The sequence below is a fragment of the Enterobacter sp. BIGb0383 genome (assembly GCF_003751845.1).
Classification (GTDB): Bacteria; Pseudomonadota; Gammaproteobacteria; order Enterobacterales; family Enterobacteriaceae; genus BIGb0383.
Genome location: NZ_RJKQ01000001.1, coordinates 627,071 through 740,179, shown reverse-complemented (window position 1 = coordinate 740,179; position 113,109 = coordinate 627,071). Strand labels below are relative to the sequence as shown.

At 55.8% G+C, this 113,109-nt stretch carries 112 protein-coding genes and 2 pseudogenes (2 of these 114 only partly in view); 69 read left to right on the top strand and 45 right to left on the bottom strand.

Going from position 1 to position 113,109, the window contains the following annotated elements; genetic code table 11:
- Positions 1-870: the start of a ferric-rhodotorulic acid/ferric-coprogen receptor FhuE gene (fhuE, locus tag EDF81_RS03655; RefSeq protein WP_123346347.1), read on the bottom strand. 1,293 nt of this gene lie to the left of the window's left edge; only the first 870 of its 2,163 coding nucleotides appear in the window; its start codon is at positions 868-870; the stop codon falls past the left edge of the window.
- Between the two features lie 271 nt (positions 871-1,141).
- Between fhuE and EDF81_RS03650 the strand changes: the two genes are divergently transcribed.
- A complete protein-coding gene (locus EDF81_RS03650) occupies positions 1,142-1,357 on the top strand; it encodes a DUF6500 family protein (protein ID WP_123346345.1) in 216 nt (71 codons plus the stop codon).
- Here EDF81_RS03650 and EDF81_RS03645 read toward each other — a convergent pair.
- Both EDF81_RS03645 and EDF81_RS03640 read right to left on the bottom strand, forming a co-directional pair.
- Complete coding sequence (locus EDF81_RS03645) at positions 1,350-1,565, bottom strand: DUF6434 domain-containing protein (protein ID WP_123347666.1); 216 nt, start codon at positions 1,563-1,565, stop codon at positions 1,350-1,352. The genes EDF81_RS03650 and EDF81_RS03645 overlap by 8 nt on opposite strands.
- A gap of 58 nt (positions 1,566-1,623) precedes the next feature.
- Positions 1,624-1,869, bottom strand: coding sequence for a hypothetical protein (locus EDF81_RS03640; protein ID WP_123346343.1), 246 nt, complete (start codon positions 1,867-1,869; stop codon positions 1,624-1,626).
- Between the two features lie 285 nt (positions 1,870-2,154).
- Here EDF81_RS03640 and EDF81_RS03635 point away from each other — a divergent pair, with 285 nt between their 5' ends.
- Entirely contained in the window at positions 2,155-2,703 is a 549-nt protein-coding gene (locus EDF81_RS03635) for a hypothetical protein (RefSeq protein ID WP_148049904.1), read from the top strand.
- A 252-nt stretch (positions 2,704-2,955) separates the two neighbouring features.
- Here EDF81_RS03635 and EDF81_RS03630 read toward each other — a convergent pair whose 3' ends face one another.
- Positions 2,956-3,303, bottom strand: coding sequence for a DUF6404 family protein (locus EDF81_RS03630; RefSeq protein WP_123346339.1), 348 nt, complete (start codon positions 3,301-3,303; stop codon positions 2,956-2,958).
- Between the two features lie 152 nt (positions 3,304-3,455).
- Here EDF81_RS03630 and EDF81_RS03625 point away from each other — a divergent pair, with 152 nt between their 5' ends.
- The 5 genes from EDF81_RS03625 (at position 3,456) to EDF81_RS03605 (ending at position 10,645) form a co-directional block, all read left to right on the top strand.
- Positions 3,456-3,731, top strand: a complete 276-nt coding sequence (locus EDF81_RS03625) for a metal/formaldehyde-sensitive transcriptional repressor (protein WP_123346337.1) — start codon at positions 3,456-3,458, stop codon at positions 3,729-3,731.
- 52 nt (positions 3,732-3,783) lie between these two features.
- A complete protein-coding gene (locus EDF81_RS03620) occupies positions 3,784-4,902 on the top strand; it encodes an S-(hydroxymethyl)glutathione dehydrogenase/class III alcohol dehydrogenase (RefSeq protein ID WP_123346335.1) in 1,119 nt (372 codons plus the stop codon).
- Positions 4,903-5,057: 155 nt separating this feature from the next.
- Positions 5,058-6,749 (top strand): methyl-accepting chemotaxis protein, encoded by a 1,692-nt coding sequence (locus EDF81_RS03615; RefSeq protein ID WP_123346334.1) that lies wholly within the window; start codon positions 5,058-5,060, stop codon positions 6,747-6,749.
- A 373-nt stretch (positions 6,750-7,122) separates the two neighbouring features.
- Positions 7,123-8,160 (top strand): AAA family ATPase, encoded by a 1,038-nt coding sequence (locus EDF81_RS03610; RefSeq protein ID WP_123347665.1) that lies wholly within the window; start codon positions 7,123-7,125, stop codon positions 8,158-8,160.
- Positions 8,141-10,645, top strand: a complete 2,505-nt coding sequence (locus EDF81_RS03605; RefSeq protein WP_123346332.1) for a S8 family peptidase — start codon at positions 8,141-8,143, stop codon at positions 10,643-10,645. Before EDF81_RS03610 ends, EDF81_RS03605 begins: the two co-directional genes overlap by 20 nt.
- Positions 10,646-10,721: 76 nt before the next feature.
- On the opposite strand, the gene EDF81_RS03600 is transcribed toward EDF81_RS03605, so the two are convergent.
- Positions 10,722-12,047, bottom strand: coding sequence for a hypothetical protein (locus EDF81_RS03600; protein WP_260232643.1), 1,326 nt, complete (start codon positions 12,045-12,047; stop codon positions 10,722-10,724).
- Positions 12,048-12,599: 552 nt separating this feature from the next.
- Here EDF81_RS03600 and EDF81_RS03595 point away from each other — a divergent pair.
- Positions 12,600-13,031, top strand: coding sequence for a hypothetical protein (locus tag EDF81_RS03595; RefSeq protein WP_123346330.1), 432 nt, complete (start codon positions 12,600-12,602; stop codon positions 13,029-13,031).
- A 44-nt stretch (positions 13,032-13,075) separates the two neighbouring features.
- On the opposite strand, the gene EDF81_RS03590 is transcribed toward EDF81_RS03595, so the two are convergent.
- The 3 genes from EDF81_RS03590 to EDF81_RS03580 form a co-directional block, all read right to left on the bottom strand.
- Positions 13,076-13,342 carry a hypothetical protein gene (locus tag EDF81_RS03590; RefSeq protein WP_123346328.1) on the bottom strand — a complete coding sequence of 89 codons (267 nt, stop codon included), beginning with the start codon at positions 13,340-13,342 and terminating at the stop codon, positions 13,076-13,078.
- A gap of 153 nt (positions 13,343-13,495) precedes the next feature.
- Complete coding sequence (locus tag EDF81_RS03585; protein WP_123347663.1) at positions 13,496-13,891, bottom strand: NUDIX domain-containing protein; 396 nt, start codon at positions 13,889-13,891, stop codon at positions 13,496-13,498.
- A gap of 112 nt (positions 13,892-14,003) precedes the next feature.
- Positions 14,004-15,209, bottom strand: a complete 1,206-nt coding sequence (locus tag EDF81_RS03580) for an MFS transporter (protein WP_123346326.1) — start codon at positions 15,207-15,209, stop codon at positions 14,004-14,006.
- A gap of 134 nt (positions 15,210-15,343) precedes the next feature.
- Between EDF81_RS03580 and EDF81_RS03575 the strand changes: the two genes are divergently transcribed.
- Positions 15,344-15,931 (top strand): TetR/AcrR family transcriptional regulator, encoded by a 588-nt coding sequence (locus tag EDF81_RS03575; protein WP_123346324.1) that lies wholly within the window; start codon positions 15,344-15,346, stop codon positions 15,929-15,931.
- 205 nt (positions 15,932-16,136) lie between these two features.
- On the opposite strand, the gene EDF81_RS03570 is transcribed toward EDF81_RS03575, so the two are convergent.
- On the bottom strand, positions 16,137-16,724 hold the full coding sequence (locus EDF81_RS03570) for a YcxB family protein (RefSeq protein WP_123346322.1): 588 nt from the start codon (positions 16,722-16,724) through the stop codon (positions 16,137-16,139).
- 115 nt (positions 16,725-16,839) lie between these two features.
- On the opposite strand from EDF81_RS03570, the gene EDF81_RS03565 reads away from it, so the two are divergent.
- Positions 16,840-17,529, top strand: coding sequence for an RluA family pseudouridine synthase (locus EDF81_RS03565; RefSeq protein WP_123346320.1), 690 nt, complete (start codon positions 16,840-16,842; stop codon positions 17,527-17,529).
- Positions 17,530-17,535: 6 nt separating this feature from the next.
- Here the strand turns inward: EDF81_RS03565 and EDF81_RS03560 are convergent, their stop codons facing one another.
- Together EDF81_RS03560 and EDF81_RS03555 are read right to left on the bottom strand one after the other, a co-directional pair.
- On the bottom strand, positions 17,536-18,075 hold the full coding sequence (locus tag EDF81_RS03560) for a DUF2058 domain-containing protein (RefSeq protein ID WP_123346318.1): 540 nt from the start codon (positions 18,073-18,075) through the stop codon (positions 17,536-17,538).
- A gap of 87 nt (positions 18,076-18,162) precedes the next feature.
- Positions 18,163-18,738 carry a hypothetical protein gene (locus tag EDF81_RS03555; RefSeq protein WP_123346316.1) on the bottom strand — a complete coding sequence of 192 codons (576 nt, stop codon included), beginning with the start codon at positions 18,736-18,738 and terminating at the stop codon, positions 18,163-18,165.
- Between the two features lie 182 nt (positions 18,739-18,920).
- Here EDF81_RS03555 and EDF81_RS03550 point away from each other — a divergent pair, with 182 nt between their 5' ends.
- The 3 genes from EDF81_RS03550 to catA all read left to right on the top strand — a co-directional run bounded on the left by EDF81_RS03550 (position 18,921) and on the right by catA (position 20,639).
- On the top strand, positions 18,921-19,109 hold the full coding sequence (locus EDF81_RS03550) for a YjfB family protein (protein WP_123346314.1): 189 nt from the start codon (positions 18,921-18,923) through the stop codon (positions 19,107-19,109).
- Positions 19,110-19,205: 96 nt separating this feature from the next.
- Positions 19,206-19,931 (top strand): hypothetical protein, encoded by a 726-nt coding sequence (locus EDF81_RS03545; protein ID WP_260232642.1) that lies wholly within the window; start codon positions 19,206-19,208, stop codon positions 19,929-19,931.
- Positions 19,932-19,970: 39 nt separating this feature from the next.
- Positions 19,971-20,639 (top strand): type A chloramphenicol O-acetyltransferase, encoded by a 669-nt coding sequence (gene catA, locus EDF81_RS03540; protein ID WP_123346312.1) that lies wholly within the window; start codon positions 19,971-19,973, stop codon positions 20,637-20,639.
- Here the strand turns inward: catA and EDF81_RS03535 are convergent.
- Positions 20,636-21,031: a hypothetical protein gene (locus tag EDF81_RS03535; RefSeq protein ID WP_148049903.1), complete on the bottom strand. Its 396-nt coding sequence runs from the start codon at positions 21,029-21,031 to the stop codon at positions 20,636-20,638. The two genes, catA and EDF81_RS03535, sit on opposite strands and share 4 nt — an antisense overlap.
- Before the next feature lie 106 nt (positions 21,032-21,137).
- Here EDF81_RS03535 and EDF81_RS03530 point away from each other — a divergent pair, with 106 nt between their 5' ends.
- Together EDF81_RS03530 and EDF81_RS23880 are read left to right on the top strand one after the other, a co-directional pair.
- The gene (locus EDF81_RS03530) at positions 21,138-21,545 is read left to right on the top strand and encodes a hypothetical protein (protein WP_123346309.1); all 408 of its coding nucleotides are present in this window, start codon (positions 21,138-21,140) and stop codon (positions 21,543-21,545) included.
- 12 nt (positions 21,546-21,557) lie between these two features.
- Positions 21,558-22,241 (top strand): hypothetical protein, encoded by a 684-nt coding sequence (locus tag EDF81_RS23880; protein WP_148049902.1) that lies wholly within the window; start codon positions 21,558-21,560, stop codon positions 22,239-22,241.
- A 56-nt stretch (positions 22,242-22,297) separates the two neighbouring features.
- On the opposite strand, the gene EDF81_RS03520 is transcribed toward EDF81_RS23880, so the two are convergent.
- Positions 22,298-23,224 (bottom strand): LysR substrate-binding domain-containing protein, encoded by a 927-nt coding sequence (locus tag EDF81_RS03520; RefSeq protein WP_123346305.1) that lies wholly within the window; start codon positions 23,222-23,224, stop codon positions 22,298-22,300.
- Between the two features lie 242 nt (positions 23,225-23,466).
- Between EDF81_RS03520 and EDF81_RS03515 the strand changes: the two genes are divergently transcribed.
- Both EDF81_RS03515 and EDF81_RS03510 read left to right on the top strand, forming a co-directional pair.
- Positions 23,467-24,810, top strand: coding sequence for a VOC family protein (locus EDF81_RS03515; RefSeq protein ID WP_123346303.1), 1,344 nt, complete (start codon positions 23,467-23,469; stop codon positions 24,808-24,810).
- A 42-nt stretch (positions 24,811-24,852) separates the two neighbouring features.
- Positions 24,853-26,364 carry a carboxylesterase/lipase family protein gene (locus tag EDF81_RS03510; RefSeq protein WP_123346301.1) on the top strand — a complete coding sequence of 504 codons (1,512 nt, stop codon included), beginning with the start codon at positions 24,853-24,855 and terminating at the stop codon, positions 26,362-26,364.
- Here EDF81_RS03510 and EDF81_RS03505 read toward each other — a convergent pair.
- Complete coding sequence (locus EDF81_RS03505) at positions 26,361-27,206, bottom strand: LysR family transcriptional regulator (protein WP_123346299.1); 846 nt, start codon at positions 27,204-27,206, stop codon at positions 26,361-26,363. The two genes, EDF81_RS03510 and EDF81_RS03505, sit on opposite strands and share 4 nt — an antisense overlap.
- 111 nt (positions 27,207-27,317) lie before the next feature.
- Here EDF81_RS03505 and EDF81_RS03500 point away from each other — a divergent pair, with 111 nt between their 5' ends.
- A complete protein-coding gene (locus EDF81_RS03500; RefSeq protein ID WP_123346297.1) occupies positions 27,318-28,487 on the top strand; it encodes a pyridoxal phosphate-dependent aminotransferase in 1,170 nt (389 codons plus the stop codon).
- Between the two features lie 13 nt (positions 28,488-28,500).
- Positions 28,501-29,283 carry a transporter substrate-binding domain-containing protein gene (locus EDF81_RS03495; RefSeq protein ID WP_123346295.1) on the top strand — a complete coding sequence of 261 codons (783 nt, stop codon included), beginning with the start codon at positions 28,501-28,503 and terminating at the stop codon, positions 29,281-29,283.
- Positions 29,284-29,409: 126 nt separating this feature from the next.
- Here EDF81_RS03495 and EDF81_RS03490 read toward each other — a convergent pair whose 3' ends face one another.
- Positions 29,410-30,117, bottom strand: coding sequence for a hypothetical protein (locus EDF81_RS03490; RefSeq protein WP_123346293.1), 708 nt, complete (start codon positions 30,115-30,117; stop codon positions 29,410-29,412).
- 144 nt (positions 30,118-30,261) lie between these two features.
- Here EDF81_RS03490 and EDF81_RS24345 point away from each other — a divergent pair.
- From EDF81_RS24345 to rimL, 3 genes and pseudogenes are all read left to right on the top strand, one after another.
- Positions 30,262-30,462, top strand: a pseudogene (locus EDF81_RS24345) (hypothetical protein); the annotation flags it as partial.
- Positions 30,463-30,549: 87 nt separating this feature from the next.
- Complete coding sequence (locus EDF81_RS03485; RefSeq protein ID WP_123346291.1) at positions 30,550-32,205, top strand: glucan biosynthesis protein D; 1,656 nt, start codon at positions 30,550-30,552, stop codon at positions 32,203-32,205.
- Between the two features lie 162 nt (positions 32,206-32,367).
- Positions 32,368-32,931 (top strand): 50S ribosomal protein L7/L12-serine acetyltransferase, encoded by a 564-nt coding sequence (gene rimL / locus EDF81_RS03480; RefSeq protein ID WP_123346289.1) that lies wholly within the window; start codon positions 32,368-32,370, stop codon positions 32,929-32,931.
- Here the strand turns inward: rimL and ydcK are convergent.
- Complete coding sequence (ydcK, locus tag EDF81_RS03475) at positions 32,926-33,906, bottom strand: YdcK family protein (protein ID WP_123346287.1); 981 nt, start codon at positions 33,904-33,906, stop codon at positions 32,926-32,928. The genes rimL and ydcK overlap by 6 nt on opposite strands.
- A 93-nt stretch (positions 33,907-33,999) precedes the next feature.
- Between ydcK and tehA the strand changes: the two genes are divergently transcribed.
- Together tehA and tehB are read left to right on the top strand one after the other, a co-directional pair.
- Entirely contained in the window at positions 34,000-35,004 is a 1,005-nt protein-coding gene (gene tehA / locus EDF81_RS03470; RefSeq protein ID WP_123346285.1) for a dicarboxylate transporter/tellurite-resistance protein TehA, read from the top strand.
- Positions 35,001-35,597, top strand: a complete 597-nt coding sequence (gene tehB / locus EDF81_RS03465; RefSeq protein WP_123346283.1) for a tellurite resistance methyltransferase TehB — start codon at positions 35,001-35,003, stop codon at positions 35,595-35,597. The genes tehA and tehB overlap by 4 nt, the downstream gene beginning before the upstream one ends.
- Here tehB and pepT read toward each other — a convergent pair.
- Positions 35,594-36,823, bottom strand: coding sequence for a peptidase T (pepT, locus tag EDF81_RS03460; protein WP_123346281.1), 1,230 nt, complete (start codon positions 36,821-36,823; stop codon positions 35,594-35,596). The genes tehB and pepT overlap by 4 nt on opposite strands.
- A gap of 131 nt (positions 36,824-36,954) precedes the next feature.
- On the opposite strand from pepT, the gene EDF81_RS03455 reads away from it, so the two are divergent.
- Entirely contained in the window at positions 36,955-38,547 is a 1,593-nt protein-coding gene (locus EDF81_RS03455; RefSeq protein WP_404851468.1) for an ABC transporter substrate-binding protein, read from the top strand.
- 97 nt (positions 38,548-38,644) lie between these two features.
- Positions 38,645-39,313 carry a DUF3313 domain-containing protein gene (locus EDF81_RS03450; RefSeq protein WP_123346277.1) on the top strand — a complete coding sequence of 223 codons (669 nt, stop codon included), beginning with the start codon at positions 38,645-38,647 and terminating at the stop codon, positions 39,311-39,313.
- A 35-nt stretch (positions 39,314-39,348) separates the two neighbouring features.
- Here the strand turns inward: EDF81_RS03450 and EDF81_RS03445 are convergent, their stop codons facing one another.
- Positions 39,349-40,257, bottom strand: coding sequence for a DMT family transporter (locus EDF81_RS03445; protein ID WP_123347661.1), 909 nt, complete (start codon positions 40,255-40,257; stop codon positions 39,349-39,351).
- Positions 40,258-40,438: 181 nt separating this feature from the next.
- Between EDF81_RS03445 and EDF81_RS03440 the strand changes: the two genes are divergently transcribed.
- Positions 40,439-41,317 carry a helix-turn-helix transcriptional regulator gene (locus tag EDF81_RS03440; protein ID WP_123346275.1) on the top strand — a complete coding sequence of 293 codons (879 nt, stop codon included), beginning with the start codon at positions 40,439-40,441 and terminating at the stop codon, positions 41,315-41,317.
- On the opposite strand, the gene EDF81_RS03435 is transcribed toward EDF81_RS03440, so the two are convergent.
- Positions 41,301-41,900 (bottom strand): TetR/AcrR family transcriptional regulator, encoded by a 600-nt coding sequence (locus EDF81_RS03435; RefSeq protein ID WP_123346273.1) that lies wholly within the window; start codon positions 41,898-41,900, stop codon positions 41,301-41,303. The two genes, EDF81_RS03440 and EDF81_RS03435, sit on opposite strands and share 17 nt — an antisense overlap.
- Positions 41,901-42,066: 166 nt before the next feature.
- On the opposite strand from EDF81_RS03435, the gene EDF81_RS03430 reads away from it, so the two are divergent.
- Positions 42,067-42,465 carry a RidA family protein gene (locus tag EDF81_RS03430; protein WP_123346271.1) on the top strand — a complete coding sequence of 133 codons (399 nt, stop codon included), beginning with the start codon at positions 42,067-42,069 and terminating at the stop codon, positions 42,463-42,465.
- Here the strand turns inward: EDF81_RS03430 and EDF81_RS03425 are convergent, their stop codons facing one another.
- Positions 42,466-43,629 carry a benzoate/H(+) symporter BenE family transporter gene (locus tag EDF81_RS03425; protein ID WP_123346270.1) on the bottom strand — a complete coding sequence of 388 codons (1,164 nt, stop codon included), beginning with the start codon at positions 43,627-43,629 and terminating at the stop codon, positions 42,466-42,468.
- Positions 43,630-43,715: 86 nt separating this feature from the next.
- Here EDF81_RS03425 and EDF81_RS03420 point away from each other — a divergent pair, with 86 nt between their 5' ends.
- The 6 genes and pseudogenes from EDF81_RS03420 (at position 43,716) to EDF81_RS03400 (ending at position 48,079) form a co-directional block, all read left to right on the top strand.
- Positions 43,716-44,252, top strand: a complete 537-nt coding sequence (locus tag EDF81_RS03420) for a helix-turn-helix domain-containing protein (RefSeq protein ID WP_123346268.1) — start codon at positions 43,716-43,718, stop codon at positions 44,250-44,252.
- 247 nt (positions 44,253-44,499) lie between these two features.
- Complete coding sequence (locus tag EDF81_RS03415) at positions 44,500-46,467, top strand: U32 family peptidase (protein WP_123346266.1); 1,968 nt, start codon at positions 44,500-44,502, stop codon at positions 46,465-46,467.
- 36 nt (positions 46,468-46,503) lie between these two features.
- Positions 46,504-46,655 (top strand): annotated as a pseudogene (locus EDF81_RS24200) (IS5/IS1182 family transposase); the annotation flags it as partial.
- 159 nt (positions 46,656-46,814) lie between these two features.
- Positions 46,815-47,297, top strand: a complete 483-nt coding sequence (locus tag EDF81_RS03410; protein WP_123346264.1) for an Hcp family type VI secretion system effector — start codon at positions 46,815-46,817, stop codon at positions 47,295-47,297.
- Between the two features lie 6 nt (positions 47,298-47,303).
- Positions 47,304-47,753, top strand: a complete 450-nt coding sequence (locus tag EDF81_RS03405) for an STM2901 family protein (RefSeq protein ID WP_123346262.1) — start codon at positions 47,304-47,306, stop codon at positions 47,751-47,753.
- Positions 47,738-48,079, top strand: a complete 342-nt coding sequence (locus tag EDF81_RS03400) for a DUF1493 family protein (RefSeq protein ID WP_123346261.1) — start codon at positions 47,738-47,740, stop codon at positions 48,077-48,079. Before EDF81_RS03405 ends, EDF81_RS03400 begins: the two co-directional genes overlap by 16 nt.
- 112 nt (positions 48,080-48,191) lie before the next feature.
- Here EDF81_RS03400 and EDF81_RS03395 read toward each other — a convergent pair whose 3' ends face one another.
- The 3 genes from EDF81_RS03395 to EDF81_RS03385 are packed head-to-tail and all read right to left on the bottom strand — an operon-like array spanning position 48,192 to position 50,712.
- Positions 48,192-48,317 (bottom strand): DUF2474 domain-containing protein, encoded by a 126-nt coding sequence (locus EDF81_RS03395; RefSeq protein ID WP_123346259.1) that lies wholly within the window; start codon positions 48,315-48,317, stop codon positions 48,192-48,194.
- Complete coding sequence (gene cydB / locus EDF81_RS03390) at positions 48,317-49,327, bottom strand: cytochrome d ubiquinol oxidase subunit II (protein ID WP_123346257.1); 1,011 nt, start codon at positions 49,325-49,327, stop codon at positions 48,317-48,319. The genes EDF81_RS03395 and cydB overlap by 1 nt, the downstream gene beginning before the upstream one ends.
- Entirely contained in the window at positions 49,324-50,712 is a 1,389-nt protein-coding gene (locus EDF81_RS03385) for a cytochrome ubiquinol oxidase subunit I (RefSeq protein WP_123346255.1), read from the bottom strand. Before EDF81_RS03385 ends, cydB begins: the two co-directional genes overlap by 4 nt.
- A gap of 153 nt (positions 50,713-50,865) precedes the next feature.
- Here EDF81_RS03385 and EDF81_RS03380 point away from each other — a divergent pair, with 153 nt between their 5' ends.
- The 7 genes from EDF81_RS03380 to EDF81_RS03350 all read left to right on the top strand — a co-directional run bounded on the left by EDF81_RS03380 (position 50,866) and on the right by EDF81_RS03350 (position 58,600).
- Positions 50,866-52,275 carry a PLP-dependent aminotransferase family protein gene (locus tag EDF81_RS03380; protein ID WP_123346252.1) on the top strand — a complete coding sequence of 470 codons (1,410 nt, stop codon included), beginning with the start codon at positions 50,866-50,868 and terminating at the stop codon, positions 52,273-52,275.
- Between the two features lie 262 nt (positions 52,276-52,537).
- The gene (gene ydcS, locus EDF81_RS03375) at positions 52,538-53,683 is read left to right on the top strand and encodes a putative ABC transporter substrate-binding protein YdcS (RefSeq protein WP_123346250.1); all 1,146 of its coding nucleotides are present in this window, start codon (positions 52,538-52,540) and stop codon (positions 53,681-53,683) included.
- Between the two features lie 17 nt (positions 53,684-53,700).
- Positions 53,701-54,714 (top strand): ABC transporter ATP-binding protein, encoded by a 1,014-nt coding sequence (locus EDF81_RS03370; RefSeq protein ID WP_123346248.1) that lies wholly within the window; start codon positions 53,701-53,703, stop codon positions 54,712-54,714.
- 52 nt (positions 54,715-54,766) lie between these two features.
- Positions 54,767-55,651, top strand: coding sequence for an ABC transporter permease (locus tag EDF81_RS03365; protein ID WP_260232684.1), 885 nt, complete (start codon positions 54,767-54,769; stop codon positions 55,649-55,651).
- Positions 55,641-56,447, top strand: coding sequence for an ABC transporter permease (locus tag EDF81_RS03360; protein ID WP_123346245.1), 807 nt, complete (start codon positions 55,641-55,643; stop codon positions 56,445-56,447). The genes EDF81_RS03365 and EDF81_RS03360 overlap by 11 nt, the downstream gene beginning before the upstream one ends.
- Before the next feature lie 25 nt (positions 56,448-56,472).
- Positions 56,473-57,897, top strand: coding sequence for an aminobutyraldehyde dehydrogenase (gene patD, locus EDF81_RS03355; RefSeq protein WP_123346243.1), 1,425 nt, complete (start codon positions 56,473-56,475; stop codon positions 57,895-57,897).
- Positions 57,898-57,997: 100 nt separating this feature from the next.
- Positions 57,998-58,600: a histidine phosphatase family protein gene (locus EDF81_RS03350; protein WP_123346242.1), complete on the top strand. Its 603-nt coding sequence runs from the start codon at positions 57,998-58,000 to the stop codon at positions 58,598-58,600.
- Positions 58,601-58,793: 193 nt separating this feature from the next.
- Here the strand turns inward: EDF81_RS03350 and EDF81_RS03345 are convergent, their stop codons facing one another.
- Positions 58,794-59,333, bottom strand: a complete 540-nt coding sequence (locus EDF81_RS03345) for a TetR/AcrR family transcriptional regulator (RefSeq protein ID WP_123346240.1) — start codon at positions 59,331-59,333, stop codon at positions 58,794-58,796.
- 113 nt (positions 59,334-59,446) lie between these two features.
- Between EDF81_RS03345 and EDF81_RS03340 the strand changes: the two genes are divergently transcribed.
- The gene (locus EDF81_RS03340) at positions 59,447-59,878 is read left to right on the top strand and encodes a PACE efflux transporter (RefSeq protein ID WP_123346238.1); all 432 of its coding nucleotides are present in this window, start codon (positions 59,447-59,449) and stop codon (positions 59,876-59,878) included.
- Between the two features lie 5 nt (positions 59,879-59,883).
- On the opposite strand, the gene EDF81_RS03335 is transcribed toward EDF81_RS03340, so the two are convergent.
- The gene (locus EDF81_RS03335) at positions 59,884-60,345 is read right to left on the bottom strand and encodes a GNAT family N-acetyltransferase (protein WP_123347660.1); all 462 of its coding nucleotides are present in this window, start codon (positions 60,343-60,345) and stop codon (positions 59,884-59,886) included.
- Between the two features lie 189 nt (positions 60,346-60,534).
- Between EDF81_RS03335 and EDF81_RS03330 the strand changes: the two genes are divergently transcribed.
- From EDF81_RS03330 to EDF81_RS03305, 6 genes are all read left to right on the top strand, one after another.
- On the top strand, positions 60,535-60,822 hold the full coding sequence (locus EDF81_RS03330; protein WP_148049901.1) for a hypothetical protein: 288 nt from the start codon (positions 60,535-60,537) through the stop codon (positions 60,820-60,822).
- 164 nt (positions 60,823-60,986) lie between these two features.
- Positions 60,987-61,160 carry a GhoT/OrtT family toxin gene (locus EDF81_RS03325; protein ID WP_123346234.1) on the top strand — a complete coding sequence of 58 codons (174 nt, stop codon included), beginning with the start codon at positions 60,987-60,989 and terminating at the stop codon, positions 61,158-61,160.
- 81 nt (positions 61,161-61,241) lie between these two features.
- Positions 61,242-62,006, top strand: a complete 765-nt coding sequence (locus tag EDF81_RS03320) for an alpha/beta fold hydrolase (protein WP_123346232.1) — start codon at positions 61,242-61,244, stop codon at positions 62,004-62,006.
- A 173-nt stretch (positions 62,007-62,179) separates the two neighbouring features.
- Positions 62,180-63,760 carry a GDSL-type esterase/lipase family protein gene (locus tag EDF81_RS03315; protein WP_123346231.1) on the top strand — a complete coding sequence of 527 codons (1,581 nt, stop codon included), beginning with the start codon at positions 62,180-62,182 and terminating at the stop codon, positions 63,758-63,760.
- 33 nt (positions 63,761-63,793) lie between these two features.
- Positions 63,794-64,663: a class A beta-lactamase gene (bla, locus tag EDF81_RS03310; protein ID WP_123346229.1), complete on the top strand. Its 870-nt coding sequence runs from the start codon at positions 63,794-63,796 to the stop codon at positions 64,661-64,663.
- A 129-nt stretch (positions 64,664-64,792) separates the two neighbouring features.
- Positions 64,793-66,058, top strand: coding sequence for a putative acyl-CoA thioester hydrolase (locus EDF81_RS03305; protein ID WP_123346227.1), 1,266 nt, complete (start codon positions 64,793-64,795; stop codon positions 66,056-66,058).
- 38 nt (positions 66,059-66,096) lie between these two features.
- Here EDF81_RS03305 and EDF81_RS03300 read toward each other — a convergent pair whose 3' ends face one another.
- Genes EDF81_RS03300 through EDF81_RS03290 form a run of 3 tightly spaced genes read right to left on the bottom strand, consistent with a single transcriptional unit; the run spans position 66,097 to position 72,582 of the window.
- Positions 66,097-68,244 (bottom strand): virulence factor SrfC family protein, encoded by a 2,148-nt coding sequence (locus EDF81_RS03300; protein WP_123346225.1) that lies wholly within the window; start codon positions 68,242-68,244, stop codon positions 66,097-66,099.
- Positions 68,241-71,222 carry a virulence factor SrfB gene (locus tag EDF81_RS03295; protein WP_123346223.1) on the bottom strand — a complete coding sequence of 994 codons (2,982 nt, stop codon included), beginning with the start codon at positions 71,220-71,222 and terminating at the stop codon, positions 68,241-68,243. The genes EDF81_RS03300 and EDF81_RS03295 overlap by 4 nt, the downstream gene beginning before the upstream one ends.
- A 4-nt stretch (positions 71,223-71,226) precedes the next feature.
- Positions 71,227-72,582 carry an SrfA family protein gene (locus EDF81_RS03290; RefSeq protein ID WP_123346221.1) on the bottom strand — a complete coding sequence of 452 codons (1,356 nt, stop codon included), beginning with the start codon at positions 72,580-72,582 and terminating at the stop codon, positions 71,227-71,229.
- Between the two features lie 282 nt (positions 72,583-72,864).
- Between EDF81_RS03290 and EDF81_RS03285 the strand changes: the two genes are divergently transcribed.
- Positions 72,865-74,463, top strand: coding sequence for an ABC transporter substrate-binding protein (locus tag EDF81_RS03285; RefSeq protein ID WP_123346219.1), 1,599 nt, complete (start codon positions 72,865-72,867; stop codon positions 74,461-74,463).
- An 88-nt stretch (positions 74,464-74,551) separates the two neighbouring features.
- The gene (locus EDF81_RS03280) at positions 74,552-74,785 is read left to right on the top strand and encodes a DUF2526 family protein (RefSeq protein WP_123346217.1); all 234 of its coding nucleotides are present in this window, start codon (positions 74,552-74,554) and stop codon (positions 74,783-74,785) included.
- 36 nt (positions 74,786-74,821) lie between these two features.
- Here EDF81_RS03280 and EDF81_RS03275 read toward each other — a convergent pair whose 3' ends face one another.
- The 4 genes from EDF81_RS03275 to EDF81_RS03260 form a co-directional block, all read right to left on the bottom strand.
- The gene (locus tag EDF81_RS03275; RefSeq protein WP_123346215.1) at positions 74,822-75,898 is read right to left on the bottom strand and encodes a bifunctional transcriptional activator/DNA repair enzyme AdaA; all 1,077 of its coding nucleotides are present in this window, start codon (positions 75,896-75,898) and stop codon (positions 74,822-74,824) included.
- Positions 75,882-76,658, bottom strand: coding sequence for an isocitrate lyase/phosphoenolpyruvate mutase family protein (locus EDF81_RS03270; protein WP_123347659.1), 777 nt, complete (start codon positions 76,656-76,658; stop codon positions 75,882-75,884). Before EDF81_RS03270 ends, EDF81_RS03275 begins: the two co-directional genes overlap by 17 nt.
- Before the next feature lie 101 nt (positions 76,659-76,759).
- Positions 76,760-77,209, bottom strand: a complete 450-nt coding sequence (locus EDF81_RS03265; protein WP_123346213.1) for a DMT family transporter — start codon at positions 77,207-77,209, stop codon at positions 76,760-76,762.
- The gene (locus EDF81_RS03260) at positions 77,209-77,724 is read right to left on the bottom strand and encodes a GNAT family N-acetyltransferase (protein ID WP_123346211.1); all 516 of its coding nucleotides are present in this window, start codon (positions 77,722-77,724) and stop codon (positions 77,209-77,211) included. The genes EDF81_RS03265 and EDF81_RS03260 overlap by 1 nt, the downstream gene beginning before the upstream one ends.
- Positions 77,725-77,762: 38 nt before the next feature.
- Here EDF81_RS03260 and EDF81_RS03255 point away from each other — a divergent pair, with 38 nt between their 5' ends.
- From EDF81_RS03255 to EDF81_RS03240, 4 genes are all read left to right on the top strand, one after another.
- Entirely contained in the window at positions 77,763-78,338 is a 576-nt protein-coding gene (locus EDF81_RS03255) for an XRE family transcriptional regulator (protein ID WP_123346209.1), read from the top strand.
- 67 nt (positions 78,339-78,405) lie between these two features.
- Positions 78,406-79,449 (top strand): NADP-dependent oxidoreductase, encoded by a 1,044-nt coding sequence (locus EDF81_RS03250; protein WP_123346207.1) that lies wholly within the window; start codon positions 78,406-78,408, stop codon positions 79,447-79,449.
- A gap of 318 nt (positions 79,450-79,767) precedes the next feature.
- Complete coding sequence (locus EDF81_RS03245) at positions 79,768-80,427, top strand: GntR family transcriptional regulator (protein ID WP_123346205.1); 660 nt, start codon at positions 79,768-79,770, stop codon at positions 80,425-80,427.
- 180 nt (positions 80,428-80,607) lie between these two features.
- Positions 80,608-82,536, top strand: a complete 1,929-nt coding sequence (locus tag EDF81_RS03240; RefSeq protein ID WP_123346203.1) for a methyl-accepting chemotaxis protein — start codon at positions 80,608-80,610, stop codon at positions 82,534-82,536.
- 50 nt (positions 82,537-82,586) lie between these two features.
- On the opposite strand, the gene pqqU is transcribed toward EDF81_RS03240, so the two are convergent.
- Positions 82,587-84,689, bottom strand: a complete 2,103-nt coding sequence (gene pqqU / locus EDF81_RS03235) for a TonB-dependent receptor PqqU (protein WP_123346201.1) — start codon at positions 84,687-84,689, stop codon at positions 82,587-82,589.
- 249 nt (positions 84,690-84,938) lie between these two features.
- Between pqqU and EDF81_RS03230 the strand changes: the two genes are divergently transcribed.
- Positions 84,939-85,997 carry a YncE family protein gene (locus EDF81_RS03230; RefSeq protein ID WP_123346199.1) on the top strand — a complete coding sequence of 353 codons (1,059 nt, stop codon included), beginning with the start codon at positions 84,939-84,941 and terminating at the stop codon, positions 85,995-85,997.
- Between the two features lie 53 nt (positions 85,998-86,050).
- Here EDF81_RS03230 and ansP read toward each other — a convergent pair whose 3' ends face one another.
- Together ansP and EDF81_RS03220 are read right to left on the bottom strand one after the other, a co-directional pair.
- Positions 86,051-87,550: an L-asparagine permease gene (ansP, locus tag EDF81_RS03225; RefSeq protein ID WP_123346197.1), complete on the bottom strand. Its 1,500-nt coding sequence runs from the start codon at positions 87,548-87,550 to the stop codon at positions 86,051-86,053.
- Between the two features lie 323 nt (positions 87,551-87,873).
- Positions 87,874-89,406 carry a methyl-accepting chemotaxis protein gene (locus EDF81_RS03220; RefSeq protein ID WP_404851467.1) on the bottom strand — a complete coding sequence of 511 codons (1,533 nt, stop codon included), beginning with the start codon at positions 89,404-89,406 and terminating at the stop codon, positions 87,874-87,876.
- 311 nt (positions 89,407-89,717) lie between these two features.
- On the opposite strand from EDF81_RS03220, the gene EDF81_RS03215 reads away from it, so the two are divergent.
- Complete coding sequence (locus tag EDF81_RS03215; RefSeq protein WP_123346193.1) at positions 89,718-90,254, top strand: adenylate kinase; 537 nt, start codon at positions 89,718-89,720, stop codon at positions 90,252-90,254.
- A 69-nt stretch (positions 90,255-90,323) separates the two neighbouring features.
- Here the strand turns inward: EDF81_RS03215 and EDF81_RS03210 are convergent, their stop codons facing one another.
- Both EDF81_RS03210 and EDF81_RS03205 read right to left on the bottom strand, forming a co-directional pair.
- On the bottom strand, positions 90,324-91,634 hold the full coding sequence (locus EDF81_RS03210; RefSeq protein WP_123346191.1) for an MFS transporter: 1,311 nt from the start codon (positions 91,632-91,634) through the stop codon (positions 90,324-90,326).
- Between the two features lie 72 nt (positions 91,635-91,706).
- Positions 91,707-92,903, bottom strand: coding sequence for an L-talarate/galactarate dehydratase (locus EDF81_RS03205; protein ID WP_123346190.1), 1,197 nt, complete (start codon positions 92,901-92,903; stop codon positions 91,707-91,709).
- A gap of 299 nt (positions 92,904-93,202) precedes the next feature.
- Here EDF81_RS03205 and EDF81_RS03200 point away from each other — a divergent pair, with 299 nt between their 5' ends.
- Both EDF81_RS03200 and pptA read left to right on the top strand, forming a co-directional pair.
- Positions 93,203-94,222, top strand: coding sequence for a LacI family DNA-binding transcriptional regulator (locus EDF81_RS03200; protein WP_404851441.1), 1,020 nt, complete (start codon positions 93,203-93,205; stop codon positions 94,220-94,222).
- A 51-nt stretch (positions 94,223-94,273) separates the two neighbouring features.
- Positions 94,274-94,504, top strand: coding sequence for a tautomerase PptA (gene pptA / locus EDF81_RS03195; protein WP_123346186.1), 231 nt, complete (start codon positions 94,274-94,276; stop codon positions 94,502-94,504).
- Positions 94,505-94,534: 30 nt separating this feature from the next.
- Here the strand turns inward: pptA and EDF81_RS03190 are convergent, their stop codons facing one another.
- Positions 94,535-95,104 carry a flavin reductase family protein gene (locus tag EDF81_RS03190; RefSeq protein WP_123346184.1) on the bottom strand — a complete coding sequence of 190 codons (570 nt, stop codon included), beginning with the start codon at positions 95,102-95,104 and terminating at the stop codon, positions 94,535-94,537.
- 233 nt (positions 95,105-95,337) lie between these two features.
- Here EDF81_RS03190 and EDF81_RS03185 point away from each other — a divergent pair, with 233 nt between their 5' ends.
- From EDF81_RS03185 to EDF81_RS03170, 4 genes are all read left to right on the top strand, one after another.
- Positions 95,338-96,039, top strand: a complete 702-nt coding sequence (locus tag EDF81_RS03185; protein WP_123347658.1) for an ABC transporter ATP-binding protein — start codon at positions 95,338-95,340, stop codon at positions 96,037-96,039.
- Positions 96,036-97,004 carry an ABC transporter substrate-binding protein gene (locus tag EDF81_RS03180; RefSeq protein ID WP_123346182.1) on the top strand — a complete coding sequence of 323 codons (969 nt, stop codon included), beginning with the start codon at positions 96,036-96,038 and terminating at the stop codon, positions 97,002-97,004. The genes EDF81_RS03185 and EDF81_RS03180 overlap by 4 nt, the downstream gene beginning before the upstream one ends.
- 39 nt (positions 97,005-97,043) lie before the next feature.
- Entirely contained in the window at positions 97,044-98,696 is a 1,653-nt protein-coding gene (locus EDF81_RS03175; RefSeq protein WP_123346181.1) for an iron ABC transporter permease, read from the top strand.
- Between the two features lie 70 nt (positions 98,697-98,766).
- Entirely contained in the window at positions 98,767-99,597 is an 831-nt protein-coding gene (locus tag EDF81_RS03170) for an arylamine N-acetyltransferase (RefSeq protein WP_123346179.1), read from the top strand.
- On the opposite strand, the gene EDF81_RS03165 is transcribed toward EDF81_RS03170, so the two are convergent.
- A complete protein-coding gene (locus EDF81_RS03165) occupies positions 99,594-100,169 on the bottom strand; it encodes a TetR family transcriptional regulator (RefSeq protein ID WP_123346177.1) in 576 nt (191 codons plus the stop codon). The genes EDF81_RS03170 and EDF81_RS03165 overlap by 4 nt on opposite strands.
- Before the next feature lie 120 nt (positions 100,170-100,289).
- Here EDF81_RS03165 and EDF81_RS03160 point away from each other — a divergent pair, with 120 nt between their 5' ends.
- Positions 100,290-101,780 (top strand): MFS transporter, encoded by a 1,491-nt coding sequence (locus tag EDF81_RS03160; RefSeq protein WP_123347657.1) that lies wholly within the window; start codon positions 100,290-100,292, stop codon positions 101,778-101,780.
- Between the two features lie 3 nt (positions 101,781-101,783).
- Here the strand turns inward: EDF81_RS03160 and yddG are convergent, their stop codons facing one another.
- From yddG to adhP, 3 genes are all read right to left on the bottom strand, one after another.
- Positions 101,784-102,665 (bottom strand): aromatic amino acid DMT transporter YddG, encoded by an 882-nt coding sequence (gene yddG / locus EDF81_RS03155; RefSeq protein ID WP_123346175.1) that lies wholly within the window; start codon positions 102,663-102,665, stop codon positions 101,784-101,786.
- An 84-nt stretch (positions 102,666-102,749) separates the two neighbouring features.
- Positions 102,750-103,193 carry a VOC family protein gene (locus tag EDF81_RS03150; RefSeq protein ID WP_123346173.1) on the bottom strand — a complete coding sequence of 148 codons (444 nt, stop codon included), beginning with the start codon at positions 103,191-103,193 and terminating at the stop codon, positions 102,750-102,752.
- An 86-nt stretch (positions 103,194-103,279) separates the two neighbouring features.
- On the bottom strand, positions 103,280-104,290 hold the full coding sequence (gene adhP / locus EDF81_RS03145; RefSeq protein WP_123346172.1) for an alcohol dehydrogenase AdhP: 1,011 nt from the start codon (positions 104,288-104,290) through the stop codon (positions 103,280-103,282).
- A 276-nt stretch (positions 104,291-104,566) separates the two neighbouring features.
- Between adhP and EDF81_RS03140 the strand changes: the two genes are divergently transcribed.
- Complete coding sequence (locus tag EDF81_RS03140) at positions 104,567-105,166, top strand: inorganic diphosphatase (protein WP_123346170.1); 600 nt, start codon at positions 104,567-104,569, stop codon at positions 105,164-105,166.
- A 38-nt stretch (positions 105,167-105,204) separates the two neighbouring features.
- Here the strand turns inward: EDF81_RS03140 and EDF81_RS03135 are convergent, their stop codons facing one another.
- The 3 genes from EDF81_RS03135 to sra form a co-directional block, all read right to left on the bottom strand.
- Positions 105,205-106,914 carry an ABC-F family ATP-binding cassette domain-containing protein gene (locus EDF81_RS03135; RefSeq protein ID WP_123346168.1) on the bottom strand — a complete coding sequence of 570 codons (1,710 nt, stop codon included), beginning with the start codon at positions 106,912-106,914 and terminating at the stop codon, positions 105,205-105,207.
- Positions 106,915-107,224: 310 nt separating this feature from the next.
- Entirely contained in the window at positions 107,225-108,922 is a 1,698-nt protein-coding gene (locus tag EDF81_RS03130; RefSeq protein ID WP_123346167.1) for an NAD-dependent malic enzyme, read from the bottom strand.
- Between the two features lie 190 nt (positions 108,923-109,112).
- On the bottom strand, positions 109,113-109,253 hold the full coding sequence (gene sra, locus EDF81_RS03125) for a stationary-phase-induced ribosome-associated protein (protein ID WP_123346165.1): 141 nt from the start codon (positions 109,251-109,253) through the stop codon (positions 109,113-109,115).
- 257 nt (positions 109,254-109,510) lie between these two features.
- Here sra and EDF81_RS03120 point away from each other — a divergent pair, with 257 nt between their 5' ends.
- The 5 genes in view from EDF81_RS03120 to EDF81_RS03100 are tightly spaced (at most 19 nt apart) and all read left to right on the top strand, a layout consistent with a single transcriptional unit that may run on beyond the window.
- Positions 109,511-110,482, top strand: a complete 972-nt coding sequence (locus tag EDF81_RS03120; protein ID WP_123346164.1) for a phosphotriesterase — start codon at positions 109,511-109,513, stop codon at positions 110,480-110,482.
- Between the two features lie 8 nt (positions 110,483-110,490).
- Entirely contained in the window at positions 110,491-111,225 is a 735-nt protein-coding gene (locus EDF81_RS03115) for a creatininase family protein (protein WP_123346162.1), read from the top strand.
- Positions 111,222-111,653 (top strand): PTS sugar transporter subunit IIA, encoded by a 432-nt coding sequence (locus EDF81_RS03110; RefSeq protein WP_123346160.1) that lies wholly within the window; start codon positions 111,222-111,224, stop codon positions 111,651-111,653. The genes EDF81_RS03115 and EDF81_RS03110 overlap by 4 nt, the downstream gene beginning before the upstream one ends.
- Positions 111,654-111,672: 19 nt before the next feature.
- Positions 111,673-111,954: a PTS sugar transporter subunit IIB gene (locus EDF81_RS03105; RefSeq protein ID WP_123346159.1), complete on the top strand. Its 282-nt coding sequence runs from the start codon at positions 111,673-111,675 to the stop codon at positions 111,952-111,954.
- A gap of 1 nt (position 111,955) precedes the next feature.
- A protein-coding gene (locus tag EDF81_RS03100; RefSeq protein WP_123346157.1) for a PTS ascorbate transporter subunit IIC crosses the window boundary here: on the top strand, positions 111,956-113,109 show its 5' portion. Its footprint extends 157 nt past the window's final position; the window shows 1,154 of its 1,311 coding nt (coding positions 1-1,154); it begins with the start codon at positions 111,956-111,958; its stop codon lies beyond the right edge, outside the window.

The following is a 113,109-nucleotide window of genomic DNA, read 5'->3' as shown; positions in this document are numbered from 1 at the left end:
CTCGCCGTTGCTGTACCAGGTGGTCAGGCCGCCCCAGGTGGGGTTGCGGGTGGTGGTTTCCTGAAAATCATAGCCCAGCGAGACGGTGGTGCGGTCGGTCAGATCCGCATCCAGCACGCCGTAGAGGAACGTCTTACGCTTATGGTAGCGATCCAGCCAGCTGTCCTGATCCTGATAGCCTGCGACCACTCGCCCGCGAACGCTACCCGTCTCATTCAGCGGGGCAGAGAGATCCGCCACATAGCGCTGTTTATCCCAGCTGCCATAGCTGGCATCGACCTTGCCGGTAAATTCGCGGCTGTCCGCATGTTTACGTACCATATTGACCGATGCTGCCGGATTACCGGCCCCGGTCATCAGCCCGGTCGCGCCGCGCACCACCTCAATACGATCGTAAATAGCCGTATCGCCCGCCGCATCGCCAAAGTTCCAGGCTTCATTCACCGTGGTCGGGATATCGTCAAAGGTATAGTTGTTAATCTGGAAACCACGGGAGTAGAAACTGGAGCGCTCGCTATCGTAGATATTGGCCGACACGCCGGTGGTGTTTTTCAGGGCATCGCCTATCGACTGTAGGTTTTGATCCTGCATCCGCTGTTCCGTGATTACGCTGAGCGACTGGGGAATATCCCGCGGCGCCAGACGCATTTTGGTTCCTGCGCGAGTGGTTTTCACCGTGTAATCCTGCGAGCCGCTCTGCGTATCGTCCACGCTGGCTTCCACGATAATATCCGGCTGCTGAGTAGACTCTGCGGCAAGGGCAGGGTGGAGAAGGGTATGCACGGCGAGGGCCAACAGTGAAAGGGTAAAGGTTTTTTTTACGGCTGACGCGGATAAACGGGCGTCCAGCTCCTTGCTATCAAAAGACATAAAGCGCGTTCCCATCAGGTAATTTGTATAGCAGCAATGCTGCGCTAATCGTTGTTAGTCATTCCCATTCCGCAGCAGGTTGGGCAGAACCCATCAGACACACTTATAAATGAGAAGGCTAATGATAATCATTCTCTTTAATTGTGTCGCGATGTGTCTTGCACTAAATGTAACTAATTATTTCTATGAGATGGGTGAAGCCATGGCTGACAGGTGGCCTGGTTTTATATACAGTGGTTTTCTATGCGGCAGGGATCCCTCAGGAGAACCAATGAGAGCAAGTATTAAGGCTAAAATCATCAACGTTTGTGATGCGAAAATTGCCGCGAAAGGAAACGGTGTAGGGCTGTCGTTTTATGCATTCTTCGCCAATAAAAATGACGACCCGGAATTGCTGATGGAAGTAGCCCACTGGTGGATTATGGAAATGAAGCTGGACCATTTTGAGAAGGCGGAGAAGATAAAGGTGTTGGTGCTGGCTATGTAGCTAATCCTTGCCTGCGCTGCCACTCATCGACCACATCGCCCAAATTTTTGGGGGTATCATCGCGAATCCAGGCCATGAACTCGCGATCGAAACGGAAATGCTCACCGCACTGATCCATCATGAAACGACGAACGTTTTGCGTGTTTTTGTAGTTTTTATCTACGGCAGTTGAACGAGTAAGCAATGCGCTGTGCCAGTCGGTTTTCAACGTCTTAACTCCCGGATTGTTCATTCGTTAAAAGTAGCAACTTAATCTGGTGCGGGGATTACCAGTACCCTAAGCCCCTCATTAAAAGCCAGGCTGAGAAACCCACCATAGCAGTGCCACCAGTGATGTAAAAAAAGACATTAACGTAAAAGCCAATATCGCCCCGGTAATAGTAATCTTTCACCGACGAGCCTTTTCTGCTTTCAACAATCACGCCTGTCTGAGCTCCTCTGATGCCATGTAACAGCATCAAGATAGCCGTGATAAAGATTATGCAGGACAGCGCCACTGTCTTATAGTCCATGTTCATTTCCTTATGTCGGCAGACATCATTAATGTTGTCAGTGTGCGAGCAGCGGGCATCACAAATGCGATGGCTCGTTAGGTCAGATATCTGAAAGCACGTGGCCCGTCTGGACAGGATACTTACAATACGGCCTGGAAGGTAGTATGCGCCCGGTTGTGACTGTTACGATAGCGCGGTTGCAGCGTGAAGTGGTTAACGGTAACCTGGCATCGCAAAGTGGGTTGATGACAACGAAGCCACGTTTAAGAAGTTTCATAGCCACATTTGATTTTTGTAACTTATATGGCACGAATCACCATTGGGGAATATCTTAAGGGATTACATATGGTTAGGGCTTTGCTGATTAGTGTTTTTTGCTTAATTTTAACAGGGTGCGGATTGACTGAATCCCATTCGAAAAATGATCATGAATTTCTGATTACCCCTGGTGTCGGCATAAAAAACCTCTCTTTAAATGACTCCATTCAATACGCCAAAACCCAGTTTTCCAGCGAGTTTGTAACAAAGGGGAGTTACTTATTCCTTCCCGCGAAGGGATTAGATGTTTCATATGGAGAGGATGGCAGAATAAGGGCGATTTTCCTCTACTACAAGCTGCCTGGATATGTGACTTTTGACGGTGTAACCGATAAAGGTATAGGAAAAGAGAGTTCAATAAATGACGTTCTTAAGGTTTATGGGCCACCTACTCGTGAAGGCAATAGCATCATCTCGGCGTTCGGTTCAGTTCCTGGCGCTCATGAACATACTATCACTTATGCCCATCAAGGAATCGAATTCACTTTTTGGGATAACAAACTCGCAGACATTAGAGTGATTACGCCTGAATAAACATGATCCAGATGGTATTCACGCATGAATTATGCTGACTGAAATGCAAAGATTTAGACTGGATTAACACATTATGGGGGTTGTCTGGCGGCCTGGGAATTCCAGGGTATGCATTTGGAGAAGAGTGTTCTACAGCGGGTCATGTGCCACTGGGGAAATGAATTTTCTGCTCCCCGCTCAGCGGACCCTCAGTGCCACGCACTTTCGTGCCAGAAGCAGCATCTAAACGATGCTGCGTCGTTTATAAGTCAATCACAGGTTTTTCCATTCCGGCAGGCCATTGACCTTTCTACGCCACCCATGAAATGCGGCCATTCCTGCGCCAAATAAAACCCCGCAGAAAAGACTCCTGAGTATCGCCAGGGAAGGTGGGACGCCCATCCCTTGCCATGTGGCAGACCACATCGCGAGTCCCCATACAAAACCAAATCCAGACCCCATGATTACTGTAATTTGCCAGAATGACGCGAAAGGTAAGGGTGGGATCTTTAGCCCTAATTTCCATAATCCACGCAGCGCAGGCGGAGCATAGTTACTGCGCCACATGTTTTTACTTTCCATAATGGCAAGTGCGCGTTCCTTTTTTCGCTCAAAACTCATCTTTTCCTCCTGGAATGGCACATAGACTGTGTGTGGGACCTGTTTGCCTTCGCCCGGTATCTTTACGCAAAAGAGACGGGCTGAGTCCGTCGTATTTACAACGCCTCTTAATTTAAGTACCATACCCCCCTATAGTATCAAGGAGCCACCCGATGCCACATTCACCTGAAGATAAAAAGCGCGTTCTGACTCGCGTTCGCCGTATCCGCGGGCAGGTCGATGCCCTTGAACGCGCCCTCGAATCCGGGGATCCGTGCCTGACCATTCTGCAGCAGATAGCCGCCGTTCGCGGGGCGGCTAACGGTCTGATGGGCGAGATGGTCGAAATTCATCTTAAAGACGAGCTGGTGACCGGTGATACTACGCCGGACCAGCGGGCGGTAAGAATGGCGGAAGTCGGCCATTTGCTGCGTTCTTATCTAAAATAAATCTAACCATTCACTCTCTACGAAAACACTCTCTACAAAAAGGGAAGACACTATGAAATCACGTGCAGCCGTCGCCTTCGGTCCGGGTCAGCCGCTGAAGATTATTGAAATTGACGTCGCACCGCCGAAGAAAGGCGAAGTGCTGGTAAAAATCACCCATACCGGCGTGTGCCATACGGATGCCTTCACGCTCTCCGGTGACGATCCGGAAGGCGTGTTCCCGGCGGTGCTGGGCCACGAAGGCGGCGGTATTGTGGTTGAAGTCGGTGAGGGCGTAACCAGCCTGAAGCCGGGCGACCACGTTATTCCGCTGTACACCGCCGAATGTGGCGAGTGTAAGTTCTGTAAATCCGGTAAAACCAACCTCTGTCAGGCGGTTCGCGCCACCCAGGGTAAAGGTCTGATGCCGGATGGGACCACCCGTTTCTCCTACAATGGCGAGCCGATTTTCCACTATATGGGCACCAGTACCTTCAGTGAATACACCGTTTGCGCGGAAATCTCCCTGGCGAAGGTAAACCCGGAAGCTCCGCTGGATCAGGTTTGTCTGTTGGGCTGCGGCGTGACCACCGGGATCGGTGCGGTTCACAACACGGCGAAAGTCAAAGAGGGCGATACCGTAGCGATCTTTGGCCTCGGCGGTATCGGTCTGGCGGCGATCCAGGGCGCGGTACAGGCGAAAGCTGGTCGTATCCTGGCGATCGACACCAACCCGGAGAAGTTCAAGCTGGCCCGCGAAATGGGCGCGACCGACTTTATTAACCCGAAAGACTACGATAAGCCGGTTCAGGACGTCATTGTTGAGATGACCGACGGCGGCGTAGATTTCAGCTTCGAATGTATCGGTAACGTTAATGTTATGCGTGCCGCGCTGGAGTGTTGCCACAAAGGCTGGGGCGAGAGCGTGATCATCGGCGTGGCCGGTGCCGGTCAGGAGATCAGCACCCGTCCGTTCCAGCTGGTGACCGGTCGCGTATGGCGCGGTTCTGCATTTGGCGGCGTGAAAGGGCGTACTCAACTGCCGGGTATGGTGGAAGATGCGATGGCGGGCAAAATTAAGCTCGACCCGTTTATTACCCATCGTATGCCGCTGGAGCAGATCAACGAAGCCTTTGACCTGATGCACGAAGGTAAGTCGATCCGTACAGTCATTCATTTCTCCGATAAATAACTCATCTGCCAGCGGTTTTTCCGCTGGCTTTTTGCATTTATTTGTAGCGAACTGTGATGCACATAACGATCTTGTCCATAAGATAATGCGGAAATCTGTCGATAACGATTTGATGGGTGAATGTGTTCATATCTTACAGAAGAGAGTCGACTACCATGGACAACACAGCAGCAACACTCAAGCCGCAGAAGCTGAGTTTTTTGCATCACATTCGTTTGGTTCCACTTTTCTCCTCCATTTTTAGCGGTATTTTATTGCTGTTTGCTCTGAGCTCCGGTCTGGCCGCGTATTACCTGATGGCGGGTGATAACGATCAGCGCGACGTGACTGAAGAAATTCAGGTACGTATGGGGCTTTCCAACAGCTCAAATGAGCTGCGTTCTTCGCGTATCAATATGATCCATGCCGGTGCGGCCAGCCGTATCGCCGAAATGGAAGATATGAAGCGCAATATCGAAGAGTCCGAACTGCGTATTAAGCAGGCACAGGATAACTTCAACGCCTATATGAATCGTCGGGTAAAAACCCCGGCTGATGAGGCTCTGGACGGCGAGCTGAAAACCCGCTTCGATGCCTATATGGCCGGTATGCAGCCGATGTTGAAATATGCCAAAAACGGCATGTTTGAAGCCATCATTAACCATGAAAACGAAGAAGCGCGTCCGCTGGACGCCGCCTATAATGAAATCCTCCTGAAGGCCGTGGACATCCGTACCGCCCGCGCCAATGCGCTGAGCGCCGCTGCCCAGCAGCGTTCTCAGACCGGGATGATCATTATGGTTGTGGCCTTTGGCGTGGCGCTACTGCTGACGCTGATGACCTTTGTGGTGCTGCGTCGTACGGTGATTAATCCGCTCCAGCGCGCGGCGAAACGTATTGAGATGGTGGCGAAAGGCGACCTGACCATGGGCGATGAGCCGACCGGACGCAGCGAAGTGGGTCGTCTGAGCCACGATCTGCAGAAAATGCAGCATTCGCTTTCCGGCACTGTCGGCACCGTGCGCCAGGGTGTGGAAGAGATCTATCGCGGTACCAGCGAAATCTCCGCCGGTAACACCGACCTCTCGTCACGTACCGAGCAGCAGGCTGCGGCCATCGAGCAAACCGCTGCCAGCATGGAAGAGCTGACCGCGACGGTGAAACAGAACGCCGACAACGCCCATCACGCCACCAAACTGGCGGAAGATGCGTCTCATAAAGCCAGCCACGGCGGCCAGATCGTCAGCGGCGTGGTGAAAACCATGAGCAATATTTCCACCAGCTCGAAGAAAATCTCTGAAATCACCGCGGTGATTAACAGCATTGCCTTCCAGACTAATATCCTGGCGCTGAACGCCGCGGTGGAAGCCGCCCGCGCGGGTGAACAGGGGCGTGGTTTTGCGGTGGTGGCCAGCGAAGTCCGTACTCTGGCAAGCCGCAGCGCCAACGCGGCAAAAGAGATTGAAGGGCTGATCAGCGAGTCCGTTACGCTGATTGAGCAGGGCTCAAATGAAGTCGTCTCTGCCGGCGGCACCATGACCGAAATCGTCGCCGCCGTTAAACGTGTGACCGATATTATGCTGGAAATCGCGGCGGCCTCCGACGAGCAGAGCCGGGGTATCGAGCAGGTCGGCCAGGCCATCACCGAGATGGATAACGTCACCCAGCAGAACGCCTCGCTGGTGGAAGAAGCGTCCGCTGCCGCTGCATCCCTCGAAGAGCAGGCGGCGCGTCTGACCGAAGCGGTGGGTACATTCCGTTTGCAGGGCGGGGTGAAACCACGTCCGGCACAGAAAGCGGCTCCGGCAGCAACTTATACGCCACAGCGTCCGGCGCTGGCGGATGGGGATAACTGGGAAACGTTTTGAGTCGGGTGCCCGGTGAAATGAGATAAGCGTGGATGGCAAACCTATTGGGGGTTTGCCATTTTTTTTGGGGGATTGTGGGACTGGTGGATGCCTGGGAGGAGGGCTGTATTGGCAAGGTCGGCTTTGAGCGAGGTGCAGACATTCAATCGTTATCACCAAATGTCGTTGTAGTGTTCAGAACCTGAAAAAACAGCAAGGTTTAAGGCCATTCTGAAATTGAATGGCTAGTAATTTTTCGGCGCAACACACCGTGATTTCTATGGGGCTTAATTGTGGTGTAGAGGGTGAATAACATTTACTCGGGATCCGCTTCATTGCTACACTCTTAAAGGAATGAATGCCTCTACAGGCTCAGAATAGCAGGGTTAACAACGTGGCAAGCGCAGAGCAAATTAAAGCACTTATTAAATCGCATATCAGTCGCGATGATGGACACTTTTACTCAGTGGCCATGCAAGTTGCTGCGCACGAAGCACGGCAGGGACATGGTCGGCTGGCTGAAGAGCTGGTAGGTATGCTTGACAAAGGCAAAGCAAAGCTTGCCAGCGGTAAAGACGGCAAGCTTGTACCGCTCGCCGGTGCTGCGAAGTCTCGTACCGATCTTGGCAACCTGCTCAGTATCAGCGAACCAGACTACCGTTTGTCTGATGTTGTGCTGGAAGCCTCAGCCGAATCTCAGCTTCAGCGAATCATCCGCGAGCAGCGGATGATGAACCGCATTCGTGAACACGGGCTGTCACCTCGCCGCAAAGTGTTGCTGGTTGGACCGCCAGGAACAGGAAAGACTATGACCGCCTCTGCGCTGGCTGGCGAGCTTGGGATCCCGCTTTTTCAGGTTCGCCTGGACGCGCTTATCACTAAGTTTATGGGTGAAACCGCCGCAAAGCTGCGTCAGGTGTTTGATGCCATCGCTGAGATCCGTGGCGTCTATTTCTTTGATGAGTTTGATGCTATTGGTTCGCAGCGCACCCTCACTAACGATGTGGGTGAAATTCGTCGAGTACTGAACAGCTTTCTGCAGATGATTGAACAGGACCATTCAAACAGCGTCATTATTGCTGCAACTAACCATGCTGAAGCTCTTGATTATGCACTGTTCCGCCGGTTTGATGACGTAATTGAATATCATCTACCCTCTGTGAAGCAGGCGCAGGCTCTGCTGCAGACGCGTTTGGGCGACTTTGCTCCTAAACCGTTCCGCAAAGCCAGTGTGGCCGCACTTCTGGAAGGACTAAGCTATGCGGAAATCTGCCGTGCAGCAGATGAATCAATCAAAGATGCCATCATGAATGACAGCAGTCGCGCGGAGCTGAACCTACTTAAAAAAGCGCTTGAAGAGCGGCATGTTATCGGTAGAAGGCTAACGAATAAGGGACTGAGTCCAGCGAAAAATGACGGAACCCAAGAATAAACGAAGACTACACCTGACACTCCCAGGAACATCAACAGCGCTCAGATATACTGCTCATACCTCGCGTGGTAACCGTCCTGCACTGCCCGAACTCAACCGGGAACAGCACGCCGGATTCCTCCTGAGTCGACTCGAGCATATACGTATTATCGCAGCTCAGAACCAGGAAGCGCAGGACCAGGCCGAACTGCGCAGCGGTGCGGGTGTACAGGTGGAATTTGTGGGCCGGGCGGATGTGCCACTGGCCTTTGAAAGCCTGAAGTACGAAACGCCACGTGACCCGGCACAACGAATCGAGCTGCTGAGTTTGCGAAAGGATGGGGATGTTATCTCAGCAAATGTGTTTATTCCCGAAGGGAAAATCGAGCACTTCGAAAAGTATCTGATTGATTATGTAAACCGGAAAACACGCGCGGATGGTGTCGCCGCTGATAATAAGCCACTGATTAACACCTTGGCGGACATTCGTCTCGCAACCCTCCGCTCTCTCTGGACTGATGTTCCGGACCTGCTCCCAGCGGACGAAGCGCTGGCATTCTGGTGGGAAGTCTGGCTCCCCGTGAAAGGCAATCGCGTAGCCGTTCTTCACGATTTCAGGGTGCTTGTAGAAGCAACACACTGTGAGGTAAGTGAGCATATTGTGACATTTCCTGAGCGCACCGTGACCTGGATGTTTGGGTCTCAGCATCAGCTCGCGCAGGGCGCAATGCTACTTAACTGTATTGCCGAATTGCGGCGGGCTAAAGACACGGCAGAATTTTTCACCGGGCTCAGGCAGGATGATCAGCGCCTGTGGGCTCAGGAAATGCTACTTCGCCTTGAAGCTCCCGCCGAAGATGAAGATGTTCCCTTTGTGTGCCTTCTTGACTCGGGCGTTAACCGGGGACACCCTCTCCTTGAACCACTCCTGAGCGTAAATGATATGCATACCGTCAATCCAGACTGGGGGACTGACGATCGTGCCGACCACGGTACAGGCATGGCGGGTTTGGCTGCATTCGGTGACCTTTATGATGCGCTCTCCTCCGGAAACTCCCTTGTCATCAGGCATCGCCTCGAGTCGGTGAAACTTACGCCTGCGCAGGGCGCAAACGTGGGTGAAGCAAAACAGCACGCCCGTCTGTTCAGCGAGGCGGTAAATCGGCCAGAGGTCTTTAACGGCAGCAGGCGCCGCGTTTTCAGTTCTGCTGTAACGTCAACGTTCTACCGTGATTTTGGCCGCCCATCTGCCTGGTCGGCGATGGTGGACAGCTTGGCCGCCGATGCTGACGCGGAGGCTCCTATCCCGCGTTTGTTTGTGCTCTCAGCGGGCAATATTTTTGACCGCAATCACTGGAATACCTATCCGGACAGCCTGTCGGTCAATCAGATACACGATCCAGGGCAGGCGTGGAATGCGCTGACTGTTGGGGCCTTTACGGAGAAAACCACGCTGGATTACGCTGATTTCAGGCCTGTCGCAGCTGCGGGCGGCGTAAGCCCATTTTCCTCAACCTCTTCAGCCTGGAGCAGTGAATGGCCGCTTAAGCCTGACGTAGTGTTTGAGGGCGGTAACGCAGCATCCAACGGTAACGATGCAGACAACTTCCCTGAGCTAGAACTTTTAACTACCGCATACAATCCACATCGTCGTCTTTACTGGACAACTAACGCTACCAGCGCGGCCTCTGCGTTATGTGCCCGAATGGCTGCCAGTCTGATGGATCTTTATCCTGGCTATCGCCCTGAGACCATCCGCGCGCTCATTACTCATTCTGCGCGCTGGACACCGGAAATGCTGCGTATGTTCCCTCCGAACAGTCAGACGGGTTATGCCAGCTTGGTACGCCATTGCGGATGGGGAGTTCCCGATATGGAGCTGGCCTGTTGGAGCGTCAGCAACAGTCTGACGTTGGTGGAGGAGAGTAGCCTCAAGCCTTATATTAAAACACGCAAAGGTGTAAAAACCCGGGACATGAACCTGCATGCTCTGCCTTGGCCTGTGGATGAACTTCTGGCTCTGCAGGGTGTTGAGGTTGAGATGCACGTAACGCTTTCCTATTTCATTGAACCGAATCCGTCCGCCCGCGGGCATAAATCACGCTTCCATTATCCTTCTCACCGCCTGCGTTTCGTGATGAAGCGTCCTCATGAAAGGGATGAAGACTTCATTGTGCGAGTGAATGCCGCCGCGGAAGAAGAAGGGGACCGCCGAACGGGAAATGATAACAACTGGCTTTTAGGCGCTAATCAGCGTCACCGCGGCTCGCTACATCAGGATATCTGGCGGGGCTCAGCCGCTGAGTTGGCGAACTGTGGCAAGCTTGCCGTTTTTCCTGCACAAGGATGGTGGCGAACGCGTCAGGCCCTGGAGCGATACGATTCAGACGCACGCTACAGTCTGATTGTTTCGATTCATGTACCGGGTGTTGACGTGGATCTGCTGACTCCTGTTGAAGTGAAAGTAGAGACGCTCATTCAAAATGCCGTCCATATCGTGACCTGATAATACCCGTGACTTCCCGCTCAGTGAGGGGAAATCATCGGGCTTAATATACCTAGCATCGTCGATTTTAATCGGGTTACTGACGCCATCCAGGCAGATCATTGTCTAGGATCTCAGAGTCCGTAAACACGGCAACTCTCGGCGTAAAAGCAAACTCGGGAGGATAGTTCAGGCTTTCATCAAATGTTTCATCCACCATCCACGCTGAATCTTCATCAATCCTTGGCACCATGTAATGAACCATCGTCCGGCACAGCTTTGAGCGGGGCGTAAAGCGAGAGATGGCTTCCGCATTTTTCTGGCGACGTTTGTCAGCAACATCACCCTGAATATCGACATCAATCGCGATATGAGCAATGCCAAGGCCATACGGGAGAAGCTGATCGTCGATTGTTTTCAGAAGGGAAGTGACATGTTTCGAACGGCTCTCAAAGGATGTTGGGTTTACGCACCGCCATGTGACCAAGGATGCCTGCTCGACAAACTCAATAAATCGGTGATCGCGGTCATCTGATTTTGCCCGTGCGTAGATATTGTAATACTCATCACGCAGTGCCGCCCCCTTTATCAGTCGGGCAAACTTCGTATTGAACATGATGGACCCGTTTTTTAGAATATCTTCGTGCAGTGTGTGAAGACTGGCAGGCTTCACCACGCCCTGACCATAAGCATCACTCCATGAGTAATGCTGGTTATTAAAATTTTTAAGATGCTCATAAATATAGTCATGGGGAACATCCTTTAACTCAGACTTATAAATAATATCTAACCAAAAATTAAAATTATAAAGTATGTTTATTGCTTCTTCATGATTTATCAATTTCTTATGGAGTTCCTTCTCCTCAGTCTCATATTTACCTTTTTGTAGTCTTTTACACTCAATATAAAAATCCTGACCTTCATTATCCCGAAATTTTAGATCCGGTGTTTTCGCTATCCCTTTCTGTTCGGGTATAAATTCCACCTGATACCCTTTATCGGCATAGTTACCGGCTATAACCAGTTCAAACAAGACTGTGTCGGGATTAACCTTTTTATCATCTAACATGCGCTTAGCCCGTTCTCGGGCACCCGGGATGGTATCGATGAGGTAACAGTTTCTGCCAAGCTGTTTAACCCAAGGAATAATATGGGAGGCGATGCTGACGTCATAAGCCCTCCGGTTATCGAGTAAGGACTTCGCCTGCGCGAAGAAACTCGCGACAATATCCGTTCCATAAAGCGTGATGTCAAAATCTTTGCCAAAAAAGGCCGCATCGTTAGTCACATTAATATACTGATGCTGTGCGCTTTGCAGACGTGATAGGAATGTTTCTTTATCGCCCTGCATCTGACTTAGCCATTCAAGACCAATGGCAACGTATTTATCTTCCATAACACCGGTATGTTCATTGAATTCCATCAAAGATCTCCATGATGATAAGACACAGTTTTATTTATGAGTCACAACGAGAAAACATTACTTCCTCATATTGGCAGAGATAAAAATGTTGGCAACTTCCGCTTCTGGCACAGAGCGGACCTTCAGCTTGGTTTATCAACTAAAAGCGGTACTCCTGACCCCGAACTCTTGCTGATATGAGAGTCTTATTGCGGTACTAAAATATTTCACCCATTCATCCTATTTTGCGTGCAAGATTCCAGAGTTACATTCCCGCCTGGTTTAAGACGCAAAACACCTTCCTCTAAGCAAATCCAACCTCTATCGTACCCCTCGCACCTGCAAAATCAGGTGCCGGGATTGGCATCCTGATACAGCATACTGGCGGCACAAAGCGCATCCGCACTTTTTTTGTGTTGCACGTTCGGTTACATTCCAATGGTGGGCCGGGCGAGGGCGTCGCAAGACGCGCCGGTTCCAGTATGCCGGTAATGCCAATCTCGCCCGGCACCATCACCATGAAATTGGCATTTCAGGTGGCGGTATAAGCATCAAATACTGGAGGTAGCCCTTATGGCAACAGTCCTCAGTTTTACCCACGCTCAACCCGGTTTTCCTCTTATCCCGGTTCCAGACTTTATTGAACAGGCCAGAGCCTGTGATTACGTCGCCACTCTGCTGGCGGAAAGCACTGAACCCATGCAGCATCAGGCGCTCAGCCATAAGCTTCACGCTTGCCTGGCGCAGCTCAAACCGGGGTTACTTGATCCGATCCCGGAATGTCTTGTCGACAGCTTTACCGTAGATACACTTCCCGCCAATTCATACTGTTTTGAACCTGACTGCACCGATCTGTGTCGTTACTGCATGGCCCTGAGTGCCGTGCTCGGTGAGCATAAGGCGGCGGGAAACGCGGGGAATGCACTACGCGATCTGTTGTGTGAACTGACCGGCTACTTTGTAAAAGAGATGATGGCACCGCGCTGGGTAAGAGGGGCTGATTGAGGTAAGAGCTGTGAGGGGGCGCATTGCTCCCTTATTTTGGCATTTTATTTGCTCATTGCTCTATTTATCAACATCATAGTTAATTTATAAAAAAGGATGGTAATTGCCAGAATGATAAACCAGTCAATATATGAATATGCATCATAGACTGACTCGGCATTGACATCATCACTGATAAACAAGGCTATCTTTCTGACAATACCGTAGCGAAGGTAAGATTCGGGATGGGGAAGTAGATGACCAAAAGCAAAGACTGAAATGATGAAGTAACAAGTTTTAATTATTCTACGGGCAAGTGTTGTTATAGCCATTGGTGATTACCTCCAACCAAATCAATCCAGTATTAGCCTTCCCTGTAATGCCATAAATCGTCCTATATCCATTGGTTTGATTTTTTGATGGTACTTATTTTACAGATTTGCCTCTGGAGCTATTCAGATCAAGGCTCAAAGCCGCCTGCAAGTTTAAACCTCTTTCAGCAGGGGAATCAGATGATTTTCAGTAAGGGGAGCAAGCTTAATATGATGCTGGTTCGGCTCAAACCAGATCGCTTCCTCTATTTCTGCTGTGGGTTCAAAACGCGTTCTGTCCGTCGATATACGAAAGATGTCAGCACAGACAATATGCCCGGGTTCGTTAGCCGCAATATCGGTGAAACGGCCGACCGGGACAAGCTCGTCAGGGGAAACAATGAAGTTGAGCTCCTCTTTAAGCTCACGCACAAGCGCAGCTTCCGGCGACTCTCCGGCTTCAGGCTTTCCTCCGGGCTGCATGAAGTAATGCGTGCCACGTTTCCTGACTAACAGGCAACGGCCCTGAATGTCGGTGATAATCGCAGCAGCGATGTTAATTTTACCCATTGCGCTCAATCTCTGTCCCTCCGTATTGCGATTCAGGCTCCACAACATGTGACCATGAACTGTACAAGGATGCCATGATAAGCAATTCAGTGTGTTAAGTAACCCCATAGATTCACGTAGCAGGGTGCTGGCGACGCTGTTTACGCAGGATCAAATGGCTCAATAGTACCAAAAGCAGTACCACAACGCCGGCTACAAGGGCGACGGAGAATCCAGCCCGCGCGACATTGCCATCCACAACCTGACCAGCGATCGCGGCACCAAACGCAATGCCGACATTCAGTCCTGCCAGCAGCCAGGTCATACCTTCTGTTAACTGGTATTCGGAAACCCGGCGCTCGATTAGCGACATGGCCACAATCATGGTGGGGGCGAAAAAGAGGCCCGCCACCAGGACGGCTATCGTCAACGCGATAAGGTTTGTGGCCAGTATCAGGGGGATGGTGGTTGCGGCCGTCGCCACTCCGCCCAGCAGCAACAGTCGATGGAGCGGCGTTTTAAGCCTGAGCGAGCCATAGACTAACCCTGCCAGACAGGAACCCACGGCATAGGCTGATAATACCAGGCTGGCCGCTGCAGGAAGCCCCAACTGTTCGGCGTAGGCTATGCTCACGATATCTACCGTACCGACAATGACACCCATCGCCACCATCAGTAGCGTCAACAGCCGCACGCCAGGTATCCGGATGACCGACCCCGATCCTGCAGTGGCGTTACTGACCGGCACGACAGGGGGTTCCGTTCCACGCTGCATCACCAGTACAGAGACGCCAACAAGCAGCAAAAGCGTCGCGAGCAGTAGACCCGCCTGATAAAAAAGCGTTACGGAAAGGCCAATCGAAAGGGGCGGACCAACAATGAATGTCAGTTCATCAAGCACCGTTTCAAGCGAATAGGCCGTCTGCAAACGGGGCTGGCTTCGGTATAGCGCCGTCCAGCGTGCCCGCACCATGGCAGAGATACTGGGCATAAATCCCGCCAGCAAAGCGCCTAAAAACAGAATTCCGTTGGCAACATTCCAGTGAGAACCCGCTATCAGGATGAGAAAGCCGCTGATACTCATCGCTGTAGCGACGGGTAAAACGCGGTGCTGCCCATAGCGATCCACATATCGGGAGATCTGCGGCGACAGCAGGGCATAGGCCATAACAAAGGTCGCGGAAACGGCTCCGGCCAGCGCATAGCTGCCACGCAACTGCGACAGCAGCGTGATAATCCCAATGCCCGCCATAGGTAAAGGGAGCCGGGCAAGGAGACCGGCAGCGGCAAAATAACCCGTGCCAGGCGCAGAAAAAAGGTCTCGGTACTGATTAGCCATCTTATTCTCCGGTAGGATTTGCTTGCCACGACAAGGTGGCACAGCGACAATACATACGGTGCGTATGAATAGAATCCTATATTCATACGCACCGTATGTAAACAGTCATTCATATCCTATGTAAGGAGACGATCATGGTTCGCCGTACCCGCGCCGAGATGGAAGAGACCCGGGCCACGCTGTTAGCGACGGCCCGTAAAGTGTTTAGCGAGCGTGGCTACGCTGAAACCTCGATGGACGACCTGACTGCGCAGGCAGGATTGACCCGTGGCGCGCTATATCATCATTTTGGTGACAAAAAAGGATTGCTGGCGGCAGTTGTGGACCAGCTCGATAACGAGATGGATCGGCGTCTGCAGGCGATTTCTGATAATGCGGACGATCCGTGGGAAGGTTTTTGCGGTCGTTGCCGGGCTTACCTTGAGATGGCGCTGGAACCTGAATTTCAGCGCATTGTTTTGCGCGATGCAAAAGCGGTACTCGGCGGTTCCTCACCGGAGTCGGATCGCCTTTGTATCGATTCGATGCAGCACCTGATCCGCAATCTGATTCAGCAAGGTATTGTCGATGACGCCGATCCGGAAGGACTGGCCTCGCTGATTTACGGCAGCCTGGCAGAAGCCGCGTTCTGGATTGCCGACGGTAATGAGAGCGATAAGCGACTGGCGCAGGGCATTACCGCGCTGAACCTGTTACTGCGTGGATTGCGACGTTCTGAGTGAAGCTCGTCCTTGAATTCGCTGTGCCGATTCACCGGGCGGTATTTGTGTCTGGAATGAATACCGCGCTGTGCTGAGAAAATATTTCAGGTGTGCATTCTGTATTGCGGGTCAGATTCCAGAATGACATCTGCGTTTCGCTGAGGGCGTAAAATGCCTTTTATCGGATATGCCATGGTGCTAAGGGATTCCGGCATCCACCCTATTTTTATTTATTCTGTGTTATCTGCGTTTTTATAAAATCGAAAACCTCTGCGATCTCACGTTGAGATGAGAAGATTCTTTCAGGTATAATCACACAACTGTCACCCATCATATGTATAAAAATAAACCCTTCTTTTCGATAGCAGTCCTTGATGTTTTTCCAGTAGACCTTACCGCTTTCCGTATTGGTAATGCTTTCTATAAAGTATCTGTTTAACTTAACTTTTCGGGTGGTCTCCTCGTCTTCCTGCTCCAGTTTGGCCCGTCTTTTCATCGCCTTATTGATAACCGCATCGTAGATTTCGAACAAAATCAACGCGACCCCAAAAAGGCCAAGGACCATGATGTTTAATATTTTGTCGCCATCTAAAAAATGTCCGTCGGGAGCCGTTTGCAGAATCGGCTGAACCAGAGCTATGACGTTGAAAAGTGCAGCGAATGCAAAAATAGTGACGGCAACTTTCCTGATAAAAAGAATGAAATCGTAAGGTTTTATATATTCTTTCTTGTATGCTTTTATTAGCTTGCTGGCTTTATCTCGCTCTAAAACTGATAATGAATAGTCAACAACGATTCTGTTCTTTTTTATCACGTAAAGTCTCACTCTTATCCACTGGCATCCCTGTTTCTATCTTATCAAACAAAACAGGGGTAAACTTTCCTAAAATTCGTTATTATCCGCCCCCATCCTCAAGCCCGGCAGCCCGATGTCCACAATCACCGATACCTTTATAGCCCCGCCGTGTCATGACCAGATCGAAGTGCTCTGGCAGGACGATCACCTGGTGCTGATCAATAAACCAGCCGGGCTGCTGAGCCTCTCAGGCAAGAACCCGCTGAATCTCGATTCGGTACATCACCGGCTGGTAAAGCTATTTCCCGGCTGCACCCTGGTGCATCGTCTGGATTTCGGGACCTCAGGATTGATGGTTGTTGCGCGTAGTAAGGCGATCAATGCCGCGCTGTGCCAGCAGTTTAGTGAGCGTAGCGTGAGCAAGGTTTACACCGCGCTGCTGTGTGGTCATCTGGAAGACAATGAAGGGGTCATCGACGCCGCGATTGCCAGAGATCCGGCGCTGTTTCCGCTGATGTCGATTTGCCCCGTTAACGGCAAGCGCGCGCGTTCCCGTTATCGGGTGACTGAGCGCTTTTATCAGGAAGGGACGTTACTGCCGTTAACGCGGGTAGAGCTGACGCCGGAGACCGGGCGTACCCATCAGCTGCGTATTCACTGCCAGCAGCTGGGCCACCCGATTTTAGGCTGCGATCTCTATGGTGGTCTGCTGATCCCCGGCACCGAAAAGACGCCCCGGCTGATGCTGCACGCCAGCGAGCTGCATTTTGTTCATCCCGTCAGTGGGGAAGAGATGAACATTCATCTTGTCAGCCCGTTCTGACGGCTGTTACCACATCAAATCATCAGGCACTTTAAAGTCAGCGTACGGATCGTCCTCGTCCTGCTCTTCCTGGCTCAGGGTGCTGTTCAAGACAATACTTTCCGCATCGCGCTGGGCGATCTTGTCGGCAACAACGGCGGGGATAATCGCGTATTCAGTTTTGCCGCTGCTATCAACCACCAGGCGGGCAATGGCGAGACGACCGCTAATCAGCTGAGCCTGGGTCAGCTTATCGACGGCGATTTTTTTGATCAGGTTATTATCGGTGAAATTAAAATCGATATTGCCTTTGGTAATCTCGATTCTGTTCATCTCAATAAGCTGTTTGACCTGCGCTTTATGCTCTTTCGATAACACAGCCTGTTTCTGCTGCTCGCTGAGCTGCTTATCACGCTCAAGCTGCGCTTTTTTGTTCTCTTCAACAGCTTCGCGCGCTTCACGGGCCTGAACGCGGGATTTTTTCGCCGTTCTCTGGACTTTGGCCATCTTTTTGCTGGTCACCAGACCCGCTTTTAGCATCTGTTCTTGCAGGGTAAGTTTTGTCATCTTCGCATCTGAATCAGTTAAAAATTTCCGGGATTATACCTGTAAATGCTGAGGATGTACCGGGTTGCAGCCTCAGAACACGCATTGTTAGCCTGCTTTCTCAAGCTCGCGCTTAACGGCCTTCAGGGTTCTTTGCCGGATCCAGCCGCTGCCCATTCTGATAGCCAGCCAGTATCCGGCCATTTTTAGCCGCGTTGCGCGGTCGGGGCAGTGGATAAAGGTTTCGGTACAGAGTTCATACCGATCGCCAGCGAGCTGCCGCACCTGGTAACGCAGCAGCAGCTTTGCGTTACCAGATTTCAGTGGTGTGCCATAGGCGCGGCCGTCCGGGATATCCTCCAGGCCAAAATCCGCGCGCCAGAATTGTCCTCTCAGGCCGTAGCACAGCTCGGTTGCCGTATTTTCCAGCAGCGTAAAGCTGTGCAGCCCAAACGGCGTTACCGATTTCTGGCGTAATCTTTGCGGCAGCTGTCGCACCGACATTAATGTTTTGACCACCACGTCCTGCTGGATATCAAAACGGGCGATAACCGGCAGGATTTTTTCGGGGCAGGTGGTGCGAATGATCGCGCAATGCCGCTCATAGAACTGAAAATGCGGCAGAGATGCAGGCGCATTTTGCCAGTTGAGCAGATCTTTACTCGTCACAAATCCCAGTATCATCAGTTGCTTATTCCCTGATAACAACGACCTGCTGGCAGTTTGCAACAAGGGCGTGGTTTTATCAACGCCAACTCTGGCGGCTTTACTGCTCAAGATCTGCGCTAAAATGCCGATAAGGTTGTACGGCTTTGTCTAAAGTCGTGAATGGTTCCCTTTTTCGCAGTATTGAACAGGAGAGCAAAATGGATGTAACGCAGATCCCTTCAATGGCGACCAGCCTTGAAGACCTGAGTGTTAAGACCCAGGCGAGTACCCTCGTACTGAAGAAAGCACTCGAAAATCAGCAGTCTGTGGCCGCCGGCATTCTTGAGTCGATCCCACAGTTACCTTCGAACCCGGCAATCGGACGCAATATCAATACGACTGCCTGAAGGTAAATAGGTACTTTTAAACACTCCCTGTTTCAGGGAGTGAATTATTGTCATTCGCGGCCTGGGCCGGATCCCTGACGACAAGGAAACGTAAAAGTGATCATTCAGCCTGAAAGTAACGCCAGCCGCCTTACCGCAGAGACTCTGCACACGACAAACAAAGCTGCCGCGTCAGGTATATCTGATAACAGGGCCATCGGCGTCAAAAGCACGGTTGTGCTCTCATCTCTGGCGCAACAATTAAGCGATAGCGCCAGCCGGGCAGAAGAATATGCAGGCCTCAGCAGGAAAGAACTTGGCGCAAAAGCCACTGACCTGCTGTCGAAAATTACCGGAACGGCGTATGACGCTAATCGGGCTATTAATAATGCCGAAGTGCCTGATTCCTCCGATCCCGAACGTTTAGCCAGAGCCGCGCAGGCCACCAAATTTGTTAACGGAAACGGCAGCAATCCTTTTGCCGGTCTTTCCCGGGACAGTCTGGCGTTAATTAGCTATGACGATAGCGGCCTCTACACCACCAATGAAAGAAGAGCGGCATGGGAAGAGGCATTCGACCAGGAATCCGCGTGGCGAAAAGAGTTTGCAGCGAAAGCGATGGCGGAATACAACAGCACCGGGAAACTGACCGACTCCTTTAGCACGGCTCTGGTGCACTTTAAGACGCTACCGGCCATCGAACAGGCGCAATATCCGGGCGACTATGAGGCAAAACTGCAGTCCTGGATCGATCTTGATTACAACTATTTGACCAATACCGTTGAAGGCAAAGGCAATCCGGGAGATGCCCTCTCGCTGGAGGAGAGCCTGAACATGCTGTAAATTAGCCCGGGTTATTCCTCTGGCGCTAAGGTTGTTTACATGGAAAAGAAGAGAGCAGGGTATACGGCGGTTGATGTATCACGCTGGGTACGAAAGGAGCACTATGAGGCCTTTCAGTCTTTTGCCCAGTGTGCCTTTAGCCAGACGGTCCAGCTGGACATTACGGCGCTACTGCAGCATATAAAGACGCAGGGCTGGACGTTTTACCCCACCATGATTTACCTCATCTCCCGACTGTTGAATAAGTATCCGGAATTCCGGATGGCGATAAAAGACGGCGAGCTGGTGATATGGGACGAGATCCATCCGGCCTATACCATCTTTCATGAGCAAACCGAGACGTTTTCGTCAATATGCAGCCCTTACCATGAAGATATTAGCCAGTTTCTGAACAGGTTCTCGAACGACGTGGCGCGTTACCGGGACGATCTGGCGTATTTACCGCAGAAAGATCCCGCCGAAAATATATTTTTCATCTCGGCTAACCCCTGGGTGAGCTTTACCAGCTTTAATCTCAACGTACCCAATATCACCAACTTCTTCGCCCCGATGTTCACAATTGGGAAATATTATCCGCAGGGTGACAAAGTCTTGATGCCGCTGGCTGTTCAGGTTCATCATGCGGTGTGTGATGGGTTTCATGTCGGAAGGCTGGTTAATGCGCTGCAGGCGATATGTGATGATCCGCAGCGACACATTATGGACTAGTGATCTACTTCGTTCTCAAGATAAGAGTCGTACGGAATATGGTAGCAGGTGAAATTCCCGTCCCTGGAACAACCATTTTTGTCGTCATCTTCCCAGACGTCACAAAAAGCCTTCAGGCTTTCATCGTCAAACTCGATGGTGACTGAACCGTCATATTCTCTTTCGAGGACCAGATAAAAACTCTGGCTGCTATGAGGCCATACTGGTTCAATAACAATATGTGGAAAATTTGACTTAAACCAATGCAATAATTCCTGCCTGCCAGCAGGGGCATCGCTTACTTTAAAGTCACCATCTGGCTCGATGGGGAATTTACGACCAAAAACGACGAAATAACAATCTTTCTTCTTCTTTTTAAAGTAATCGTCCAGGCACCAGATAAGTTGCGGCATGTGAGTAAAGCTATTGAAGGAAAGGTGCATGTACTATAGCATACAAAATTTAATACACTAATCAACGTGTTGAGCAAGGCGCAGAGAGCGTAAAGGTACTAACGATATGAAAAAATCTTCCAGTGTTTTCCTGACGCACTCTGTCATATTAACTGATTTTGATCAGGCCGCATGCTCTTTTAATAATGGCATTTTTGACACGTTAACCCTGAAAATAAAACCCTGCTACTGCCCCACAGCGCAATGGATAGCGGCTTTTTGCAACGAGCTTAGTCATCAGGACATTCATTTTTCGATAACGGAGCAGGGTGTTAGCTACCTGACTATTGATAATTTAAGTGTGGAAGTTGACGATCTTCAACACTTTGTGGATAGCCTCAATATCGTTATTAAGAAAGTGAATGTGCAACTGGGTAACGAAACTATTGTCGAAAACGTGCCCGTTGCGGCAGCAGGACTCGTTATCAGTAAACGAATTTCAACGATTCTTGATTCAATTGAATGGGTAGCCTGAAGAGCGTAGTTGATGGAAATCGAAAGAGTACGAGAGAAGTTCTATGTGTTTAACCAGTCATCATTGATGTTAAATGACCGATCGACACATTATTATCCACGTTTTAATTATTCAGCGTGTGAGCTATGGTTATGCACCGAGCTATGCCATCTTATCAATTTCGAAGAGGGTAACTTACATACCGCATCCGATGGAGAGGTCTTTATTTATAATGAGGACTATAAGCGTGACTTAACGCTTTACCAGTCAGGAACAACAAATCAGCCTGAGATGGTGAAACATATCGAAGTAAAGGTGTTATATCCTGTTACCCGTTCAGGCTTTGAAGATTCAGTTGAGAATCTATACCAAAAATTAAAAAAATCCCTCCATGCTGATTCCAGTCAGGAGGGGTGGATCTATCTTGTCTGGACGCAGCACTATAGAGTTTCCGCCGACGATTTCTTTGCATCCCGTATTGAATGGCTTAAAGAACACCTCGCAGTAAAAGCGTTGTTTAATGATAACAACACCCGTCTAAATCCGCTTTACTCCGGCCTGCGTGATATTTGCGACGGGTCAATTATATGGCGTGGCGAAGAAAAACGGATTGTTGTAAAGGCCATTGCCTTTTCTTTTATCAAGGATTTTAGAGAAATCGTTAAAGAGGTCAAAGAAGAGTGGAGCCAGACCTTTAAAATCCTTGCCGATCGCTAGGTTACACGCTGAGAACGGTGCCTGCTTCTGAGCAGAAACAGGCACCAGAGCTGTGATTACCCCCCAGGCATTGACTTCCTGATCGCGCTTATCAGCGTACTCGCCCCAATAGAAAGCGCCGCATCGATACGGGTAATTATCCCGATAGGTTCGCCCGCGCCATACAGCGGAACCGGCAGGGCGGTTAAGGCCCCGCGCCGCAGATCGTCTTTCACCGCACCGGACGGCACAAACCAGACGTAGTCGTAATCCACCGTTAGCTGGCGGGAGAGAGATGCGGAGAGCGTTTCAATACAGCCCGCAGGGATGCTGCAGCTCTGGCTTTGCAGCAGGGCTTCCGTATGCTGACGCGGGGCGGTGCCTTTGGGGGCAACCACTACCGGCCACTCCATCACCCGGCTCAGGGTCATGGTTTCGTGGAGCAGAGGGTGATTGGGACGAACCACCAGCTTGAGGGATTCAAGAAACAGCAGCTCATAGTGCAGACCGCCCATCAGCTCCGGATCGGCCATTCGACCGATGCCCAGATCCAGCTCGCCGGATTTCAGGCCTGCCAGCATCATCGGGTTGTTCATGGTGGCAACCTGAAGGGTGATATCTTTCTGCTGCTGGTGAAACTGGCCGATCGCTAAGGGCAGAATACCCAGCGCGGCGGTAGGCAGGGCGCCGACCCGCACCACATCATTATTGTTCTCTTCTTTATGGTATAGCGCCTGCCCGGCGGTGTTAAGGGCGTCCAGCACCTTGACCGCGTGGGTCAAAAATTGCTCGCCGACCAGTGTGAGCTGCGCGCCGAGACGCCCGCGGTCAAAAAGCCGCGTGCCGGTCAGCTGCTCAAGCTCGTTAAGGGTTTTGGAGAGGGCGGGCTGGCTGAGGTTGAGAGTTTCAGCCGCGCGTCCCAGAGTTCCCTGTTGTGCGATGGCCACGAAAGTGTGCAAATGACGCAACCTAATGCGCTGACTGAACAGTCCATTTTTTTCCATAGCGGATGTTAAAAACAGTGCCCCTGGGGTGACAAGTGAAGTTGTTTAATTTTGATAACTTGCTAGCAAAATATTATTAACATTCAATCCAATTGAGCTACAAACACTTTTTGCTTTCCCACCGTAAAAAATAGCCAGGGTGTCAACCTGAGTCCTTACGGGATCACAAATTGTAAATTCTTCCTCCCGCGCCGTAGGGGGTTCTCTACACTCCAGATATTAACCCAGGAGAGACGGAAACCATGGCGCAGATCCTTACCGCAGACGAGATTCGGGAGCGTTTTTCACAGGCCATGTCGGCGATGTATCAGCAGGAAGTTCCTCAGTACGGCACGCTGCTGGAACTGGTGGCAGACGTCAATCTGGCGGTGCTGGAGAGCAACCCGATACTGCATCAGACGCTGGTAAACGCCGACGAGCTGGCGCGGCTTAACGTGGAGCGCCACGGGGCGATCCGCGTAGGGAAGGCAGAGGAGCTGTCGATGCTGCGGCGTATTTTTGCCGTGATGGGGATGTCTCCGGTCAGCTACTACGATCTCTCCGAAGCCGGGGTACCGGTTCACTCGACGGCTTTTCGTCCGGTCGATGATGCGGCGCTCTCCCGTAACCCGTTCCGCATTTTCACCTCGTTGCTGCGCCTCGAACTGATCGAAGATACGGCTCTTCGTGAGCGGGCGGCGGCGATCCTCGCTAAGCGGGATATTTTTACGCCGGGTTGCAGGAGGTTGCTGGCGGAGTATGAGGCGCAGGGGGCTTTCAGCCCGGAGCAGGGGCAGGACTTTGTTCGCGAGGTACTGGAAACCTTCCGCTGGCACCGCCATGCCACGGTAGACGAGGCCACCTATCAGGCGCTGCATAACGAACACCGGCTGATTGCCGACGTGGTCTGCTTCCCCGGGTGTCATATTAACCATCTTACGCCGCGTACCCTCGATATTGATCGGGTGCAGGCGCTGATGCCCGAATGTGGGATTGCGCCGAAAATCCTGATTGAAGGCCCGCCCCGGCGTGAGGTGCCGATCCTGCTGCGTCAGACCAGTTTTAAGGCGCTGGAGGAGCCGGTGCTGTTTAATGGCGAGCAGCAGGGAACCCATACCGCCCGTTTTGGCGAGATTGAACAGCGCGGCGTGGCCCTGACGCCGAAAGGACGTGCGCTGTACGATACCCTGCTGCAGCAGGCGGGCACCGGTAAAGAGAATCTGGCTCATCAGCTGCATCTCCAGACGGTGTTTAAACCTTTTCCCGACAGCGAAATGCTGCTGCGTCGCCAGGGACTGGCCTATTTCCGCTATCGTCTGACGCCCTCAGGCGAAGCCCACCGTCAGGCCATTCGTCCGGGCGACGATCCCCAGCCGCTGATTGAACGCGGCTGGGTGCTGGCGCAGCCGATTATTTATGAAGATTTTCTCCCGGTCAGCGCGGCGGGGATTTTCCAGTCGAATCTCGGCAACGAAACCCAGGCCCGTAGCCGGGGCAACAGCAGCCGTGACGCTTTCGAAGCCGCGCTGGGCGGCCCGGTGCTAGATGAGTTCAGGCTTTATCAGGAGGCGGAGGATCGCAGCAAACGCCGTTGCGGCCTGCTGTAAAACAGGTACTCTGCGGGGATGAGATGTAAAAGGGACGAAGTCATGCAAAATCCATCCACGCCGCTCGCTGAAATCCGCCAGGGGAGTCTGCTGGGCGTTAATGACGATACGGTACACGTCTGGCGCGGCATTCCCTATGCCACACCGCCGGTAGGATTGCTGCGCTGGCGAGCGCCGCAGCCGCCGGTACCCTGGTCCGGCGTGCGTCATGCGGACCGCTTTGCCGCCGCCAGCTGGCAGAACGCCGAATACTGCCGGGAACTGGGCGGGGGCGATCCCGGCACCTTTTCCGAAGATTGCCTCTATCTGAACATCTGGTCACCGGCCGTGCGTCGCGACCCGCTGCCGGTGATGGTCTGGCTGCACGGCGGCGGCTTTACCATCGGTTCCGGCGGCCTGCCGCCTTACGACGGTAAAGCCCTGGCGATGCGCGACCTGGTCGTGGTCACGATTAACTATCGCCTTGGCCACTTCGGCTTTTTTGCCCATCCCGCGCTCGACGGTGAAGAGGGCGAAACGCTGCATAACTTTGCCCTGCTCGATCAAATTGCGGCCCTGCGCTGGGTGCAGGAGAATATCCGCGCCTTTGGCGGCGATCCGAATAAGGTCACGCTGTTCGGCGAATCGGCCGGTGCCCAGAGCGTGCTGGCGTTAATGTCCTCCCCGAAAGCCAACGGACTATTCCATAAGGTAATCGTCCAGAGCGGCTATACGCTGCCGGAGACCCCGCGCGCGCAGGCCCTGGAGAAGGGCGTCGCGCTGGGAGCGCATTTTGGCCTGAGCGATGCCACGCCGGAGCAGCTACGGGCGCTACCAGCAGAGACGTTCTGGCCGCTGGTCACGCCGCTGAATATCGGTCCCGCGCCCATTGTCGGCGATGCGGTTCTGCCGCATTCGATCCTCGATACCTTCTTTGCCGGAAAGCAGCATCCGCTGCCGGTGATGATCGGCTCTAACAGCGATGAGGCCAGCGTGATGGCGGTCTTCGGGGTCGATCTGGCCGGGCAGATCCGCAAACTGCGCCGGGAGCGGCGCCTGGGTCTTGGCCTTATCCGGATGCTCTATCCGGGCGTGGTGGGGGACGAAGCCCTGGGCCGTCAGGTCTGTCGCGATATGGCCTTTACGACGCTGGGTTACGTGGTCATGCAGGCTCAGCGCCGCGTCAGGCAGCCCTGCTGGCGCTACTGGTTTGATTATGTCGCGGAAAGCCAGCACCAGACCTATGCCAACGGGGCCTGGCACGGCAATGAAATCCCCTATGTCTTCGATACCCTGATGCTGGCATCGCCGTCGAAGGAGTACGCCAGCGCGGGCGACAGGGCCTTTGCGGCCCAGGTCGCCAATTACTGGGCGAGCTTCGCTCGTGAGGCAAGCGTCGATAATGTGGTACTGCAGGGGCCGGTGCGCTGGCTGGCCTGCGTTAACGGCCGGGATCGACTGCTGCGTATCGGCCTGAATAAGCGCCCCGGTTTCCGACTGGTTAACCGCTTTATGCGCGCCCGGCTGGCGCTATTTCGCCGGGTCATGCGCCATCATGTGAATCTCGATCATTAACCTTCATCGAGCAGACTGCGCCGAAAAGCCGCCAGCCCGGCGGCTTTGCCACGCGACTCATGCACAACCAGCCGATAACAGGCCCCGGTTTTAACGCTCAGATCAAAGGGCCGCAGCAGCCGACCGGCACGCACATCCTCCGCCACCAGGGCTTCATCGGCAATGGCGGCGCCAAAGCCCTGTATCGCGGCGGTGATCGCCAGGTCCATGGTGTCGAAGTGTTGATTTTTATGCATAACCGGCAGCGTTTCCGTATGGCGTGACAGCCAGAGCGTCCAGTCGGTTTTGTCCCGCGTCGGGTGCAAAAAGGTGAGGGCGGAGAGCGCATCCCGCCCGGCCAGATCCGGACTGATAACCGGTGTCAGCGCCTCCTCAAACAGCAAATCGCCCGCGCTAAGCTGGGTTCCAAACACAATGGCCGCGTCAAAAGGCTCGGTTTTGAAATTCACCGTGTGGTCGATGGTGGTGGTCAGCAGCACCTGCAGCTCGGGGCTTTCTCGTTCCAGGCGCAGCAGGCGCGGAACCAGCCAGCGCATGGCGCAGGTGGGGGCCTTCAGGCGCACCAGGGTCTGCTGCTGGCGCGCCTGCTCGGCCACGTTCAGCAGCTGTTCAAAGGCGGCCTGTAACTCCGGGCGCAGGGCGCTGCCCTGGGGCGAGAGACGTAATCCTCTGGCGTGACGTTCGAAAAGCGGAAAACCAAACCAGCTCTCAAGGGCGGCAATTTTGCGGCTGACCGCACCCTGAGTCAGGCACAGCTCGCGGGCGGCATGGGTCAGGTTCAGATGCCGGGCGGTGACCAGAAAGGCTTCAAGCGTATTGAGCGGCGGCGGAGTGCGCGGCATGGTGGCTCCAGCTATGCAATTATGTCATGGCTATTATGACAACAAATCGTTTGTCGCGGCAACGGGCTTTGGTTTGAATAGTTATGCACTTTTAATGAGAAAGGATTAACCATGACCCTGCGTACTTCCGTAAAAACGCGTTCCAAATTGCCGGATGTCGGCACCACCATCTTTACGGTCATCGGCCAGCTTTCTGCTCAGCATAATGCCATTAACCTTTCTCAGGGCGCGCCCAACTTCTCCTGCGATGCCCGCCTGATTGACGGCGTCACCCGGGCGATGTCCGAAGGGCACAATCAATATGCGCCAATGACCGGGCTGCGGACCTTAAAAGAGCGGATCGCCGGGAAAATCAGCGACCTTTATGGTACGCATTATGACGTTGACAGCGAAGTGCTGATCACCGCCAGCGCCAGTGAGGCGCTCTATTCCGCCATCAGCGGGCTGGTGCATCCGGGTGATGAGGTGATCTACTTCGAACCCTCTTTTGACAGCTATGCGCCAATCGTCAGGCTGCAGGGCGCAACCCCGGTGGCGATTAAGCTGACGGTCCCGGATTTTAGTATTAACTGGGACGAAGTGCGCGCAGCTATTACTTCGCGTACGCGGATGATTATCGTCAATACGCCGCATAACCCCAGCGGCCAGGTCTTCAGCAAGGACGATCTGGAGCAGCTTGCGTCTGTGACCCGCAATACCGATATTGTGATCCTCTCCGACGAAGTCTATGAGCACGTGGTGTTTGACGGTGAAGCGCATCACGGGATGGCAACCCATCCGCAGCTGGCCGAGCGCAGCGTGATCGTCTCTTCTTTTGGTAAGACCTATCATGTCACCGGCTGGCGCGTGGGCTACTGCGTGGCCCCGGCGGCGTTAATGGATGAGGTGTGCAAGGTACACCAGTTCCTGATGTTCTCCGCCGATACCCCGATGCAGTACGCCTTTGCCGAACAGATGACCGATCCGCAAAGCTGGCTGTCTCTGTCCGCCTTCTACCAGCGCAAGCGGGATCTGCTCCAGAGTCTGCTGGCCGATGCGCCGTTCCGCCTGCTGCCCTCCGCCGGGTCGTTCTTCCTGCTGGCGGACTACAGCGGGTTCAGCGCGGAATCTGACAGTGATATGGTGAAGCGGCTGATCGTTGAGTGTGGCGTTGCCACCATTCCGCTGTCGGCGTTTTATGCCGACGGAACGGACAATAAACTGATTCGCCTCTCTTTTGCTAAAGACGAGGCAACGTTACGGGCAGGCGCGCAGGCCCTGTGTCGTGTTACTCCACGCTGAGGAGCGTAAAAAGATGAAAGTAAAAGCACTCTTACTGGGAATGGGTATGCTCTGTTCACTCTCTTCGTTCGCGGCAACGGAGCTGCGATACGGTCTGGAAGCGGAGTATCCGCCGTTTGAAAGCCGCAACGCGTCGGGCGAGCTGGAAGGGTTTGATATCGATCTGGGCAAGGCCATCTGCGCCGCTGCCGAACTGAAATGCAGCTGGGTGGAAACCTCTTTCGACGGGCTGATCCCGGGCCTGGTGGCGAAAAAGTTTGATGCCATCAACTCGGCGATGAACATTACCGACCAGCGTCGCCAGAGCATTGATTTTACCCAGCCGATTTACCGTATTCCGTCCCAGCTGGTAGGCAAAGCCGACAGCGGGATGGCGGATAACTCCGCTGAGGCGCTGAAAGGGAAAACCATCGGCGTACTGCAGGGTTCCATTCAGGAAACCTATGCTAAAGAGCACTGGGAAAAGCACGGTGTCACCGTGGTGTCTTATAAAGATCAGAATATGGCATGGGCTGACCTGCTGAATGGCCGCATCGACGCCTCGCTGGTGATGTCCGCAGCCGGGCAGGCGGGTTTCCTGAGCAAGCCGCAGGGGAAAGGCTTTGGCTTTATCGGTAAGCCGGTCGCCGATGATACGATCCTCGGTAGCGGGATTGGTTTCGGGCTGCGTAAAGGCGATGAGGCAACCAAAAAGCAGCTCGATGCCGCAATCGATAAAGTTCGCGCTGACGGCACCATCACTAAACTGGCCGCGAAATATTTCCCGGGTATTGATGTGAGCGTCAGCGCACAATAATTATCTTATTTTACCGTTCTCCCCCGGCCGACGATGTCCGTCCGGGGGATTTTTATTCCGAACTAAACACAACACTACCTGGCATGTATTCTATATCAGATTCAACTCATTAGATGGATGATATTATTAAAAATGGTTTTGTCGTCTTAATCTTGAATGGTCAAAGCTTTGTATCTCTTGATTTAAGCCAGCAACGGGTTCGAAAATGAGTTTGTTGATTGAAGATTCTCGCTGCGATGCTTCCTTCTTCATTAGTAATGAATAGGACCACAGGTTCGCATTGTCCGCAGATGAGGTGTCTTGGCACTTAAATATAACCTTATTCCCGATTGCCTCTCTTTGATATCCGAACTTTTGAAGTCCGAGAATTTCCCTTGCCGTTACTACATGATAACCAGATTGATAATTCCAGAGATTTTCTGGAGCTAGTAAGGACATCAGATGAAAATCTGCATGCCGGTGAATACCTCCAAGCACCCATGCATCATTCAGAGTAGTAGCCCATTTATCCATCATTAAGATGTTGCCAGGCGCATTTGTCTTCCAGAGATATTCATCTTTATTTAAATCAAATTGTGCTAATACACTTTCTCTCCATAGATCACCTGAACGGCCTATTAACATTGGTCCCGTTGACATAAGTGCTTTTTTATAAACGAGCCAACAATATTCAGTCAGGTCGTTTACATGGTTCTTACGTCTTTTGCCATTATGGAATTGATTAGTAAGTTCCTCATTGACAATGCCATTTTGTTCCTCCCACACAAAAGGGTTTTCTTTACTTTTAGTCCCAAGTGATTCTATATCTCGTCTTAACGTTAATAAGTCATACATGCTAACCTCTTTGTTGGCTTATCTATTATTATCACACATTGTGAATGTTCTAGACCGAAGTTGCCGAAAATTCCAGCACGCAATTGTTAGATGATCTTTCGGAATCTCTGCCAGAGAAAACGGGCTGGCGATTATATCCGTTAAAGCAATCGGATACTGGCTGGAGGTAAGTTTCGTCGGCTGAGACCAGCCAAAGTCGAAAGGTCAAAAAGAAGCAAACACAGGGCCACTAATTTATACATATCTTTACGCCGCTTTCAGGCTGCTCCCATCGACAGAAAATATTTCGCGTTTTGCTCAGATATTCAGCGCTCAACAATTGGATTTTTAATGAATTTTGTCTAGAGTGAGCCCTCTTAACGCCGTATTTCCTGCCGCAGTCTGGCAGTGACGCGGGCACTATTCACCGACCAGAAGGACGTTTTCGCAGGCATGAACCGCAGACGATTTATCCAGGGCTCCCTGGCGCTTGCCGCCGCAACCGGCACCACCGGAATCGCCAGCCTCTTCTCGCGCGCCGCCTTTGCTGCCGAATCCGATATTGCTGACGGCCAGTCCCGTCGCTTTGATTTCGACACGCTGCAATCGATGGCCCATGACCTGGCGCAGACTCCCTGGGGCGGCGCACCGCGTCCGCTGCCGGAGACGCTGGCAAACTTAACCCCGCAGGCCTATAACAGCATTCAGTACGATGCTGCTCACTCCCTGTGGAACAATATCGAAGGCCGTCAGCTTGACGTGCAGTTCTTCCACGTCGGCATGGGCTTCCGCCGCCGCGTGCGTATGTTCTCGCTCGATTCTGATAGCCGCCAGGCGCGGGAGATCCATTTCCGCCCGGAGCTGTTCCAGTATAACGATGCCGGTGTCGATACCCGCCAGTTGGAAGGGCAGACCGACCTCGGCTTTGCCGGTTTCCGCGCTTTCAAAGCCCCGGAGCTGGCCCGCCGTGACGTGGTGTCGTTCCTCGGTGCCAGCTACTTCCGCGCGGTAGACAGTACGTATCAGTACGGCCTGTCCGCCCGCGGTCTGGCGATTGACACCTTTACCGACACGCCGGAAGAGTTCCCGGACTTCACTTCCTTCTGGTTTGAAACCGCCAAGGCCGATGACACCAGCTTTACCGTCTACGCGCTGCTCGACAGTCCGAGCATCACCGGTGCCTATAAGTTCATTATCCACTGCGAGAAGAGCCAGGTGATTATGGAGGTCGATAACCGCCTCTATGCCCGTAAGGACATCAAGCAGCTGGGTATCGCCCCGATGACCAGTATGTTCAGCTGTGGCAATAACGAACGCCGCATGTGTGACACCATTCACCCGCAAATTCACGACTCCGACCGTCTGGCCATGTGGCGCGGTAACGGGGAGTGGATCTGCCGTCCGCTGAATAACCCGCAGAAGCTGCAATTTAACGCCTTTGAGGATAAAAACCCGAAAGGCTTCGGGCTGCTACAGCTGGACCGCGATTTCTCCCACTATCAGGACATTATGGGCTGGTATAACAAGCGACCGAGCCTGTGGGTCGAACCGCGTAACAAGTGGGGTAAGGGCAGTATCGGCCTGATGGAGATCCCGACTACCGGCGAAACTCTGGATAATATCGTCTGCTTCTGGCAGCCGGAAAAACCGATCAAAGCCGGTGACGAGCTGGAGTTTACCTATCGTCTCTACTGGAGCGCGCAGCCGCCGGTGCGTTCGCCAATGGCGCGGGTGATGGCAACCCGTACCGGGATGGGCGGCTTCCCGGAAGGCTGGGCGCCGGGCGAGCACTACCCGAAAGTGTGGGCGCGCCGCTTTGCTATCGACTTTGTCGGCGGGGACCTCATCGCCTCGGCACCGAAAGGTATCGAGCCGGTGATCACGCTCTCTAACGGGGAAGCGAAGCAGGTGGAGATCCTCTACGTTGAGCCGATTGACGGCTACCGTATCCAGTTTGACTGGTATCCGACCAACGACTCCACCGACCCGGTCGAAATGCGGATGTTCCTGCGCTGTCAGGGCGATGCGATCAGCGAAACCTGGCTGTACCAGTATTTCCCGCCGCCGCCGGATAAGCGTCAGTACGTTGACGACCGGATTATGCGTTAATCCGTCATAACACAGGCCCTTAAATGGGCCTGTTTTTTTTCCGCGCACGACAGCTCCCCGATATTAATAGCTTTCATCCCCGTCCGCTTTCAGTTACAAACTTGTTAAAGATATATTTTCGGGCGCATGACCCGTTGGCATTAGCATTTCAGGGGAGGCTTAATGAACACAACCTACGAACACGTGGTGGACGAGATCCGCATCAACGACCAGTTGCTGCTGCGTGCGGCCAGCGAATGCTATGTGCCGGAACTCCACCGGATGGTGCAACGCAATAAGGACCAGCTCCAGCACTCCCTCGACTGGCCTCAGTATGTTAAAGCGGAAGACGACACCCGTAAAAATGTGCAGGGTAATGTGATCCTGCATCAGCGCGGCTTTGCCAAAATGTTTTTGATCTTCGCGCGTGAAGTGCTGGTGGGGGTGATCTCCTTTAACCTGATTGAGCCTTCGAATAAAACGGGTTATATCGGCTACTGGCTGGATGACGAGAATAAAGGGAAGGGGCTGCTGTCGAAGGCGCTGCAGGCCTTGATCCACTACCATGCCGACAGCGGCGAGCTGCGCCGCTTTGTGATCAAATGTCGGGTGGCGAACGAAGCCAGCAATCAGGTGGCGCTGCGTAACGGGTTCCAGCTGGAAGGCTGCCTGAAACAGGCCGAGTTTCTGAACGGCGAGTTCTGGGATCAGAATATCTACGGCCGGATTATCGAGAAAAGCCTATAGCAGACCGACCAGCGGCGTACGGGTAATACACTGCTGGTCGTCCACCACTTTCGGGCCGCGCAGATGAATGCTGTCGCTGTGCCGGGCATCGATAATCGCGTTATCCCGCAGCGCAATATGATGCTCGATCAGCACATCGCCATAGATTTGTACTCGCCCTTCAATCAGCACGTTATCGTCAAGCAGCAGCGGGCCGCCGCGCAGGTAAGCATGGCCGCCAACCCGGACATGATGACGCAGCACGCAGTTGCCCTCAACGGTGGCATGTTCCGCGACCTGAGCGCTGTAGCGCAGCGTCGGAATGGCATCCTCTTCGTCGCCCGCCAGCAGCCGGGCATGATCGTAGACCTTCGCACAGTCGCACACCCAGACGTTATTCAGGGCGTTTCCCTCCAGGCGGGCAAAGCCGAAGACCTCGGCCCGGTGCTCAATAAACGCCATCCGCACCACGGCATCGCCGTATATTTGCGCCTGATGGACAACCCGGGAGTCGATAACTCTGGCCCGGTCATAGATATGCAGCCGCTGCGTATCTTCGTCGGTCAGGCCGCGCATCCCGATAATATGGCTATGATCCAGCACCTGCGCATCGCCGGAAAGGCGGCACTCTCCCTGTACGATTGACTGCTTCACCGTGACGTTGTCACTGATTCTTGCGCCCTGGCCAATGCGGCTTTCATCTATCCAGGCCATTCCCTCAATGACCGCGCCATGGCTGACTTCGCAGGGGCCGGTCAGTCGCGCATCACCGCGAATAAGGGCCCCGGAAAACACCATGCTGTTGTGATCGTAGATCCAGCAGTAACCCTGCTGCGAGAGCGCGCTTTCATCGTCGATCCAGCCGCCAGGCGTGCCGGCGGTGACATCGGCAAAGTCAGCAACGGCGATAATCTGGCGCAGCAGAAGGCTGCACTTTTCACCGTTGTGCTGGTATGTGAAGGGGCGAGGTTCTTCGCTGAGGCGGTATTTTTGCATTCGTTTCCCTGGCTGACGCTTTCCTTTAAAGCTAGCAAAGATTAACGCGCTGACATAAAATGCATTTGAAATACATTTTAAAGTTTCAACAGAATGCAGAACGATAAGAACGCGATACCGGCGCTAAATCTACCGTCGGGTTATTTTGGTATGGTGCTGGGCATCATTGGTATGGGGTTCGCCTGGCGCTATGCCGCGACGATCCTGCCGGTTGGCCGCTGGCCCGGCGATACGCTGGTGGTGCTGGCCATCATTATCTGGAGCCTGCTGACGCTGGCGCTGCTGGTCAGGTTGATCCGCTTTCCCTGGAGCGTGGTGGCCGAAATGCGCCATCCGGTGATGAGCAATTTCGTCAGCTTGTTTCCGGCGACCACCATGCTGGTGTCGATTGGCGTGCTGCCCTGGACCCGAACCCTGGCGCTGGGGCTGTTCAGTATCGGCGTTGTGCTACAGCTCGGCTATGCCGCCTGGCAAACGGCGGGGCTGTGGCGAGGCAAACACCCGAGGGAAGCCACCACGCCCGCGCTCTATCTGCCGACGGTGGCAAACAATTTTATCAGCGCCATGGCCTGCGGGGCGCTGGGCTTTAACGATGCCGGACTGGCGTTTCTGGGCGCGGGTATCTTCTCCTGGATAAGCCTGGAACCGGCGATTTTGCAGCGTCTGCGCAGTACCGACGAACTGCCCGTGGCTCAGCGGACTTCGCTTGGGATCCAGCTGGCTCCGGCGCTGGTGGCCTGTAGCGCCTGGCTTAGCGTTAACGGCGGTCACGGCGATACGCTGGCGAAAATGTTGTTTGGCTACGGTCTGCTGCAACTGCTGTTTACTCTGCGGCTAATCCCCTGGTATCTGCGTCAGCCGTTTAATGTCTCTTTCTGGAGCTTCTCGTTCGGCGTCTCGGCGCTGGCGACCACCGGCCTGCATCTGGGACACGAAGCGGGGTCCGGTTTTTATCATAATCTGGCTATACCGCTGTTTATCTTCACCAATATAATTATCGCGCTGCTGTTGCTGCGCACGCTGCTGCTGTTAATTCAGGGCAGGTTGCTGCTGCGCACCGACAGCGTGATGCTGAAAAAACCTGAGGAGAGAAAATGACAATCCGTGAAATCGGCTACTTTAGCGAAAAATATGCAATGACCCCGACCCACTCCGAGGTACTGCACGCCACGACGATTATCGCGCCGGGCAAGGCGCTGGATCTGGGCTGTGGTAACGGGCGTAACAGCCTGTGGCTTGCTTCTCAGGGATTTGATGTCACCGCGTGGGATAAAAACCCGGGCAGTATTGAAAATCTGCAGCGCATTGTCAGCGCGGAAGGGATGGAAAATCTGCATTCTGAGATTGCCGATCTGAACCAGCTGCGTTTTGACGGCGAGTACGACTTTATTCTTTCCACCGTCGTGCTGATGTTCCTGCAGCCGGAAACCATCCCTGGCCTTATCGACAATATGCAGCGCTGCACGCGTCCCGGCGGCTATAACCTGATCGTGGCGGCGATGGATACGGAAGACTATCCGTGCACCGTCGGCTTCCCGTTTGCCTTTAAAACCGGCGAGCTGCGGCAGTACTATGCGGGCTGGGAGCTGCTGAAGGATAACGAAAACATCGGTGAGCTACACCGCACCGACGCTAACGGTAACCGTATCAAGCTGCGTTTTGCCACGCTGCTGGCGCGTAAGCCCGATTAACGGGCCGCCAGCAGACAGAGCTGGTGCGCGACCTTGTACGAGGCCTCAAAGGCTCTGAGCGGCAGAAACTCAAATTTTGAGTGGAAGTTATGCGCACCGGTAAAGAAGTTCGGCGTCAGCAGGCCTTTGGCCGATAGCGCCGCACCGTCGGTACCGCCGCGCATCGGGGTCGGTTTCGGGGTAATGCCGAGAGAGGTCATTGCCTCGAACATCAGATCCACCGCGCGGCGATCCTCGCCGATAGCGTTGCTGATATTGCTGTAGGTATCGCTAATCTGGAATTCCACTTTTGCCGTCGGGTACTGCGCGGCAATCTTCTCTGCCACATCGGCGATCTGCTGCTTGCGCTGCTCGAAGCTTGCCAGGTCAAAGTCACGAATGCTGGCATTCAGTACCGCATAGCTCTGCACCGCCTGCATTCCGTTAAACCAGACATAGCCTTCGCGTCCGGCGGTATGCTCCGGCGTCTGCAGCCGGTCGAAGTGGCTGATAAAGTCGGTCGCCATCAGCAGCGGGTTCACCAGAACGCCTTTCGATGACATCGGGTGTGCGGTGACGCCGGTAAAACGGATCTCCGCCGCCGCCGCGTTAAAGTTTTCATAGACGATCTCGCCCAGTTCGCAGCAGTCGATAGTCCAGGCAAAATCGACGTCGAAGCGCTTCAGATCCAGCGCCTTAGCGCCGCGCAGGCCCACTTCTTCATCCGGCACAAAGGCCACCACGATATCCCCGTGGCGATCCGCCGCCGTCAGGTTCTCCAGCAGCGTCATCACCACCGTGACCGCCGACTTATTGTCCGCGCCCAGCACGCTGGTTCCGTCGCTAAAAATAATCTCTTCACCTGGATACGCGAGGATCTCCGGATGCTCACTGACCCGCAGCCAGATGTCTTTTTCCGGGTTAAGACAGAGGTCTTCACCAGTAAAGGTGAGGATTTGTGGATGAATATCCGGTGACAATCCGACGTCAACGGTGTCGATATGGGTAATAAAACCGATGCGCGGCGCGCCCGGCACGTTGCCTTTTTTGACCGCCGTAACGGTGGCGTGCTCGTCGATCACAATCTCCTCAAGACCCAGGTTTTTCAGCTCCTGCGCCAGTTCGCGGGCCATATCGTGCTGGCCTGCGGTGGTCGGCAAGGTGGTGGCCGCAGGATCGCTCTGACTGGTGATGGCGAGATAGCGAAAGAAGCGTTGGGTTAATTGACTGCTCAGCTGCGAGGACATAGTGATTCCTTCTTTATTTGATTTATCAGGTGTTTGCAATAGAACTTTAATGTTATGTATTAAACCGCAAACGACAAGAAAATAATTAGCCATCAAATAAATTAGCCATCAGAGATAAAAGGCCGAACATGATGATAAGGAAAAGCACAACATTCATTCTGACGCTCGCCGCACTCAGCGTCAGTTCCGCCGTTGCGGCCAAAACCCTGGTCTACTGCTCCGAAGGATCGCCGGAGAACTTTAACCCTCAGCTCTATACCTCGGGCACCAGCGTGGATGCCAGCGCGGTACCGGTGTATAACCGTCTGGTGGATTTTAAACCCGGCACCACCGAGCTGCTGCCGAGCCTGGCAGAGCGCTGGGAAGTGAGCGAAGACGGCAAGGTGTACACCTTCCATCTGCGTAAAGGCGTGAAGTTCCAGAGCAACAAATACTTTACCCCGACCCGCGACTTTAACGCCGACGATGTGATCTTCTCGTTTATGCGACAGAAAGATCCCAAACACCCTTATCACAACGTCTCTAACGGTAACTATTCCAACTTTGAAAGCCTGGAGTTCGCGACCCTGATTACCGCCATTGATAAGATCGATGACTACCAGGTGCGTTTCACGCTGGCCCATCCTGAAGCGCCATTTGTTGCCGACTTAGCATGGTATTTCGCCTCGATTCTGTCGGCGGAATATGCTGATGCGATGATGAAGGCGGGCACCCCGACGCGGGTGGATATGGACCCGATTGGTACCGGACCGTTTAAGCTGGCCCAGTATCAGAAAGATTCACGCATCCTGTTTACCGCTTTCCCGGATTACTGGGATGGCAAACCTAAGCTGGATCGTCTGGTCTTCAGCATCACGCCGGACGCCTCGGTCCGTTTTGCCAAGCTGGAGAAAAACGAGTGTCAGGTGATGCCGTTCCCTAATCCCGCCGATCTACCGCGGATGAAAGAGAACAAAGATATCAACCTGATGAGCAAAGCGGGGCTGAATACCGGCTTCCTCGCCTTTAATACCCAGAAAGCGCCGCTGGATAACGTCAAGGTGCGTCAGGCCCTGGCGATGGCTATTAATAAGCCAGCAATCATTGAGGCCGTCTTCCACGGCACCGGTATTGCGGCGAAAAACCTGCTGCCGCCGGGCGTGTGGAGCGCCGACAGCGAGCTGAAAGATTATGACTACGACCCGGGAAAAGCACGTGCCTTGCTGAAAGAGGCCGGGTTTGCCAACGGCATGAGCATCGATCTGTGGGCCATGCCGGTTCAGCGTCCTTATAACCCGAACGCCAAACGGATGTCGGAGATGATTCAGGCCGACTGGGCGAAAATTGGCGTACAGGCCAAAATCGTGACCTATGAGTGGGGCGAATACCTCAAGCGCGTGAAGGGCGGTGAACACCAGGCGGCGCTGATGGGCTGGACCACGGCGACCGGCGACCCGGATAACTTCTTCGGACCGCTGTTTACCTGTACCTCGGCCAACGGGGGGTCTAACTCAGCCAAATGGTGCTACAAGCCGTTTGATAAGCTGATTGCCGATGCCAAAGCCATCAGCGACCAGGGCCAGCGTACCGAGCTGTACAAGCAGGCGCAGCAGATGATGCACGATCAGATGCCGGCGGTGATGATTGCCCACTCGACTATCTTTGAGCCGGTACGCAAAGAGGTGACGGGCTACGAGGTCGATCCGTTCGGCAAGCATATTTTCACTCAGGTCGATATAAAGTAAATAATCAGGGCGCGCATTGCGCCCTTTTTTAACCCCACCAGGCGTACTGTTTTTTGCTATACCTTTTAGGCGAACCCGCAAAAACAGAGATAACCTTATGCGTACACTGAACCTTTTCCACGTTGCAGCGCTGGCTGGCGTGCTGGCGCTGTCCGGATGTGCCTCTAACGTCACTAAGCCTGAGCAGTTCTCCGGTTTTTTAAAAGATTATTCAGGTTTGCAGCAAACGACATCCCCCTCGGGTAAACCGGTTTTACGCTGGGTGGCCCCCGATTTTAATGCGGCTAAGTATGACAGCCTGGTCTTTACTCCCGTCAGCTATTACCCGGTACCTAAACCCACCGCGCAGATTAGCCAGCCGGTGCTCGATCAGGTGCTGTCTTACACCGACAACAAACTGAAAACGGCGGCCGGCCAGCGGTTACAGCTGGTGACTACGCCGGGACCGCGCAGCCTGATCTTCCGCGGCGCCATCACCGGTGTCGATACCAGCAAAGAGGGACTGCAGATCTATGAAGTGATCCCGGTGGCGATGGTGGTGGCCGGGACCCAGATGGCAACCGGGCATCGCAGTATGGATACCCGACTGTTCTTTGAGGGCGAGTTGATTGATGCAGCCACGCAGAAACCGGTGCTTAAAGTGGTGCGCCAGGGCGAAGGCAAGACAGTCTCCAATGAGAAAACGCCGTTGAAACTGAGCGATCTGCGCGGTGTTATCGATAATATGGCGACCGACATTACGCTCTTCGATCTGCACAAAAAATAGTTCTGATTGCCCCGCCTTTTGTGCGGGGCGTTGCCTTACGCCGTTTCCCGACGCAACCGTCGGCTTTTAAACCAGTTTTCCGGTCGGGAAAACATCACCAGATTCCCCAGCAGTATCAATGCCAGCCCGGCGACCGCATTCGCACTCCAGCTGTAGCCTTCGTAAAGGGTGGAAAGCGTGAGAGCGACCAGCGGAAACAGCAGGGTGCTGTAAGCGGCTTTGCCGGGGCCAATACGCCCGACCAGGGTGAAGTAGGCACCAAAGCCAATCACCGAACCAAATATTGCCAGATAGACCAGTGCGCCCAGGTAGCTCGTGGTCCACTCCGGCGTAAAAGCGTCGCCGCGAATCAGGGCGATGCTGCCCATTACCAGAGTTCCCCACATCATCGCCCACGCATTGGTGGTCATCACATCCAGCCCGTTGCGCTGATGGCGCAGGCTGATCATATTGCCCAGCGAGAAACCGTAGGTGCCGAGCGCCGACAGGCCGATCCCCAGCAGCAGCGTAGTGCTCAGAATGCTGGCGGTGAGATCGTGCCAGAAGAGGGTGACGATACCGAGCAGGCCCATCCCGGCAGCGACGTAAAAACGGGCAGGCGGTCTCTGGCCGAAGAACAGGAAGCTGTTAATCGCGTTGAACAGGACGGCCATCGAGAAAATCACCGATTCGAGGCCGGAGCTGATCCAGGCGGCGGCGGTATAAAAACACCAGAAGTTAAAGGCAAAAACGCAGCACCCTTGCAGCACGCAGAAGAGATGATCCCGCAGCGCCATTTTGCGCAGGCGGCGCAGGGCGACAAGTGTGAGCATCATCACTGCGCTGGCGACGGCAAAGCGCCAGAAGATGGAGACAGGGGCGGGAACCGGTCCCTGTTGAAGATAAATACCAATCCAGGTGGTGCCCCAGATGGCCACAACCAGCGTATAAAGCAGCGCGTTCATAAAATCACTCGTCATCGTGGTAAAACCCGATTCTGGGCCGATGGCGGAAAGGGCGCTTGCAGCAGCCTGCGCTGGACTTGCAAAATCTTGCGCTTTTTCCCTTGCCGGTCGTAAACAGCGCTGGTCAGCACCGGAAACAGCCCATAGACTGGAGTCCTTGTCCCTTTGTTATCCAGTTGTTATGTCACAGACTTACGAAGCCTTTGAAAACCTGCGCAGACACAACGCGGTCTTACATGACGCCGTGGCGCTGAATGACGGAATTCATCTGGCGGCGTGGTCCAATAAGCGCGACAGCATCACCCAGTATTGTGACCACCATACGCTGAGTCTGTACGTGGCCGACGGCTACGAGAGCTACCACAAAACGGCGGGCGGCTGGAAAAACGGTGGCGGGCCGGATCGCTTCTGCCTGATGCCAAAAGAGAGTGAATCGAGCTGGGAGATCCGCGACGATCTCTCCTTTGTGCACCTTTACTGCACCGATAACCATCTGCGTGAGATTGGGGAAAAGATCTGGGATCGTAGCCCGGCATCGCTGAGCCTGGATGAAAAAACCTTTGGCGACGATCCGCGCATTACGTCTGTCTATCGTCAGTTTCTGCTGAACTGCGACTGGCAGCAGCAGGCCAATCAGCTGTTATTGAGCAGCGCCAGCACGCTGCTGCTGACCCATCTTATCCAGCACTACACCAACGTTCAGTGGCGGCTGCCGAAGGTTACCGGCGGGTTGGCACCTTACGTGCTGCGCAATATCCTCGCTTTTATTGAAGCGAATCTGGCGATGCCGCTGACTCTGGCGGATCTTGCCGCTGAGGCAGCGCTTAGCGAGTATCATTTTGCCCGCATGTTCCGCCAGTCAATGAATATGGCACCGCACCAGTACGTGATGCAGCGGAGAATGGCGCTGGCGCAGCAGATGGTGCGCCACACAGAGATGCCCCTGACGGATATTGCGCTGGCCTGCGGATTCAGCTCCGCCAGCCATTTCAGTAACCGCTTCCGGCAGGTGACCGGCCAAAGCCCGTCGCAGCTCAGGGCAGCTAACCAGCGTCCGTAGCCAGCAGGCCTCTGGCCAGCACTTCAAACGCCGTGACGGCACGGGGATACACCGCCTGCGGATCGTCTGCGGCAGCAATCCACAGGGCGGCGTTAAGGGCCGCACCGTTCACCAGCCGTGCGGCGGCCTCGGCGTCAACCTCTCTGAAAATTCCTTCGGTTGTCAGCACTTCAATGCGCTGCAGGGTGGTCAGCAGGCAGGCGTTCTGATTGGGCCAGCTGGAAGGATCGCCCAGCACCGCCGGGCCGTCGAGCAGCATAATACGCTGCACTTCCGGCTCCAGCGCGGTGCGGATATACGTCAGGCATTCGGCGAGAAAGCCGCGCCACAGGTCGCTTTCCTGCTCTCGTGCCGTACGCATTTGCTGGAGGATCTCCGAGTCCATTTCGTCGATCACCGCCCGCAGCAGCCCTTTTTTATCGCCAAAATTATGATACAGCGCACCGCGGGTCAGGCCCGCGCTGGCGGTCAGTTCATCCATTGAGGCGGCGGCGTAGCCCTTTTCAGCAAAGGCGATTCTCGCTGCCTGAATCAGTTTGTGTCGGGTCTCTTCGACCATTTCCGCTCGTCGTCTGGCTGCCATAATCCTGTTCACCTTAATTAAGATACGTAGCGTATGCTAGTTGACATACGCCACGTATATGAAACATAGTAAATATACGCTGCGTATGTGATTTAGACAACCGGCAGCGATCATACGCGTTCGTATTCGCGTTTTCCTGATAATTATTGACGTAAAGGTAACAGACATGACGACACGTACCGCTATTTTCCCTGCCGGACGCCAGGCGCTGTATGACATTAACCGTTACTCGGCGGCCATTCGTTCCGGGGATCTGCTGTTTGTCTCAGGGCAGGTCGGCAGTCGCGAAGATGGCTCCCCGGAGCCGGATTTCAGAAAGCAGGTTGAACTGGCATTCAGCAACCTGAAGGCGGTGCTGGCTGCGGCAGGTTGTACCCTTGATGATGTGGTTGACGTCACGTCATTCCATACGGACCCGGAACCGCAGTTCGGCGATGTTCAGGCCGTGCGGCTGGCGGCCTTCGGCGATGCGCCGCATCCAAACTGGACCGCTGTCGGCGTTAACTGGCTGGCCGGTTTCGATTTTGAAATTAAAGTGATTGCGCGTATTCCGCAGGCGGCATGACTATCTGTTGCGCGCCAGCGACAGCAACGCGTAGCTGGCACCGCCCGCCACCAGTCCCCAGAAAGCTGACCCGATCCCGGCAAGCGTCACGCCGCTGGCGGTCATTAAGAAGGTCACCACCGCCGCGTCGCGGTGGTTTTCATTGCTCAGCGCCTGGACCAGGCTGCCGCTGATGGTGCCCAGCAGGGCCAGCCCGGCCAACATCTGGATCCAGCTGGTCGGCAGTGCCGCCATCACGCCGGTAATCGACCCGCCAAATATTCCTGCCAGTATATAGAATACGCCCGCTGCGGCTGCGGCCCGCCAGCGCTGATCGCGGTCCGGATGCGCGTCCGGGCTCTGACAGATCGCGGCGGTAATCGCCGCGATACAGATGGAGTAGACGCCAAAAGGCGACAGCACCAGCGCCATTACCCCGGAAATCATCATAAGGGGCGACACCGGCACGCCATAACCGGCCGCGTTCATGGTGGCGATCCCCGGCGCATTCTGCGAGGCCATGGTCACGAGGAAAAAGGGCACGCCGACGCTCAGGAGCAGCGCCGGGGAGAAGATCGGCATGGTAAACTCGGGCGCGGCGAGGGCAAAGGAGAGGTTTTGCGTGACAATGTCACCTTTTGTGATCGCCACCAGAAGGCCAACAAAGAGTGCCGCGACAATAGCGTAACGCGGCGCAAAAGCTTTACCCAGAAGCCAGGTCAGTAGCATACTGCCGCACAGTAAAAACTGTCCGTCGAGGGTGGCAAAGGCCTGAAGCCCGAATCGCAGCAGTACGCCGGCCAGCATGGCGGCGGCAATCGACGGCGGAATGATTTTCATTAGCCGGGCAAACAGGCCGGTTGCACCGCAGAGAACGATCAGGGCGTTGGCAAAAATAAACACGCCAACGGCTTCATTAAGCGTCGCGCCCTGCAGGCTGGTTGCCAGCAGCGCCGCACCCGGCGTGGACCAGGCGGTCAGCACCGGCACCCGATGCCAGAGCGTCAGCAGCAGCGTGCTGACGCCCATCGCCAGCCCGAGCGCGGTCATCCACCCGGCAATCTGGGCGGTGGTCGCCCCGGCGACGGAAGCGGCCTGCCAGATAATGGCGGCGGAGCTGGCATAGCCTACCAGGACGGCAACAAAACCGGCCAGCAGAGTGGGAAAGGGTGTAGCGCGAAGCATAACAAGACCTTGTGCGTTATAGCGTCCGTGAAGTGTAACGCTGTGCGCTATAACGTACAACTGAAACGCAGAGAAAAGGATTGATGATGGATATTGCACAGCATCTTGCTGCCACCCTGAAAACACAGAGGCAGGCGCGCGGATGGAGTTTGTCAAAGCTGGCGGAAAATACCGGCGTTTCAAAAGCCATGCTGGGGCAGATCGAGCGCAATGAATCCAGCCCGACGGTTGCGACCCTGTGGAAAATAGCGACAGGCCTGAACGTACCGTTCTCGGTCTTTATTACCCCGTCAGAGGGCGGTGCCTTCGATCCCCAGCAGCAGGCGATGGTGATTACGCCCGTTTTCCCGTGGGATCCGGAGCTCTGTTTTGACCATCTCTCTATTCACCTGGCGCCGGGGGCGTTGAGCGAATCTACGCCGCATGAAAAGGGCGTGATTGAGCATGTGGTGGTGATCGACGGGGTGCTGGATATGTGCGTTAACGGCGAGTGGCAAAGTCTGTCAACAGGCAGCGGCCTGCGTTTCGCCGGTGATTTACCCCATGCCTATCGCAACAGCAGCGGTACGACGGTGCATTTCCATTCGCTGATCCACTATCCAAAAGAAAAAGCCGCCCGATAAGGGGCGGCAAAAACAGAACGGAACGTAGAACGACATAAAACGATTCACAACAACATAACGTGACGAGGTGTCCGGAATACATTGCTACTCTAACGGCTGCCTGCTGGCGCGAGAAATAGCAATTTCATCAATGCTTTGCCGGAATGTGCAAAACACCTGCTGACAAAGGGGGAAAAGTCATTCCGTCCGGCGACGCTTCTGACTACAATAGCGGCCATTTTGCCCATAACGGATAACGATAAAGAGTATGCGCCTGCAATCCCATCACCTTGAACTTCTCAGCCCGGCACGCGACACCGCCATCGCCCGCGAAGCCATTCTGCATGGCGCGGACGCGGTCTATATCGGCGGCCCCGGCTTTGGTGCGCGGCATAACGCCAGCAACAGCCTGAGCGACCTTGCCGCGCTGGTGCCTTTTGCCCACCGCTACGGGGCAAAGGTGTTCGTTACTCTGAACACCATTCTTCATGATGATGAGGTTGAACCGGCCCGGCAGATGATTACCGACTGCTATAACGTCGGGATTGATGCGCTGATCGTGCAGGATATGGGCATTCTTGAGCTGGATATCCCGCCGATTGAGCTGCACGCCAGTACCCAGTGCGATATTCGCAGCGTGGAGAAGGCGAAATTCCTCGGCGACGTGGGCTTCAGCCAGATCGTTCTGGCCCGCGAACTGAATCTGCAGCAGATTGCCGATATTCATAACGCTACCGACGCAACCATTGAATTCTTTATCCACGGCGCGCTCTGCGTGGCCTATTCCGGGCAGTGCAATATCTCCCACGCCCAGACCGGACGCAGCGCCAACCGCGGCGACTGCTCTCAGGCCTGCCGTCTGCCTTATACCCTGAAAGACGATCAGGGCCGGGTCGTGGCCTATGAAAAACACCTTCTGTCGATGAAAGATAACGACCAGACCGCCAATCTGGCGCAGCTGATCGATGCCGGTGTGCGCTCCTTCAAAATTGAAGGGCGTTATAAAGACATGAGCTACGTAAAGAACATTACCGCGCACTACCGCCAGATGCTGGACGCGATTATCGACGATCGCGGCGATCTGGCCCGCAGTTCAGCCGGGCGGACGGAGCACTTCTTTATTCCGTCTACGGACAAAACCTTCCACCGTGGCAGCACCGATTACTTTGTGAATGACCGCAAAGTCGATATCGGCGCCTTTGACTCGCCGAAGTTTATCGGCCTGCCGGTGGGGGAAGTGCTGAAAGTCAGCAAAGACCATCTTGATGTTGAGTCCCGCGAACTGCTGACCAACGGCGACGGGCTGAACGTGATGATCAAACGTGAAGTGGTCGGATTCCGCGCCAATACGGTGGAGAAAACCGGCGAAAACCGCTATCGCGTCTGGCCAAACGAGATGCCGAAAGATCTCTATAAAGTACGCCCGAATCAGCCTCTGAACCGTAACCTGGACCATAACTGGCAGCAGGCGTTACTGAAAACTTCCAGCGAACGCCGTATCGCGGTGGATATGGTGCTGGGCGGAACGCAGGAACAACTGACCCTGACGCTGACCAGCGAAGAGGGCGTGAGCGTCACCCATGCGCTGGCAGGTGAATTTGCCGAAGCCAATAACGCGGATAAAGCGCTGAGCAGTCTCAAAGACGGCCTGGCAAAGCTGGGGCAGACGATCTACTACCCGCGTGAGATCCAGCTCGACCTGCCGGTGGCGCGCTTTGTGCCTAACGCCCAGCTTAATCAGCTGCGTCGTGAAGCGGTGGATTTGCTCGACGAGGCCCGTCTGGCGGCGTACCCGCGCGGCAGCCGAAAAGCGGTCGCGGTGCCGGCACCGGTTTACCCGGAAACGCATCTCTCCTTCCTGGCCAACGTTTATAACCAGAAAGCGCGTGAGTTTTACCATCGCTACGGCGTGCAGCTGATCGACGCCGCCTACGAGGCGCACGAAGAGAAGGGCGACGTGCCGGTGATGATCACCAAACACTGCCTGCGCTTTGCCTTTAACCTGTGCCCGAAACAGGCGAAAGGATCGATTAAAAGCTGGCGTGCGACGCCGATGCAGCTGGTACACGGCGACGAGGTGCTGACCCTGCGTTTTGACTGCCGTCCCTGCGAAATGCACGTTGTCGGCAAGATGAAAAATCACATTCTGAAGATGCCGCTGCCGGGCAGCGTGGTGGCGTCCATCAGTCCGGACGATCTGCTCAAGACCTTGCCGAAGCGCAAGGGCGCACAGTAAAAACGAAGGGGCCAGAATCTGGCCCCTTCAGACTTATTCGAATTCATCCGTGATACCCAGGGCCATCGTTATGGTCCTGATAATGGCGGACCTGCTGTTGACCCATCTGTCTGATTAAAATGATGCTCCTCGGGTATTTATCCGGCATCCCGCCAAAACGCTGGCAACTCACTAACGAAGTTTATGTCTGAGTCAGCCAGTAAGCATGTCCCATTAATTTGATTTACTCTGCAAGGCATAGCGCTTACACTTTATTTCGACTTAAGTTAAATTAAGTGGTGCTGGTTATGTGTGATATAAGTTAAATTCACGTAGCGCATGATTTAAAACAACACGGAGGAAATGACATGGCTATTCTAGGGAATATGTGGTTATTCGATGATGGCGGCGCGCTTATCAAAGGCGGTTGTGATGTTCAGAACCGAGAATATAGTATTGAATTCAAAGGGCTGCACCATAATTTGTCTACGCCTACAGATAACATGACAGGAAAACCTACCGGTAAACGCATTCACTCACCTTTGATGATTGTTAAAGAGTTTGATTATTCCAGCCCGTATTTGTATAAAGCTGTTGCGACTGGTCAGACTTTAAAAAAGGCTGAGCTTAAGTTCTATAAAATAAATGATGCTGGTCAGGAGGCTGAATACTTCAACATCCTTCTGGAAGGTGTTCGTATTGTATCTGTATCTCCATCAATGGCTGCGCCAGAGGATACGAATAACAACCATATGGAACAAATTGAATTTCGTTATGAAAGAATCACATGGAAACATAACGACGGCAATATTATCTTCTCTGACTCATGGAATGAGCGCTCAACGGTTTAATTCACTATGGATACTACAGAAGAGGTTAACGGAACATATTTTTATAGAGGTCACCCGAATTTATCGGTGGGTGAACTATTAAATGTGATATTTCTTGAAGAGTTCTGCAAAGAGTTAGGGATAGACTCTATTTCCGCAGCTGCAATCTTGTCGGGTCAGCCGTGGTTAGGTACGCGAGGGAAACCGAAAGGTGCTCAACTGGGAACGAGTGTTGTTTCAAAATACGCCCGAATAATCATGAGAGATGCGCGTATGCCTTATGGGATTAAGGTTCCTACTCCTGTAGGGGTCAGAATGCAGAAATCAAATAAACTTGCTGCTATTATTGCCAGGTGGATTCCCTGGCTAGGTTGGGCTTCACTGGCAATGAGTCTCTATCGTGTCTCTACCCGAACGCAAGAGAAATACAACTTGATTGCTAAGCCGAAAGATAGAATTCAATGGACGGCGTTTTAATGGCGATTACAGAGGATGTTTTATCGCTGTTCCGTCAAGAGATACCCGGTTATTTGGAAAACTGGAAAGAAGTTCCATTAAGACTCGATTCTGATCTGTTTGATTATCCGCGTGATGATCTAAAAGATGCGTTAGATAAATTTCAGAGGGAATTTAACGTAAGTCTTGAAGGTGTGGACTGGTCCTTATACTTTCCGTGGGAGTATACACCATTGCTCAAACGGTGGTTCACCCTTAAGCGAGAAGAGGTGGAAGCAAGCCGTATCCCCCTTACTGTTAGAATGTTTGCTGAGTCAGCAGCAGTTGGGAAATGGTTATTTGGTTAAACATGATTAAGATATTTAAGTCAGTGCAATTAACGGACTGACTGCCATGCTTAAACAAGCTTCTACTCATCAGTCTTAGTCTGAAGGGGCCATTATCTGGCCCCTTTTTATATCAGGATTTCAGACCGGCGGCGGTCATCAGCGCCCGGAAGGCCATACTGACCGCACCCAGCGCCAGCACGCTGGAACCCCAGATAATCACCAGCCAGCACAGGCGGCGCAGGAGTGATGTCTGCATCAGTGATACCCCTCATCGTGTTGAATTTTGCCCCGGAAAACGTAATAGCTCCAGCCGGTATAGCCGAGGATCACCGGGATAATCAGCATTGCGCCAGGCAGCATAAAGCCCAGGCTTTGCGTGGCAGAGGCGGCCTGCCACAGGGTGATTTCCGGCGGGATAATATGCGGCCAGATACTGATACCCAGCCCGCTAAAGCCGAGGAAAATCAGCCCCAGGGTCAGTAAAAACGGCACGGCGTGATGGCGAGTGTTGTTGAGGCTGCGCCACTGCCACAGGCCGAAGAGTACAACCAGCAGCGGTACCGGCAGCAGGAAGAAGAGGTTGGGCAGACTAAACCAGCGGCTGGCGATAGCAGGATAGCTGAGCGGCGTCCAGAGACTGATAAGCGCAATGGTCAGCAGCAGCGCCAGCAGCAGGCCTTTTGCCGCCCGGCGCATCGCATCAAACAACGCGCCTTCGCTTTTCATCACCAGCCAGGTCGCGCCCAGCAGCGCGTAGGCCACGATCAGGCCAAGCCCGCAGAACAGATTAAACGGCGTCAGCCAGTCTAACGGGCCACCGGCATAAGCGTTATTGGCCACCGGGAAGCCGCTAATCACCGCACCGACGACGATGCCCTGGGTGAACGTCGCCAGCAGCGAACCGTAGAAAAAGGCGTGGTCCCAGAAGGGGCGATGGGCTTCGGTTGCCTTAAAGCGAAACTCAAAGGCGACGCCGCGGAAAATCAGCCCCAGCAGCATCAGGGTTAGCGGTATCGTCAGGGCATCAACAATCACTGCATAGGCCAGCGGAAAGGCACCGAATAGTCCCGCGCCGCCCAGCACCAGCCAGGTTTCATTCCCGTCCCAGACCGGCGCGACGGTATTGACCATCAGGTCACGATCGTCGCCGCGACGTACCCAGGCGAACAGAATGCCGATCCCCAGATCGAAACCGTCCATCACCACATACATCAGGGTGGCAAACACCACGATGGCAAACCAGATAACCGGAAGATCAAGACTCATAAAGATTTCTCCTGCATAACGGCGGCGGAAAGCGGACGTGCGGGCGTACCGCCCGACGGAGGCAGGCTATCCTGTGGACCTTTACGGATCAGGCGGACCATATAGCTGTACCCGACGCCAAACACCGAGCTGTAAACCACAAAGAAGGTCAGCAGGCTAATGCTCATATGCAGATCACCATGGGCCGAGACCGCATCCGCCGTGCGCTGAAGCCCGTATACCACCCAGGGCTGGCGGCCCACTTCCGTGGTGACCCAGCCTGCGAGAATGGCGATCAGTCCCGATGGACCCATGGCGAGAGCAAACCACAGGAACGGACGGGACTGCCAGAGGCGTCCTTTGCGGCGCAGCCAGAGGGCGACAAGGCTCATGACCAGCATCAACATGCCGAGACCGGCCATAATGCGGAATGACCAGAACACGATCGGCGAGTTGGGACGATCCGCTTTGGGGAAGGATTTCAGCGCCGGAACCTGCTTATCCAGACTGTGGGTCAGGATCAGACTGCCCAGCGCCGGGATCGCCAGGCCGTAACGGGTTCGCTCTTGCTCCATATCTGGCCAGCCAAACAGCAGCAGCGGCGTGGGTTCGCCCGGCGGGTTTTCCCAGTGCCCTTCGATGGCGGCGATTTTTGCCGGCTGATACTTCAGCGTATTCAGCCCGTGCATATCGCCAATAAACGCCTGGATCGGGGTGACGATCAGCGTGGTCCATAGGGCCATGGAAAACATAATGCGGATGGCGGGCGTATCGTTGCCGCGCAGCAGATGCCAGGCGGCGGATGCGCCAATAAACAGGGCGCTGCTCAGAAAGGCGGCTACCGTCATATGCAGCAGACGATAGGGGAATGACGGGTTAAAAATCACCGCGAACCAGTCGACAGGCACGATCTGACCGTTAACGATCTCATGCCCCTGCGGCGTATGCATCCAGCTATTGGAGGCGAGGATCCAGAAGGTGGACATCAGCGTGCCCAGTGCCACCATACAGGTGGCGAAGAAATGCAGGCGCGGGCCGACTTTGTGCCAGCCAAACAGCATCACGCCAAGAAAACCGGCCTCAAGGAAAAAGGCGGTCAGCACTTCGTAGGTCAGCAGCGGGCCGGTAATACTCCCGGCAAACCAGGAGAATCCGCTCCAGTTGGTGCCGAACTGATACGCCATGACCAGCCCGGAGACCACGCCCATGCCGAAGTTAACGGCGAAGATTTTTGACCAGAAGTGGTAGAGCGACTTCCAGACCGGATTTTTGGTTTTCAGCCACATGCCTTCCAGCACCGCGAGGTAGCTGGCCAGACCGATGGTGATCGCCGGGAAAATAATATGGAAGGAAACCGTAAAGGCGAACTGGATCCTCGCCAGATGAAACGCATCTAAACCAAACATGCACAACCTCAACATAAAACGCTGTGCCCGTAGGGTAGAGAGGATCGCGATAAACTATCAGAGACAGATAACGATAATTTACCTATAACAGATGGTAAAAAGCACTTTATTACATTATCTGTTATATTTGGTGCTCGTTCGTAAGGAGTCGTGATGAAAAAATATCAGCGTCTGGCGCAGCAGATCGCCGACCAGATCGAGCTTGGGGTCTGGCAGCCGGGCGATAAGCTGCCCTCCCTGCGTGAGCAGGTCGTTAACAGCGGTATGAGCTTTATGACCGTCGGTCACGCCTATCAGATGCTGGAGAGCCAGGGACGCATCGTGGCGCGCCCGCAGTCGGGCTACTACGTCGCCCCGCGCCCGGTGAAGACGCAACATATTGAGCCTGTCCAGATCCTGCGCGATGAAGCCGTCGACATTAACAGCTATATTTTCGACGTGCTGCAGGCCAGCCGTGACCCCTCGGTACTGCCTTTTGCCTCGGCCTTTCCCGACCCGCAACTGTTTCCGCTGCGCCAGCTAAACCGCTCCCTTGCGAACGTCAGTAAAACCGCCACGGCGATCAGCGTGATCGAAAATTTGCCGCCGGGAAATGTGGCGCTGCGCCACGCTATTGCCCGCCGCTATGCGCTCCAGGGGATTACGATTTCACCAGATGAAATTGTGATTACCGCCGGTGCCCTTGAGGCGCTGAATCTTAGCCTGCAGGCGGTGACCGAGCCCGGAGACTGGGTGATCGTCGAAAACCCCTGTTTCTACGGGGCGTTGCAGGCTCTTGAGCGCCTGCGTCTGCGGGCGCTGTCGGTGGCGACGGATGTGCAGGAGGGGATCGATCTTGAGGCGCTGGAGCAGGCGCTGCGTGACTATCCGGTGAAGGCCTGCTGGCTGATGACCAATAGCCAGAATCCGCTTGGCTTTACCCTGAGCGCCGAGAAAAAGGCCCGTCTGGTGGAGCTGCTGGCGCGCTATCAGGTGACGCTTATCGAAGATGACGTCTACAGCGAGCTCTATTTTGGCCGGGAAAAACCGCTTCCGGCCAAGGCCTGGGATCGCGACGACAGGATCCTCCACTGCTCGTCGTTTTCCAAATGCCTGGTGGCCGGGTTCCGCATTGGCTGGGTGGCGGCGGGCAAGCACGCCCGGCGCATCCAGCAGCTTCAGCTGATGAGCACGCTTTCCACCAGTTCGCCGATTCAGCTGGCACTGGTGGATTATCTCGAGGCCCATCGCTACGACGCTTATTTGCGTCGCCTGCGGCGGACGCTGGCAGAACGTAAACAGCAGGCCTGGCAGTCGCTGCTGCGCCATCTTCCCGCCGAGGTGAAGATCTACCATAACAACAGCGGCTATTTTTTATGGCTGGCGCTGCCCGCACCGCTGGACGCGGGTAAGCTTAGCGAGCAGGCGCTGGAGCACCATATCAGCATTGCGCCAGGCAAGATGTTTTCCACCTCCGACAGCTGGTCGCGCTATTTCCGTTTTAACACCTCATGGGCATGGGGCGAGCGGGAAGAGCAGGCGGTGATTACCCTGGGGAAACTTATACGCCAGGCCATGAAATAATCTCCCCGTGAGCGGTGCGTTATTTTCAGCGCGCCGGTCATAGGAAATGTGCATACCCGCCGCTTCGTCTAACTCCTTGTCTATACTCCGGAAGATAGCCTCTCATCTTTGCGTTTCATTACCGAATGCGCGTTATATCACAACCTGGTGAAAATTCGCCGTGCCAGCAGGAGAGGCGCTGACGCGGCGACTATTTTAATTTCAGGAGATATTTTTACGGCACGGCTGCCGCCAGATTTCCTTCAGACAGGAGTAATCGTTTATGAGCAAGAAATTTGCCTGCAGCAGCCTGTGTGCGCTGGTGATGAGCGTGTCCGTCGCCGAAGCCGCACAATCTCCCAATGTCGCAGGACCAGGCGAAGGCCGCCTGGATATTATCGCCTGGCCGGGCTATATCGAACGAGGCCAGACCGACAAAGCCTACGACTGGGTGACGCAGTTTGAAAAAGAGACCGGCTGCGCCGTTAACGTCAAAACCGCTGCCACGTCCGATGAGATGGTCAGCCTGATGGCGAAGGGCGGTTACGACCTGGTGACCGCCTCCGGCGACGCCTCGCTGCGCCTGATTATGGGCAAGCGCGTCCAGCCGATTGATACCGCCCTGATTGCCAGGTGGTCAACGCTCGATCCCCGGGTTGCAAAAGGCGCATGGTTTAACGTCGATGGCAAAGTCTACGGCACGCCCTATCAGTGGGGGCCAAACCTGCTGATGTACAACACCAAAACTTTCCCGACGCCGCCGGACAGCTGGAAGGTGGTCTTTGAAAAACAGGATCTGCCGGACGGTAAAAGTAATCAGGGTCGCGTGCAGGCCTACGACGGGCCTATCTATATCGCCGACGCCGCGCTGTTCGTGAAAGCAACACAGCCCCAGCTGGGTATCGAGGATCCCTATCAGCTGACGGAAGAGCAGTATCAGGCGGTACTGAAGGTGCTGCGCGACCAGCACCCGTTAATCCACCGCTACTGGCACGATACCACGGTGCAGATGAGCGATTTTAAAAACGAAGGCGTGGTCGCCTCCAGCGCCTGGCCGTATCAGGCTAACGCCCTGAAAGGCGAAGGCCAGCCCATCGCCACCGTCTTCCCGAAAGAGGGCGTGACCGGCTGGGCCGACACCACCATGCTGCACAGCGCGGCGAAGCATCCGGTCTGTGCCTATAAATGGATGAACTGGTCCCTGACGCCAAAAGTGCAGGGCGACGTAGCTGCCTGGTTCGGCTCGCTGCCGGTTGTCGCTGAAGGGTGCAAAGCCAGCCCGCTGCTGGGCGAGAAAGGCTGTGAAACCAACGGCTATAACTTCTTCGACAAAATTGCCTTCTGGAAAACGCCGGTGGCTGAAGGCGGGAAGTTTGTTCCCTACAGCCGCTGGACGCAGGATTACATCGCCATTATGGGCGGCCGTTAACCCACCGGGAGTGCAGTATGACGAACGCGGTAGAGTTTGACCGGGTATCGCGCAGCTATGGCGATATCCGGGCTGTGGATGATGTCAGTATCGCTATCCGCGACGGTGAGTTTTTCTCAATGCTGGGGCCGTCAGGCTCCGGCAAAACCACCTGCCTGCGCCTGATTGCCGGTTTCGAGCAGCTTTCTGCCGGCGCAATACGGATTTTTGGCCGTGAGGCCAGCGAGCTGCCGCCCTGGGAGCGGGATGTGAATACCGTCTTCCAGGATTACGCGCTGTTTCCGCATATGTCGATCCTCGATAACGTCGCCTACGGGCTGATGGTAAAAGGCGTCGATAAAAAGACCCGCCATGCGCAGGCCCATGAGGCGCTGGAGAAAGTGGCGCTCGGCTTTGTGCACGGTCGCAGACCGACGCAGCTTTCCGGCGGGCAGCGTCAGCGCGTCGCCATTGCCCGTGCGCTGGTTAATCGGCCGCGCGTGCTATTGCTGGATGAGCCGCTCGGCGCGCTGGATCTCAAGCTGCGGGAGCAGATGCAGTTTGAGCTGAAATCGCTCCAGCAGGATCTGGGTATCACCTTTATCTTTGTCACCCACGATCAGGGCGAAGCCCTGTCGATGTCGGACCGGGTGGCGGTCTTTAACAACGGGCGTATAGAACAGGTGGATGCGCCGCGCGATCTCTATCTGCGTCCGCAGACGCCGTTTGTGGCCGGATTTGTCGGTACGGCCAATGTGTTTACGCCTGAGCAGGCCCATAACTTATGCGGGATGGCGGGCAGCTACTCCCTGCGTCCGGAGCATATTCGCCTGCATCACGGCGGCGAGATTCAGGTTCAGGGCGTGGTGCGGGTGGTGCAGTATCAGGGCGCGGCTACGCGTATCGAACTACTGCTAGCGGACGGTGGACGACTGCTGGTCAGCCAGGCCAGCACCGGAGCGCTGAACGCGGATGACGGGCTGACGCCGGGCCAGGAAGTGCAGGTGAGCTGGTCCCGCGAGGCGATGGTGCCGTTGCAGGAGGGACGCTGAGATGACCGCAAGCGCAGCCCAACCCAGACCTCGCGGCACAGGGTTATTCGCCATGCTGTGGCGCAGGCCGTCGCTGACCCTCTTTTTACTGCTGATCGGCCCGCTAATGTGGTTCGGCATTATCTACTTCGGATCGCTGCTGACGCTGCTCTGGCAGGGTTTTTACACCTTCGATGATTTTACCATGACGGTGACGCCGGAGCTGACGCTTGCCAATCTGCGGGCGCTGTTTAACCCGGCCAACTACGACATTATCCTGCGCACGCTGACAATGGCGGTGGCGGTCACCCTCGCCAGCGCGCTGCTGGCCTTTCCGCTGGCGTGGTTTATGGCGCGTTATACCCGCGGCAAGATGAAGGCGTTTTTCTATATCGCGGTGATGCTGCCGATGTGGGCCAGCTATATCGTTAAGGCCTACGCCTGGACGCTCCTGCTGGCAAAGGATGGCGTGGCGCAGTGGTTTCTGACCCATCTGGGGATTGAGCCGCTGTTAACCCTGCTGCTGACGCTGCCGGGCGTCGGCGGCAGTACGCTCTCGACTTCCGGACTGGGGCGTTTTCTGGTCTTCGTCTATATCTGGCTGCCTTTTATGATCCTGCCGGTACAGGCGGCGCTGGAGCGGGTGCCGCCGTCGCTGATGCAGGCCTCGGCGGATCTCGGCGCACGCCCGCGTCAGACGATGCGCTATGTCATATTGCCACTGGCGATCCCGGGTATTGCGGCAGGCTCTATTTTCACCTTCTCCCTTACCCTCGGTGATTTTATTATCCCGCAACTGGTGGGACCGCCGGGCTTCTTTATCGGCAATATGGTCTATTCCCAGCAGGGTGCGATCGGCAATATGCCGATGGCCGCCGCTTTTACGTTGGTTCCCATTGTTCTGATTGCACTTTATCTGGCGTTTGTGAAGCGTCTGGGAGCGTTCGATGCACTCTGATCGCGCACCGCTGTTGCTGAAACTGGCCGCCTGGGGCGGCGTACTGTTCCTCCATTTCCCGCTCATCATCATCGCCATCTATGCGTTTAATACCGAAGACGCCGCGTTCAGCTTTCCGCCGCAGGGGCTGACGCTGCGCTGGTTTAGCGTGGCGGCAGAACGGGGCGACATTCTTGAATCCGTGACGTTGTCACTTAAGATTGCTGCACTGTCGACGGCCATTGCCCTGGTTCTTGGCACGCTTGCTGCAGCGGCACTGTGGCGCAGTACCTTCTTCGGGAAAAATGCGGTCTCGCTGTTGCTGCTTCTGCCCATCGCGCTGCCGGGCATTATTACCGGACTGGCGCTGCTGACGGCGTTTAATGCGGTGGGTCTGCAGCCGGGATTTTTCACCATCGTGGTCGGTCACGCGACCTTCTGCGTGGTGGTGGTGTTTAACAACGTGATTGCACGTTTTCGCCGGACCTCATGGAGCCTGGTGGAAGCGTCGATGGATTTAGGGGCCAACGGCTGGCAAACCTTCCGCTATGTGGTGCTGCCCAATCTGGGTTCGGCGCTGCTGGCCGGGGGAATGCTGGCCTTTGCGCTGTCGTTCGATGAAATCATCGTCACCACTTTTACCGCAGGGCATGAACGTACGCTGCCGCTGTGGCTGCTGAACCAGCTGGGACGTCCGCGCGATGTCCCGGTCACCAACGTGGTGGCGCTGCTGGTGATGCTGGTGACAACCTTGCCTATTCTGGGCGCCTGGTGGCTGACCCGCGACGGCGAGACCCTTGCCGGTAACGGGAAATAACTGACTCTTAAAACAGGAAAATGCTATGCAACATCGACTGTTAATCAATGGCGAACTGATCGTCGGCGCGGGTGAAAAGCAGCCGGTTTATAACCCGGCGACCGGAGAGGTGCTGCTGGAAATTGCTGAAGCGTCAGCAGAGCAGGTGGACGCGGCGGTACGGGCGGCAGACGCTGCATTCGTCGAATGGGGGCAAACCACACCGAAAGCCCGCTCTGAATGCCTTCTGAAACTGGCGGATATGATTGAAGAAAACGCCGGAGTTTTTGCCCGTCTGGAGTCGAAAAACTGCGGCAAGCCGCTGCACTGCGTGCTGGGTGATGAAATTCCGGCGGTTGTCGATGTCTTCCGCTTCTTTGCCGGAGCCGCCCGCTGCCTTAACGGTCTCGCTGCCGGAGAGTATCTGGAGGGACACACCTCCATGATCCGCCGGGACCCGATTGGCGTGGTGGCGTCCATCGCACCCTGGAACTATCCGCTGATGATGGCGGCCTGGAAACTGGCCCCGGCGCTGGCGGCAGGGAACTGTGTGGTGATCAAACCGTCGGAAATCACGCCTCTGACCGCACTGAAACTGGCGGAGCTGGCAAAAGATATCTTCCCGGCGGGCGTGCTGAACGTGCTCTTCGGTCGGGGTCATACGGTGGGCGATCCGCTCACCGCGCATGATAAGGTGCGAATGGTGTCGCTGACCGGCTCGATCGTCACCGGAGAGCATATTATCGCCCATACGGCTTCCTCGATAAAACGCACCCATATGGAGCTGGGCGGTAAAGCGCCGGTGATTGTGTTTGACGATGCGGATCTCGATGCAGTGGTCGAAGGCGTGCGCACCTTTGGTTTCTATAACGCCGGGCAGGACTGCACCGCCGCCTGTCGACTGTATGTGCAGAAGGGCGTCTATCCCGCACTGGTGGAAAAACTCGGCAAGGCCGTTGCCAGCCTGAAAATGGGCGCGCCGGATGATGAAACCAGCGAACTGGGGCCGTTAAGCTCGGCAGCCCATCTGGCGCGGGTCAGCGAGGCGGTGGAGAACGCCAAAGCGCTAAGCCATATTCAGGTGATCACCGGCGGTGAAAAAGCGGAAGGCGCGGGCTACTACTATCAACCCACCGTGCTGGCCGGGGCAAAACAGGAGGACGCCATCGTGCAGCGTGAAGTCTTCGGCCCGGTAGTCAGCATCACCGAATTTGACGACGAGGCGCAGGTCCTGGCCTGGGCTAACGACTCCCAGTATGGCCTGGCCTCATCGGTCTGGACCCGCGATGTGGGGCGCGCCCATCGCCTGAGCGCCCGTCTGCAGTACGGCTGCACCTGGGTAAATACCCATTTTATGCTGGTCAGCGAAATGCCCCACGGTGGTGAGAAGCTATCCGGCTACGGTAAGGATATGTCGGTGTACGGGCTGGAGGATTATACGGTGGTCAGGCATGTGATGGTGAAGCATTAGCATGATGTCGAATCTTTGGGTGTGGCGGGTCAGATTTTGATAGATTAGCCCCGGTTCGCGGGTGGCGCCGCATTTTGAGTGAAGGGGCGTATTGCGTGCGATGAAAATTTTTCTCACCCGGCACGGTGAAACGCAATGGAATGCGTGCAACCGCCTTCAGGGACAGCTTGATAGCCCGATGACGCCGCGTGGAAGGCGACAAATATCCGCGCTTTGCGCGGCGCTTGAAGGAGAGGGGATCGACTCCGTTATCTCTTCACCTCTGGGCAGAGCCACCGAGGCTGCCGGGCAGATTGCCGCGCATCTTCAGCGCCCGCTTCAGTTTGATGCCCGCCTGATGGAGCGCTGTTTTGGTATTCTGGACGGGAAAATCCCTGAGGGGGATGACGCCGAGGCAATGGCGCGTATTTATTCCGGCGATGCCTCTTTTCGACCCGAAGGGGGCGAGTCGCGAACGGACACCGAAGAAAGGATGATCGCCTCGCTGCGGGAGATGGCCGTGACACAGCCAGGCAATGTGTGCGTGGTGTCCCACGGGCACGCCATCCAGACGGTGATTGCTTTACTGTCGGGTAATAAAGCGGGTGAGTTTCCCCGTTATGCGCATTTAAACGGGGCCTTTTCGCTCCTGGAGTGGCGTAACAACCAGTTAACCCTGGTTAAATGGGGTATTGGCACCCATCTGTTGCCGGTAATGGCTTAGCCGGAAGGAGAAGTGGTCTACACTTTAAGCTTACCGATGGCGAAAGGAGGCCGGAATGGCTGAGAAAGACAAGAAAGTGAAGGATAATCCCAAAGATCAGGGGGAAATCCCGCGTAAACGGGATGACAGTAAGGATGACCAAAAGGGGCCATACAGAGAAGGGAAGTAACTGCCATTAGCCGTCTGCGGGCGGCTACGACTTCGCATACGCCTCAAGATCGTCGAAGATCTCAGTCCATAGCGCATCGTCAATCTGATACCCGACCATATCCCTGACCAGAATCGCGCCTTCAACGGCCAGATACGCAATCCGCCGTTTTCTGGCCTCCACATCGTTCGCTTCCAGCGTGCCCAGACGATCGCGATACCACGCCAGCATCGATTCGCTCTGCGTACCGGAACCTATTTGCGCGGCCAGCAGCGACAGAATACGGCTGCTGGCTTCTGACGCTTCCTCTTTAGTTGCCTTAATATGCGCATGCAGACGCTGCTGAGCATCAGGATTTTCACCCGCAATAGCGTTGAATCTTTCCTGCTCTTTGCCCATCCAGCGGCCCAGCAGCGCATCGAGCATCTGTTCGCGGGTGCCGAAAGCCGACTGCACGCTGGCTTTGGACAACCCTGACTCGGCGGCAATCGCGCCAAATGACAGGGAAGACGCACCGTGCTTATGCAGCAGAACCTCCGCCGTATCCAGCAGCGTTTCGCGATTAATGGTTCTTGGACGCGCCATGAGTCACCCTTAAAATTGATTTAAATACGATCGTATGATAACTTGCTCTCGTCATCTGCTTATTTTATTAGCAATTTATTTTCTTTCAACAAGATACGGGAAAGAGGTTGTATATGTTGTACCTGAGACCAGCTATCCGCCGCGTCGTTTATGTGGCGGCCTTTGAGCTTATCGCCATCTTTTTTGCTTCTGCGCTGTTATCGGGCATGAGCGGCGGCGATATGGGCAGTTCACTCGCTGTAGCTGTCGGCGTATCGGTTATCGCGGTGATCTGGAACTACGTCTACAACTCGCTCTTTGAAGCCTGGGAAAATCGCAGAGGGATCCGGACCCGCACCTTCAGGCTGCGGATGGCGCATACGCTGCTGTTTGAGGCCGGGTTTATTCTGTTGGCCGTGCCGCTGTTTATGTGGTGGTACCAGGTCAGCTTTGCGACCGCCTTTATGATGGAGCTGGGGATCCTGGTATTTTTCCTCTGCTACACCTTTATGTTTACCTGGGCCTTTGACAAAGTTTTTGTCCGCTTTCCAAAAGCAGCGATCTGAGTCTTTTATCCCAGTACTTTGGCAAAGCAGACGGCATCATCACGCCCCACATAGGGGCCATAGTTGTCGATAACGGCATAGCCACGGTTCAGATAAAATGCCACTGCCCGCAGGTTTATCCTGCGGGTTTCCAGCCAGACCTGGCGATACCCCAAAGCAGCTGCGGATGTTTCCAGAAAGGTGAGAACGGCCGTGCCCGTTCCCGGGTTCTGGCCGGTTGAGTACATCCTCTTAAGTTCGGCAATATCCTCATCATGACCCTCATATGGCCGGATCGCACCGCATCCGACTGCCTCGCCGGCACCGTTGCGCGCAATGGCCCAAACGGCACGCAGGCCGGTGACGTCATTCATCCTGAAATGAGTCCTGCCGCCGTCGCCGGTCATCGCCGCAAGGGTTGAGGAGAGGGCGTCCATCAGGCGCTGTGATTCAACGGAAAACGGATCGGATTTTTCTACGGTCGTCATCATTGCTGCTCATCTGTTTTATTACCGGAAAAGTTAGCGGTGGAATTAAGCCCTGTCTCACAGTAAATACTTATCATTGGAAACCGTTGAGCGGGAGTAATATGTTTCGTACGATTCTTCTTATGCCGGCAGGCGATTATGTTACGCCGCGCACTGTGCTGGCGCTTTTCTCTCTATAGGATATCGGAAATGAACAGGTTATGGCTTTTAGGCATGCTGGCGGCGACGCCGGTTATCGCCTCGGCAAATGATGCACTGATGACGTTTCAACAGGCTCCGGCACTTATCTGCCAGGATCATGCCAACAAAGAGGCATGCTTCACCGCGATTCAGGGACTGATGGGTGCCGTAAACGGCTACGCGAAACTGAACCAGCAGTGTCAGCAGAAGGAAGCGCAGGGCGCGGAAGCGAGCGCACAGCAGTGCAGCGATGTGAAAGAGGCGATGGCGTATCTCGATTCGCTAAAATCCGACTGACCGCACCGCAAACGGGCCGACGATGCGCACGTCGGCCTGGCTCCTCGCATCGTATTCCCCCTTTGATTCCTTCCTTACTCCTTTTTTGACCGGGATAAAACTTGATCCCCGTCAAGAAATGCCGCATATTGCGCGCGGTTTTAGTCCCGGGGAACGGAAAAACGATGACCCTCTATCAAAAAATGCTGGTTTTTTACGCCGTGATGGCGCTGTTTGCCGCCGTGGTGACCTGGTTCCTGTCCCACGATACAAAACGTATTCGCCTGCTTAGCGCGGTACTGGTTGGCGCAACCTGGCCGATCAGTTTTCCCGTGGCGCTGATGTTTTCTCTGTTCTGACTTCCGTCTGAAAAGGCATTGACGTCACGCGCCTGGTGGCGCTTAATAGCGATACTGTATATAACAACAGGTGTCGTAATTATGCACTCCTTTACCTCTTCACTCACCGCCGCCCGCGTGCGCTGGCTGGATCTTCCGGGCCACGGCGAGCCCGTTGTTTTTATTCACGGCCTCGGCTGTGCTTCTACCTGGGAATATCCGCGCATCGTTACCGACCCGGCATTTGGCGGCAGGCGCGCTATCCTGATCGATCTTCCCGGTTACGGATACAGTGAGCGTCCCGAGCTCTGGGATTACCGTACCCGCAGCCAGGCGCAGGTGGTTGCCGAACTGCTTGAGGCCATCGGGCTGACGCGCTTTGATCTCTACGGCCACAGCATGGGCGGCAGTATCGCGATTGAAGTGGCCAGCCTGCTGCTGTCCCGGGTGCAAACGCTGGCGGTTTCCGAACCGAATTTCCACTCCGGCGGGGGAATGTTCAGTCGCGAAATCGTCCGCCAGTCGGAAGCGGAATTTGTTGAGAGTGGCTATTCTAAAATGCTGCGGGAAGAGCCGTCGCCGTGGGCCGCCTCTCTGCAAAGCAGTGCGCCGTGGGCGTTATGGCGCGGGGCTAAAAGCCTGGTCGAGGGGATCGAACCCTCATGGATGAGCCTGTTTTTAGCGCTGAGCTGCAACAAAGCCCTGATTTTCGGCGATCTGTCGCTGCCGGACGGGGATGTGGATAGCCTCAGGGCGGCAGGCGTGCCGGTGCATATTGTGCCTGATGCCGGACATTCGATGTCGTGGGAAAACCCGGCCGCGCTGGCGGGGATACTGATGCAGATTTTCGGCGGAGGATCGCATTGAGATTATCTTTATCCACTCAGCTCTCTGCTCGTAAAGTTTCCTAACCCTCTGTTATATTTTACAAATTTCGTGATCGCGATCCTGAAATACCATTTCCCATCGTTGCTGCAGTGATTTACTTTTTATAAATCGCTGTTTCATTTTTATGACGGGAACTATCTCAGGAGAGCGCCATGAACACCCGTATCAACCTTCTTGCTCTGATTTGCAGCCTTCCGGTGCTGGCCCAGGCCAGTACGACCCTACAGGGTGTCGTGCTGGCGGAATCGCCTTTTGCCGGGGCGAAGGTTAGCGTGATCGATAGCGCGGGCCAGCGGCTGGCGACGCAAACCGACAGTGAAGGGCGGTATGAGATAGGTATTGACTCCCTGACGCCGCCGCTGACCCTGTCGGCAATGGCAAAAAGTGAGAGTGAGGATTGCCTGCACAATAACGTTGTGCGGGCGCGCTGCATGGCCTCGCTGGTGATGACCGTAAATAAAGACGCCATGAATACGGCCAATATTACGCCGTTCAGTGACCGGCTGGTGTCGGAAGTGGCGGGCACGCTGGGGTATATCGGCCCGCAGCAGTGGGTTGAGCGCGGCAAACCTGCGGAGTTAAAGCCAGAACTGCTGACCACGCCGCTGGAGAATTTCCGTCAGGGAATGGCGGCCGCTTTCCGCGAGCTGGGTGATGATGTCCAGCAGGTCGATCCGGTCAGTACGCCCATCCAGCCTGGCGATGCCATGACCACCGTCCTGACGACGATCAATCATAATCGCAACTACGACAATAACAGCGGCGAAGCGGGGGCTGTGACCCTGACCGATAGCGCGTTTCGTCCGATTGTGGGTTTGCAGAATAAAGGCCCGTGGGAGCCGCTGGATCTGCAAAGAGCCCGGAAGGATCGGGAGGCGATGACCGAAGCAAAAACCCGCATTCTGATTGTCAGTGATTCAACGGCGGCAACGTATGAGGTGATGCGAATGCCGAGAATGGGCTGGGGACAGGTATTCCAGGCCCATTTTCGTCCGGAGGCAGGCGTGGTGGTGCTGAACGGCGCGCGCGCCGGGCGCTCCAGCCGCGATTTTTATAATGAGGGCTGGTATCAGCAGATGGGCCGTTATCTGCAGCCCGGTGACTATGTCTTTATCGCCCACGGCCATAACGATCAGAACTGCAACGGCGACAGGGCTCTACGTGGCGCGGCGGACGTGCAGAACCTCTGTACGTATCCGAATGATGCCAGCGGCAAACCGCAGTATCCGGACGGGCAGCCGGAGATGTCTTTCCAGCACTCGCTGGAGCGTTATATCACCCTGGCGCGGGAGAAAGGCGCGATCCCGGTGCTGTTTACGCCAACCGCACGGGTGAAAAATGCGCAGGGGAAAACGGCATTCCAGAAAGGCCCGCAGGATAGTGTCGTCAGCAGCCACTACACGTCGGCAAAACCGGGATATCTGTTTAGCGGAGATTACAGCGCCACGGTAAAACAGACCGCCAGCGCGAATCAGGTGCCGTTTATCGACCTTGAGCAGGCGACCATCGATTTTGCCAACGCCCATCCCGACGACTGGATGGACTACTGGCTGGCGGTGGACGCCAGCGATCCGCGTTATCCCTGGTATAAAACCCAGGAGTCAGGCACCAAAACCCATCCTGACACGACCCATTTCCAGCAGAAAGGAGCCGAAGCGGTGGCCGGAATGGTCGTCAGCCATATTCGTAAGGTAAATGAATTGAATGATTTGGCGGAGAAACTGCTACCCTGATGGGTGTGAATTCAATGCGAAAGGATTGCATCTATGTTTTTCCGTTATAAATCGGTCTGTTTTCTGCTGATGCTCGGTTCCGCCAGCGTCAGCGCATTGCCCCTCGACGATACCGCCCTGGAAGCGGTGGTTAAACAGGAGGAGCAGGCGCTGAATGCCCGGATCGGCGTGGCGGCGATCGATATGGCGACGGGAAAAAAGGTGAGCTATCGCGGCAACGAGCGTTTTCCGCTTAACAGCACCCATAAGGCGCTGTCGTGCGCCGCACTGCTGAGCGAAGTGGATAAGGGCAGGCTGGCGCTGACCTCATCGACGCGTTTTAGCCAGAGCCGGTTAGTGGATTACTCTCCGGTGACGGAAAAATTTGTCGAACCGGCTTCCATCACCTGGCGCCACCTATGCAGCGCGGCGGTCAGCGATAGCGACAATACGGCGGCCAATCTGGTGGTTGAGCGCGTCGGTGGGCCTGCCGCCGTGACCCGCTTCCTTCGCACGACAGGTGACAACGTCACGCGACTGGATCGTGACGAGCCGGAACTGAACTCCGCTATTCCCGGCGACGAACGGGATACCACTACGCCCATCGCCGTCAGCCAGACGCTGCAGAAACTGGCCCTGGGCGAGGCGTTAAAACTACCTTCGCGCCGCCAGCTGATCCAGTGGATGCGGGATGATAAGGTCGCGGATGCGCTGCTGCGATCCGTCCTGCCCGCCGGATGGTCGATTGCCGATAAAACCGGCGCGGGTGCCAACGGTTCGCGTTCAATTATCGCCGTCGTCTGGCCGCTGACCGGCAAACCGATGATAGTCGCTATCTATATTACCGAAACCGAGGCAAGCCTGACGCAAAGCAACGAGGCTATTGCCCGTCTTGGCAAAGCACTTTTTGCGGCAGACCAATGAGTTAAGTGTGATTTTCCCCGTACTTTCAGTCACCGGGCGTTAAAGCGTGATCGCCTGGTAATTATTTGAAAAACCATTCCATTATTATCAATCCATTGTTTCTGTTTAACGAAGTGAATGGAGATAGTCATGATAATAAAACGTACCCTGGGTTTAACCGCAGTTCTCTGTATGCCGCTTGTTTTGCAGGGCTGCGCCACGCAGCTCACCAGCCACCGTGCGCCGGGCACTGAGAGCCGTCCGATCCTCTCCGCGCAGGAAGCCGCACCTTATACCGTCGAAAACTACTTTGCCCGTGGCGGACTGCTGAGCGAGAGCGCTGGGCCGTGGCAGCCACCGGCTATCGATCTGAGTCAGTCCGACACCCGCTGGCGCGTCGGCGGCGCAGACGCGCCATTCCAGAGTGTGCAGCAGGCGCTGAATGCCGCCCTGGCGGCCAGCGACGGCAAAACCCGCGTCTACATCGCCATTGAACCGGGCATCTATACCGGCACCATCTATATCCCGGACGATGCGCCGCCGCTGACCCTGTTCGGCACCGGTGATAAGCCAGAGCAGGTCCAGCTGGGTCTGGCCCTGGACTCTCAGTTCACGCCGGAGCGCTATCGCCAGTTGGTTAATAGCCAGCAGCAGTATAAAGAGGGCGACCCGGCCTGGTACCAGTATGCGCTGTGCGCCGGAAAGACCACGGCCTCCATTGGCACCAACTGTGCGGCCGTGTTCTGGGCGCAAAATAGTGATTTGCAGCTGGTGAACCTGAGCGTGGTCAATACGCTGCTTGATACGGTGGACGGCGGAACCCACCAGGGCGTGGCCCTGCGTACCGACGGTGACCGGGTCCAGCTGGAAAATGTGCGCCTGATTGGCCGCCAGGACACCGTTTATCTCAATACCAGTAACCGCAAGAACGCGGCGGTCACCGACCGTATCAGCCGCGTGCATGTCAAAAACAGCTATATCGAAGGCGATGTGGACTATGTCTTTGGCCGGGCGAACGTGGTGTTTGATAACGTTCAGTTCCATACGGTCTCCAGCCGCGGATCCGATGAAGCCTACGTCCTGGCACCCAATACGCTGCCGGATAATCCGTACGGTTTTCTGGTACGGAATAGCCGCTTTACCGGTGATGCCGGGTATCAGGGCAGTTTCAAGGCGAAGCTGGGTCGTGCCTGGGATCAGGGCGCAGGGAAAACCGGCTATCTGCCGGGAAATACCGCCAACGGTCAGGTGCTGATTGTGAACAGCCAGATTGATGGCAGCTACGATAGCCTCTCGCCGTGGGGATCGGCGGCGACGACTTCGCGTCCGTTTAAAGCCAATGCGTCGGCGGATCGTAAGCTAAACGATACCGGGTATAACCGTCTGTGGGAGCACAATACCCGCTGGGGGCAGTAAGAAAATAACCCCGACGGCGCTGGCCGCCGGGGTTATCCTCAGGGAAGCAGACCGAGCAGCTGCTTACGGGCGGCGGTAGAGATATCCAGCGGATTCTGGTAGCCGACATTCTCTGAAGCGCGGGTGTAGAACGCAACAAGCCAGTCATAAACGTAGCGGGTTGCCGCATGGACAGGCTGTTCACCGAGCCGGGTCAGGCGCGTATCGATGGCCGCGACGGGGGCGACAAAGATGGCGCTGCCTTTCTGGATGCGGCTCGCCGGGCGTTCCTGTGCGGGCATATCACCATATCCCAGCCAGGCAATAAAGTTCCCCACTGCCGCATGAAGCTGCGCGGCACAGGCGTTATCGCCTTCCATAACCTGCTGAAGCTGTCGGGACAGATCCAGACGATAGCTGGTGACAATCAGACAGTCGGCCAGCTGCTGCAGCATTGCCGGAGAGAGACGCACTCGTTCGGCGTTCTCTTCACGGCGGCTCCACTGACGCAGATGCCGGACCCACATACTGTGGGCCAGATGGCCGGTATCTTTCTGCGGTCGCGAGCTGTCGGCGTCGTTTTCACCCTCGGCAAAGAGATCGATAGACTGGCTGAAGAGGCCGCTGACTTTCTCCTCGCGTGGCTGCTGCACCTGCCACAGGGCGTCGAACTGACGCAGATCGGGCTGCAGGCCTTCGAGCAGATCCCCGTGTCCCGCCGCCTGATTTTGCAGCTCGCGCACCAGCGCTTCTGCTTTGGTCCGCTGCGCGGCCGGTTTTTCCTGGGCCGGTGCAATGTAATGCTGCATCAGCGCGCGGATCTGCTGGTGATGACGTTCGCGCAGGGCCTGGAGACGACCCTGACGCAGGGCGGGCGTGGTCGCCTGAGACAGCCACTCCAGCAGACGTTGCAGGCTGCTGGTATCCAGCGCCTGCAGGGTGCCCCAGTGCAGGCCGGGCTTACCCAGCAGCTGCTGGACGGCTTCGTCGAGATTTTGCTTACGGGTAAAGCGATCGTCGTGCGGCGTGATGGCCCACACCAGCCCCGGCAGAGCCGTTTCCTGCCCGGACTGCGTCTCTTTAACCCAGTTGACCAGCGTTCTGGCGGCACCGGCGGTCTCCGACCGGCTGGCGGTGGCGTTGCAAATCATCATCACGTCGGGCTGGAGCTGCTGACGGTAGCCGTCAAGCAGCCAGCGGCACTTGCTCTGCCACAAAGGCGGGTTATCCTCTGCGGCCGGGGTCGGAATATCAATAATATCGACGTTATCCAGTACGCCATCGACGGCAGGCAGCACCAGTTCGCGGGTCAGCAGCGCCAGCGTGGACAGCGGGATACTGACCGCATTTTGCAGCCGATCCTCGGCCCACGGATGGACCACCACTTCGCCTTCCACCTCGATATCCGGGGTTAAAAAACCGTCGACGGGCAGGGCAAAATTATCGACCAGCAGACTCAACGGCGCGGCCAGCTCGCGGGCGTTACCGGTCTGATGCAGCGTGTGCGCCAGCGAGAGCCACTGTCGGGTCAGCTCCTGCTGTTCGCCCCACAGTAGAGACCAGGCGCTGGCACGGGCGCTGAGATCCAGGGACGGCAGCAGCTGGGCGAACTGATACCACAGATTGTCGTCCATTTGCTGGCGTGAGGCCGGAACCCGATCCCGCCAGAAGCGAGCGATGGCGCCCACTTCACCGGCATCGATACCGGGCACGCTCTGCGGCTGACGCAGCGCTTTCCAGGTAAAGAGTCGCGCTTCGATCACCGCACGGTCAACCTGACGCAGGTCCGGCTGGCTGTGGGCATGAGCAATAAAGACCTGCACCAGTTCGGCTTCAGACAGTAACCGCAAACGCAGCGGGAAAGCGTCGTCCGGGGTCTCGCTACGACGGGTAAAGCGCAGCGCCATTTTGCTCAGACCGTGGCCGGGGTTGATATGGGTGAAGTAGTCGAGGGTTTTCTCCCCGGGCTGGATCTCAATACGTCCGTTGCCGCTGCTGCACAATGCGGCAAGCAGATGCGCTTTCGCTGCCTGGGAGTGGCCGTATAACCCGACGCTTGCCGGGCTTTCCTGTGCCGCATCCAGCGCACTTTCCTGGGCCTGTAACGCCTGCAGGCGGGCCAGCAGGGCGTCAGCGTCATCATCCAGCAGCGGGGCATGCTGGCGCGTGTTATTAATCCACGCCATTAATGCTTGTAGAGTACTCATTTCAGATACACGCTCCCGCTGTCGATCCAGTAGTGGCTGCCGCTGTGACGGCGGTCGGCCAGGGTATTCAGTTTAAAGGTCAGGGCATCGGCATCGATTTTGGTACCGTCCTGCAGCCAGGCATCGCTGAGAATAAACGACTCCGGCCCCTGGGCTTTTTTACCGCCGGTCAACGCCAGGCGGACGTTAAGCACGCCATCACCGGCAATGGCTTTCGCCAGCTCCGGGGAGTTGATGCTCAGGGTATAGAGCGGCGTAGCCGGCCAGCGGGTGTTAGCCAGCTGGCGGAAGCCGAGCGTCACATTGCCGCGCAGGGGGAAGTGCAGTTTCGCATCCAGCTTCGCGCCCGGCATATCGAGGTCGATATCGTGATACCAGACGTTCTCTTCGCGCAGGGTATTGACCACATTATCCAGCACGCCGAGGTAGCGCACGGTCGAGTAAGCGCCGATATCGGCGGCCTTAAAGTTAAAGCGCGGCAGACGCAGGTCCAGCGCCAGGCTACAGAGCATCGCGCCCACGGCGGCGGTGGATTTCGGGTTGCCGATCCGGCCCTGCTGGCTGAAGGGATACCACTCATGAACCTGATATTTATCCAGCCAGATCATGCGGTTGACCGGGACCGGTTGCAGGTGACGAATCAGTGCCTGCACGCCCGGCAGACAGCCAGGACGGCCCATTACCAGCAGGACATCGCAGCTGTAGTGGGAAATGGCTTCGCACACCGCGTGCAGCGGTGAGGCGAGGGTAAATTCCCCGGCCAGCATGGCATCGTGCAGCTCGCGGAAATTCACCTGCAGCGGAACGGCAAGCACATCAAACGACGGCGATCCTGACGGCAGGGCATGTTCAATCGCCTGGGTCAGATAGTTCATCACGTTGCGGGTCGGCAATTGCTCAAGCAGTTCGCCAAAGGTGGCGTGCAGCCCGGCCAGCGGATCGTTGATATCGCTCTGTTCCCAGCCGGAGAGGATCGCGTGACCAATAGGCATAAACAGCTGCAGCGCCGTTTGCTGACGCAGAATGGCCTGGGTATCAATACGCCCGGAGTCGCCAAACAGGGTCGCCATCAGGGCCGCCGCATCGGTGATCCCCGATTTTTGCAGATGGGTTTGCAGGGCAGGCAGCACGCAGCGCTGAATAATATCCAGCAGAACGTCATCGCCCGCGACCTTAAAGCCCTCGCGGAACAGCAGCTGCGGGGTAATTTTGACGTTGCTGCCGGTGCCATCATCCAGCGCATAGTGGGTGATGGCCATATCGGTAGTGCCGCCGCCGATATCCAGAGAGGCCACGCGCAGGGCACGGCCAGGACGGCAGCCGGGCTCCGGCTCGCGGTCAGGGCGGGCCAGCGAGGCAAAGAAGGTTTCCGTCTGCCCGGCGTAGTGGGAAATGGCTTCGTTATAGAGCCACACCAGCTGACCGCAGCTGGCTTCATCCCACTCCATCTGAATACGCGGAACCGGCACCACGCTTTTGCTCTGCTGCTTCTCGCTGCTGAAATCTTCGTCCTGAGGATGCCAGCCCATGGCCTTCCAGACGATGGCAATGGCTTCAAACATGCGACGACGGAAGATTTCGCGCTCCTGCTTCGGCATCGCCGACGGCAGGGTCAGGATCAGGGTGCGGAGCTGACGTGGTGACGCCGGGAAGCCGAGACGCAGGCGAGTGGCGACGCTGTTAATTTGCCCCAGCGCCTGTGCCAGCAGCTCACACAGCATATGGGTCATCAGGGTGCTGCGGCTGTACTGAGGCGAGAAGACCGGCAGACGCTCATCCTGCGGCAGGGTAAACAGCGGCTGGCCGTCGTCGTTCATCAGGTTCATCAGCGGGAAGGCGGTCGCCAGCGGTTCGCGCTGGGTTTTGGCGTTCATCTGGCTAAAACGCCAGTCCTGCAGGACCGGGGTTTCATCCCACAGATAGCGACGCGGGCTGGAGATCCCGCTATTGCCTTCGGTTCCCAGGCGCTGCATCGCCAGCTTGCGAGCTTCGTCGCCGACGCGAACGATAGAGGGCCAGACAAAGGCGTCCTCGCGGCCGCTTTCGACGGAAAAATGCTGCTTGCCGAAGCGGGTTTCAGAAAATTCGAGGCGGCTGGTAAACAGCGGCTCGTTTAAATACTGCGGCTCGCTCAGGGAGCGCACCTGCAGCTCGGCGGTCTGGCGCAGACCGTCGTTGGCGTCACCGTGATCTTCAATAATCACGCCGCAGGTATGGGTGTTACCAACGTCGAGGATCAGATCCACCGGGATCGCCGGGGTGCTCAGGGTTCCGGTAACGATTTTGACTTCCGGCACCGTCAGCTGTTCGCCAAGCAGGGTCAGCACGTTCAGCCAGTGGCCCTGATACTCAAAACTGCGCAGGGACTGGGTAATTTCGCGCTCGCTGCGATTTTCCAGCTGATGGGTGTAGCTTAAAAAGGCCTCACGCAGCCAGCCGTCAATCCAGGTCTGATCGAGGAAGTCGGAGACTTCGTCGTCGCGCCAGGCCAGCGCAAAGCGGGTGCCGTTGAGGATATCGTTTTCCACCGGCGCCAGCGCCGACGGTGAGTTATCGGTCATCTGGCTATCGAGGGCGATAGTAATACGGTGGCTATTGCCCGCGCCGTCCGGCTCCGCCAGGCGACGGATCTGCACACGCGCCCAGTTATCCGGACCTTCGACAAAGGTACGCGGCGGGTTAAAGCGCAGGAAAGGCAGCGGCAGCCAGACGCCATCGAGAATATCTAGCGAATGGAGCAGGGCAAAGGTGTTTTCCGGTTTTACCACTTCCGGCTGGCTGCCGTTGCGGCCCGGCAGCGTATAGCGGCCGTTGACCAGATCGTAGTCCAGACGCAGCAGCGGGCCGTTGGCGGTTTTACGCACAAAGCGACCGCTGTGCAGCGATTCCTGCGGGGTTACGCCAAAATCAAGGAACTGAACGCCGCTGTTGGCGATCAGGGTCACGCTCTGTTTGTAATCGCAAAGATTTACCAGCATAGGATCAGGCACCTGTTTTCTTGAACGTCAGCGGAACGACGGTATTACTGTCGTAGCGGGCGGTACATTCCGCCACATCGTGCGTCCCGGCTTTACAGGTAATTTCCGGCAGCGGGTAGCGCGTTCCGTCGGTGCAGCGGGCGTTGCTGCGGCTCTTAATCATCAGCTCACCGGTTTTGTGCAGGCCGGAATAGAGGTCGGCGCGGCAGGTGACTTTGCTGCTCTGTACCAGGCGGGCGGTGCCTTTATTATTCTGGATCTGATAGCGCAGGGCCGGGGCTTTACCGGTGACGGGATCTTTCACGTCGATAATGACGCGCCAGTCGCCGTTGAGGAAGCGCGTGGTGCCCGCTTTCATTTCATTGGCTTCCATGACCAGCGCATCTTTCGGGATGACGGCGATTTCAACCGGTTCTTCTTTCTTCGGTTCTTCTTTTTTCGGCGGTGCCACAAACTCGGCCTGATGCAGCGGCAGAACGGCCGTTAGCTGCGGCAGCGGAGTGGTATTCGCAACGTCGGCAATCATTTCTTTCACCTCAACCGGAGCCTGAGCGACCGGGGCGGATTCAACTGACGGCGACGAGGTGTTCCACAGCAGCGGAGCGGCTGCGGCTGCCACGACGACAGCGGCAACCGGCAGGCCCCAGAGAGGGAAACGGCGCGTGCGTTTTTCCGGCGTCGGCGTGACGACCGGAGCTGGCTCGACGGAGGGTTCGGCAATGACTTCCGGCTCCGGCTCCGGCGAGGCAGGCGGGGGCGTGGGTTCACTGACCGGTGGGGAGATAAGCGGTTCATCGGGCTGGCTAAGGGTGACCTTCACCGGCTCTTCATCGACGATCTCAGGCTCTTCTTCTTCAATCACGATCGGTTCAGGAATGTCGATCTCACGCAGACAGGCGAGGACATCCTCGCGGGCGCTTTCGTTCAGATTAACGAAGCCCCAGAAGGCGATAACCGGCTTGCCGTCGACCAGGAATACGTGGTTTTCGCCGGGGAACTGCAGGGCTTTGGCCAGCAGGGAACCAAACAGCTGCTGCGCCGTTTTGTCCGACTGGATGCACTTACGGCTCAGAGAAGCGGCGCTATCGAGCGTACTTTCCAGATAGCGCAGGGCGCGAAAACGAGTGTCTTCATCCGCCGCTTTCCACGAGGTGACGTCGCCCGGAATCGGGGCGTACCAGTCCACACGGTCACCCTCATCATTAACCTGAGGGATTGCCAGACAGTCGACAATCGCCTGTTGCTTGCGCAGGCGCAGCGCTTCACGAATTTGCAGTGCCGAATCGAAAACCGCCTGACCACCGCCGCCGACGGCCTGATAGTCATCAAGCTCGCCGCTGCGTAAAAGAGTTTTAGCCACGTTCTTATCCCATAGACTTTTTCACGCTTACACTATAGATACATTTACCTGGAGGTAAACGCTGGAAAAGAGACAAAAAGCACCGAATTCTCTTCGCCTGAAGTCGCGTAATTATGCTTGACTTTTGCGAAAGAACTTAAAGGAAATTAATTCTTTAATCATGGTGGATTTTTCAGCGAAAACAACTGCTTTAGAATAATCTCATAGAGAATGGTTATTTGCGCAAGTGGGTAGCCTGTGCTGAGATCCTTTTTTAATAAAAAACATAAAAGGCCGTTAACTATGTCTTCAAGGAAAACCCTGCTCGCGCTGGCGCTTAGCGCCCTGTTACCCACAGGTGCAGCGCTCGCCGCCAGTAACGATACGCTGATTTATTGCTCTGAAGCGTCACCTGAATCCTTTAACCCGCAAATTGCCAGCTCTGGCCCGTCATTCGTCGCCAGCTCCCAGGTGCTGTATAACCGTCTGGTCAACTTCGATCCGAAAACCAATACGCCGGTGCCGTCGCTGGCGACAAGCTGGACGGTTTCGCCGGATGGCAAAACCTGGACCTTTAGCCTGCGCGAAGGCGTGAAGTTTAACAGCAACAAATTCTTTACCCCGACCCGTGATTTTAACGCCGACGACGTGATCTTCTCCGTGATGCGCCAGAAAGATGCTAATCACCCGTACCACAAGGTGTCGCAGGGCAATTACGAGTACTTTAACGATGTGGGTCTGGACAAGTTGATTAAAGAAGTCAAAAAGCTGGGCGATCATCAGGTCCAGTTTGTGCTGAGCGAGCCTAACGCCGCGTTCCTGGCCGACTGGGGGATGGACTTCTCTTCCATTCTCTCCGCAGAATATGCCGATGCGATGCTGAAAAAAGGCACGCCGGAAAATGTCGATAACTGGCCGATTGGTACCGGTCCTTATGCGCTTCAGCAGTACAAAGTGGATTCCCTGATCCGCTATATCGCCAATCCGAACTACTGGGACGGCGCGGTTCCGACCAAACATCTGATCTTCTCCATTACCCCGAACGTGCAGACCCGTCTGGCAAAACTGCAGACCAACGAGTGCCAGATTATTCCGGCTCCGGCACCGGTACAGTTTGAAGAGATCAAGAAAGACAAAAACCTGACCCTGCATACGGTCGATGCGCTGAACGTCGGCTATCTGGCGTTTAACACCGAGAAAAAACCGTTTGATGAGGTGAAAGTACGCCAGGCCCTGAACTACGCCACCGACAAAAAAGCAATTGTCGATGCGGTATTCCTCGGCTCCGCGACCGTGGCAAAATCGCCGATTCCGCCGAATATGCTGGGCTACAATAAAGATCTCGCCGACTACCCGTATGACGTAGAAAAGGCGAAAGCGCTGCTGAAAGAAGCCGGTCTGGAGAAGGGCTTTGAGGCGACGCTGTGGTCGATGCCGGTTCAGCGCCCGTATAACCCGAACTCGCGCCGTATCGCGGAAATGATCCAGAGCGACTGGGCCAAAGTGGGCGTGAAGGCGAAGATTGTCTCTTGGGAGTGGGGCGAATACCTCTCCGGGATGCGCAAAGGCGAACACGATACCGCGCTGTTCGGCTGGATGTCCGACAACGGCGATCCGGATAACTTTGCTGACGTTCTGCTGGGCTGCAACAGTATCAAATCCGGCTCTAACGCCGCCCGCTGGTGCGACAAGGGCTATAACGACCTGGTTGAGAAAGCGAAACTTGTCAGCGATCCGGCGGAACGCACGAAGCTGTACGGTCAGGCCCAGGAGATCTTCCATCAGCAGGCGCCGTGGATTGCGCTGGCCAACGGTAAAACCTTCTTTGCGACCCGCAGCAACGTCACCGGCTACAGCGTCAGCCTGATGGGGAGCGATTTCTCGAAGGCGAAGCTGAATTAATTCGGCCGATCAATGGATATGCCGCCGCTGCGGCATATCCTCAATATCTGTTACCATAGCGGCATTACAGAACGTTGAGGAACAGACTATGTCACATCTGGAAGAGGTTATTGCCCGCGTAGACGCGGCCATTGAAGAAAGTGTGATTATCCATATGAATGAGCTGCTCGTCGCCCTGAGCGATGACGTAGAGCTCAGCCGTGAAGCGCGCTATGAACAGCAGCAGCGGTTACGCGCGGCGATTTTTCATAAGGATCGTCATCATAAAGAGGAGATGGAAGCGCGACGCGAGCACCTCACCAAAGACGGCACGATCCTCTAATTCTCTTTTCCCTCTCGTTTGGGAGAGGGAAATCCTTCAGGCAACAGATACCGCGACTTCTCCGTGCTGGTCATGTTTTTTTTCATGCGCGATCAGCCATTCTTTACGTGCAATTCCCCCTCCGTAGCCGGTCATTGCGCCATCTTTGCCGATAATGCGGTGGCAGGGGATCACGATTGCCACGCGATTCATACCGTTTGCCGCCGCGACCGCACGCACGGCGGTGGGTTTACCTATCTGCGCTGCCAGCGACTGGTAATGGGTTGTCTGATGATAAGGAACCTCGCGCAGTCCATCCCAGACCTTGCGTTGAAATTCAGTGCCCGGCGTATCGAGCGCGATGCTGAAGCGCTGACGTGTTCCGGCAAAATATTCACCCAGCTCTTTTACCGCCTGGCGGGTATGGTGGTTTTCGCCCGGCATAATCCGCGCCTTTAACAAACGCTGCAGATCGCGGAACTCCGTTTCCAGCATACGACGATCCGTAAACTCCAGGAGGCAAACGCCTCGCTCTGTGGCGCAAACAAACATAGGGCCAATGGGCGTGGTAAAACGATGAATCAGAATCCGGGCGCTCTCTGTGCGCGGCGAGACGCCGGTGACTCTTTTATAGGTGTAGCCAAAACCACTTAATGACTCATAGCCGCTATCAAACGCGACATCGGTCGCGGTACGGCCGCCTTTTAATTCCTGAAAGGCGACGTTAACCCGCTGCATGCGTTGAAAGGCCTGGTAGGTCAGTCCATGGTTTTGCAGGAACCAGCGGCGCACCCGTTCCGGGCTGATATTCCTGCTGCGCAGATCCGCATCGGAGATGCGTGTTTTAGGATTTTCGCGAACAAGCTCAATCGCCTGTTCAATAAAGTCCGGTGCCGTATGCGCATTTTCAGTCGGGCGACAGATTTTACATGGACGAAAACCCGCATCGAGAGCCGATTTAAAGCTGCTATAAAATTCGACATTTTCACGCTTTGGTTTACGCGCACGGCAGACAGAAATACAGAATACGCCCGTCGTTTTGACACCGACATAAAACACGCCCGTATACTCCGACGCCCGCTCCAGCAATGCCTGATACCAGACATCGCACTGATTGCTATCGAGAACTTTCATCGGCAAAAACTCCTGCAAACGACTGCTGCGACTGAATAGCCACCATTAACGCGTTAAGCCGGGACTGAAGGGCCGAATGCACAAAATTACCCATAGAAATGCGATTTACGCCTGATTTTGCCAGCCTGTCAAACGCGGGCAGATCCGGCATACACATGACATTAAGGGGCAGGTCTATCGTTGTGGCAATGGTTGCTATCTCGTGCTCACAGGTCAGGCAGGGAACAAAAAGCCCGTCGGCGGCCGCCTCTTTATATAACTGACCGCGCAGCAACGTCTCCTGTAACGCCTGCTTATGGCCAAGAAGAAACGTATCGGTACGGATGTTAAGAAATATCTGGCTGCCATCCAGGACCAACGCCTCGCGGATCGCCTTTAGCCTGCGGGCAAATTCAACGGCCTCATCAAGTTGCCTGATGCCGTTAACAACGTGGCTATCCTCAAGATTGACACCGACGATGCCCTGTCGGGCGAGGCGCGTGATATTTGCGGCTATTTCACCTGCCGTTCCGCCAAACCCTGCTTCAATATCAACGCTTAGCGGCAGATTACTGACGGCTTTTATCCGGGTAACGATAAACAGCAATTCATCAAATGACATTGCCTCTCCGTCTTCGTAACCCAGCGTTGCGGCAATCGCCGCGCTTGACGTTCCCAGGGCCTGATAGCCCGCCTGGTGAGCCGCAATGGCGCTGCCGGCATCCCAGACATTGGCAATCAGTAGCGGTTTGTTTTGATGATGAAGCGCGGTGAAGTCCATGATTATCTCCTGTTGTAAGGTGCCGGATGACTGTAAAACACCCGGCAAAACGCTCACAACCGAAAACTGGACGACCATTTTTTATCTGCCTGTGGCGATCTTCAGAACTGCCGTCGGGCGACCAGCCAGGCACCAATCACCAGTAGCACCGCGCCGCAGACCGGTCCGATCAGCGCCCGCAGCGGGATCCCCTGGCTGCGCACGACATCCATCACCAGCCCGCCGATTAACTGACTCGCCACCAGCACCGCAATCGTGGTGGCTGCGCCGACATACTGATAGCCACTGATGCTGGCAAAGACAAAGAATGACCCCAGCAGGCCAGGGATCAGCGTCCACCATTTAACGCTGTCCGCCAGCTCACGAAACCCACCAAAGCCGTGTTTGAATAACAGGATGCTGACAAACAGCACAATCCCCACCAGGGAGTTAAGCAGCATGGCAATCAGGATGGTCGATGAGGATTGCGTGATGCGCACCATCAGCGTGTTCTGCACCACAAGGCCAATACCGGCAGCCACCAGGAAGGTGAGGGTCAGAGAGCTGTTCATCAGATGGCGTCCGGATCGTGACGATCGTCGAGCTGGAGCTGCATAAAGGTTAGATCCAGCCAGCGGCCAAATTTGGTGCCGACCTGCGGCATCTGCGCGACGATCACAAAGCCCAGCTGGTGGTGCAGATGCAGGGAGGCAAGATTCTGTGATTCAATCCCGGCTACCATGACGTGTTTGCCGATGCGTCGGGCTTCCTCAATCAGCTGGCTCAGCAGGGCGCGGCCCAGACCTTTGCCCTGATGCTCAGGATGGACATAGACGGAATGCTCAACCGTATGACGGAAACCGTCAAAGGCGCGCCAGTCGCCGAAGGAGGCGTAGCCGGTGACCTGACCATTTTCTTCACTGACCAGTACGGGAAACCCCGCCTGCTGGCGTGCCGCAAACCAGGCAAGGCGATTCTCGACATCAACGATTTTATCGTTCCAGATGGCGGCGGTATTGACGACGGCGTGGTTGTAGATTTCGGCAATCGCCGCGCAATCCTCTTTTTGGGCGAAACGAAGGGTCATGGTTGAACTCCGCAGTTTGTTCACTATAGTATTACGATATGAATACTATTGAAGACAATATAAATCAACGGATCGGCGTAAGAATTCGTCTTGAGCGCGAGTCACGCGGCTGGTCTCTCAGCGATCTGGCGGAGCGGGCAGGCGTCTCGCGGGCGATGATCCACAAAATCGAACGCGGGGAGAGCAGCCCGACGGCAATGCTGCTTGGCCGTCTTTCCGGGGCGTTCGGAATCAGCATGTCGACGCTGATCGCCCGGGCAGAGATGCAGGAGGGCAAGCTGCTGCGCCTCGCCGATCAGCCGGTCTGGCACGATCCGCAAAGTCACTATCTCCGTCGTCACGTTTCCCCGCGCAGCGATCTGCCCATCGACCTGGTGCAGATTGAACTGCCAGCGGGCAGCGATATTCCCATGCCCGCGTCTTCCTACGCGCTGGCCCGGCAGCTGATCTGGCTGCAGCGGGGCGAGCTGGTGTTTGTCGAGGGCGAAACGAGACACGCGATGCAGGCCGGAGATTGTCTGGAGCTGGGGCCGCCCAACGACTGCCGTTTTGTGAATGAGAGCAGCGAAAGCTGTACGTATCTTATTGTGCGGCTTAATCATTCTGGCAATTAATGGCAAAGCAACTTTACCCATCCGCCGCTACTCTTTATCGTTACTACGCTGATAACAGGAGAATACGATGAGCCAACAATCACAACGTAATCGCCGCTGGGTGCTGGCGTCGCGCCCGCACGGGGCACCGGTAGCCGAGAATTTCCGCCTGGAGGAGACGTCGGTCGATGCCCCCGGCGACGGTCAGGTTTTACTGCGCAACGTTTATCTGTCGCTCGACCCCTATATGCGTGGCCGCATGAGCGATGCGCCGTCCTACTCGCCGCCGGTAGAGATCGGGGCAGTGATGGTCGGCGGAACCGTCAGTCGGGTGGTGGAATCACGCCATCCGGATTACCAGAAAGGCGACTGGGTGCTGAGCTACAGCGGCTGGCAGGATTATGCTGTAAGCGGCACTGAAGGGCTGGTGAAACTGGGTGATAACCCGGCTCACCCGTCCTGGGCGCTGGGGATCCTGGGTATGCCGGGCTTTACCGCCTATATGGGGCTGCTGGATATCGGCCAGCCGAAAGCCGGTGAAACCCTGGTGGTCGCGGCGGCAACCGGTCCGGTTGGGGCTACGGTAGGTCAAATTGGCAAACTGTACGGCTGTCGCGTTGTTGGCGTGGCCGGTGGCAGCGAGAAGTGCCGCCATGCGGTTGAGGTTCTGGGGTTTGACGCCTGCCTCGATCACCATGCGGATGATTTTGCAGAGCAGCTGGCCCAGGCCTGCCCGAAAGGTATTGATGTGTATTATGAGAACGTGGGCGGCAAGGTCTTTGACGCGGTGCTCCCGCTGCTGAATACTTCAGCGCGTATTCCGCTCTGTGGCCTGGTCAGCGGCTATAACGCCACCGAACTGCCGCCGGGACCGGATCGTCTGCCGCTGCTGATGGGCACGCTGCTGAAAAAACGCATCCGCATGCAGGGCTTTATCATCGCCCAGGACTACGGTCATCGTATCGATGAGTTCCAGCAGGCGATGACGCGCTGGGTAGAGGAGGGTAAAATCCACTATCGCGAACAGGTCACCGAAGGGCTGGAAAACGCACCGGAGGCTTTTTTTGGTCTGCTGACCGGCAAAAATTTCGGCAAGGCCGTGGTGCGGATAGGCGAAGAAGAACAGCAGTAACAACGCGTTGGGCCGCATTATGCGGCCCTTTTACTACGGCAGTCGCGCCAGATTTCCGGTGAGAAATGCAAAGATATTAAAAGCAGCATATATTTTTCGTGCAATTTTCGTAAAAACAGCTTTAATTGTTTAGACAGCACCCGACAGCCCAATGTAGCTATCGGTATATATAATTAATACAAATAATTTACGCCCGTTATTAGTCTTGCTTGTTTTTTCCAACACCAGATAAAGATTAGATATATCAACCGGACAAGGTTTTTCTGAACCTGTATCCGGCTGGTATGACGTTCATTACTATGGTGACAGGAATAACATATGCTGGATCTGGAAAAAGCACAGCGCATGAGTCTAACCATGCAGGTTGAAGTGAGTCTGAAAAGTGCCCTGATTGTGGGAGCGCTCCGTCCCGGGGCCAGGCTTATAACCAAAGAAATTGCCGATCAGCTGGGGACAAGCATCACCCCGGTACGTGAAGCGCTACTGCGGCTGGTCTCGTCCGGCGCGCTAAACGCCACGCCAGCGCAGGCTTTTCTGGTCCCCGAAATGACCCTCGAACGCTATCAGGAGATCACCCAGCTACGTAAGCAACTGGAGGGGATGGCGGTGTCGGCGGCATCCAGCCAGATGACGCCGGAAAAGGTTGAAGAACTCCGTGCGCTTTCAGATGCATTTCGTGAAGCAATAATGTCGGGAAACGTCGAACAGGCGCTGTTAGCCAACCGAAAATTTCGCTTTAAGATCTATGAATATGCGGAAATGCCGACGTTAATAAATCTGATCGAGCAATTATGGGTGCGTATTGGCCCGTGCTGCAGCTATCTTTATCCCGAGAACGGAAATATCCCCACCGAACATCCTGGCTACGACGATTTAATCGAAGCACTGGCTCGTGGCGATGAACTGGCCAGCCTGCAGGAAATTTGCAAAGCCATTGATACCGGCGCCAACGTATTGCAAAAACAATATTTTTCTTAAGCTTAGCCAACCCTTACCAGAAAGGCGTGAAATGTGTGACCTGGCTCCCGTATTGTGGGCGCCAGGGGCCCATTTTCACTGATAAGACCTGCCTGACTCTGGACTGTGGCAAAACCCTGCCGATAACAAGTGTTAGCGTTAACAAAACTGCTAACGATGTTTGTCTGCAAGGAGTCCAGGATGTCCGGTATTAGCCAACGATTACGTAATATAAAAATTAGTAAAAAACTCGCAGTAGGATTCGGTCTGGTGCTGTTGCTGGTTGCGGTTGCAACCACCATGAGCGTCATGCGCTTTAAAGAGATCCGCGACGTTTACGAAAAAACTAACCTTATCTATAACATCAACATTGAAGTCTTCCAGGCCAAGATCAACCGACTGAAGTATTTCTACAACGGCGACGACAAATCCGGCCAGGTGATGGCGGACTATGTGCGCAGCGCATCTAAATACGCCGAAAGCGCCCAGGCACTGACGTGGACGGCGCAGGAAAAAGGGCATATCGACGCCATTGCGGGTCATCTACAGGATTTCCAGACCAGCGTTAGCGGAATGCAAACGGCGATGGCCGGGATGCTCACCACGCGTAAAACGCTGGATTCCCTCGCCACTGAAGATCAAACCGCCCGCTACACCGCGATTATTCGCGCCCCGGTCATGGATAACAGCGTCAGCTGGCAGGTCTATGACCAGCTGTTTGCGATCGGCAGCCTGCGCGATCGCGTGCTGGCGTTGCGTATCAGCGGCAGCACCGAAGCGCGTGACGCGCTGGACCAGCAGTATACGACGGTGCAGGGCGGCGTTCAGTCCCTGATGCCGCAGCTGCCTTCTGATGCCCAGACCCAGCTCCAGACCCTGTGGGACGATACGGTCAAATTCCGCGAGGCGAGCACCGCCTACGTGACCGCCGTTCAAAATCTGAAAGGGGCTGAGGACAAAGTTAAAGTCGCCGGGGATAAGAGCAGCGCCTCGATCAAAGAGATCATTACCCTGGTTAAAGCGCATAACGATGAGCTGGCCTATAGCTCTGCAACCATCACAACCGTGGTTGGGGTGATTGCGATCCTGATTGGGATCATCGTCTCCTGGTGGGTGACCCGTCAGATTACCCGTCCGGTCAAAGAGAACCTGCAGCTGGCCGAGCGTATTGCCAGCGGCGATCTGAGCGCGGATATCAAATCCCGCAGCGAAGATGAGTTCGGTCAGTTGACCGGCGCGATGGGCGTGATGAACGACAAGCTGCGCTCAATGATTGGCGAAGTTCGTCAGAGTGTGGCGCGGGTTTCCCAGGCCGCGTCTGAAATTGCCGACGGCAATAACGATCTCTCCTCGCGTACCGAGCAGCAGGCGGCAGCGGTGGTTGAAACCGCTGCCAGCATGGAAGAGCTGACGGCGACGGTGAAAAACAACGCCGATAACGCCCGTCATGCCAGCAAGCTGGCGGCGGAAGCCTCCAATACGGCAAGCCAGGGCGGCACCGTCATGCGCGACATGGTCTCCACCATGGGTCAGATCAACACCAGCTCGCAGAAAATCGCTGATATCACGGCGGTGATCAATAGCATCGCGTTCCAGACCAATATCCTCGCGCTGAACGCCGCGGTCGAAGCCGCGCGTGCCGGTGAACAAGGGCGTGGTTTTGCGGTGGTGGCCAGCGAAGTGCGCAGTCTCTCGCAGCGCAGCTCCCAGGCAGCGAAAGATATTGAAGGGCTGATCTCCGAGTCCGTTAGCCGCATTAATGCGGGTAGCGATCTGGTGGCCCGTGCCGGGCAGACGATGGAGCAGGTGGTGCAGTCCGTCACCCGCGTAAACGATATTATGGGTGAGATCTCCTCGGCCTCCGAAGAGCAGAGCCGGGGTATTGAGCAGATCGCCCGTGCGGTATCCGAACTCGACAGCACGACGCAGCAGAACTCCTCTCTGGTCAGCGCTTCGTCCCTGGCGGCGGGTTCTCTGGAAGAGCAGGCGCGTCTGCTGGAAGAGCTGGTTGCCGCGTTCCGTCTGCAGCAAAATGCCGCAGCGCCGGTGGCCCGTGCACCGACCCTGCGTCCGCAGGCCGCTGCACCGCGTGCTCCGTCTGATTCAGACGACGGCTGGACGACGTTCTAATCACGAAGAAGCCATAACAACGGCGGGCCATCTGGCCCGCTTTTTTTTGCTTAATTAAACGTCCAGGCCAGGGACAGCCCGACGCCATAGTTACGTCCCGGTGCCGCTTCGTAGTAACGTTTGTTGGATTCATTAACGATAAGCGACCCGACATAGTCCCGATCAAACAGGTTATCCACTCGCCCGTAGACATCCATCAGCCAGTTGCCATATTGCAGCTTATAGCCGGTATTCAGGCCCGCCACGGTATACGAAGGCGCTTTGGCCGTGTTGGTATCGTTGGCCTCAATATCGCTCATATAGCGCAGGTTGGCCCCAGCGTACCAGCCTTCTTCCGGCTGCCAGCCAAAGGAGGCAAAGCCCATATTGCGGGCGATCCCGGGCATGCGGTTACCCTCGCAGCTGCTACTGCCGCAGGCGTTGCTGCGGTAGGTGGCATCAAGCCAGGTCCAGGCCATCTTCAGACGCCAGTTTTCCGCGAACTGCTGATCCAGCGACAGTTCCGCACCCTGACGTCGCGTTTTCCCGGCGTTTTTATAGGTTGTGCGCCCGCCGCTGCTGCTGTCGGCCACGATCTCATTTTCCGTATCGGTCTGGAACAGCGCCGCCGTCAGCAGGCCGTTGCCAATACGAGCTTTGCTGCCGATTTCAATCGTATCGCTGGTTGAGGGTTTCAGGTCGAAATTAAGTCCGCTCTGGCCGCCTGAACGGTAGGAGAGCTCGTTGATGGTGGGCGTTTCGAAACCGCGACCCGCCGCCGCATAGATATTCCAGCCGTCGTTGATGGCGTAGTTAAGCGAGCCTGCCGGCAGCCATTTGTGGTAGCTGGCCTCGCCGCTGTCGTCACCGTTGCCGGTGGTGATATAGCGGTCGTCAGAATCAAACCAGACGTTGCTGAAGCGGAGCCCGGCATCCAGCGACAGGCGGTCGGTGAGCTGCCAGTGGCTTTGCAAATAAGGATCCAGGTTCCACATCAGATTACGTTCGTTCCGGCGCAGATTACCCTTATTGCCAAACGCAGGAACGCTGCCGTTCATCACAAAGTTCTCATAGCCTTTGCGCTTCTCCTGCATGGTTTCGTAGCTCAGACCGCTGGTAAAGGTCACCGGGACCAGCAGCTCGCCGCGGTGGGTCCAGCGGGTATCGATACCCTGATACTGGCGGTTAAGGACAATCACGCCGCCGGCATGCGTGGCATTAAGCTGCGGATCGCGCGGGATAGACTGATACTGGGTGGTTTCTCGCTGCCCGGCATACATCATCACGCTCAGATCGTCCTGGGCACCGAGCTGGCGTTCATAGCGCAGCCCGGCCTGGGTCTGGGTCAGGGTTTTACGGGTATTGTATTGATCGCCGCGTGGCGACTGGCGCGGGTTGGCCTTCCACTCCGCATGGCTCAGCCCGCCCGGATCGTCAGCATTAATATCGACGCTGTTAAGCATTAACGAGAGTTTACTGACGTCGTCAATCCGCACGCCCAGCCGCGCATTGGCAAGATTTTTCCGTGCGCTGCTGTGGTCCCGATAGCCGTGGGTGGTAAAGCGGTTTGTCGATATCGTGTAATCGACATCGCCGGGCTGATTACCGTCGCCGGTCGCGCCGCTGGCTTTTACGCCGTAGCGCCAGCTGCCAAAGCTGCCGTAATCCGTACTGGCCTGCAGCGTATTGGGCTGCTGGCCTTTTTGAGTGATCACGTTCACCACGCCGCCGGAGGCGTTACCGTAGAGGGCAGAGAAGGGGCCGCGCAGGACTTCGACGCGATCAATACTGCCGATATCGATATTGGACGTCTGGCCCTGGCCATCGGGCATCGTCGCGGGAATACCGTCAACGTAGAGACGCAGGCCGCGAACGCCGAAGGTCGAGCGGGCACCAAAGCCGCGCATCGACAGCTGAAGATCCTGGGCATAGTTCTGCCGGTTCTGGATCTGCAGACCCGGCACGCTATTCAGCGATTCGGAAAGATTGACCTGCTGCGTGGCCTGGCGCATCTCATCGCCGTTCACCACGCTCACCGCCGCCGGAGTGTCGAGTTCTGAAAGGGCCTGAGGCGTGGCGCTGACGATCAGCGTCTGCTCTTCGGCGTGGGCTGCCAGGACGGTGGCAGCAAGGGGCAACAGCAGGGCTGCGCGTCGGATAGCGATAATATTCATAACAGGAAAGCCCGGTTAGCGAGGGGAAACTGCGCAACATGTTAATGCGATTGTAAATTATATGAAAACAATAACCGCACGTTCGGTTAATCGATGGAGGGAGAAACGACGCAGAGGGGAATAAAGGCTCCACATTGTGATGAATAATGATTACTATTCGCATCAACAACAATCAGGTAAAGCGATGACTTCGCCTGACTTACGCCATGTGAGGCCGTAATCAATCTGTTCATAAAAAAGGGAATCGTTATGTCATTACGTCAGCTTTCCACCTTCCGTCTGCGCAGCTCTCTTCTGTTAGGTTCGTTGCTGCTGGCCGGTACTTTCAGCGCTACAGCGGCAGAACAGCTGCGTCAGCCCATCGCCAAAGGCGTCTATGAAATGGCCTTCAGCCAGCAGGAGAATGCGCTGTGGGTGGCAACGACCCAGAGCCGTCAAACCGATAAAGGCGGGGTGGTTTACCGTCTGGACCCGACCACTCTGGAAGTGACGCAGGCTATCCACAACGATATCAAGCCTTACGGTGCCGCGATTGATACCCGCACGCAAACCCTGTGGTTCGGCAACAGCACCGACGGAATGGTCACCGCTATCGATGCCAAAACGGGTGATGTAAAAGGCCGTGTGGTGCTGGATGCCCGTAAGCGTACCGAAACCGAGCGCCCCCTGCAGCCGCGCCAGGTGCTGGTGGATGAGACCAGCGGGACGGTGTATATCACCGGCCTCGGTAAAGAGAGTGTGATCTGGGCCGTGGATGCCGAAAAAATGGCGCTGAAAAATACCATTACCGGCACCGGAACCTACAGCACCGCGCTGGCGCTGGATGCTGACGCCAAACGCCTGTACAGCGGCAATGCCGACGGCGAACTGGTCACCATCGATACCGCAACGCAGAAAGTGATCAGCCGTAAAAAACTGCTCGACGACGGTAAAGAGCACTTCTTTATTAACCTGAGCCTGGACACGGCCGGTCATCGCGCCTTTGTTGCCGATTCGAAAGAGAAAGCGCTGCTGGTCGTGGATCTCCGTGACGGTAAGGTCCTGGAATCCATCGCCGTGCCGGAAGCCCTGGCCGTCCTGTTCAACCCGGCGCGCAATGAAGTCTATGTGACGCATCGTCAGGCGGGTCAGGTTAGCGTGATCGACACGAAAACCTACAAGGTTATAAAAACCTTTGATACGCCTACCCATCCGAACAGCCTGACGCTCTCCGCCGACGGTAAGACATTGTACGTCAGCGTTAAGCAGGCCGGAACGCGCCAGCAGCCAGCCACCCAGCCGGACGATATCATTCGTATCGCGCTGTAAAAAAAACGGGGAAGGCAGTGCCTTCCCCGTTCTCTTACTGCTTAAGCGTTGCGTTAGCGCGAGGTCTCTTCAACCAGCGTTACGTTCTGCTCTTCATTATCCTTATGGTCCGGCGCGGTACGGCTGATTTCCAGCACGCGTTTACGCACGCCAAACCAGCCGATAATCAGCAGCAGGCCAATCAGCGGAATAGAGCCAATGGTCCAGGTCCCGTTCGGGTAGTCAAAGGCCATCAGCACCACCACGCTTAACAGGAACAGCAGCGTCAGCCAGGAGGTGAACGGCGCGCCCGGCAGCTTAAAGCTGACGTCGGCGGCTTTGCCTTCTTTAATCGCTTTACGCAGACGCAGCTGGCAGACCACGATAAACGCCCAGGAAGCTATGATGCCCAGCGAAGCGAAGTTCAGCACGATCTCAAAGACGCGGGACGGCACCAGATAGTTGAGGAACACGCCGACGACGTACACGCCCAGGGTCGCCAGAATACCGGCGTAAGGCACCTGCTGACGGCTCATTTTCGACATAAACTGCGGCGCAGAACCGCCCATCGACATAGAGCGCAGAATACGCCCGGTGCAGTAGAGGCCGGAGTTAAGACTGGAGAGCGCGGCGGTCAGTACCACGACATTCATCACGTCGCTGACGTAAGGCACGCCGAGCTTCGCGAAGAAGGTCACAAACGGACTCTGGCCAGCCTGATAGGCATTCCACGGCAGCAGCATTACCAGCAGTACCACGGAGCCGACGTAGAACAGGCCAATACGCCAGATCACGCTGTTAATCGCTTTCGGCACGGTTTTTTCCGGGTCTTTACACTCGCCGGCCGCGGTACCGACCAGTTCAATAGAGGCAAAGGCGAAAACCACGCCCTGAACCAGCACCAGCGCGGGCAGCAGGCCGTGCGGGAAGAAGCCGCCGTTATCGGAGATCAGATGGAAGCCGGTCGCGCCGCCGTCCAGCGGTTTACCGGTGCCGAGGAAGATGGTCCCGACAACCAGGAAGGCCACGATAGCCAGCACTTTTACCAGCGCAAACCAGAACTCCATTTCGGCGAACCACTTTACGCCGATCATGTTCATGGTGCCGACAATGGCCAGCGCGCCAAGGGCAAATACCCACTGAGGGACATCACCAAATGCGCCCCAGTAGTGCATATAGAGCGCAACGGCGGTGATATCGACAATACCGGTCATCGCCCAGTTAATGAAGTACATCCAGCCAGCCACATAGGCGGCTTTTTCACCGAGAAACTCGCGGGCATAGGAAACAAAGCTGCCGCTGGAAGGGCGGTGGAGGACCAGTTCGCCCAGCGCACGCAGAATAAAGAAGGAGAAAATACCGCAAACCAGATAGACAATGGCCAGAGAGGGACCGGCCATCTGCAGTCGTGCACCCGCGCCAAGGAACAGTCCGGTACCGATTGCGCCGCCGATAGCGATCATCTGGATCTGACGGTTGCCCATCGCTTTGTGGTATCCCTCCTCATGGGAGTTCAGCCACCGACGCTTCGCAGCATGCTGCTCCGTCGCGCTGCTGTTGCTATTATTTTTCATCGAATTTCCTGTTTAACCTGTCTGAATCGTTTCTGTTTTTTTTATCACGCCGCCGGGCGTCCCAAACGATTGCGCGGACGGCGCGTGGCTCTGTCTTTTCAGGCTTGTCGTGTGCCTGAATAAGACAAAACATGGCGCAGCATCCTACCCGCAAACCGGGGTCTACGCAAAACATACCAGTGCTAAAATGGATCGAAATCGAATTATTTTGCGGCGAAGCACAGGACGGATTTGTCCGGAAGAAAAGGGCGGTAGCGCCACGGGTGACGGTGTCACTTATTCTGCGGAAATTTGCCGCCCGTGCGGCAAATTCCCCGTGATAGTTACCCGAAGACCTGGATCGCCTGCTGCAGACGGCGGGTGCGGCGGGTCAGGTCGTCGGCGGCTTCGGTAACGTGCTCCACCATGCCGCTGTTATTCTGTGTTTTCACGCCGATGCGGGAAATGCTGTCGTTGATCAGCGCCAGGGCCTGGGTTTGCTCTTGGGTGGCATGACCCATCTCTTTGATCATCGTCGACATCTGCATCACGTTATCAATCATTGTGGTCAGATGGCTTTCGGTCTGCTCCACCATATCAACGCCGGTATTAACGTTGGCGACGTTATGCTCGATCAGCACTTTGATCTCTTTCGCCGCCGAGGCGGAGTGCTGCGCCAGGTGGCGAACCTCCTGGGCAACAACGGCGAAACCGCGACCCGATTCACCGGCCCGGGCGGCTTCCACGGCGGCATTCAGGGCCAGGATATTGGTCTGGAAAGCGATGCTGTCGATAACGGCGATAATATCGACAATCTTGCCGTTATCGCGGGAGATGGACTGCATGGTGCCGAGGGTCTGTTTCATCACGTCGCCGCCGCGTGCCGCATCGACACTGGTGGTGTCGGCCATCTGCATGGCTTTGAGGGCGGTGGCCGCCGTTTGCTCAACGGCGCTGGCAATCTCTTCTACTGCAGCCGCCGTCTGCTGCAATTCCGCAGAGGTTTCATCGGAGCGCACGCGCAGATCGCTGCCTTCTTTGGAGACTTTCTGGCTGATATTGCGGATACCCTGAATCTGGGTACTGACGTCATCCACCAGCGAATGCAGATTCAGGCCCGACTGGTTAACCAGGCGCATCATCAGGCCAATCTCATCGACCCGGTCGAAATGGTAGTAATCGGTGCGTCGGCCGGAAACCACGCGTTGCATCTGCTCAACGATTTTCTTCAGCGGCTGAGAGATTTGTGATTTAAGCCAGGCGCTGAGGACAAAAAACAGCACCGGCGTTCCCGCCGCTTTGAACATAATATCAACGGGAGCGGCCAGCAGTGCGGACATAATAATCGCCCCGCCAATCATCGCCAGATCGACACGGCGGGAAACGTTTAGCCATTTAAACATCGAAAGAAAAGAGAATATCCCACGGCGGACTAATACGCCTTTATAAAAGCGGAAGCCGCCCATTCCTTTATTATTAACCTGCTGATAGAGGCTATCGCTATTTTCCACTTCGCTACGGTGCGGGACATTTCTGACTGAAATATAGCCCGTAAGGGTGTCGTTGTGGTATACCGGCGTCACGTTAGCGCGGACCCAGTAGTGGTCACCGTTTTCCCGGCGGTTCTTCACCAGCCCTGTCCAGCTGTCGCCCTGCTTGATGGTGTACCACATATCGCCAAAGGCTTCCGGCGGCATATCCGGGTGGCGGATAACGTTGTGCGGTTCGCCCATCAGGTGGCTTTCTTCATACCCGCTGGCATCAATAAAGGCCGAGTTTGCGTAAGTAATATGGCTATGAATATCCGTTGTCGACATTAGCGTGGCGTCTTCGTTAAGCAGATATTCTTTTTGTGTAACATCAGTGTTACGCATGATAATAACCCCGGGATAAAGTGTATAAACGCAGTAAAACATACCTGCAGAAAGTCTGAGGTAGTGCTAAGCGGTTGCTTCTTTTTATTCGGACGCTGCATTCTCTACTAATTGAGGATCTTCTGAAAGGCATTTCAAATGAAATTTATAAATAAATCAATTGGCATTACTTGTAATTAATTTGCAAATAAACAGGGGGAAAGGAATACTGTCCGGCAGCAATCCTTGCCTTAACGAAAATCACCAGAGATATATCATGCATGCGTGACTATCAAGGATGTGGATTTAATCACCTGATAACATAAGGGTTAACAATGAAAGTGAACGTGGTTGGCACCAGCGGGTCGGGGAAATCCACCTTCGCCCGCCGACTGTCACAGGCGATGTCGGTCCCCTATATTGAGATGGATACGCTCTACTGGCGCGAAAACTGGCAGGGTTGCAGCGATGACGAGATGTCCACACGCCTGGCGACGGCGCTGGCGGCAAGCGATGGCTGGGTGCTCGACGGCAACTATAATCGTACTCGCCCTATTAAGTGGCAGGATGTCGATATCATTATCTGGGTTGACAGCAGTTTCTGGCGAACCCTGTGGCAGTCGCTCTCACGGGCAGTCAATCGGGCGTGGACGCAAAAGGAGCTGTGGCCCGGCACCGGTAATCGGGAGAGCTTTTGCCGCTCTTTCTTTAGCCGACAGTCGATTATCTGGTGGATGCTGAAAACCTGGCGCAGCAACCGGCGGCGCTATCTGGCGGATATAGTGAACCCGGCGTACGCGCATATTCGCTTTGTGCGTCTGCGCTCAAAGCGTGAGGCTGACGCGCTGATTGCGGAACTGACGATAACGTAAAAGAGGCGATCCCCTCCGGAGTACAGCCAGAGGGAACCGCAGGGCGAAAGGCTCGCCAGTTGCCAGTTATCAGACCGTTGCCGGTCTCAGGGTAATGCGATCCAGTGGACCGACAATAAACAGGTAGGAGATCAGGCCGATGACGCCCATCGAGCCGACATACAGAATGGCGTAATCAAACGAGCCGGTTGCGGAGAGGATCACCCCGATCACCAGCGGCGTGACGATACTGGCCAGGTTGCCGCACATATTGAAGACGCCACCCGCAATGCCGAGTACCTCTTTCGGCGAAGTGTCGCTCAACACGCACCAGCCCAGATTGCCGAAACCTTTGGCAAAGAACGCCATGCTCATGGCAGCAATCACCACCACCTCAGAAGAGGTGTAGTTGGCGACCACGATAATGCAGGAGAGCAGCATGCCGCAGATCACCGGCAGCTTGCGCGCCACGGTCAGGCTGTAGCCGCGTTTGAGCAGGGCATCAGAGACCACGCCGCCCAGCAGGCCGCCGAGGAAACCGGCAATGGCCGGGATACTCGCCACAAATCCCACCTTCAGGATCGACATCCCTTTTGCCTGGTACAGATAGGTCGGAAACCAGGTCAGGAAGAACCAGGTGATGGACGTCACGCAGAACTGGCCAATATAGACGCCGATCATCATCCGGTTAACGCAGACGCCTTTTATCTGGTTCAGGGTCAGGCGGGGCTGATTTTTCTTACTGCCCAGCTCCGGCTCGCCGCCACCGTCGCGAATATAGTCCAGCTCCTGCTGGTTAACGGCAGGGTGCTGCAGTGGATCGCGGATTTTGCGCAGCCAGAACAGGCCCAGTACCACGCCAGTGGCACCGATATAATAGAAGACGTAGTGCCAGCTTAAATTGTGCAAAATAATGGTCATCAGCGGTGTAATAATACCCAGCGAAATATACTGCGCTGCCTGATACACCGCCGTGACAAAGCCGCGCTCCTGGTTGGGAAACCACTGTACGCTCAGACGGCTATTGGCCGGGAAGGCCGGGGCTTCAATGGCGCCCATCAGCAGACGCAGAATAATCAGCACCACCAGCGGGCTGGTATAGAGATAGATGGTGCCCTGCAGCATGGTGACCAGCGACCAGCCAATCAACGCGCAGCCGTAAACCAGCCGTGAACCAAATTTGTCCAGCAGCCAGCCGCCAGGGATCTGCATAATCACATAGGCAATACCGAAGGCGGAGAAAGCGAAACCCAGATCCTGCGGATCAAAACCTAACTCTTTACTCATCATTGGGGCGACGACCGAAAGGGTTGCCCGGTCGGCGTAATTAAAAACGGTGGCCAGAAATAAGAACAAAAGGATGCCGTAACGCACGCGGGTGCGCTGAATTATTGTATTCATCGTTCAATCCATGATGTTGATGTAGGGGAAGAGCAAAAGGGCGGGGATGATCCCCGCCGGATTTTATTGTTATTAAGGACGTTTACCGAATTCACAGCTGGTTTGTGTCCAGCGACGGGCCTGCTCGCTGATAGAGAAGCCCAGACCGTGGCGGTCGGAGATATACATCCGGCCGTCGCGCAGTTCAAGCTGCTCATTGAACAGCGGGTTAAGCCATTCGAAGTGCTCCAGCCACGGCTCCAGCGGGTAGGCCGCGGAAAGGTGCAGGTGGACTTCCATCGCAAAATGCGGCGCCAGCTTGCGACCGTGCTTCGCGGCCAGGTCCATAATTTTCAGGAACGGGGAGATCCCGCCGACGCGTGGGGCATCGGGCTGCACGAAGTCGCTGGCGTTACCGAGGATCAGCTGTTCATGCTCGCGGAAACTGGTCAGCATCTCGCCGGTCGCAATCGGCGTATCCAGGGCCGCTGCCAGCTGGGCATGACCTTCAACATCGTAGGCATCCAGCGGCTCTTCAATCCAGATCAGGTTGAACTGCTCCATCTTGCGTCCCATACGGATAGCCGTTTCGCGGTCCCACTGCTGGTTGGCATCAACCATCAGCGGGAAGTCGTCGCCGAGCGCTTCACGTACGGCGGTCAGACGGCGAATATCCTCATGGGTATTCGGCTGGCCGACCTTGATTTTGATCCCGCCGATACCGTTTTCACGGGAGATCATGACGTTTTTCAGGACCTGATCCAGCGGGGTATGCAGGAAGCCGCCGGAAGTGTTGTAGCACTGAACCGAGTCGCGGTGGGCGCCGAGCAGTTTAGCCAGCGGTAAACCGGCACGTTTGGCTTTCATATCCCATAGGGCGATATCGAGAGGGGAGATCGCCTGCACCGCCATCCCGCTGCGGCCGACGGATGCGCCTGCCCACAGCAGTTTGGTGTAAATTTTGTCGATATCGTTCGGGTCTTCACCCAGCAGATTATCAGCGATCTCTTTGGCGTGGGCGTAGATCCCCTGGCCTCCGGCGCGCTTGGAGTAGCTGAAGCCCACGCCTTCAAAGCCATCGCGGCTGCGGATTTCGGCAAAAATGATCGCCACTTCCGTCAGGGGCTTCTGGCGACCGGTAAGCACTTTCGCGTCGCTTACCGGCGTGGCCAGCGGCAGAAACGCCAGCGACAGGCGTACCCACTCGATACGATCCCCGGTCTCGGCCGCGGTTTTGCTTCCGGCGGATTTCGCGTAGGTGACCGCATCGGAATTTGCACTGAGAGTCATTGTTAATCTCCTGAGAGTGAATAAATGTTTGCGCTAACATTTTTAATTTCGACGCTCTTTGAATGCCAGTGGATTGATGCAGATTTGAACACCTGGTCACAAAGACTCGCTCCGATGGGGGATTTTTTGCAATGAAGATCGCAATCCGGATATTTTCAGGTGTCTCTCCGTGCTGCAATGATGGCGCTAACATTTTTGCAGGACATCATGCAGGAAACATGCCGGGCGGCTGGCAATGCGCGGGGGGTTAATGAATAATGCGGTTATTACAACTACAACTCGTACACAAGGATTTTGTCGTGAAGCGTTCTCCCTCCCAACGCCCGGCTGCAGTGCGCGCACCTACGCTTGATGACGTTGCCCGTGCTGCCGGGCTCTCTTCCATGACGGTCAGCAGGGCGCTGAACACGCCGCAGCAGGTGCGACCCGCCACGGTAGAAAAAGTGATGACCGCCGTTCGGGCCACGGGCTATATCCCCAACGCGCTGGCGGGCGGGCTGGCCTCCCGGCGCAGCAAACTGATTGCGGTCGTCGTCCCGCAGATCAATAACAGCATGTTTGTCGATACCATCCAGGCCCTGAGCGATGAGCTGGCAGGGCGCGGTTACCATATGCTGCTCTGCGTGTCGGGCTATGCCGCCCAGACGGAGGCGGAACTGGTGGCGACGCTGCTATCAAGACGGCCCGATGGCGTCGTGCTGACCGGGATACATCATTCAGCGGAGCTGAAAAAGGTGATCCTTAACGCCGCCATCCCGGTGGTGGAGATCTGGGATCTGACGCCAACCCCGCTCGATATGCTGGTTGGTTTTTCCCATGAAAAAGTCGGGATGGCGACGGGGGAGTATCTCTGGCGTAAAGGTTATCGCCGCCCGGGACTGCTGTGGGCAATGGATCGCCGTGCCACGCAGCGTCAGCAGGGGCTGTGTGAAACCCTTAACAATCACGGCGTCTCGACCATTCCAACGGTAACGGTGCCGCTCCCGGCGTCGCTGGCGCTGGGACGCAGTGGCCTGCGTCAGCTGCTGGAAGAGGGCGAGTTTGATGTGATTGTCTGTAGCTCAGATACCCTGGCGCAGGGGGCGATTATGGAGGCGGAAAGCCGCGGGCTGCGCGTACCGCAGGATCTGGCCTTTATCGGCTTTGGCGATCTCGATTTTGCCGCCAACAACCGTCCGTCTCTGACAACTGTCAGCGTTGACCGCCACGCCATCGGCCAGCGCGCCGCCACGCTGCTGGCCGACAGGATAGAAGGGCTGGACGTCGAAGATACCCTGGTGGATATTGGTTTTCACCTGATCGAACGTGAGTCCGCCTGAAACCCGGCGAAAACTGTGCTAGCGTAAGGCTTCTTGACTAAGGAGCCTGCTATGCCACACGTTGATATTAAATGCTTTCCCCGCGATCTGAACGACGAACAAAAAGCCGCCCTGGCGACGGATATCGCCGACGTGATTATCCGTCATCTGAACAGTAAGCCTGGCTCCATCAGCGTGGCGCTTAATGAGGTTAACCCGGAAGACTGGAAAACCCAGGTCTGGGATACCGAGATTGCCCCGCAGGCACAAACGCTGATCCGCAAACCTGAATACGAGATGTAATCTCCTCGTGCCCGGTTCGCCGGGCACGGTTTATTTCACGCTCACCTTACTCCCGCTGGTGACAAAATTCCCGCCGCCGAGATGATGCAGCGAATTGAGCTTATCGTCGTCGAACTGCCAGCGTCCGTCGATAAACGCCCGGGAATCTGCCGCAGCGGAAACCACCTCACCAAAGAGCGTATCGTACTTCTCCTGCGCAGCCGTCGGCGGCAGCAGGCGACACTCCATCCAGGCCAGACAGCGCTCTTCGATAACCGGCAGGCCAAGCACCGGGCCTGAAATCGCCGGAATACCGTAGCAGTTAAATTTATCCTCATCGCGGCCGGTAACGCTGCCGACGGCGTAGGTCCAGTTGGTCGCCTCCACGCCGGGAACCACAATCCCGAACATACCGCTGCGCTCAATCAGTTCGCGCGACCAGGCGCTTTTATCCACCACGATAGCAATTCGCGGTGGCTCAAACTCGACCGGCATGGACCAGGCTGCAGCCATCACGTTTCGTCTGTCGATTTGCTCGTCGCGGCTGGTGATCAGGATGGTCGGGCCGTGATTGAGCAGGCGGCTGGCGTGGGGTAAGGCGACAGGACGGAAGTGGCTCACAGGAACTCCTCAGGCAAAAAGGGAACTGCCGGTATTGATCGTCTCTTTTGCGCGAAAAATCAAGACGCAACATAACCGTAATCTCCCCGTCATAAACGCTGCCTATATTCCCGGCTATCAAATCCCAAAGAGGATAACAATGTGATGACTCCCCTGACTTATGTGCAGGTGAGTGCGGCCCGCCGGAATTCGCCTGCGGGAAAGCGTCGTTCTGCCATAGCGGGAGAATGCTGATGCGCGCGCTTACCTCAATCCAGATACAAGGCGTTTCGTACGCTTTCGACAAACATGTCGTTCTTAACCATCTCGATCTGCAGATTGATGCCGGCTCTATTGTTGCGCTGCTGGGGCCATCCGGCTGCGGCAAAAGCACGCTGCTGCGTCTGCTTGCAGGGCTGGCCGTTCCGGCCGACGGCGAGATCTGGTTTGGCGATAAACAGGTCGCCAGCCCCGGCAAAGCGCTGCCGCCGGAAGCCCGCGATATCGGTATGGTGTTCCAGGACTATGCGCTGTGGCCGCATATGAGCGTGACGGAGAACGTCGCCTTTCCGCTCAAAATGCGCGGCGTTCCGCGCAAGCAGCGTGAGGAACGCGTGATGGCTGCGCTGGAACGGGTGGGGCTGGCTGAGTTTGCCACCCGCAGGCCGTCCGGGCTATCCGGCGGTCAGCAGCAGCGCGTCGCGCTGGCCCGCGCCATCGTCGGCGAACCCCGTGTGCTGCTGTTCGATGAGCCACTCTCGAATCTTGACAGCGAACTGCGCGAATCTCTGTGTCGCGAGATGAGCCAGCTGCTGCGCCAGCTCGGTACCACCGCCGTTTATGTTACCCACGATCGTCGGGAGGCCGAACTGCTGGCCGACCATATTGTGTTGCTGTCCTCCGGCAGCGTCAGCGCTGTCCATTCTGTTACATCATCCTCAGGGGAAGTCGTATGAAAGCGTTAATGTCCGTAAAACAAGGAGTCGCGTTAGCCGTGATGTTGTCATCAGCTATGATTTCCAGCGCCCATGCGCTGACAGTGTATACCGCAGGACCGGGCTCGCTGGCGAAAAACCTCGCCAGCGGATACGAAAAGCAAACCGGCGTAAAAGTGAATATCTTCCAGGCCACCACCGGCAAGGTGATGGCGCGACTGGAGGCCGAACAGGCTAACCCGCAGGCGGATATTCTGATTTCTGCCTCCTGGGATACGGCGGAAGATCTGCATAATCGCGGCTGGCTGCTGCCGTACCAGAGCGCCAACGCGGCTAAGGTTCCGGATTCGCTGAAGTCTGCCGATTTCGTGGCGCAGGGTATTTCTGCTCTGGGGATTGTCTGGAACACCAAAAGCGGAACGCCGGAACCCAAAGAGTGGCGCGACCTGACCGGTCCTGACTTTAAAGATAAGGTCACCACGCCCGATCCGGCGCTCTCCGGTGCCTCACTCGATTTGCTGATCGGTCTGCAAAATAGTATGGGCGACGGGGCCTGGAAGCTGTTTGACGATCTTAAAGCCAACGGCATGGTCGTCAGCGGTCCGAATGCTCAGGCGGTAACGCCGGTGATGCAGGGCGCGAAGGCGGCGGTATTCGGCGCGGTAGACTATGTTTCCTACGGCAATATCAGCCAGGGCGAATCCCTGAAGGTGATTTTCCCGGCCAGCGGCACCGTGATTGCGCCGCGTCCGATGATGATCCTCAAATCGACCCAGCATGCGAAAGATGCGCAGGGCTTTGTCGACTATGTGCTGTCCCCGGAAGGACAGAAAATGGTTGCCGATGCCTGGCTGATGCCGGCACGTACCGATGTAGAAGCGAAACGTCCTCTGTTTAACGAACTGGCTATCCTGCCGACAACCAGCGACGGCACCAGCGAACGCGGCGCCGTACTCTCTCGTTTCAATACGCTCTTCACGAAGTAATTGACCCGGCGGGGGCAACCCCGCCTGCAGGATACGCTGGTGAAACAACGACTCATCCCCCTTTTTACGACAATCTCGCTGATTGTCCTGGTGGCGCTGCCGCTGTTATTTATCGTGCTGCAGGCCATTTTCCCCCACTTTAGCGCCGGATCGCTGGCACAGCCCTTTAGCGGCGTGCTGCCGCTGATCCGCGATCCGCAGCTGCCTGCGATGCTCGGCGGAACCCTGTGGATTGCCCTGGGCGTGGCGCTGTGCAGTGCGCTTATCGGTCTGCCGCTGGGCGTGGCGCGTGGCCTGTTCCGTTTACCGGGTGCGGCACTCTGGGATCTGCTTTTTGTCCTGCCTTTTTTGACGCCGCCCTATATTGCCGCGCTCTCCTGGACGCTGGTCCTGCAGCACAACGGCTATCTGGCGCAGCTGACCGGGATGGATCTTAACGATCTGCTGTTCAGCCGCACCGGCATTATGCTGGTGATGACTCTCAATATCTTCCCGGTTATCTACTTCGCGGTGTCGCGCAGCCTGATGGCCAGCGGGCAACGACTGGCGCTGGTCGCAAGGGTGCACGGCGCGTCCGCATGGCGCGCGTTCTGGCATATTACGCTGCCGATGACCGCCCCGGCGCTGGCCGCCGGTATGCTGCTGGCTTTTACCCTGGCCATTGAAGAGTATGGCGTGCCCGCCGCGCTCGGTTCCCGTGCTGGCGTGGTAATGCTGACCGTCGGTATTGAGAAAAAGCTGGCGGACTGGCCTATCGATATGCCGGGTGCTGCGCTGCTCTCACTGCTGCTGATTGCCGTCGCGCTGTGCGGATGGTGGCTACAGCGTCGTCTGGTCGGTGATAAAGAGGTAACCAGCATAACCGGCAAGCCGGTGGAATCTGCCGGTGCCGATGCGGGCCTGTTTCGCTGGCCGCTGACCATCCTGATGCTGGCGGTGGCTTTCCTGGCGGTCGGTCTGCCAGGCGCATCGATGTTGCTGACCGGCCTGCTGTCGACGCTTTCCGGCGGCGTGGCTGTCGATAACCTGACGCTTAACCACTATTCGGCGCTTTTTGCCCAGCAGGGCGATGCGCTGTCGGCGCTGGGCACCAGTCTTTCTCTGGCGCTGGCTGCCTCTTTGATTACGGGACTGATTGGGCTGCTGGCGGCCTGGCTGGTGGTGGTGCAGAAGATCCGCGGGCGAAGCATTATCGATGCGCTCTCTCTGATCCCGGCCGCGCTGCCGGGTATTGTGGTCGGCGTAGGGCTGATTCTGCTGTGGAACCGCAGTTTCTGGCCTGTATCGCCCTACAACAGCTGGGCAATTCTGCTGCTCTCCTACTGTTGCCTGCTGCTGCCCTGGCCGGTTCGCTACGTCAGCAGCGCGCTGCGCCAGCTTGGTGGAAACCTGGAGCCGTCGGCGCGGGTGCACGGGGCCACGCCACTGCGTGCGCTACGCTTAATTGTCCTGCCGCTGGTGTTTCCGGCCATGCTGGCGGCGATGCTGATGGTGTTTGCCGTGGCTTCCCGCGAGCTGGTGACCTCGCTGCTGTTAGCCCCGGCGGGAATGCAGACGGTGGCGGTGTTTATCTGGCGACAGTTTGAGCAGGGCTCCGTCGGTCAGGGAATGGCGATGGCCAGCCTGACGCTGGTCAGCGGTATGCTGCTGATGTTAACGGCGCTCTGGTTAATGCAGAGACGGGCACGCTAAGCGCACAAAAACGCCGGTCGGGAAAAAATAATGCGTTATAACAGGGGCAAATCTACTAATGGAGTCTGTTATGAGTGCGTTTCTGGATGCGTATTTTTCCCGGCTTGGCTGGACCGGCCCCGCAGAGGTCAACATCGATACCCTGCGGGCGCTGCATTTGCTGCATAACGGTGCGATCCCGTTTGAAAATATGGATGTTTTGCTGCACCGGGAAATTCTTCTCGACGAGCAGGCGCTGGAAGAGAAGCTGCTGCACGGACGCCGCGGCGGCTACTGTTTTGAGCAGAACGGGCTCTTTGAACGGGCATTAAAAGAGGTGGGTTTTGAGGTGCGCAGCCTGCTGGGCAGAGTGGTGCTCTCCGGACCACAGCAGATGCCACCGTTAACCCATCGGGTACTGCTGGTGACGCTCGACGGTGAACAGTGGCTGGCGGATGTCGGTTTTGGTAGCCAGACGCTGACCGCACCGATCCGTCTGAAAGAGGACGATATCCAGACCACGCCGCACGGTACGTATCAATTGCAGCGTGAAGGCGACGACTGGATCCTCGCCTTTAAGCATCACGATCGCTGGCAGCCCATGTACCGCTTCGATAAGGTCCAGCGTTACTTCAGCGATTACCAGATGGGCAATTTCTGGTCCGCTAACTGGCCCGCATCCCATTTCCGTCATCACCTGATTTACAGCCTGCATCTGGCGGACGGCAGCAAACTGACCCTGAATAATTTCCTCTTTACCCACTGGACGCGCAGCGGAGAAGTGGCGGAGCAGGTCACGCTGCCGGATGCGCAGGCACTACGCGAAGTGCTGGCGACCCGCTTTGGGGTGGCGGTAGATGGGCCACGTTACGGTGTCACTCTTAATGAGCTTGCCGCGGTCGTTCCGGTCAACGAAGGCTAGCACAGCTCCAGGGTAATGGCCCGGTCGAGATACCGGTCAAAGGCGGCCATATCCATGCCGCCGATGCCCAGGACGCAGATACCGTCAAGGCCGCAGACCAGGCCGATCAGCCGCCAGGCAATACGGGCGGCGCTATCGCTGCGACGAAACTCTCCGGCGGCCTGACCCTTCTCAATAATCGCTACCGTGTCGGTATGCCACATCTCCATGGTCAGAATATAGACCCCTTTAATATCGGCATCGGTATCCGCCAGGATCTGGCCCTCGCGCCACAGGCGGACATAGGGCTCCAGCCGCCCATCGTCGCTGCCCAGCATGGCATGCAGATGTTCACGCCAGCTGGCGTTTTCCGCCACCAGTTCCATATCAAGAAAGTCGCGAATCAGACGGACGAACGCCTGGGCTTTTAGCTCCCCGACGGAAGTAAAGTGGTGGTGGACCTGGCCTGAAGAAACCCCGGCCTCGCTGGCCACGCCGCGCACCGTCATGGCGGCAAAACCACCCTCTAAGGCCAGGCGCATCGCCGCCTGGAGAATAATGTCGCGGCGTTCGTCGCGGTTCAGATAACCCATGATTTCTACTGTGTCGGTGGAAGTGGGAGGATAATAACAAAAAGCTGGACATGCGTTCAACTTTACATCAGGATCGGCATCCTGGACGTGTGTCCAGGAATGTTTTTTGAGGCTAAGTTTATGTTTCGTCAATGGATAACGCTGATTGTTATCGTCCTCGTTTATATTCCGGTGGCTATCGATGCCACCGTGCTGCACGTTGCCGCGCCGACGCTGAGCCTCAGCCTGGGTGCCAGCGGCAACGAACTGCTGTGGATTATTGATATTTATTCGCTGGTGATGGCCGGAATGGTGCTGCCGATGGGCGCGCTGGGCGATCGCATCGGCTTTAAACGCCTGCTGCTTATCGGCAGCGGATTATTTGGACTGGCCTCCCTGCTGGCGGCGCTGTCGACCAGCGCAGAGTGGCTGATTGCCACCCGTGCGCTGCTGGCGATCGGCGCGGCGATGATCGTTCCGGCAACGCTTGCCGGGATCCGCAGCACGTTCTCTGAAGCACGTCACCGCAATATGGCTCTCGGCGTCTGGGCGGCGGTCGGATCCGGCGGAGCGGCCTTTGGCCCGCTGGTCGGCGGGATGCTGCTGGAGCATTTTTACTGGGGATCGGTGTTTCTGATTAACGTTCCCATCGTGCTGCTGGTGATGGTATTAACCCTGCGCGTGGTGCCCGCTCAGACGGGACGGGCATCCCAGACTCTGAATCTGACCCATGCCCTGATGCTGATTGCCGCGATCCTGCTGCTGGTCTGGAGTGCAAAAACGGCCCTGAAAGGGTTGCAGGGACCCTGGCTTCCCGCCGTGGCGCTGCTGGCAGGTAGCGTGTTGCTGACGACGTTCGTGCGCATTCAGCTGGCGGCGAAAAACCCGATGATCGATATGCGCCTGTTTACTCATCGGGTGATCCTCAGCGGCGTGATGATGGCGATCACCGCGATGGTCACCCTGGTGGGGTTCGAGCTGCTGATGGCGCAGGAGCTGCAGTTTGTGCACGGCAAAACGCCGTTTGAAGCCGGGCTGTTTATGCTGCCGGTCATGCTGGCCAGCGGCTTTAGCGGACCGATTGCCGGGCTGCTGGTTTCACGTCTGGGCCTGCGTCGGGTCGCGACCGGCGGTATGGCGCTGAGTGCGTTCAGTTTTCTGGGGCTGTCGGTCACCGACTTCAGCACCCAGCAGTGGCAGGCGTGGGGGTTAATGACCCTGCTGGGCTTTAGCGCCGCCAGCGCGCTGCTGGCGTCGACGGCGGCGATTATGGCCGCCGCGCCGAAAGAGAAAGCCGCCGCGGCCGGGGCCATTGAAACCATGGCCTACGAGCTGGGGGCAGGACTGGGGATCGCGCTGTTCGGCATGCTGCTAAGCCGCAGTTTTTCCGCCTCTATTCAGCTTCCCGCAGGGCTGGATCCGCAGCAGACGCAGCTGGCCGGGTCCTCAATTGGCGAGGCGATACAGCTGGCGCAGACATTAGATTCCGCACTCGGTCACGCCGTGACCGAGGCTGCAAAATCGGCGTTTGTGAACTCTCACAGCGTGGCGCTGGGCAGCGCCGGGGTGATGTTGCTCCTGCTGGCTTTCGGTATCTGGTTTAGCCTGGCGAAAGTCAGGGAGACGGCGTAAATCTCAGCCCTTGCGGGTGGCGTACCAGCACAGCAGCGATCCGCCGCAGACCAGGGCCGCGCCCTGCCAGAATCCCCAGGAGAGCGGGGCATTTAGCATCAGTGCGGCCAGCGCCGAGGAGAGCACGGGGGTAAAGTAGGATGCGGCGGCCAGCACCGGCACATGACCGTGCAGGATCCCGGTATTCCACGCGGCATAGCCGAAGCCCAGCGCAATCGACACCATCGCCAGCTGTATCAGCGTCGGCAGGGTGAAGTGCATCGGCGGCTGTTCGCTGAACAGATACTTCAGCCACAGACTGACGGCGGTGAGCAGAATAAAGAAGGTAATGCCGTTGTGGCCCCCGGCATATTTGCTGGTGACCGTGCAGTAGGCGGCCCAGATTATCGCCCCGCTGAATGCCAGCAGATAGCTGACCGGGCTGGAGACAATATTGCGGGTGATATCCGCAATATTAAGGCCGCTATCGCCACCGAGTACCCGACAGACCCCAATAACGGCCAGCAGCAGGCCGGGGATCACCAGCCAGGACGCTTTCTGGCGATTAAAAAGAATGGCGAACAGAATCGTCAGCCCCGGCCATAAATAGTTAACCATCCCGGCTTCGATGGCCTGATGACGGGTTGCAGCGTAGCCGAGGGACAGGGCAAGACAGATTTCGTAGCTGACAAATAAAAGAGAGCCAGACAGCAGATAACGGGGAGGAAAGCGGCGTAAATCAGGGAAACCGACGGTGACCAGCAGCAGCAGGCCGCTACAGGTATAGATCATCGCCGCGCCGCCGACCGGGCCTAATCCTTCAGACACCCCGCGAATTAACCCGACCATCGTGCTCCAGAGTACGATGGCCACCAGACCCGTCAGCGTTGCTTTTTGCTTTGTCATCCTGCGCCCGCGTTAACCTCTTAAAAAACTAAGGGGCCGATTTATAACATTTTTTAAGGTCGGACGGGCGCAATGATCAGATTTTTATGCCGGATCGCGCAGCCAGGGCGTGATGGTCAGGCCGACCAGAATGCCTTCCGGGCCAAGCAGGCGGGTCACGCTTTGTCCCCAGGGCTCTGTCCGGTTAACGACGAGCAGCGAGTAGCCTTTCGCCAGCAGCACGTCGGTGGCGGTAGTGAGGTCGGCGACTTCAAACTCGATCCAGCTCTGCGGGATCGCGTGAGATTCAGGCCAGATATCGCTGCCAAAGCAGGACTGCGCCGCCTGATGCAGCGGCCAGAGCGCAAAATGATTTACACCCTCGATGGCACCGTGCTCGGTCAGCAGATAATCGGGGTTGCCCTCCATCGCTTTAAGAGGCAGGCCCAGGGTCTGCTGATAAAACGCCTGACTGTCGCTGACGCTGCGGGGGATGGGGCCGAAGCCGGCAATAAACAGGACATCGAGTCCGGGAATGTTCGGGTTCATAGGGTAGGCCTCAGTGGAAAAGTTATCCTCTGAGCTTAGCATGAAAAAAGGGGCTTTCGCCCCTTTGTATCAGTGTCCTGCGATGATTAATGACGCAGGTCGATCACCATACGGCCGCGGATCTGGCCCGCTTCCATCTCTTTAAAGATGGCGTTGATATCCTGCAGCGGACGCAGGGCAACCTTCGGCACCACTTTACCTTCAGCGGCAAACTGGAAGGCTTCAATCAGATCCTGACGGGTGCCCACCAGAGAGCCCACGACCTGAATACCGTCCAGCACCAGGCGAGGAATGTCCAGGCTCATGGCTTCCGGTGGCAGGCCGACGGCGACCACGCGGCCACCGGCGCGCACGGCATCGACCGCGGAGTTAAAGGCCGCTTTTGCCACCGCAGTCACCACGGCGGAATGTGCGCCACCGGTTTTTTCCTGCACGATTTTTGCCGCGTCTTCACTGCGGGAGTTGATGGTCAGATCGGCTCCCATCTCAGCGGCCAGCTTCAGCTGTTCGTCATTAACGTCAATAGCGATAACTTTGGCATTGAAGACGTTTTTGGCGTACTGCAGGGCCAGATTACCGAGACCGCCCAGACCATAAATCGCGATCCACTGGCCGGGTTTAATATTTGAAATCTTAACGGCTTTATAGGTGGTCACGCCCGCGCAGGTAATACTGCTGGCGGCGGCAGAATCCAGACCGTCCGGCACTTTTACCGCGTAGTCGGCGACCACGATGCACTCTTCTGCCATCCCGCCATCAACGGAATAACCGGCATTTTTTACGTCACGACACAGGGTTTCGTTGCCGCTGTTACAGTATTCACAGTGTCCGCAGCCTTCAAAAAACCAGGCCACGGAGGCGCGATCGCCGGGTTTCAGGGAGGTGACGCCCGGCCCGACTTCACGTACGACGCCAATGCCTTCATGACCGAGGATAACGCCGGTTTTATCCCCGAAATCACCGTTTTTAACATGCAAATCCGTATGGCATACGCCACAGCATTCCATCTTCAGTAACGCTTCGCCGTGTTTCAGCGCGCGGAGGGTTTTGTCTGTTACTTCTACCTGATGGTCTTTGGTCACGACAGCCGCTTTCATAGGTTTCTCCTTATTTATGATGAGCATCTGCGAGGCAGGTAAGATATCTCCTGAGAGACACCTTACCCCCTAAGGATTAACACTTTTAATGGCCGTGACAAGCCTGGAGCAACACAATGTAATAATTTAATGGGGATTTAATTTAAGTAAAAACCCTTAATTGATTAGTTTTTCTTTTGGGTTTGCGTTAAATATTTCCGTCAAAAAACTGTCACAGGGCTGACATCTGGCCACCGTATGGTGTTTTCTTCCCAATAACCGAAGAGTTAAAAGACAATGCATCTGGTCAAAAAACTGATCGCCGTGGGCGTTCTTCTGTCAGCCTCCGTTCAGGCACAAAATATTCTTGAGTTTCCGCAGCCGAAAAACAACCCGGACGAGTTTTATGCGGTCACCGAAATCCCGGCGGGCGGCATCATTAAATACGAAACCGACGCTAAAACTGGCTTTATTATCGCCGACCGCTTCCAGTCCATGCCGGTAGCCTATCCGGCGAACTACGGCTCGCTGACCCAGTCCCTGGCGGGTGATGGCGATCCGCTGGACGTGATTTTCTATACCCGTGCGCCGCTGGCTCCGGGCACGCTGATCAAACTGCGTGCGATTGGCGTCCTGAAAATGATCGACGGCGGGGAGAAAGACGACAAGATCGTTGCCGTTCCGGCCAGCAAAATTGACCCGACCTACGACGATATTAAAGAGCTGAGTGACCTGCCGAAGATTGAGCAGCAGCGCCTGGAAGCCTTCTTCCGCGTCTATAAAGAGCTGCCGGAAGGGCGCAAAAAGGTGGAGCTGAACGGCTTTAACGATGCCGCGACCGCGAAGCAGGAAATCAAACAGGCATGGGATGCCTGGAAAGCGAAAAATCCGCAGTAATGAAACAGGCCCGGCGGAATTCTCCGCCGGGCGCTGAACTACAGTTTGGCCGTTATCGCCGTAATCTCCTTACGCCATTGCGCCTGCAGAAGCGGTTTCTGATGCTTCGGTTTGCGCGCCAGATCGTCCTCAAGCTGGGTTTCCAGCATAATCAGCCGTTCCAGCAGATCCTCTGACTGTTCCTGTACCCTGACGTTGACCGCTGATTCCGCGGGCGCAGCATTCAGGCCGCTGCCGTCGCGCAGGCGTTCGAATACCGCCTGTGCGTCGTGCCATTCGCTTAGCCTGCCGTCTTCGATAAGCCAGAAGCGGTTACAGCTCTGGCTTATCAGCTGGCGGTCATGGCTGACCAGCAATACGCCACCTTCAAACTGCTGTAGCGTTTCGGTCAGGGCCTCTTTGCCTTCCATATCCAGGTGGTTGGTTGGCTCATCCAGCATCAACAGGCTGTAGCGTGCCAGCGTCAGGCCAACAAACAGCAGCCTTGAACGTTCCCCGCCGCTGAGCACGCTGACTTTCTGTCCGTGACGCGCCCACGGGAACCCGGCACTGATTAATGCCATTTTTCGTTCCCCGGGATGGGGTGCGAAGGGCTCCAGCGCATCGAGCAGGGTTGCGTCGTCCGGCAGCTGGTGCAGCGTCTGGTCGTAGTAGCCCAGGCTAACACGCGGATGGATTTTCAGTTCAGCCTCGTGGGTGCCTGCGCAAAACTGTTGCCAGATAAGCTTCATCAGGGATGACTTACCGCAGCCGTTACGCCCGACGATTGCCACCCGGTCGCCGCTTTTCAGCCTGGCGATATCGGTGGTAAAAAGCGCGGGCAGGCCCGGCGCAGGGGGCACGGCAAGATTTTCCATCTCCAGCAGTCTGTCCGCCCGCAGCGCATCGCCGCGCAGGGTCAGCGTCCACGGACTGCCCGCCGTCACCTCTGTCTGGCTCTCTTTTAGCCGTTCGATCTGTCGTTCCATCTGTTTGGCTTTGCGGGACAGATCTTCGTTGTCGTAGACCTTACCCCAGGTGGCCAGCCGTTTAGCGCTGGCGGAGACCCGGTCGATCTCCTTTTGCTCGGCCTTAAAACGCAGCGCGTCGCTTTCATCCCTTTCCGCCAACGCCTGACGGGCGGCGGTGCAGGGCAGCGTGAAAGCGTGCAGCGTTTTATCGCGCAGGATCCAGGTGCCGTTGGTCACTGCGTCCAGCAGTTGCCTGTCATGGGAGACCAGCACAAAACTGCCAGGCCAGCGCTGCAAAAACTGCTCCAGCCACAGCAGCGTGGGCAGATCGAGATGGTTGCTGGGTTCATCAAGCAGCAGTAAATCCGGCTCGCGGATCAGCGCCCTGGCCAGCAGCAGCCGCGTATGCTGACCGCCGCTCAGGGTCGCCGACAGCAGGGCCATATCCGCCACGGTAAATCCCATGCTTGCCAGCAGCGATTCCGCTTTCCAGCGCAGGCCGTCGCGTTCGGCGGCAGGCAACGGTGCCAGTACCGCATCCAGCATGGTCAGAGGATAGATCGATTCCGGCAGATGTTGCTCAATGCGTGCCATCAGGCAGTGACCGGCCAGCGAAACCACGCCGGAGGCTGGCGCATCGCTGCCATCAAGTATCTTCAGCAGCGTACTTTTGCCGCAGCCGTTATCGCCGATCAGACCAATGCGATCGCCTTTTTTCAGGGTAAAGGAGAGGGCGTCGAACAACGTCCCGAAGGCCGTATCAACACGTAAGGATTGTGCAGTTAGTAAAGTACTCATTTTGCTTACTCAAGAGTTACAGGCATGGAAATGCCTCGTCAAACATCGCTGACGATAACCCGGTAAGCCCGAGAGAAGGGAGTTAGTGGTTGGCTTCTTCGCTCAAGCAGAAGTTATCGCAGCACGACACGGATAACGCTTGAGCAGGCACGATCGCCAAATGTATGTGAAACATTAAACAGTTCACAGTACAGCATGGGGTCCTCCTTTTTATATTCAGTGGGTTGATCGATGAAGGGAGTATAGCGACGTCGGGGAAATGACGCCAGCGCGCTAAAAAAACGGGCGCTCAGTGCGCCCGTTTTGTTCGTCAGATAGAGGTTCGACGGTAGCTGCGGTATTCCGGCTGCCAGAAGTTATCTTCAATGGCCTGCAGTAAGGCTTCCGGCGAGGTTTTCGCCGCCAGACCCTGCTGCTGCGCCATTTTGCCAACGGCAAAGGCGATGGCTTTGGACACCGGCTGAATATCTTTCAGCTCCGGCAGCACCAGCCCTTCGCCTTTGTTGACCAGCGGAGAGTACTTCGCCAGGGTTTCACTGGCCGACATCAGCATGTCGTCGGTGATGCGCGACGCGCCGGAGGCGATCACGCCCAGGCCAATTCCCGGGAAGATATAGGCGTTATTACACTGGGCAATCGGATAGATTTTATCTTTCCACGCCACCGGGGCGAACGGGCTGCCGGTGGCAACTAACGCGGCACCTTCGGTCCAGGCAATAATATCCTGCGGAGTGGCTTCCACCCGGGAAGTCGGGTTAGAGAGCGGCATCACGATAGGACGCGGGCAGTGCTTATGCATCTCGCGGATGATCTCTTCCGTGAACAGCCCGGTCTGGCCGGAAACACCGATCAGGATATCCGGCTTCACGTTACGCACCACATCAAGCAGGGAAAGGGCTTCGCTGCTGGTGTCCCAGCCCTGCAGATTCTCACGTTTCTGCACCAGCTTCGACTGGAAGGAGAGTAGATTCGGCATCTGATCCGTCAGCAGACCAAAGCGATCGACCATAAAGACGCGCTGGCGGGCTTCTTCTTCGCTCAGGCCTTCACGCACGATCTGGGCGATAATCTGCTCGGCGATACCGCAGCCCGCAGAGCCTGCGCCAAGGAAGACAATCTTCTGCTGGCTCAGCTGGCTGCCCGCCGCATGGCTGGCGGCAATCAGCGTTCCGACGGTCACCGCCGCGGTGCCCTGAATATCGTCGTTAAATGAACAGATCTCATCGCGGTAGCGCTGCAGCAGCGGCATAGCGTTCTTCTGGGCGAAATCTTCAAACTGCAGCAGAACGTCCGGCCAGCGGTGTTTCACCGCCTGGATAAAGTCGTCAACGAAGGCGTAATACTCGTCGTCGGTAATACGCGGACTACGGCAGCCCATATAGAGCGGATCGTTAAGCAGCTGCTGATTATTGGTGCCGACATCCAGCACCACCGGCAGCGTATAGGCCGGGCTGATGCCGCCGCAGGCGGTATAAAGAGAGAGTTTGCCGATGGGAATACCCATCCCGCCGATCCCCTGATCGCCCAGACCGAGAATACGCTCGCCGTCGGTAACCACGATCACTTTGATATTGTGGTTGGGCACGTTCTGCAGAATGTCGTCCATATTGTGGCGATTCTGGTACGAAATAAACACGCCGCGCGCGCGACGATAAATTTCGGAGAAGTGTTCGCAGGCCGCGCCAACGGTCGGGGTATAGATAACCGGCATCATCTCATCGAGATGGTTTTGCACCAGTCGATAGAACAGGGTTTCGTTAGTGTCCTGGATGTTACGCAGATAAATATGCTTATCAATTTCCGTTTTAAAGCCCTGATACTGCAGCCAGGCGCGCTCCGCCTGTTCTTCAATCGTTTCCACCACTTCAGGCAGCAGCCCCAGCAGGTTGAAGTTGCTGCGTTCTTCCATGCTGAACGCGCTGCCTTTGTTAAGCAGCGGGAATTCCAGCAGAACCGGGCCGGCATAGGGAATGTACAGGGAACGGTTCTTTTTATTCTTGAGTAACATCTCACTAACTCCTTTGTCATCACTGCGGCCCGGGCACGGTTACCTGCGTGCGGGCTGGCGGAAACTGCGGCGCGCAAAGTATAAAGCAAGTGTTAATGAAATGGTGAGAAACTGTGTGTACAGACGAGAAAGGGACAATAAAAAACACCATCGTGGGGTGAACGATGGTGTTCGGGGAAGGTAGCGACGATTATTTGGCGTCTTTGCGGCGTTTTCTGCCGGTCGCGTTAGGCACCACGGTTTCCTGCTGGTTATCGAGGGTGACTTTTTTATGATTCGAGAGCTTGTAGTTCAGTCCGAGGATATGACGTGCCTGACGGTTCGATTTCATTCTGACTCCTTAATCCTGCAAATAGTTTCAAGGGTAAACGTAAACCTTATCGTGTCGCGGCGCAGTGGCCGTGTCTGAAAGACTTGCGCATCTGACCGGCAATGGCAAGGGCGCACATCAATTTTTCAGAACTCTCTCTTATCTTACCCCCACCTTTTTATAGGTTTGGTTAATTTGCGAACTTGATCACTTGACTGATCAAGTGAACGGCTTCTAATTTGTATACACAAGATCAATGGTTTCCAGGAGCTGGCGTTATGGGTTTTGTTCGCACGTTAGAGGGTGATATTCCGGCAGGGCAGCTGGGCGTGACCTACAGTCACGACCATATCTACTGCATTCCTCCCTACTGGGCGGAGCGCAAAGATGAGGATCTGCTGCTGGATTCGCCGGAGGCCTCTGAACGGGAACTGGCCGATTTTCGCCTGGCGGGTGGGAAGTCTTTCTATGATGCGACCGCGCCGGATTATGGCCGTCAGGTGAGCGTGGTGGCAGAAATTGCTCGTCGCCAGCAGGTGCAGATTATTGCCACCGCCGGTTTTAACAAAGGCTTTCTCTGGAGTACCAACCGACCGGGCACGAATCAGAGCTTTGCGGAATGGATCGATAACTCGCCCCTCGATGCCCTGATTGAACACGTGGTACACGAAGTCACGCAGGGGATTGAAGGCACCGAATACCGGGCGGGCGTTGTGAAGTGCGGCACCGGTTATAACGCCATTTCTCCGCTGGAACGTAAAACGATGGAAGTCATTGTGCGTGCGCAGCAGCAAACGTCCGCGCCGATGCACAGCCACACCGAAATGGGCACCATGGCCCTGGAACAGACACGTATTTTCAACGAGCTGGGTCTTGATATGTCCCGCTTATGCTTTGCTCATATGGACCGTAACCCCGATCCATGGCTGCACCGTCAAATCGCCAACACCGGGGCGTTTCTTTCTTTTGACGGGATCAGCCGGATTAAATATCACCCTGAGCACGTGCGCACCGAAGCGATTCTGGCGCTGTGTAAAAAAGGGTACCAAAATCAGATCCTGATCGGGGGCGATTTTGCCCGTAAAAGCATGAGTGCCCACTATGGAAAAGGGGGGCTGGGATTGAAGTTTATCCTGGCGGACTGGCGGCCAAGATTTGTCGAAGAAGCCGGTGAGGCCGGCTTTGACGGCGAGGCATTGCTGCATAAATTCTTTGTTGAAAACCCGGCACGCTATTTTTCCTTCGGCTAAGAGAGCCCATGAAACTGCATACCCTGAATGAAGCGCAGGCGGGCGCGGCGCTTGCCCGTGCGCGCATTGCGCTGCTGCCGCTGGGCGCGGTAGAGCCGCACGGCGATCACCTGCCGCTGGATACGGACAATATTCTGGCTGAACGCTTTTGCGAGCGCATTGATGCGGCGCTCGGCGACGACGCCATTATGCTGCCGACGCTGCCGTTCAGCCAGGTCTGGTCATTACAGGGGCACGCCGGCGCTATCGATATCGGCAATGATTTACTCAGCGGTTTGCTGCAGAACCTGGCGCGCAATATGGCAGGCTACGGTATTCGTAGCCTGGCGGTGATCAACGCCCACTACGGTAATTTCGACGCCATGAAAGCGGCGGCCCGTGCGCTTAAAGAGCAGGGTATCACGCTGCTGAGCTACAGCTGGGCCGGAACGGATGAGCTGGCGAATTTGCTGCGCGAAACGCCGATAGCCAAAGCCGGGTATATGCACGCCGACGAAATCGAAACGTCGCTGATGCTGGCCCTGGCGCCTGAGCATGTGCAGATGGACAAGGCCCGCGCCCACTATCCTGAATTCCCCGCTAATTTCGCCTGGCAGCCGATGCGCTGGACCGAGTTTTCATCCTACGCGGTGCTGGGAAACCCATGCTACGCCACCGTAGAAAAAGGCGAGGCGCTGGTGCTGCGTGCGCTGGAAACAACACTACTCTCTATTCGCCGTCATCTGACAGGAAGTCCACTATGATTAGCCGCGAGGCAATACTGATTGATAACGAGGCCGCCACGCCCGACGAAGCCATTCTTGCCGCGGGCAATGCGCTGCTCGCCAGCGGCGCGTGCTCGGCGGAATATGTGCAGGCGATGCTGGCCAGCTACCGTGAGTTTGGCCCCTATTTTGTGATCGCCCCGGGGATTGCCATGCCGCATGCGCGCCCTGAGCAGGGGGCGTTGCGGGCGCAGCTTAGCGTTGTTCGCCTGCGCCAGCCGGTAGTCTTCGGCCACACCGAAAATGACCCGGTGAGACTGGTACTGGGGCTTTCCGCAACCGGCCAGGATGAACATATCCAGTTAATACAAAAACTGGTTACGCTTTTGGGTGACGAATCCGCCCTGCATCTTCTTTTAAACAGTTCCGATCCTGATCAGATTTTCCGGTGTTTTACACACAGTTAACTTCGTGCGGGGCATAACAATGAAAATACTTACGGTATGCGGTTTGGGGATGGGCTCCAGCCTGATTCTGAAAATGAACGTGGAATCGGTGCTGAGGAATAAAGGAATTAGCGCGTCAGTTGAGCATATGGATGTTTCTTCAGCCTCATCCGCCAGTGCGGATCTGGTGATCACCAATGCGGAGCTGGTTGATAATCTGCGCCATCTCTCCTGCCCGGTGATGGTGGTGAACAACTATATCGATACCCGGGAAATCACCCAGGCGCTCTCCGATGCCGGCGTGCTGAGCGAAGGAGCCTGAGATGAGCGAGTTTATCGGCGTTCTGCACTGGATCACGGTCAATATCTTTGGTGAAGCGTCTATTCTGATTGGGCTTATCGTTCTGCTGGGGCTGGTACTGCAGAAAAAACCGCTGGCGGATATTGTCTCCGGCACGCTGAAGGGCATTCTCGGCTTTCTGATTATCGGCGCGGGCGCGGGCATTATCGTTTCCGCGCTGCTGATCTTCCAGCCAATCTGGACCGAAGTCTTCGGGCTTAGCTCCATGAGCCTGACCAATATTATGGGGCAGGTAAAATTCAGCGAACGCTACGGCAGCAGCGTGACGATTGCGATCGCCGCCGGTTTTGCGCTTAACCTGCTGCTGGCGCGTATTACCCGCTTTAAATATATCTACCTGACCGGCCATATGATGTTCTGGACCACGATGATCTTCGCCGGGATTATGGTTAACAGCAATCCGGCAATTTCCGGCGTGCAGCTGACGCTGATGCTTACGGTGATTATGGGCGTCTACTGGACTCTGCAACCGGCAATGGTTCAGCCGTGGGTGCGTAAAATCACCGGCAACGACAATGTCGCTCTGGGGCACACTTCAGCCTCCGTGGCGCTGCTCGGCGCCTTGTTCGGTAAGATCTTCGCCAGGAATGCGATCAATTCTGAAGATATCCAGGTCCCGAAAAAACTCGGCTTCCTGCGTGACTCTAACGTGGTAACCGCCATCACCATGACCCTGCTGTTTTTTGTCGGTACCTTTATCCTGCAGGTTAAGGGCACGCCAAAGGCGGCAGAAATTCTCGCCCAGTCCGGGGATCTGAGCTTCTATATTTATGCCCTGAAACAGTCTCTGATGTTTACGGGCGGCATCGCCGTGGTCCTGCTCGGCGTGCGGATGTTTATCGGTGAAATGGTCCCGGCGTTTAACGGTATCGGCTCGCGTCTGGTGCCCGGCGCACGGCCCGCGCTGGACTGTCCGATCCTGTTTAACTTTGCGCCGAACGCGGTGGTGCTGGGCTTTGTCGGGGCCTTTGTCGGCTCGCTGCTGTGGCTGACGCTGATCGGCCACTACACCGGCTACGTCTTTATTCCCAGCATGATCGTGATTTTCTTCCATGCGGGCACGGCGGGCGTGTTCGGCAATATCACCGGCGGCTATAAAGGGGCGCTGCTGGCCGG

Bases quoted from the DNA above. Each gene is read 5' to 3' on its own strand.
- EDF81_RS03650 (WP_123346345.1), top strand. From the start codon at position 1,142: ATGAGAGCAAGTATTAAGGCTAAAATCATCAACGTTTGTGATGCGAAA.
- EDF81_RS03640 (WP_123346343.1), bottom strand. From the start codon at position 1,869: ATGGACTATAAGACAGTGGCGCTGTCCTGCATAATCTTTATCACGGCT.
- EDF81_RS03635 (WP_148049904.1), top strand. From the start codon at position 2,155: ATGGCACGAATCACCATTGGGGAATATCTTAAGGGATTACATATGGTT.
- EDF81_RS03630 (WP_123346339.1), bottom strand. From the start codon at position 3,303: ATGAGTTTTGAGCGAAAAAAGGAACGCGCACTTGCCATTATGGAAAGT.
- EDF81_RS03625 (WP_123346337.1), top strand. From the start codon at position 3,456: ATGCCACATTCACCTGAAGATAAAAAGCGCGTTCTGACTCGCGTTCGC.
- EDF81_RS03620 (WP_123346335.1), top strand. From the start codon at position 3,784: ATGAAATCACGTGCAGCCGTCGCCTTCGGTCCGGGTCAGCCGCTGAAG.
- EDF81_RS03615 (WP_123346334.1), top strand. From the start codon at position 5,058: ATGGACAACACAGCAGCAACACTCAAGCCGCAGAAGCTGAGTTTTTTG.
- EDF81_RS03605 (WP_123346332.1), top strand. From the start codon at position 8,141: ATGACGGAACCCAAGAATAAACGAAGACTACACCTGACACTCCCAGGA.
- EDF81_RS03600 (WP_260232643.1), bottom strand. From the start codon at position 12,047: ATGGAATTCAATGAACATACCGGTGTTATGGAAGATAAATACGTTGCC.
- EDF81_RS03595 (WP_123346330.1), top strand. From the start codon at position 12,600: ATGGCAACAGTCCTCAGTTTTACCCACGCTCAACCCGGTTTTCCTCTT.
- EDF81_RS03590 (WP_123346328.1), bottom strand. From the start codon at position 13,342: ATGGCTATAACAACACTTGCCCGTAGAATAATTAAAACTTGTTACTTC.
- EDF81_RS03585 (WP_123347663.1), bottom strand. From the start codon at position 13,891: ATGGGTAAAATTAACATCGCTGCTGCGATTATCACCGACATTCAGGGC.
- EDF81_RS03580 (WP_123346326.1), bottom strand. From the start codon at position 15,209: ATGGCTAATCAGTACCGAGACCTTTTTTCTGCGCCTGGCACGGGTTAT.
- EDF81_RS03575 (WP_123346324.1), top strand. From the start codon at position 15,344: ATGGTTCGCCGTACCCGCGCCGAGATGGAAGAGACCCGGGCCACGCTG.
- EDF81_RS03565 (WP_123346320.1), top strand. From the start codon at position 16,840: ATGTCCACAATCACCGATACCTTTATAGCCCCGCCGTGTCATGACCAG.
- EDF81_RS03560 (WP_123346318.1), bottom strand. From the start codon at position 18,075: ATGACAAAACTTACCCTGCAAGAACAGATGCTAAAAGCGGGTCTGGTG.
- EDF81_RS03555 (WP_123346316.1), bottom strand. From the start codon at position 18,738: ATGATACTGGGATTTGTGACGAGTAAAGATCTGCTCAACTGGCAAAAT.
- EDF81_RS03550 (WP_123346314.1), top strand. From the start codon at position 18,921: ATGGATGTAACGCAGATCCCTTCAATGGCGACCAGCCTTGAAGACCTG.
- catA (WP_123346312.1), top strand. From the start codon at position 19,971: ATGGAAAAGAAGAGAGCAGGGTATACGGCGGTTGATGTATCACGCTGG.
- EDF81_RS03535 (WP_148049903.1), bottom strand. From the start codon at position 21,031: ATGCCGCAACTTATCTGGTGCCTGGACGATTACTTTAAAAAGAAGAAG.
- EDF81_RS03530 (WP_123346309.1), top strand. From the start codon at position 21,138: ATGAAAAAATCTTCCAGTGTTTTCCTGACGCACTCTGTCATATTAACT.
- EDF81_RS23880 (WP_148049902.1), top strand. From the start codon at position 21,558: ATGGAAATCGAAAGAGTACGAGAGAAGTTCTATGTGTTTAACCAGTCA.
- EDF81_RS03520 (WP_123346305.1), bottom strand. From the start codon at position 23,224: ATGGAAAAAAATGGACTGTTCAGTCAGCGCATTAGGTTGCGTCATTTG.
- EDF81_RS03515 (WP_123346303.1), top strand. From the start codon at position 23,467: ATGGCGCAGATCCTTACCGCAGACGAGATTCGGGAGCGTTTTTCACAG.
- EDF81_RS03510 (WP_123346301.1), top strand. From the start codon at position 24,853: ATGCAAAATCCATCCACGCCGCTCGCTGAAATCCGCCAGGGGAGTCTG.
- EDF81_RS03505 (WP_123346299.1), bottom strand. From the start codon at position 27,206: ATGCCGCGCACTCCGCCGCCGCTCAATACGCTTGAAGCCTTTCTGGTC.
- EDF81_RS03500 (WP_123346297.1), top strand. From the start codon at position 27,318: ATGACCCTGCGTACTTCCGTAAAAACGCGTTCCAAATTGCCGGATGTC.
- EDF81_RS03495 (WP_123346295.1), top strand. From the start codon at position 28,501: ATGAAAGTAAAAGCACTCTTACTGGGAATGGGTATGCTCTGTTCACTC.
- EDF81_RS03490 (WP_123346293.1), bottom strand. From the start codon at position 30,117: ATGTATGACTTATTAACGTTAAGACGAGATATAGAATCACTTGGGACT.
- EDF81_RS03485 (WP_123346291.1), top strand. From the start codon at position 30,550: ATGAACCGCAGACGATTTATCCAGGGCTCCCTGGCGCTTGCCGCCGCA.
- rimL (WP_123346289.1), top strand. From the start codon at position 32,368: ATGAACACAACCTACGAACACGTGGTGGACGAGATCCGCATCAACGAC.
- ydcK (WP_123346287.1), bottom strand. From the start codon at position 33,906: ATGCAAAAATACCGCCTCAGCGAAGAACCTCGCCCCTTCACATACCAG.
- tehA (WP_123346285.1), top strand. From the start codon at position 34,000: ATGCAGAACGATAAGAACGCGATACCGGCGCTAAATCTACCGTCGGGT.
- tehB (WP_123346283.1), top strand. From the start codon at position 35,001: ATGACAATCCGTGAAATCGGCTACTTTAGCGAAAAATATGCAATGACC.
- pepT (WP_123346281.1), bottom strand. From the start codon at position 36,823: ATGTCCTCGCAGCTGAGCAGTCAATTAACCCAACGCTTCTTTCGCTAT.
- EDF81_RS03455 (WP_404851468.1), top strand. From the start codon at position 36,955: ATGATAAGGAAAAGCACAACATTCATTCTGACGCTCGCCGCACTCAGC.
- EDF81_RS03450 (WP_123346277.1), top strand. From the start codon at position 38,645: ATGCGTACACTGAACCTTTTCCACGTTGCAGCGCTGGCTGGCGTGCTG.
- EDF81_RS03445 (WP_123347661.1), bottom strand. From the start codon at position 40,257: ATGAACGCGCTGCTTTATACGCTGGTTGTGGCCATCTGGGGCACCACC.
- EDF81_RS03440 (WP_123346275.1), top strand. From the start codon at position 40,439: ATGTCACAGACTTACGAAGCCTTTGAAAACCTGCGCAGACACAACGCG.
- EDF81_RS03435 (WP_123346273.1), bottom strand. From the start codon at position 41,900: ATGGCAGCCAGACGACGAGCGGAAATGGTCGAAGAGACCCGACACAAA.
- EDF81_RS03430 (WP_123346271.1), top strand. From the start codon at position 42,067: ATGACGACACGTACCGCTATTTTCCCTGCCGGACGCCAGGCGCTGTAT.
- EDF81_RS03425 (WP_123346270.1), bottom strand. From the start codon at position 43,629: ATGCTTCGCGCTACACCCTTTCCCACTCTGCTGGCCGGTTTTGTTGCC.
- EDF81_RS03420 (WP_123346268.1), top strand. From the start codon at position 43,716: ATGGATATTGCACAGCATCTTGCTGCCACCCTGAAAACACAGAGGCAG.
- EDF81_RS03415 (WP_123346266.1), top strand. From the start codon at position 44,500: ATGCGCCTGCAATCCCATCACCTTGAACTTCTCAGCCCGGCACGCGAC.
- EDF81_RS03410 (WP_123346264.1), top strand. From the start codon at position 46,815: ATGGCTATTCTAGGGAATATGTGGTTATTCGATGATGGCGGCGCGCTT.
- EDF81_RS03405 (WP_123346262.1), top strand. From the start codon at position 47,304: ATGGATACTACAGAAGAGGTTAACGGAACATATTTTTATAGAGGTCAC.
- EDF81_RS03400 (WP_123346261.1), top strand. From the start codon at position 47,738: ATGGACGGCGTTTTAATGGCGATTACAGAGGATGTTTTATCGCTGTTC.
- EDF81_RS03395 (WP_123346259.1), bottom strand. From the start codon at position 48,317: ATGCAGACATCACTCCTGCGCCGCCTGTGCTGGCTGGTGATTATCTGG.
- cydB (WP_123346257.1), bottom strand. From the start codon at position 49,327: ATGAGTCTTGATCTTCCGGTTATCTGGTTTGCCATCGTGGTGTTTGCC.
- EDF81_RS03385 (WP_123346255.1), bottom strand. From the start codon at position 50,712: ATGTTTGGTTTAGATGCGTTTCATCTGGCGAGGATCCAGTTCGCCTTT.
- EDF81_RS03380 (WP_123346252.1), top strand. From the start codon at position 50,866: ATGAAAAAATATCAGCGTCTGGCGCAGCAGATCGCCGACCAGATCGAG.
- ydcS (WP_123346250.1), top strand. From the start codon at position 52,538: ATGAGCAAGAAATTTGCCTGCAGCAGCCTGTGTGCGCTGGTGATGAGC.
- EDF81_RS03370 (WP_123346248.1), top strand. From the start codon at position 53,701: ATGACGAACGCGGTAGAGTTTGACCGGGTATCGCGCAGCTATGGCGAT.
- EDF81_RS03365 (WP_260232684.1), top strand. From the start codon at position 54,767: ATGCTGTGGCGCAGGCCGTCGCTGACCCTCTTTTTACTGCTGATCGGC.
- EDF81_RS03360 (WP_123346245.1), top strand. From the start codon at position 55,641: ATGCACTCTGATCGCGCACCGCTGTTGCTGAAACTGGCCGCCTGGGGC.
- patD (WP_123346243.1), top strand. From the start codon at position 56,473: ATGCAACATCGACTGTTAATCAATGGCGAACTGATCGTCGGCGCGGGT.
- EDF81_RS03350 (WP_123346242.1), top strand. From the start codon at position 57,998: ATGAAAATTTTTCTCACCCGGCACGGTGAAACGCAATGGAATGCGTGC.
- EDF81_RS03345 (WP_123346240.1), bottom strand. From the start codon at position 59,333: ATGGCGCGTCCAAGAACCATTAATCGCGAAACGCTGCTGGATACGGCG.
- EDF81_RS03340 (WP_123346238.1), top strand. From the start codon at position 59,447: ATGTTGTACCTGAGACCAGCTATCCGCCGCGTCGTTTATGTGGCGGCC.
- EDF81_RS03335 (WP_123347660.1), bottom strand. From the start codon at position 60,345: ATGACGACCGTAGAAAAATCCGATCCGTTTTCCGTTGAATCACAGCGC.
- EDF81_RS03330 (WP_148049901.1), top strand. From the start codon at position 60,535: ATGAACAGGTTATGGCTTTTAGGCATGCTGGCGGCGACGCCGGTTATC.
- EDF81_RS03325 (WP_123346234.1), top strand. From the start codon at position 60,987: ATGACCCTCTATCAAAAAATGCTGGTTTTTTACGCCGTGATGGCGCTG.
- EDF81_RS03320 (WP_123346232.1), top strand. From the start codon at position 61,242: ATGCACTCCTTTACCTCTTCACTCACCGCCGCCCGCGTGCGCTGGCTG.
- EDF81_RS03315 (WP_123346231.1), top strand. From the start codon at position 62,180: ATGAACACCCGTATCAACCTTCTTGCTCTGATTTGCAGCCTTCCGGTG.
- bla (WP_123346229.1), top strand. From the start codon at position 63,794: ATGTTTTTCCGTTATAAATCGGTCTGTTTTCTGCTGATGCTCGGTTCC.
- EDF81_RS03305 (WP_123346227.1), top strand. From the start codon at position 64,793: ATGATAATAAAACGTACCCTGGGTTTAACCGCAGTTCTCTGTATGCCG.
- EDF81_RS03300 (WP_123346225.1), bottom strand. From the start codon at position 68,244: ATGAGTACTCTACAAGCATTAATGGCGTGGATTAATAACACGCGCCAG.
- EDF81_RS03295 (WP_123346223.1), bottom strand. From the start codon at position 71,222: ATGCTGGTAAATCTTTGCGATTACAAACAGAGCGTGACCCTGATCGCC.
- EDF81_RS03285 (WP_123346219.1), top strand. From the start codon at position 72,865: ATGTCTTCAAGGAAAACCCTGCTCGCGCTGGCGCTTAGCGCCCTGTTA.
- EDF81_RS03280 (WP_123346217.1), top strand. From the start codon at position 74,552: ATGTCACATCTGGAAGAGGTTATTGCCCGCGTAGACGCGGCCATTGAA.
- EDF81_RS03275 (WP_123346215.1), bottom strand. From the start codon at position 75,898: ATGAAAGTTCTCGATAGCAATCAGTGCGATGTCTGGTATCAGGCATTG.
- EDF81_RS03270 (WP_123347659.1), bottom strand. From the start codon at position 76,658: ATGGACTTCACCGCGCTTCATCATCAAAACAAACCGCTACTGATTGCC.
- EDF81_RS03265 (WP_123346213.1), bottom strand. From the start codon at position 77,209: ATGAACAGCTCTCTGACCCTCACCTTCCTGGTGGCTGCCGGTATTGGC.
- EDF81_RS03260 (WP_123346211.1), bottom strand. From the start codon at position 77,724: ATGACCCTTCGTTTCGCCCAAAAAGAGGATTGCGCGGCGATTGCCGAA.
- EDF81_RS03255 (WP_123346209.1), top strand. From the start codon at position 77,763: ATGAATACTATTGAAGACAATATAAATCAACGGATCGGCGTAAGAATT.
- EDF81_RS03250 (WP_123346207.1), top strand. From the start codon at position 78,406: ATGAGCCAACAATCACAACGTAATCGCCGCTGGGTGCTGGCGTCGCGC.
- EDF81_RS03245 (WP_123346205.1), top strand. From the start codon at position 79,768: ATGCTGGATCTGGAAAAAGCACAGCGCATGAGTCTAACCATGCAGGTT.
- EDF81_RS03240 (WP_123346203.1), top strand. From the start codon at position 80,608: ATGTCCGGTATTAGCCAACGATTACGTAATATAAAAATTAGTAAAAAA.
- pqqU (WP_123346201.1), bottom strand. From the start codon at position 84,689: ATGAATATTATCGCTATCCGACGCGCAGCCCTGCTGTTGCCCCTTGCT.
- EDF81_RS03230 (WP_123346199.1), top strand. From the start codon at position 84,939: ATGTCATTACGTCAGCTTTCCACCTTCCGTCTGCGCAGCTCTCTTCTG.
- ansP (WP_123346197.1), bottom strand. From the start codon at position 87,550: ATGAAAAATAATAGCAACAGCAGCGCGACGGAGCAGCATGCTGCGAAG.
- EDF81_RS03215 (WP_123346193.1), top strand. From the start codon at position 89,718: ATGAAAGTGAACGTGGTTGGCACCAGCGGGTCGGGGAAATCCACCTTC.
- EDF81_RS03210 (WP_123346191.1), bottom strand. From the start codon at position 91,634: ATGAATACAATAATTCAGCGCACCCGCGTGCGTTACGGCATCCTTTTG.
- EDF81_RS03205 (WP_123346190.1), bottom strand. From the start codon at position 92,903: ATGACTCTCAGTGCAAATTCCGATGCGGTCACCTACGCGAAATCCGCC.
- pptA (WP_123346186.1), top strand. From the start codon at position 94,274: ATGCCACACGTTGATATTAAATGCTTTCCCCGCGATCTGAACGACGAA.
- EDF81_RS03185 (WP_123347658.1), top strand. From the start codon at position 95,338: ATGCGCGCGCTTACCTCAATCCAGATACAAGGCGTTTCGTACGCTTTC.
- EDF81_RS03180 (WP_123346182.1), top strand. From the start codon at position 96,036: ATGAAAGCGTTAATGTCCGTAAAACAAGGAGTCGCGTTAGCCGTGATG.
- EDF81_RS03170 (WP_123346179.1), top strand. From the start codon at position 98,767: ATGAGTGCGTTTCTGGATGCGTATTTTTCCCGGCTTGGCTGGACCGGC.
- EDF81_RS03165 (WP_123346177.1), bottom strand. From the start codon at position 100,169: ATGGGTTATCTGAACCGCGACGAACGCCGCGACATTATTCTCCAGGCG.
- EDF81_RS03160 (WP_123347657.1), top strand. From the start codon at position 100,290: ATGTTTCGTCAATGGATAACGCTGATTGTTATCGTCCTCGTTTATATT.
- yddG (WP_123346175.1), bottom strand. From the start codon at position 102,665: ATGACAAAGCAAAAAGCAACGCTGACGGGTCTGGTGGCCATCGTACTC.
- EDF81_RS03150 (WP_123346173.1), bottom strand. From the start codon at position 103,193: ATGAACCCGAACATTCCCGGACTCGATGTCCTGTTTATTGCCGGCTTC.
- adhP (WP_123346172.1), bottom strand. From the start codon at position 104,290: ATGAAAGCGGCTGTCGTGACCAAAGACCATCAGGTAGAAGTAACAGAC.
- EDF81_RS03140 (WP_123346170.1), top strand. From the start codon at position 104,567: ATGCATCTGGTCAAAAAACTGATCGCCGTGGGCGTTCTTCTGTCAGCC.
- EDF81_RS03135 (WP_123346168.1), bottom strand. From the start codon at position 106,914: ATGAGTACTTTACTAACTGCACAATCCTTACGTGTTGATACGGCCTTC.
- EDF81_RS03130 (WP_123346167.1), bottom strand. From the start codon at position 108,922: ATGTTACTCAAGAATAAAAAGAACCGTTCCCTGTACATTCCCTATGCC.
- sra (WP_123346165.1), bottom strand. From the start codon at position 109,253: ATGAAATCGAACCGTCAGGCACGTCATATCCTCGGACTGAACTACAAG.
- EDF81_RS03120 (WP_123346164.1), top strand. From the start codon at position 109,511: ATGGGTTTTGTTCGCACGTTAGAGGGTGATATTCCGGCAGGGCAGCTG.
- EDF81_RS03115 (WP_123346162.1), top strand. From the start codon at position 110,491: ATGAAACTGCATACCCTGAATGAAGCGCAGGCGGGCGCGGCGCTTGCC.
- EDF81_RS03110 (WP_123346160.1), top strand. From the start codon at position 111,222: ATGATTAGCCGCGAGGCAATACTGATTGATAACGAGGCCGCCACGCCC.
- EDF81_RS03105 (WP_123346159.1), top strand. From the start codon at position 111,673: ATGAAAATACTTACGGTATGCGGTTTGGGGATGGGCTCCAGCCTGATT.